The sequence below is a fragment of the Bradyrhizobium diazoefficiens genome, from assembly GCF_016616235.1.
Classification (GTDB): domain Bacteria; phylum Pseudomonadota; class Alphaproteobacteria; order Rhizobiales; family Xanthobacteraceae; genus Bradyrhizobium; species Bradyrhizobium diazoefficiens_H.
In genome coordinates this window covers 6146710-6259485 of sequence record NZ_CP067100.1, presented here as the reverse complement: position 1 = coordinate 6259485, position 112776 = coordinate 6146710, and the positions used below count along the sequence as shown (strand labels likewise).

Genomic DNA, 112776 nt, shown 5'->3' with positions numbered 1-112776 from the left:
AGGACCGAGCTCGCGCGAGAGAAGCAGATCGAGCAATTGCTGGTCGTCGATCCGGATAGGCCAACGACGCGCAAGGCGCGATACGTCTCGGAGCATTTCTCGACTCACATGCTTCGGGCCGATTGGGAACTCGCTGCTCCCGCGTCCGAGGAAGTCGAGACGAAGTTGATCGAGGCTGCAGTCTCCGCGCTCCCCCGAGCCGACATCGTGCTGCTTTCCGACTACGCCAAGGGCGTGCTCACGACGCGCGTCGTCCGCCACGTCATCGATGAGGCTCGCAAGCTCGGCAAGCGCGTCATCGTGGATCCGAAGAATGCCAACTGGGCGCTTTATCGCGGAGCGACGTTGCTGACCCCGAACCAGAAGGAATTCAGCGAAGCGACTCGCCGAGCCATCCACTCTGATGACGATATCGCGAAAGCTTCGCTCGAGGCGCTGCGCTCGGCGGATGTCGAAGCAATCCTGGTGACGCGGAGTGAGCATGGCATGACGCTGGCCCATCGCGACGGTAATCTAATTCACGTTCCAGCACAGCCGACCAAGGTGCGCGACGTTTCCGGTGCGGGCGACACGGTTGCGGCCATGCTGGCGGTCGCGCTCGCCGCCAACACGAACTTCGAAGAGGCACTGCGTTGCGCGGCGGCCGCGGCCGCCGTTGCCGTCGGAAAGCCGGGAACTGCCACCGTCTCGCTCGACGAGCTCCGGCGAAAGATACTGCCTTCAGCTTCGCTCACCGCTGAGGAGAAGATTGCCGCCAGCACCACGATGCTCAACACTCAGATCGCCGAATGGCGCAAGGAAGGACAGCGAGTGGGCTTCACTAACGGCTGCTTCGATATTCTGCATCCTGGACATGTCCGGGTGCTGACGCAGGCGCGCGCCGCGTGCGATCGGCTGATCGTGGGCCTGAACAGTGATGCCTCGGTGCGCCGGCTCAAGGGGCCGGAACGCCCCGTCCAGGAAGAGCGGTCGCGCGCCGAGGTTCTCGCCGCGCTTGAGGCGGTCGACTTGGTTGTGCTGTTCGAGGAAGACACGCCGCTCGAGCTCATTACGCGGATCAAGCCGAGCGTTCTGATCAAGGGTGGGGACTACACCCGCGAGCAGGTGGTCGGTCACGACGTGGTGGCTGCTTATGGCGGGGAGGTCGTACTCGTCGATATCCTGGAGGGCCACAGCACGACGTCATTGGTCAAGCGTGCGCGCGAGAAGAGGGCCTGAACGGATCTGGCTCGCATTGGCGCGGCCGGGCAGGTCACGGCGGCGCAGGGAAAACGGAAGCGATGATGCACCGAAGATCTTTCTTGCTGTCGACCGCCTCTCTGTTGATCACGGCAACGGGCAGTCCAGTGTTCGGACAGGGGGCTGCTCCGAGGACGTTCTCGGCCGCCGAGTTCGTCGAGAGTGTCGGTGTGTGCTTGCATCTCAGCAACAGGAAGAGCCTTTACGGGAACGCGGACTCCGTCATCCCGCTGCTGAAGGACATTGGAATCGTTCACGTCCGGGACGATGCGATCTTTGCGAGCTACGTCAATCGCGACTACGATTTCTATAAGCGCGTCCGGGCGCTCGTTGCGGCGGGCTGTCGTTTCGATCTGGTCTGCGCGGATCCGGTCAACGGATACCTGTTCATGCCGCCGCGGCGGCTTCAGGACGTCTACGACTGGTGCGATCAGGGCGTCGAGATCTTCGAAGGTGGCAACGAGCCGGATCTGCTTCGAAAGCCAAACATGAATCCCGCGATTTCCGCCGAGCATCAGCGTGCGCTGTTTGCAGCAGTCAAGGGCAACGCCAAGCTGCGCAACATCGTCGTTGCCTCGCCGAGCTACATCCAGAGGAGCTTGCCGCTGGCCGAAGACATTTCGGATTCTGTCGACTGGATCAATATCCATCCTTATCCCGGCATGGAGCATCCCGAGACGAAGGGGCCGGGCGCGCTCGGCGGCTTTGTCGCCGCTGCGGAGAGATTCTGCGGCAAGAAGCCGGTGCTGATCTCGGAGACCGGCTATCACACGGCGCTTCAGACCACGACCGGGCATCTTCCGGTCTCGGAGGAGATCAAGGCGCGCTACCTGCCGCGGCTTCTGCTTTGGAATTTCATGAGCGGGGCGAAGCGAAGCTACATCTACGAGCTGATCGACAGCAACAACAACGGCCCGGCTGACAAGGAGTCACATTTCGGGCTGATCAGCTTCGACGGCACGCCGAAGCCATCATTCGGAGCGGTGAAGCAACTTCTCGGCTTGCTCAACCGGCCGGCAGCAGGTGGCAAGCCCGCGGCGAAGGTTCAGATCTCCATAGCCGGAAATACGCAGGATGTGTGGAGTGTCGCGTTTGCCCGCGGCGACGGTGTCCAGGTGGTTTTCGTGTGGCTCGGCGTCCCCGGCTGGGATCCGAATGCCCGCGCGATGCGGCCTCCGGTGACGCGGGACGTCTCGCTGGCGGTGGCCCCGGGAGTGCGTGCGGCGACCGCCTACCAGTTCCAGGATAATGGAACGCTCGTCAAGCGGGCGCTCGACAAGTCGGCAGGAGGCTTTGCGCTGACCGCCAGTGATCAATTGACCGCGGTGGAGATCAGCCTTTGAGCCGTCATTTTGATTTGTTGGCGTGGATAGGTCGATGCTGCTGAAGAACATTGCCTCAATGGGCGGCCTCAACCTGTTTCGGTCGGCCATCCAGTTCCTGATGAATCTCGTCCTCGCCGGCTTTGTCTCGCCGAGCGAGTACGGCCTCGTCGTGTTCACGTTGCCGTTCATCACGTTCATCTCGATGTTGACCGATCTTGGCCTGTCGAGCTCGATCGTCCGGCACCCCGACCTCACACGGCAGCAGGCGGGCGGTGTGGTGACGCTGGTGCTGACGGCCGGCGCGGCTTGTGCTGCCGTTCTTGCGATGGCCTCGTTCTCGATTCAGTCGGCAACGGGGCTGGCGGGATTGCAGCCGATCATGATGGCCATGTCTGGTATCGTGGTTCTTTCCATTGTCGCCACGCCGCCGCGCGCCCTGCTGGAGCGTCAGCTCAACTATCCGCTGATAGCCCGTGTTGAAGGTGCGGCGGTCACGTTCTCGGCTCTGGTGAGCGTGGTTGCCGTCTTCCAGGGGGCCGGCATCTGGGCGCTTGTGCTCTACAACGGCCTCATGCAGGCCCTGCGCATGGCGTTCTTCCTCTATTTCGCGCGCGACGCGTTCGTCTTGAATTGGATGTGGAAGGCGCTCACGCCTATGTTGTCGTTTGGCGGCTGGGTCATGCTTGCCAACATCCTCACCTTTGCGGCGCGCAACGGCCAGAACGTCCTGATCGGCGTTTGGCTGGGAGCGGCCGAAGTCGGCCTGTTCGGGCTGGCGTACCAGTTCATGCTGGTGCCCCTGATGATCATTGCGTGGCCGGCAAGCTCTGTGCTGCTGGCAACGCTAAGCCGCTATCGTGACGAGCCCAGCCATTTCGAGCGCACGGTTTGCGCGACCTGCGCCATCACTGCGGCATTGAGCTTCCCGGCGATGGGTTATTTCGTGTTTGGGTTGCAATACCCTCTGACCACCTTCATGTCGCCGAAATGGCATTCGATTCCGTCCATCGTATCCTGGCTGGCGCCTCTTGGGGCCGTGCAGGCGATAGCCGCCTATAATGGCGTGATCCTGCTTGCCAAAGGCGAAGCCAAGCTCCAGTTCCGGATCGGGGTGATTGGCAGCGGCCTGACGTTAATCGTCTTTGTGGTATCTCTTCCGTTCGGCCTCATGGCTCTGGTAAAGGCCTATGTCTTGACCGGCTTCTTCATCGCAGCATGGTTCCTGGGCATCGCGGTAAGGAAAGCCAAGTTGAGCTTTGGGAAGATTCTGATTTCGCTGTGTCCGGGGGCATCGGCAGCAATCGCTGGCCTTGTGGCCATCGAGCTCGCGAGGCCGCTGCATGTCGATGCATTGTGGTCGTGGCTCGGCTTGTCGCTTCTCTACGGAGCGGTCGTGCTGGCGACGTTCGTCCTGATGCGCAATCAGCTTCTGCCCTATTGGCGGGAGTTGATCAGCGAGCGGGCCACCAGTACGGCCATTGTACCTGAGCAGGGAGTTGCATGATGCGCATCGCATGCGCGCTCGTCACTTTCAATCGCGTCGAATTGCTCAAGGGTGCGCTGGCGGCCGCATTGGGCCAAAGCCGTGCGCCTGACAGGGTATTCGTCATCAACAACGCCTCCACCGATGGGACCCGCGCCTACCTCGATGGTCTCGAAGATCCCAAGGTAACGGCGATCCACACCGGGACCAATCTCGGGGGCGCCGGCGGATTCCGCATGGCGATCGACCTCGCAGCCGCCAATGGCTTCGACGCGGTCTGGCTGTTCGACGACGACGGCATGCCCGATGCCGGCGCGCTCGAAGTGCTCGAGGCTGCGCTCGACAGATCCGGTCTCGCGCTGGCCAACTCGCTGGTCGTATCTCAAACCGATCCGGCCCAGCTCGCTTTCGGACTCATCAAGGAGACGCCTGGCTACCAGGGCCCCTCGATCTTCACGGTTGCCGATGCAGAGGCGGCTGCAATCGATGGTCTGCTGCTCGACATGGCCAACCCATTCAATGGGACTCTCGTGCGATGCGCGGCGGCGAACGCTATCGGCCCGATGCGCAACGAGATGTTCCTGTGGGGCGACGAGGTCGAGTTCATGCGCCGATTCATCCGGCGGGGACTTCGGGTCGCGACCGTGGCCGCGGCGCGGCATCGGCATCCGCAGCCGAAAACGACGACGGTGCAAACGCGCTTCGGACCGACGCGTGTGCCGAGCAAGGGGCGTGAGGTGTATTTCTATCGCAATCGCACCTTCAACCTGTGCCGTCACCTCGGCGTAAAATATGCCGCCAAGGATATGATCAAGACTGCCCTGCGTAACATGGCGCGTGGCGCCATCGCCGAAGGTTTCATGACGATCGTCTGGGGTCTCGACGGAATGTTTGATCTCTACGTCATGAGGCCGTCGCGCGGCACCCTGCACGCCGCCTGGCAGGCCGAGTTTCAATCCGCCCTCATTCATTGCAAGACATCCGTTGAGTGCTAAATGCCAGGAAAATCTCAAGCCTCCCGTTCGCGTGCGGGCGTCACGACCAAGCGTCGAAAGCAGACCTATGACTGGTTGATCGTCGGCGCCGGCTTCTCCGGCGCGACCCTTGCCGAACGGATCGCGACCGAACTCGGACAGAAGGTCCTGCTGATCGATCGTCGGGATCATATCGCCGGAAACGCCTATGACTCACCGGCGAAGAATGGCATCCTGATCCACCAATACGGACCGCACATCTTTCATACAAACAGTGCAAAGGTATGGGCCTATCTCAGCCGCTTCACCGAGTGGCGCCCCTACTATCATCGCGTGCTCGGCATGGTCGAAGGCAAACAGGTCCCGATCCCATTCAACCTGAACTCGATCTATGCGCTGTTTCCGCCCCGGATGGCCGAATCCATGGTGCAGGCGCTCATCGACAATTTCGGCTATGGCAAGAAGGTGCCGATCCTGAAGCTGCGAGAGGCGGGGGCAGGCGACCTGAAATTCCTGGGCGACTACATCTACAACAACGTATTCGACTCCTACACCCGCAAGCAATGGGGCATGGGTCCGGAGGCGCTCGATCCAGGCGTAACGGCGCGCGTGCCCGTCGCCATCAGCCGCGACGATCGCTACTTTCAAGACATCTATCAAGCAATGCCGCTGCACGGCTACACAGAGTTGTTCAAGCGGATGCTCAAGCATCCCTTGATCGAGGTGGCAACGGGCACCGAGTGGACCGATGTAAAGCACAGGGTGCGGGCCGATCGCATCATCTTCACCGGGCCGATCGACGAATTCTTCGATTATTCGTTCGGCACGCTTCCCTATCGCAGCATTCGCTTCGAGCAGCGCGCGCACGATGTCGAGTTCGTGCAGGAGACGGGAACGTTGAACTATCCCAATGAATTCGACTTCACCCGGACGACCGAGCAGAAGCATCTGACCGGTCAAAAGGCCCGCGATACCATCACCATCACCGAATATCCGCAGGCCTATGAGCGCGGCAAGAACGAGCCATATTATCCAATCCCCATGCCGCAGACCACCGAAGCGCTGCGTCCCTACCAGGAGGAGGCGCGCAAGCTTGATGGCAAGGTGTGGTTCGCCGGGCGGCTAGGGGACTACGCGTATTACAATATGGATCAGGCCTGCGCGCGGGCTCTGACGCTGTTCGAAAAGACGATCGCGCCGGCCGTTCGGTCCGGCGGCGCGTCTGAGGCATGATTGGCCGGACTGTCGCAGCCTTTCTCGAGGATCATGCGGATTTGGCGTGCGGGGCGCGTAGCGCCAGCACGTCGCGATAGAGGTCAAGATATTTTTCCGCGACGCGCGGTGGCCGTGTTTCGTTGAACACCGACTTGAACGCATCCCGGCCGGGGAGCGCCGTCCGGCCCATGCGGATCACTTGCTCGACCTTGCTGGCGAGATCGGCATCGTTGCCCGGCTCGAACAGCCAGGCGGCATTGTCGGCACCGATCAGGTCCGGAATACCGCCTGAGCGGGCCCCGATCACGGGTACGCCGATTGCGTACGATTCCAAAATGCTCCGAGGTAACGGTTCGGCCCAGATCGAGGGAACGATCAGCACGTCGAGCTCGCGGAAGAAATCGAATGGGTCGACCCAGCCGACGAACTCGATCGGCAGGCCCACGGCACGCTTCCTGAACTCATCGAGCGTGTCCGGGGCCTGGCCGGCGATCTTGACGCGCCAGTTGCCGGCGCCGATTCGGCGGAAGGCATCGATCAACGTTCCGACTCCCTTCTCGATGTTGATGCGGCCCAGATAGCCGAACGTCATCGGCTGCTGGCTGCGATCAAAGGAATCGCGGGCGCGCGCGGCCTGCTCCGGCACGATCGCGCCGTTCCAGATCACGCGCCGCCGCTCGGGTGGCAGGTGAGTGAAGAAGCCATGATCGACGTGAACTTGCAACGTCGCGGCGCCGACTGCGACGGCAGCGTCGACCCATTTGCTGGTCCACAGCTTGGAGACGTTGACGATGCGGCAGCCGAGGTGCCAGTGGCTGCAATTCTCGCCGCGCCGGAACATCGCGGCGTTGCCGCACAAGAGATCGTAATCACGGCAGGTATGAACGATCGGAATCCCACGCTTCCGCGCAGCGCGCCAGATCAGGGTCGAGATGTCGACCATGGAATGCGAATTCACGATGTCTGGCTTGAAGTCGTCGAGGATGCGGTCGAATTCGGCCGCGATCGCGGTGTTCCATTGCTGACGCAGCTTCTGCCAGAGGCGCTCCCCGCGCGAATGCCCCGGCCAGTCCTCGAGCCAGAACGTATTGTGATGCGGCATTCGATAGACGGCGACGCCATTTTGTATCTTCTTCGGCACGCCTTGGCGCTCGATGCACACGGCTGCGACGTCGTGTCCCATCGAGGCGAGCTGTTCAGAAAGGAGGGCCACGGATTTCTCGGCTCCTCCGACAATGTGGGGAGGATAAAGCGAGCTCACATGCAGGATGCGCATTGAGGTGGGGTTCCTATGTCTCGGATTATTGAAGCGCGGATCGGTATAGGTCGAGATAGCGTCGGGTGACCTCGTCGGGCGAGACGCGGGACGCGATCTGGTCCATCGCCTTGGTCCTCTGCTGCAGGCAAGCGGGATCGTTCAGGACGACCTTCATGCGTTCTGCAAGCGCGCCTGCATCGCCTGGAGGAAACAGCCAATGCGCCTCGTCGCCGATCTGTTCGGCGATCCCTGCAACGCCCGAGCCGATCACGGGAAGTCCGCGCATCAGGGCTTCAGCGACCGTCCTGCCAAAGGCTTCGGGCCACACCGCCGGCACCACCAGGCAATCGATCTGGTCGAAGAACGCATCGCGCTGAACGAATCCGGCGAAATCCACCGACAGCCCTGCGGCACGTGCCTGGTATGGTGCGATGCCGTCGGTGGCGCGGCCCGCCACGATCAGCTTCCAGCCACCGGCGGGAAGCAGTCTGCACGCATCCAGCAACGTGTCTACGCCCTTGGATGGCTCGATGCGGCCGAGGTAGCCGAAAACGACATCGCTCTGCGCGGCCCGCTGGCGATTGCGCGGCGCGGGTGGGAGCTCGATCGGATTGAAGATCACGCGGCGAAGCGCCGGTGGCACGTGCCCAAACAGTCCCGCCTCGAGATGCCGTTGCAGGATTTCCGTTCCGACGCCGGTGATCGCATCGACGGAGACCTGGTGCTGATAGTGCGGATGGGAAATCAGTCGGCATTTGAGATGCTGCGCATCACAGGCCTTGCCATCCCGGAACATCGAGCCCTTGCTGCAGATGCTCTTGTAGTCGTGGATGGTATGAACGACGGCCACGCCGCGCCGCTTGGCGACGGTCCAGATCTGCGGCGGCAACTCGGATAGCGAATGCGTGTTGACAACGTCCGGCTTGAAATCACCGATCGCAGCGTCGAACCTGCGCATCGCCTCGTGGTTGATCTTGGCGGCGAGACGATAGCGGAGCCGATTCAGCCGGGATTGCTTGTCGCGATCCATGATGAAATAGGGCGTGGCAAAGCCGGTTCGGTAGATCGTCACGCCATTGCGAAGGTCCGGCGGCTCCTCATGCCGCGAGATGCAGGCGACCGCCACGGAATGGCCAGCCGCGGCCTGTGTCTCGGCGAGGAGCTCGACCATGACCTCGGCGCCACCGATCTGATCTGGATGGTAAAGGGAGCTGATATGAAGGATCCGCATCAATCGTATTCTATAGGAAATCCGTTCGATTTTGATATGACACTCTGTAGGTGGGCTTTGTGAACAAATGTAGACGCTACAGGCGCTTGCTGGCAGTATGATTAAGGCGTATACGAGCCTGCCCGAACTGAGAATGTTGTCCCGAGCCTCTATGACTCGCGTGCTGATCAATATGCCGAGTCAATTCGGAGGCAAGCCGTCGGGCGTGGCGCGGATGGCGTTCTGCCTGGTCGAGGCGCTGCTGAAAAATCATGAGTTCGAGTATGTCCTTCGCTCGCCCTGGGACCGCTCCGAGCTGCCGCCTCCGCTGATCGCGTCCAAGCTGGAGGTCGTCAAGACCGAGCGTCCGCGCATCGTCGTCTTCGATGTCATCCTGCAGACCGTCATGATGCAGCTTCTGTGCCGGCGCATGGGGATCGATCTGCTCGTCAACATCGACCCGTTCGGGGCCCCGGCTGGGGGCAAGGCGCGGGTGATGGTGGTGCACGATCTCTATTTCCGCACCCTGCCGCAGCAGGTGAGCCGGCGCGAGGCGTTCACCACCGACATCATCTACCGCCTGATGATTGCGGGCCATAGCGAGATCGTGACGGTGTCGGACGCGACGAGGCGCGACCTCATGCAATACTATCCGTCCAGCGCCGACCGCATCTCGACGATCCACTCCGCTGCCACGCTTGCGCCGCTGGCCGCCGACGCGGTGCCGCCGCCGGTCTCCGGCCGTTACGTTCTGGCGGTCGGCAACGCCACCCTGAACAAGAATTTCAAAGTGCTCGCGCAGGCGATGGCGATGCTGCACGAGAGCTTTCCCGATGTCGCGCTGGTGCATGTCGGCAGCGACGCGGACGAGACGATCGCCGGCACGCTGGCCGCGCTCGGCTCAAAGGTGCCTCTCGAGCGGCTTAAGGGGCTCGACGATGCGACCCTGTCGCGGCTCTATCGCGGGGCGCTGTGCCTGTGCGTTCCCTCGCTCTACGAGGGGTTCTGTCTCCCGGTGCTGGAGGCGCAGGGACTGCACTGCCCGGTGGTGTGCTCCAACCGTTCGGCGACGCCCGAGGTGGCAGGCAGCGGCGCGCTGACCTTCGATCCCGAGGATCCGCGCGCGCTTGCTGAGGCGTTGCGCAGCCTGCTGTCGACGCCAGGCCTGCGCGGACGGCTGGTGCAGGCCGGCCTCGACAATCTGTCGCGGTTCTCCTGGGACAAGGCGGCGCGTCAGTATGAGGACGTATTTCGCCGGGCGGTTGAGAGCGGAGCCTAGCATTGCTGTTCGAAGTGTTATCTCGCTCGAGGGGCTCGTCCGAGCTGATATTCAGGCGCGTCGCGTGCCTTGTACGACGGCAATTACGAGCGGCTGGTTAGAGCTGCCGAAAGCAGGGCGCCAATTTCTGAAAGACCGGTGAGGATGCCCTGCAATCCAAGAAGCAAGTTGTAAGCTTCGGCCAAGAACACAATTACCAGCGCATGTACGATGTAGGGACGAGTTTGGAACAACCCCAGCGCACGCCCGGACAAGGTTCTAAGCTGCGGGATGCTTTCGAACAGCCAGACAAGTCCCGGTCCCAAAACTAGCGCGCCGAGAACGTCGCTCGGATAATGAAGTCCCAGAGCAACCCGGGCAACGCCAACCGTCACGAACGCCCAGACGAAGCAAAGGATCCCGACTAATCTTTTTTCCAGGAATATGATCGCAACCAGCGAGAAATAAAGCGTTGCTGTATCGCTGGGGAACGAGCCCTTCCGATACCACTCAAGCAGGCCCTTGGGGTCGAAGATTCGTATTCGAGTAGCTGGATCCAAGACGGGACGGACATGCGGGGTGAAGTGATGTTGCACCCAGACTGACAATAGAGTGGCAAGACAGGCTGCGAGCAGGCCCAACAGCATTCGGCTGCGTCGCGCGTTGCAGTCGACAGAAAACCACAAGGCAGCGAGCGAAAAGAAGATCGGAAAGCCCCTGAATAGCGGATTTCCTGCGATGCCGAGAATGAATTTCCCTTCATGGTCGTTCAATACGAAGAACCGGTTGAGAGCTTGAAGAATCTCGATGTCCGCGTTGCCGGTCATCGTCAATTCAACTCCACCGCCGCTGGCGCCATCATCCGGAACCCACTTGATTTTAATGACGCCAATAGGGGAACGGTCAAAGCCGAGCCATATGGTGTTCGCAATGCGATGCACGGCGGGCGAAATCGCGGAAATTCGATGGCGCACGGCTTCATGGCCCCGCAATTCGACTGCTGCCGGACTTTCCAACCTACACAATACTGCGAGCGCTGTCTGATTTTCGGCCAGTTGCGCGCTATAATCAGGGACGAAAAGCTGTTCCGCGCCGATTGTCCTTTATATACGGTGCCAATATTATGCGGTCGAATGGATTGTCCGGCCATTTCCAGAGGCGTAGCCGGGTTGTGATGATGGGCAAAGTCGAACTCACCTATCCGACTCCTCGGCCTCCTATGATTGGTCATTATCTGGCCCGCCGACCGTCCGTTGCGCTGCTCACGGCCGTGATCGACCGTTTCTGTAGCGTGTTCGGAAGCGCTGCCGAGCCTGCACAGCCCATTGCGATCAAGTCGATCCTGGTGTCTCAATGCGGTCATCTCGGTGACCTCATCATGACATTGCCGGCCCTGCATTGGATTCGTCAGAACAGGCCGGAAGTCCGAATCGGCCTGGTCGTCGGATCCTGGGCAAAGCCTGTGTTGGACGGAATAGCCGGTCTCTATGACAAGACCTACTTCGCCGACCATTTCATGCTTGATCGGTCGGCGCGATCGCGAAAGGAGAAGATCCTCGAGCACAGGCTGACCTGGAGCAATGCGGTCAATGAGATCCGTCGCGATCGCTATGATGTCGGGATGGAGTGCTTTCCGTTCCTGCCGAACGCTATACTCCTGCTGTTCGCTTCCCGGATTCCGATCCGGGTCGGATTTACCAGCGGCGGGTTTGGTCCGCTGCTTACGCGCCCGGTCACCTGGCGTCATGAGGGACGACCTTATCTCGACTATTTGCGCGATCTGCTTAAGGTGATTTTTCCCGATCCATCCTTGTCCGAGCCTCTGCAGGCTTATTATCCTCCGCCGGCAGCCGCCGATCTTCCCCAGGCTCCTTATATTGTTCTGCACTCCGGGGCAGGAAACAGGCTCAGGGAATGGCCCGATGATCGTTGGATCAGTCTCGCCAGCGATCTCGCCGAGCAGGGCGTTTCGATCGTGCTGGCTGGGTCCGGCGAGCGCGAGCGCGAGCGTGCCGAGCGCATTCAGGCGAACGTAGGGTCGGCCATCATCAATCTCTGCGGCCAGCTCACATGGGACGAGTTCGTCGCGCTCATCGCCGGCGCCAGCCACGTCGTCTGCCTGGAGTCCTCGACCTCACACGTCGCGGCGGCGTTTCGCATTCCGTCCACGGTGATCATGTCGGGCACGAACGAGTATCGGCAGTTCGGGCCTGCAAACGTCAATGCTCGCATCCTGCGCTACAACACGCCCTGTGCGCCCTGTTTTCGGACCACCGGCTGCGAGCACATGATCTGTCTCAAAGGCGTGACGGCAGACCAGGTCTTCCAATCGATCGCTCCCCAGCTATGACCGAGACCGCGCTGTTCGTGAGCCAGACTGCCGAGAAGGGCGGTGCCGAGCTCTTCATGCTGGATCTCGTCACGCATGGGCCGGCGGGCTGGAACGGCGGCTTCTTTGCCGACGGGCCGATGGTGCAGGATCTCGCGGCGGCGGGGCGCAAGCCGATCATGCTGTCGGGCGGCAGCAGCGTGTTGACGGTGCGGCGCGAGGCGTCTGCGTTCAAGCTGATCAGCGTTGCCGGCGGTGTCGTTACGCTCGCGCGCGCACTGGCGCGTGCCGCAAAGGATTATGACGTCGTCTGCGCCAATTCGCAGAAGGCGCTGTTCGTTTCGGCTCTCGCTTCGCGGCTGGCGCGGCGGCCGCTGGTCTGGGTGCTCCACGACATCATCACCGATCCGGCATTCAGCCGTAACACGCGCCGCGCGGCAGTGCTGTTCGCCAATCTGTTTGCCGCGCGCGTGGTCGCCAATTCCAGGGCGAGCGCCGAGGCGTTCGTTGCCGCCGGCGGCAAGGCCGATCGCGTGAGGATCGTCTATTGCGGCTTCGATCCGGCCGCGCACCCGCAAGGGAGCGCGGAGGCCGGTGCAACGTTGCGTCGGCGCTTCGACCTGAAAGACGGTCCGCTGGTGGGCCTGTTCGGCCGGTTGACGCCGTGGAAGGGTCAGCACGTGCTGCTGAAGGCGCTGCGCAGCCTGCCGGACGTGCAGGCGCTGATCGTCGGCAGCGCGATGTTCGGCCAGGACGCCTATGAGGCCGAGCTGCGCCAGATGGTGCGGACGGAGGGGCTCGAGGGCCGGGTCTGCTTTGCCGGCTTCCAGAAGGACGTCGCGGCCCTGATGGCCGGCGTCGACATCGTGCTGCACACATCGACGCATGCCGAGCCGTTCGGCCGCGTCGTGGTCGAGGGCATGCTGGCGGGCCGGCCCGTGATCGCCACGCGCGGCGGCGGCGTCAACGAGATCGTCACCGATGGCGAGGACGGGCTGCTGGTAGCCCCGGATGATCCGGTGGCTCTCGCCGCGGCGATCTCGCGTCTTCTGGCGGACCCGGATCTTGCCGTGCGTTTGGCCGCGGCCGGCCGCATATCCGCCGCACGGCGCTTTCATATCGACAAGACCTGCGGCGACATGCGGGCCGTGCTCGCTGAGGTAAGGTAAACGCAATCAAATCGTGTCCGGGCGGGCGCGCTGCCGGTATAGGACTTGCTACGCCGGCTCGGGTCCCATTGTTCTGGTTTCGTGGCTTCGGAATGCAACTCATGGCGGCACAAAGATCTCAGACCATCGACGGGCTGCGCGGAATTGCCGCCACGGCGGTGATCGTCCAGCACTGCCTCGAATTCACGCCGCTCAACAAGCCTGCCGCCTCGATCGCGGAGCCGCTCGCCTATATTTTCGCCAACGACGTCAATTTCGGCCGGTTTGGCGTGATCGTGTTCTTCTTCATCAGCGGGTTCCTGATCCCGAGCAGCATCGAGCGGCAGCCGAGACCGATTGCGAGCTTCGCGGCGGGACGGTTCTTCCGCCTTTATCCGCTCTACTGGACCTCGATCGCCCTCGCACTGCTCGTCACCGCCGTGCTCGGCAATAAGATGCCGACGCTGCCGCAGACGGTCGCAAATCTCACCATGTTCCAGATGCCGCTGGGATTCGAGAACATCCTGTATCCCTACTGGACGCTGCTGATCGAACACTTCTTCTATTTTCTCTGCGTCGCGCTCTTCCTGGCTGGAGCCCTGCAATCGGCCAGCCGGATGCGGCTGGTGATGTTCGCGACCGCCGCTGGGATCATCGTGCTGGCGATCGTGCTCGCCATCGCGCCCGGAATGCGGTTTGCGCGGGCGCTCGCCGATCTCATGTACACCGCATCGTTCATCTTCGCGATGATCGTGGGGTACGGCATCCGCCTCGCCCAGGGCAAGGACGGCTTCCGTCTCCCGGCGTCGGGCCCGGTCCTGTTCGTCGTCGTGATGGTGTTCGTCTGCCTCGCCCGGCAGATGCTCGGCGGCTACGCGCCGGGGCTTTCTCCGCTGTCGGTCTTCATATCCACCATCGGCGCGCTGGCGCTGTTCCTGCTCGCGTTGCGCCTGCGCCTGTTCGGCGCGCGCGCGTTCGTCTACACCGGCCAGATCAGCTACGGCCTGTACCTGTTCCACGGCATCGCACTCTGGGTCGCGGTCGCGCTGATCGGAAAGCCGGCCGACCTCTTCCATTCCATCCTTCTGCTGGTGCTGGTCATGGGCCTCGCCTTCGTGACCTCGGCGATCACGTTCGCGCTGGTCGAGGAACCGTTCATCGCACTCGGCAAGGTGGTCCGCCGGCGGCTGTCGCGCGGCACTCAAGCGATGCTGCCGGTGAAAGTGGTCGCACAGGACGCGCTGCGTCCGTTCAACGCGCAGCCGGTGTCGTCCGAGCTCGAGCGCTGAGGACCCAGCCGCTCAGCCGGCCGCGCGCAACGTCACCGGAAACCAGCTCTGCGGCAGATGCTGCTTGAGCTCGAGTGTCCGCCGCTCGATCAGGTGCCAGGACAGCGCCGCAAAGACGCACGAGCTGATGCCGGCGAGCGCGATCAGCAGCCCGCCATGTCCTTTCAACTCGGGGATCAGCGCCATGTAGGCTTGGGCGATGGGAAAGCTGTACAGGTATATTCCGTAGGAATAGTCGCCGCGCGAGATGAAGGCCGGCTTCGGCAGCCGCACCAGTCCGAAGAAGATGGTGCAATAGGTCAGCGGGATCGGCGCGAGATAGGCCAGTTGGTCGAAGGCGAGGCCGACATAGGCCAGAGCCAGGCAGGCCAGGAACAGCCCGACATTGACCGGGATGTGGTCGCGATAGTGATAGAGCAGCGTGCCGACGAAGAAATAATAGACGATGACATGCGCGGGATAGTGTCCCGTCGTCGGCGCCGAGATCTCGAACAGGAAATGGGCGTAGGCGAGGCTAAGAGTGATCGCGAGCAGCCCGATCGCGAAGAACGTGCGGCTGTACGCGGCCCTGGTGAGCAGCAATGCTGCGATGATCACATAGCAGTAGAACTCGGACGGCAGCGTCCAGAGGCTCGCGTTGACGACGCCGGAGACGGGGTTCTGCTCGAACACGCCCGGAAGATGATAGGTGACGAAGCCCAGCGCATTGCCGAAATAGCGGAACAGCAGCGGCTCCGAGGAATATTGCTGGAGCGGCAGGCTCGTGAGCATCGGCCCGAGCAGTATGGCGCAGAAGATCACCTCCACCGCGAGGGCGGGAAAGATGCGCAGCCCGCGATGCGCCAGGAACGTCGACGTCGCCCGCAGGCGCAGCGCGCTGCCGAGAACCAAAAAGCCGCTCAGGGCGAAGAAGGCCGGCACGAGCGATTTCATCAGCGGCAATGTCAGCATCTCGCGATGAACTGCAGCACCCGTCGGGGCGGGAGCCGCCGGAGCTGCCGGCGCGCCGGTCGCCACTGCGTTGCCCATAGCGCTCACGTCGGCCATGCCCGCGACCCAACGCGCGTGGAGGACAAATATCGCAACGGCAAGGAGGAGGCGAAGCACGTCGAAGCTTGGTCCCTTGCCGCGATTGCGCTCGAGAACCGAACAGATCGTATCGTTGGGCTCCAGCATGAGGATTCGGTTGATCACGCCGCACTCCGTCTGCAATTTCGAATGTCGTTGCTGGAAAGCAGTAAGACGGAGGAGTGCGGCAGCTTGAGTGCGCTGCGATGGCAGCTTGGGTGCGCTGCGATGGCAGAAGTGCAGCATCGATCGGCGAGGAGGCGCAGGTGTGAGACGCACTCATGCCTGTGCGTGCAGTTCCATCGGAACCGCAACGCCGGCACCGCCGCTGGATCCTATTGCGCGCCGCGCTCCACGCGCGCTGCGGATCGCACGGATCCCGGCATCAGCCATTGCGACACGATCCGCGCCGACGGCCGTTCGAACAGCCGGTATGACAGGATTGCGACGATCGCGGCGACGACGATCATCACGCCGACGAGCAGCGGCAGCGGCAGCGCCTGCACCGCGCCGATGCGCCGGTAGGCCATCGAGACGACGAACCCGACGAACGGGTGCAGCAGGTACAGCGAGTAGGAGGCGTCGCCGACCTCGAGCGGGATCGCCGACAGCGCCGTCTTGCGGATGTCCGGGCCGAGCGCGGCTCCGGCGATGATCAGCGCGGCGGGCACGCCGAGCGTATAGAACCGGCTCCATCCGTTCAGATAGGTGCCGCCAACGGCCTCGGGCTGCCCGAACGGCAGCCAGACGATCAGCACGGCGCCGGCCACGATCAGCGCGATGCGCGCCGGCGCCGGCAGCGACACGCCCTGGCGCAGCGCGACCGCGACGACGATGCCGCAGGCGAATTCGAGCACGATCGGCTGGCGCCAGAACGAGAACGGCAGCATGTCGATCCCGAACAGCGCGCCGACCAGCAGGATGCCGCCGAGACAGGACAGCACGCGCGCGGCGGAGCGGAGATGCGACGAGGTCAGGCACAGCGCGAACAGCGTGTAGAAGTACATTTCGTAGTTGAGGGTCCAGCCGAGATCGTAGACCGGGAAGGCGAGGCCGTTGCTGCCGGTGCCGTCGAGCGGCAGGAAGGCGAGCGAGGCGATGATCTCGCGGGCCGAGGGGAAGGCGTCGGCCTGGGCGAAGCCCAGCGACTTCTTGGTCGCGACCAGCGCGATGAACAGCGCCGTGGCGGTCCAGTACAGCGGCACCAGTCGCGCGATCCGGTGGGCGTAGAACGCGCGCCGCGGCTGCGCGTCGCTCTCATACTTCGCGCTGGAATAGAAGATGATGAAGCCGGAGATCACGAAGAACAGGTCGACGCCGACGCCCCAGGGCACGGGGGTCCATGTCGTGAACGTCCGTCCGGTTGCCGCGGCGAGCTCGCGCGCCATGCCCTGGCCGTGCCCGATGACGACAAACAGCGCGGCGATGCCGCGCAGGATCTGAATTGAGAAGATCGTTCTCGCTGTCGTCACGCAAGTCGTTCCATTCTTGCAGGGTGCATCAGCATCTTGGCATTGATGCGGCTATGGTGATCCGCTGGCGCCTTGAAGGGGAACTGCCTTTTCGTCGGCGATCACCTTCTCGCCAGAGAGCAATCGCGAGCGATTCGTGATCTCTCTCAGCAGAAGAATGAGCGGCCTTTCAACGATGCTGTGGAACAGCGCTGCGGCGACGACTGCAAGCCCACAGGCCGCCAGCACCACTGGCCAGTAAAGTACGGGAGGCAACGGTACGATCGCCAGCGCGGCCTTGACGAGTAGAAAGACGAAAGGGTGGAGCAAATACAGCGCGTAAGATGAATCCCCCAGCAGGGAAATGACCTTCGACCATGTCGACCTCAAGCTGGTAGGCCCGAGCACGGCAGCCGCGGCGATCAGGACGGCGCCGGTGCCCCAAATACAAAGACGCGACCAGCCGTAGAACCCCGGACCGGTATTGTCTCCCAGCCAGGATATCGGGACTAGCCAGATCGCCAGTCCTGCGGCGATCATGGCCGCGCGCACCATTGGGGGAAGAACAATCCCTCGCACGAAAATCAATGCGATAAGGGCGCCGAATGCAAATTCCCACGTAATTGGCCGCAACCAGAAGCGGAGCTGCAATAGGTCCGGCTGGAAGATTGTGGCGAGTACGACGCCGCCGGCGAGGCAGCCGACAATCATCGCAACGGCGCGCTCACGCGGCAGCGGCACGAAGACGGCGAACAACAGGTAGAAGAACATCTCATAGTTGAGCGTCCATCCGAGGTCGAGGATCGGGAAAGGATACTCCGCGGTAAATCCCAGGGAGTCGTAGGGTATGAAAAGATAAGAGGTGACGATGGCGGCTGCTCCAGGAAAATCCTTGGCGCCCATGGCCGCCCCTACGGCGAGCACGATCAATCGCAGCGTCAGTGCCATCCAGTACAGCGGCACGATGCGGATCAGCCGTCGGCGCAGGAACTCGGCCCGTCCGCCCGGCGCTGCGAACAATTTTCGCGATGCGTACACGATGACGAAGCCGGAGATCACAAAGAACAGGTCCACGCCTGCACCAAGGGGCAACATTTTGAAGGGTGAGAAGGTGCGGCCGTGCGCCTCGGCATACAAGCGGACAAGTTCCTGCGCGTGCAGGAAAACAATCAGCGAAGCAGCGACGGCCCGTAGCACCACGAGTGCCAGAACTCTTTCGCTTTCCCCCTGCTTGACATTGCTCATGGTGACGGTATTGCACCTCGTAATTGAACGAGCCAGATTGCACGAGTCGTTGGCACTGCCAAGGGCAAACCTTTTTTGTTCAGCCAATCGCGGCCGGCGATCATGAGTGCATCTATGACTGTTTGCGCAAGACGAATGGCCGGAGCAGTGGAGCTTGTTGGGCCACATTCACCTGCTGTGATTTTGAGTAGTGCAGCCACGCCGCGACAGTGGTCAGCGCGACTGAGAAGATGAAGAACGGGTTGATGTTGACCTCCTCGAAGCACATGGAGGTCACCGTAAACGCGGTCGTGACCAGGTAGAAGAGCGACACGGTCCGCCGGTTGATGAACAGATATATGCAGGCAACGACGTAAAGCACACTGACCGCGAGGCCGCTTTGATAGGAAAGCGAGAGAATCCCGTTGTGAACGGAGACAATGCCGGTGGTGGTCTTTTGACCCATCTCAATGAGCCGCTGATTGTAACCAATGCCGAACGGATGCTCCAAGGCAACCTGAAAGCCTTGGATATTGGACATCACGCGCTCAAAGATGTTCGTTTCAGCATGGCTGTCTTCGACAAACCTTGATTGAAGGCTATCTGATAGCGTGTCCAGCCCCGGAGCGTTGGGCAATGAAAACAGGATCGCTAAGCCGACCACGGCGAGGATCGCACTCTGCACGTAAAGGGAAAAGCTGCCCAAACGTGTGAACAGAAACACCAGAGCGACCGTTGGTGCGATGAGGCCGGAACGATTGAGGGTCACGGCAAAGCTAGCAACCAGAAGCGCATAAAAGGCAATGTAGATAAGGGGCTGCCGGAAGCGGAACGCGAGATAGTAGGCGGAAGCCGTGGCCACCGCATAGACATGGCCGGCCTCGTTTCCGTGAATCCAGATGCCGCCGAACTTCGTTTTTGCGAATCCCGCAGCCATGGGATTCGTCGTTTCGTCGATAGGGACACCAAGCCCAATGGTCTGCAAGCCCGCAACGCCGCTGGCCTGGAGGAATAAGACGCCAAGCGAGGGTAGCAATCCAAGCAGGATGCCGGCGGCGAGCCACACCAGCACCTTTTCATCCTGCGCAACCTCGACAAGAAAAAAAGCGAAGGTCGACGTGAGGAAGAAGATGAGCGTCATGTAGATGTCACCTTGATCGACGGCCGTCTTCCCCAGCAGGGTAGCGACCACCATGACGCACAGCACGACGAAATAGAGTAAGCCATCGCGAACGGTTCTACCGATGCCGACCACGATGAAAACAAGCGGAAGCAAGAGGAACATCAATCCGTCGCTGAACCGCAGGATGGGCAGATTGAAGGTGTTTGTCAGAACATTGAATTGGATGCAGAATCCAAACGTAAAGGCGACACAAGGGGATAAGACGGCGAAGAGATCGACGGTCTGGGTCGAGGAGCGAAACTCTGAGCGTGGCAAGCGAAGACCGTACGTCATTTTTGTCTCACAGCAAAAACGGCTGGTTCTCTAAGGGCGCATCATGGAACATGCGAGCCGCCCGCAAACACGGTAGCGTGCAGGCCTAACACCGACGCCACGGCCGTTTCGTTAATCGAATAACCGACACAATAGCGGCGGACGTATGTCAGGGATATTCCAGTTCCGTAACGGAATCAAACAGCTGGAAGCGAGCGGAATAAGCATTCGCTGCCTGTTCAGCAGTCAACCATGTCGCAAGCGAGGCACAGGCCGCCAATTTATGATTAAGACGGACGTCGTCTCTGCCTTTTCAAGCTGAATTGATCAGCGAAAGACGGGTAACTTTCGCTCTAGTTTGTGCGCTCAGCTATGCCGAGAGATGGACGATCACGCAGTGCAAGTGCTGACTTCGGCATTTTCTTGCATGTTCCACTTTGAGGATCGGCTTGTTCCTCAGAGGGCTTGATCGATGAAGTCTTCCGGATGCTCTGGCCGCTCTTTGTAGAGCCATCGTCCGTCGAGCGCTTTCTTGCGCCAAACGCGGCCCATGGTCCAATGCCCCTCCGGCGTCCGCACGGGGACGAAGGCGCGCCAATGATGCCAGTCGGTGGGAGAAGCCGGCGGTTCGCGATCGTAAACTCGCTTCAGAAGTTTAAGCATGATGGCATTTCGGAGAGAGCGACCACGGAGCTCCGCCTGAGCACTCATCGTTCCGGCTCAGAGGCGCTAGCCCGCCGCTATGATCACCGCTCGAATTTATTGGAACAACTAGTGCGAGCAAAACGATTACTGAAGCAATTGCTATCGAACAGAGCACAAATGATTTCCCCCTAGCTTTGCGGGCGAGCATGCGACATTCGGGAGAAACGGACAAGTGTGGGATTTTACGGAGGAAAGTAGCATTAGCGGTATTTTAGTACCGTCAAATCTTAAGGCCGGACTTCTTTCTCCTCTACGTTTCGCTGTGCCAATCGACTTTGCTTGATCTGACTGGACGATTGGCCCGAAAACACAGAACTCTTCCTGAGATTGTATTTCTTGTTCTAAGGGCTTCGGTCGCGAAATATGGGCGGCAGCCGGTCTGCGGGTGCGATGGAAGTCTCCTGCGAAACAATAGCGCGGCGACCCAGCGCGCCCCTTTACCCTTTGATCGCTACAATGATGATAGGCCTGCGGCTGAGGATGGGGATTCTCAACGAAGCGTCACCAGAACAAGCGTAGAGCAGGGCTCCCGCCCATTCGGCAGCAAAGTTTAGTCAGGAGAAGCGCAGCGGCTCAAAGCGTTGCCTACATTATGAGCCTGAGCGTCCTTCTTGAGGCGATGAAAGAACTTTTGGCGCCCCCAAACGAGGCACTGTTCTACGTTCGTATGCTCCCTGAAGCGCCGTTGAAGCTCACGAGCCCGCAGTAGCAGGCCTCAGCCTCCTGCCCAACAGTCGCTCGCGAAGGACTTTTCGGATCGGCTCGTCGAAATAGTCGAATATCAAGTGAGCCACGGCAATCGACACGACCAGGCTCAGCACGATGGTGGCCAGAACCTTGAGATCACCCGGCAATCGCGGGCCGACCACAAAGATGAGCAGCAAGCAGAGTGGTCGGTGCGTTCCGTAGAGCGGATAAGAGATCGCTCCGAGCCATTCCAGCACCGATTTTCCGCTCGCCTTTGCCCGCGCTCCGAACAGTACGAGCGAGGGGAAAATCAGCAATGTGCACGCCATGTCGTACCAGACACCGACGACGTTCGGCATGGCGAACAGAGCAAATAGGATCGCGAGCAAGACGAAGGGATTTACCGCGACTTCGCGCATGCGCCCATCGACAAAGAGTTTGTGAACGAACAGTCCAGCGCTAAAGCCCACGATGACACGCAGCAGTCCAATCCAGAATTGGTCGATCAGCGCACCCCCCTCGAGCCTTTCATAGAATGGAAACAGGATCAGGCCGAGCAGCGCTGCGACTCCGAACATGATGGTCGGCGGAACGCGGACCAGGAAACGCGCCCAGATCAGGTTGGCCACAATCTCGAAGAAAATCGACCAGAACGGCGAATTCAACGGATAGATGCCGATGCTGACGACGCTCGGCACCAAGTAGAACGGGATCAGAAACACGTTGAGCGCAAAAGCGATCCCGATGTCGTTCACGCCAAACGGATGAGGATATCTGGTGAGCGTGACCAGCGCCGTGTAGTAGAGCGCGCCCAGCGTCATCCCAAGAAGGATCACCGGGTACAAGCGGATGAACCGCTGGAGGGCAAATTCCTTGAACGACATCCGCGACGTGAGCCGCTCACCATAGGCGTGAGCCATCACGAAGCCGCTCAGGCAAAAGAAGAAATCTACCGCAAGGTAGCCGTGCGAAAAAATCCAGCGGTGCTCGACCCAATTGCCGATGTGCAGCAACAAAACCGAGATGGCGGCAATGCCTCGCATGCCGTCCAGAGTATTAAGCTTTTCGGACACTTAGGGATTTGGCTTTCGAAATAATTGTTAACGATCCGGAAAAGCCTAGCAAAGGACTGCCTCCTAAGGGAAGCCTGGATACCAGGTCCTCTTGCCGGCATGGTTGATTCCAGACACTTGGGAGCGGGCAACTAGCGCCGAGTGCGTCTTTGCCCAGGGGAGCGTCGCTTGACCTCAAACTCCTGACGAGCAAGTTCGTAGGTAATGGCTGCGCGAAAGGCAGGCATCCCTAACGAGGCTGGATTTGGTGGGCTTCCGATACCGTCCGGGCCATTAGCCGGCAATGACTTCGGCCTATCCGCAAAGCCGTGGTCATTGCAGTGTCGCATTTTGTCGTCCGATAGCGCTGCCCTTACACCACCACAAATCCCACCTGCTGGTGGCTCCGGACGAAGCCGAGCGGCTTTGCATCGAGGCCGGTCCTGGCCTTGAACTCGTCGAAGGCCTTGACCTCGTGGTCCTGCCAGCCCGGGTAATTCCAGAATTCATCGAACACGATCACGGTGCCGCTCGCGATCCGGTCGGTGAGCAGGTCGAGAATGCACTTGGTCGACGAGTAGAGGTCGCAGTCGACGTGCAACAGCGAGACTCTTTCGTTATGTTCCTTGAGAAAGCCGGGCAGGGTCTCGTTGAACCAGCCCTTGATGAGGGTCACGTTGTTCGGCACCGGCGGCAGGTCGCCGGCGAAGCGTCCCTTCAGATAGCCGCTTCGCCAATCCTCCGGCAGGCCCTCGAAGGAGTCGAAGCCGTAGATGGACGTCGACGGGTTCTCCCTGGCGATGTGGCTGATCGTGCGCCCGCTCGCAACGCCGAATTCCATGAACAGGCCATGAGGCGGCGCCAGCGCGACAGCGGCGGAGAGCAGATCGAGGTCGGAGTTGAAACTCGGCGCAGTGAGGAGGTGCTGTTCGTAATAGTCGGCGCTCTGCATCGCCGCCTTGAGGAAGGCAACCTCAATGACGTCGAAGCTGTCACCTCGCTTCTTGTGAAGAGGAAGGTTTTCTGCCGTCCTCTTGATCAGCTTGTCGGTGATTGCGAGAACCTGGGCCTTCACTTGCATCTGCTCCCCCTCTTCGCAGCGAGTTCGAATGCAGCCGGCGAGTATCGCTGAAGTTGAGGCGCAAGCGAGGCGATGACGCAGTTCCGCGTGCTCTAAATTTAGGCTCGGCCCGATCGGATATATGTCATCTCGATGTCATCCCTTTAATCCCGCTCATTCCCATTGAAGCATCTTCGACTCATCCATTCATTCTTTTGGTTCCTTCCGATGCCCGCCGCGCATTGACAACATTTGTCATGTCACTGTTCTATGCCCGCGCCTGGCGCTCCTTGCGTGCAGCGAATTGGACAGGGTGAATGGACAAAGCTGAATCTTCCGCCGTTCTGGTCACCGGCGCTGCCGGTTTCATTGGCTTCCATGTCACGCAGATCCTGCTCCACGCCGGCGTGCCGGTGGTCGGGCTCGACAATCTCAACGACTATTACGATCCGGCGCTGAAAGAGGCGCGGCTCAACGTCCTCAAAAACGATCCGAATTTCGCCTTCGCCAGGCTCGACCTGGCCGACCGCGCCGGGATGGCGCGCCTGTTCGAGAGCCACCGCTTTGCGCGGGTGGTTCACCTCGCAGCCCAGGCCGGCGTGCGCTACTCCATCGATAATCCGCGCGCCTATGTCGATGCCAATCTCGAAGGCTTCATGAACGTGCTGGAAGGCTGCCGTCACAATGGCTGCCGGCACCTGCTGTATGCGTCCTCCTCCTCGGTGTACGGCGCCAACACCAAGATGCCGTTCTCGGTCCACGACAATGTCGACCACCCCGTCAGCTTCTATGCGGCGACCAAGAAGGCGAACGAGCTGATGGCCCACGCCTACAGCCATCTCTATCGCCTGCCGGCGACCGGATTGCGCTTCTTCACCGTCTATGGTCCCTGGGGCCGGCCGGACATGGCGATCTATTCCTTCACCAAGGCAATCGTGGAGGGGCGGCCGATCAAGCTGTTCAACGGCGGCGACATGCGCCGCGACTTCACCTTCGTGGACGACGTCGCCAAGGCGGTCGTCAAGCTGCTCGACCATCCGCCGCAGGGGCTGCCCAAGAGGACCGGGGCCGCACCCGATCCGGGTTCAAGCAGCGCGCCCTGGCGCGTCTACAACATCGGCAACAACCAGCCCGAGGAGCTGAACAAGATCGTGGCGCTGCTGGAGAAGGAATTGGGCAGGATTGCGCAGAAGGAACTGCTGCCGATGCAGGCTGGCGATGTTCCCGCAACTTATGCCGACGTCGACGATCTCGCGCGCGAGATCGATTTCCGGCCCTCGACCTCGATCGAAGACGGCATCGCGCGCTTCGTGGCGTGGTATCGGACCTATCATTCCTGACAGCGATGCCGCCGATGAAGTCCGCAATCGCAGCCGCAGCGCTCATGCTGGGCGCAGCCTCGCAGCCCGCCATGGCGGGAGGAACCTGCATCCTGCATCCGCAGCCGTTCACGCTGAAATCGGAGACCGTGCGCTGGTCGTTCAAGATCAGGGCCGGGGCCGAATGCATCCAGGGCTTGCGCTGGTCGACGATCCTGATCGACAGGATCGCGATCATCGAGCCGCCGAAATTCGGACGGCTGGTGATCCAGGGGCCCGCTTTCCGCTATTTTTCCAGCGCGGACGCACAAGGAAGCGATTCGTTCAAGATCGAGATCGCGGGAACCGCGCTCCATGTCGGCGGAACATCGCTGATCGAAGTCGATGTCACCTCACAATAGATTCAGCACGCTGCAAAGATCAGCATTCTGCAAAGAATTGTTTGATGGCGGGCAAGCTCGCCCGCCTCAACCATCAGCGATAGGTCCGGTTGCTGTTCAGATTGGGATTGGCGGACGATGCCGGCGGCACGCCCTGGCCGATCGGATTGCTGAACGGATTGTTGCTCGGCTGCGTCGCAACGGGTGTTCGCGACTGATTCGAGTTGTTGGTCTGCGGCCGGTTGGTCTTCTGCCCGGCTTGCGCCAGTGCGGGCGCGGCCAGCGCCAGCACGGTCGCGGCGATCACAAATGATTTGACCTGCATCGTTTCCTCCATCGCGCGCGCAAGGCGCTGCTTTCGGATTAAGTGGGACCGGAACCCGTGTTTGGGAAGAGCGCTACAGTTTCGCTACAGTTTCTTGCAATCGGTATAAAACGTGCCGTTGGCGGCGACGATCCGTTCGATGCATTGACGCGGATCGCGAACCTCGCCGCTGACGCTGAAATAGTAAGACTGTGCCTTCAGGATCAGCGCATAACTGCCGGGCGGCAATTCCAGCGCTGGATCCTCGCTGTGCACCTCGTACATCTCCGCATTGTCCGGAATCGGCGAAGCGCGGAACGGGTAGGAGAAGTTGCGGATCACCCAGGCATCGCCGCCGGGATCGGGCTTCTTCGCCGTCGCTTCGGCCGAGAACTCGCGCGCAATCTTGGCGACCACGCGAACCTCGACGCGTTCCGGCACGTTGCTCGCGGCTTCGCGCCGGAATACGATGAACTTGGGACGGCCGTTCGGCAGGCCGGCCTGGTCGGGGATCTTGAACGCCGCCGAGACCGCGACCCGGGCGTCAGGCGCACGGCCGGGCAGCAGATGCAGCTCGGAGAGCTCCTTGTCGTCGATCAGCGCATAGACCCCGTAATCCGTCGGGCGCACCGCCTTCGGCTTCGCAGGCGGCGCAGGGGCGACCGCAACGGCGGGCGGCGGTGCCGGAGCAGCCTGCCGTTCGCCGCGCGCAACATATCCCGCGAATGAGGCCAGGCGCTCCCGCTGCTGGACGGCGAGCACCGCCAGACCGACAACAAGCAACACCGCGGCCGTACGTCCCATCACCGACCATAGCGCGTGACGCGCCAGGGGAGGGGCATGGCTGATCTCGATGTCGGCGGGCGAGGTCGCCCCCGCAAGCTCCCGAAGCGTCGGCTGGCGCCGCGGCGGCGGCTCCGGGGCGGCGAGTGCCGGGGCATCGGCCGGCGGCGGCAGGTCGACCTGTTGTCGCGAAAACTCCTCGACGCCGCGAATCGCAGCTTCCAGGGCCTGCTTGGACCGCCGCACCTCCTTGGCATCGGTGTGGGTGAATTGCTCCTGGAGCTTGTAGCGGGCCAGATCGTAGACAAGCTGGCGCATGTGCTCGGGATGGGTCTTCACCGTCTCGAGCATGCGCGCGATGACCAGCGCGAACTGGACCTCGGTGGAGGCCGGCTCGGCTGTCTCTTCATTGGTCGGTTGCAGGTCTCTCGAACTCATATCGATCCAGTTTGCCTCGTCCATGCCTCAGCCGGCCGAGACCCTCGTGCACATTGGGATGCAACAATGGCCGGGAATGCGTAGAATGTCAGCTTGCCGCCCCATTTTCAAAGAGGGGATATCGGAAGGGTTGGCGCTCTCGGCTCCGCCCTGCGCAAGGAGGGGACAATGTATACGAGAATGAGATTCGGCGGCGCGATACTTGCCGTGGCCTGTCTTGCCGGTCTGTCGACCACCGAGCACGCCTCGGCGATCGACGCTCAACTGGCCAGAACCTGCAAAGCGCTCACCACGAAGCAATTCCCGCCGCGTGAGCCTGGCAATCCGGCCGCAGGCAGTGTCAAGGGCTCGGGACGCGATCAACAGGCCTATTTCAACAAGTGCGTTGCCAACAACGGCAAGGTCGATGACAGCAGCAAGTGACGGGTGGCGCGTGCGCCCGGTCAGGACGCTTTGGGTGGTGTCGGTTCTGGCACGTTGCCTTCCTTGGCCATGCAGTCGCGGAAGTACGACTGCCGGTCGCCGCTCATCTTGACCGAGCCTGGCCGCTTGTAGGGATAGGCAATGTAGGACAAGCGCATGCACTTGCGTGCGACCTCCGGGCTCGGCCCCGCGACGGCGGCCGACAAGCCGCCCGAGGCAATGCATGTGAGCAGTGCCGCCACTGCCATTCGCGATGTCTTTATCGGAGGATGCCATTCCCGCATGTTTTGCCTTATCATTTACCAATCGCCGGGAATCCGATCCGTCTCGTCGGATCGGTTCCGGTATTCCCATTTGCCGTCGCGACGCCGGCGCCACACCCTGCCGAGCAGGATCTGGCCCTCGACGGACCGCGTCGGCCAGCCGAGCAAGTTCCACTTGTGCCACTGATCGTAGGAATCTGGACGTTCGCGCTCGTAAATCTTCGCCAGGATGGACGTGGTTCTCGACTTGTATTGCCAGGTGGCGCCCGCTCTGCGCCGCCAGACGGAGCCGATGACAAGATATCCTTCCGGATCCCGCGCCGGCAGGAACAGTCGCCATGGGTGCCAGACGGAGGGATCCGGCGGCGTCCGTCCATGAGGGCCTCTGACATAACCAAACACGAAAAACCTTTGCTGCGCGATGCGGCGGCGCTTGCGGTGGCTCCTTCGCCTTTGCGCAGATGGCGGCGCCCTGGAATCTCAATCAGTCGGTATGAAACGCATCTGACGTAGGTCCCCCGCGGCACTGGGCCGGATAGGACCGAACCCTCGTCAACTGCATGAGCGCCATAACGACAAACGGTGTGAAGGTGAAGGGGGCCGAGGCGGGTGTGAGGTATTATATTGCCGTAGGCCGCCCATTTTTGGAATTTTAGGTTATGCATTCCCCGAAGGCGCGAGGCGGTCTGCGAGATTCCGAATGCTGTTTCGTTGCCCACGCGAAGTTGAAGCCGCGACGATGTGCAGCAACAGGCAGGGCGCGCCCTGATGGAGCTGGTGCCCGGCGCCTGCGATCGAGCATTTGAAGTCATGCATGCGCCGCATTCGATCATGTCGGGCCAATTGTTTTTGCACGCAGCTCATATGCGCATCTTTTAAAGGGCACTGTGAATGTCACGCTGAATATGCCGTGCAGCAATGCTGAAGCTTTCCTTAAAAGAGCTTCATTTCGCCCGCTCTCCTCGCGACATCGATCGCAATGTCTAGCAACATGGTGAGCAGCCTCTCGTGTCAGAAAAGCTTCACACACTTGACGGCATGCGCGGGGTCGCTGCCATTTCCGTGCTGTTCCTACACCTCGGCAATTGGACCGAGCAGCGCTGGTTCTTCACGCACGGCTACCTCGCCGTCGACTTCTTCTTCTGCCTAAGCGGATTCGTCATGGCGCATGCCTACGGCCGTCGCCTTGCAGAGAACATGACGTTCAAGAATTTCCTGGTTCAGCGTGTCATCCGACTCTATCCGGTCATCCTGCTGGGGATGGTCCTCGGCGGGCTCTACTATCTCGTCCTCGCGACGCTCACCAGGAATCCGACATTCGGCGCGCCCGATGTCGCCGTTGCATTCGGCCTAAACCTTTTTCTCATACCGTTCTATTTCTGGCCGAGCGCGCTCGGTGGCGGAATCTATCCGCTCAACACGCCGTTCTGGTCGATCTTCTTCGAAATGGTCGCAAACCTGATCTGGGCGCGGTTCTTGGTGCGGGTATCGCCCGTCCTGTTGTTCGCAAGCGCGGCTGTCCTGGGACTCTGCCTGTTTCCGCAATACGCGCGGATCGACGGCGGTGGCCTCATCGACCAGTTCTGGCTCGGAACGTTGCGGGTGTTGGTCGGCTTCAGCGCCGGTCTTCTGGTCCACAACCTCTATGCCGAGAAGCGGCTGGATTGGATCTCGGGCATCAATCCATGGCTTCTGCTCGCCGTGTTGCTGGGTCTGTTTTCGGTTCCGAATGCCGGAGGTGTCGGATACGACATGGTCTGTATCCTGCTGGTCTTTCCGCTGCTCACGCTACTCGGTGCGCGCGCGGGCGGGAACTCCGGGCAGGCGCTGCTCGAATGGCTCGGCGCCATCTCGTATCCTCTCTACGGCATCCACCGTCCCATCTGCCTCGCGATGGTCTTCGTGATCGCGCCGCGTCTGCATCTGCCGCAACCACTGATCGTGATCACCGGCGTGATCGGCTCGCTGTGCGCGGCGCATGTAACATATTATTATTTCGACGAGCCGGTACGGCGCATCCTGCGAAGCAGGGCCGTCGCATTCAAGTCCGGCGCGACTTCGCTGGCGGCTTCCTGACGAAGCGAGGCCGCCGCTCGCCCAAAGGACAACCGGCGGCCCCGTTCTTTCTCCTGGAGGACCTCAGCTCAGCGCCCAGCCATGCTGGACGAAATGGAAATCCGCGCTGGTCAGTGCCGAGGGCAGCACGTTCTTGACCAGGATCGAATCATGGGCATCGAGCGTGATCCGCGTGTCGCGGTCGATCTGCTGCATGGCGAGATGGCCGAAGTCGCTGACCACGGAATTGTCGAGCACGATGATGTCGTGGTTTGAGGCATTTCCGGCGTGGAAGCCAACGATAGTGTCGCTGCCGGAGTTCGGACCGAAAACGAAACTGTCACCGCCGGTGCTCGCGGCCGTGAGCGTGTCCGATACGCCGGTGGCCGAGGTCAGCGAGGCGCCGGCGAGATAGGCCGTCTGGTTGTGCGAGCCGTCGACATTGGTGAAGTCGGCGGTCACCATCCGCATGGCGGCGTCATACGCGAAATGGTCTGCGCTGTAGCTCTTGCCGGCGACGTTCCAGTCGAACACATCCCTGGCCTTGCTGGCGTGCACGATCGTTTCGTTGCTTAGCACGTCGGCCGTATAGGTCTTGGTGTCTATGAGGTCGGTGGAGCCCGGCGCGTATCTCACGATGTCGCTGGACAGCGATCCGTTTGCGTAGCTCTTGACCTCGGACCAGCCGCTGGCGCGGACGACGCTGTCGGAGACCAGCGCGCCTGATGCGCTGTACTGATCCGTGATCTTGCTGCCGTCCGATGCGAGATTGTAGGTATAGTCCAGCGAGCCGTCGGTGTGGGTGCGGACAGCCGAGGTGAGGACGCCCGCCGCGTTGTAGGCGTCGTGCTCGGCGACGTAAGACTTGTTCTGAATGCCGGACAGGTAGATGTCCTTCGACTTGTCGGCATGCACGATCGTGTCCGAGGTGAGGACGCCGGCACTGTAGACCTTGACCTCGCTGAGGTCAGGCCCGCCCGGCGCATACTTGATCGTCTCGCCAGTCAGCATGCCCTTCGAATAGGTCTTGACGTCCGAGCACCCGTTCGTGCGAACGACCGTATCGGAAACCAGGCCGCCCGCGGCGTCGTACACGTCCGTCGTCTTGGTGCCGTCAGCGGCGAGAGTGTACGAGTAGGCCAGCGTGCCATCGGCATGCGTGTGCACCGATGAGGTCAAGACTCTCGCCGAGTTGTAGGTGTCGTGACCGGCAACGAAGTCCCTGTTCTGAACGTTGTAGTAGTAGATGTCCTCCGAATTGTCGGCGTGGACGATGTCGTCCTTGGTCAGCACGCCATTGGTGTAGGTCTTGACCTCGAACGCGTCGGATGAGCCGGTCGCGTATTTGATGACTTCGCTGGCGAGCGTTCCGCTCGTGTAGCTGTCGACGATCGACGCCACGGAGCCGGACGTATATTTCAGGGTGCCGTTTGTGATGACGCCGTTGGCGTACGTCTTCACGTCGGACGATCCATCGGTGTGCAGGATCGTCTCGGATAGAAGCAATCCCGCCGAATTGTACTTGTCGGTGGTCTTGCTGCCGTCTGTCGCGAGGTTGTAGGCGTAGTCGAAGGTGCCGTCGGCGTGCGTACGGATGGACGACGTCATGACCCCTGTCGCGTCGAATACGTCGTGCTCGGAGACGTAGCTCTGGTTCTTGATGTTGTAGAGGTAGATGTCCTTCGAATTGTCGGTGTGAAGGATGGTGTCCCGCGTCAGTACGCCCGCGGTGTAGGTCTTGGTGTCGGAAAGATTGTTCGAGCCATCGGAGTAGGTCGTGGTCTCGGTCGCGAGCACGCCGCCGACATAGGTGCTGGTCGTGTTGGACAGGATCGGGGCTGCCGCTGCCGCGATGGCCTTGAGCACCGGCGTTACCTCGATCACCAGCGGGTGGTCGGAAACGTTGACCTGGATGCTGCTGACGTTGGCGTAGGTCGCGATCGGATTGCTGCTCACCATCGGATCATAGACCTTCACCAGCGATGCGGTCTGATCGAGCGTGACGGTCACGACCGAAGCTGTCGCCTTCACCTCGCTGTGCGTGTTCTGATTCCACAGCACCGGTTCGGCCCATAGCACGAGATCCATGCTGCCGTTGCTCTTGGCGAACACCATGTCGTGCGACGTCGTTGGCGCGCCCGACAATGCGTAGGTAAGGCTGCCGGATGCGGACGTCGCGTTTTGCCCGCCGTCTTTGAGAATCTGCGTGAGGTTGTGAATCGCCGTGGCCACCGGCTTCGGCGAGCCGTCCGCATGAAACAGGCCGAAATAGCTTTCCTTGTTATTGGTGCCAAGATTCGGTTCGTCGAGCAGCTCGTAGAGATAGGTTTGCGACACTCCCTTTTGGTAGGCATCCATGAGCGTATTGAGCGTGTACTTGGCCTGAACTGCCTCGTTGACGCCGTCGTACCAGTAGCTCGTCAACGTGTTGTAGCCGGCTTCCGTGATGACAGTCGGCTTTCCAGGAGCGCTGATCTGGGCGAACGACAACAGATAGTCGAGACCGTTTGAAATCGGAGTCGTCGACATGACATAGGCATGCTCGTTGGCGTAGTCGGTGTATCCGGACAGGTTGCCGAGCTGCTGAAACTGGCTGGTATCCGTCGAGCCGATCGAAACGTTGTAGACCGGGATATCCTTGAGGAGGTTGTCGGCGTTGACGGCCGTGAATATCTGCTTCTGAATCTCTGCGGCGGAAGCAATCGAGATTACCCCGTTGTAGCTTATCTTCCAGATATTGACTTCGTTCGGCCCTTCGATCGCGGCGATGCTCCCGGCATACTGGTTAGCGTAGCTGTCCAGCGCAGTGATCAACTTGCTCACGTCGAGGGTCGAGTCTTTCGACGGACTCGCCACGAGATCGAACTTGTAACCTTGAGCGGCCAGAACGGCGAAGTTGTTCGATCCGACCGTGGAGGTGGACAGATTGTCGCGAATGTTGAGAATGCCGAGATAACCCAGCGCCGTCGATACCTTGTCGATGTTGGCGTAAGGCGAGTTGTCGAACGAGATGTGGGTGTTGACGCCGATCGAGTCGACGAATGCGGCAGTGGACGTCGCTGTTTTGGTGACGAACTGCGGTGATGACTGAGAAGACATGATGCCCCGGTTGAATGCTGCTGTTGGACGCGATGATTCACGGACCGCTTTAAAGGCAGGTTCTTGATTGACTAAAATTGCGAGCAGCGAGTTTTCTCTAGAGTGAGTTCCGTTTTTGCGGAGACGGCACATCGTCCGGACTGAAATGATGACGCAGCTCCGCGAGCTTCGGCAATTCCTGTGAGGGGACACCGTAAAAGCACGGAAGTCGGCGATGCTCATCGATGCGATCTCGGACCCGATTGGCATTATCCAGCCAGATTCTCGTATGGTTGGCGGCGCGGTCGACGTTGAAGCGCTGCCGGTTGATCGTCCGCAGCGTCCTTCAGCCACTGCGTCACTTCACGAAACGATCACCATGCTCGGGAATCTCCGGATATTGAGCGGTGTGTCATTGCGTCTCCGCAGGTCGGCAGCACACGGACCTTGCCGAGCAGGCGCATCGTCGGTTAGTCGGCGTTAACCACACAGAGGGGCTGCCGTCGCTCCCTCACCAAACCTTCAGGCCCGGTGCTGTATTGCCTCGGGATTACACCAGTGAGGACCGCGCCGTGTCCCGAATCGCGATTTTTGCTTCCGCCTGCATGCTGGCCGTCCTGGCGTCGGCCGCTGCCGCTCAAGCCACTCCGAGCTGCATGCGCGACATCAAGCCCTACCGGCTCGCCGGCGACACGATGGAATGGTCGATGACGATCGCGCCGGGCGCCGACTGCATCCAGGGTCTGCGCTGGTCGACGATGCAGATCTACAGTGTTGCGATCGCGGACAAGCCGAAGAGGGGCGAACTTGTTCTGGTCGGCCCGGGCTTTCGCTATTTTGCGAAACCCGATTTCACCGGCACGGATGCGTTCACGCTCGTGATCGTCGGCAAGAATCGGCACGACGCCGGCACCTCCACCGTCCAGATCACGATCTCCCGGCCGAGCCCGCCGCTGGTGGTGAGCACCGTCAGCCAGCCGGAGTAGGACGCCGCCGACGCTGCGCCTGCACGCCGCGCGGAACTGCCGATATCGGTCGCTTCGCAAAGCTCGGCTGGCGGGCCACGACCTCGCTTTATGATGGTTTGAAACGCGCGCCTGCGGCATATCTGTCGCATACGTAGAGTGCAGCAATTGCATGTCGCGTGTTTCGCGGGCCGCCGGCGGTTGTTGTCACGCAGGGCCGTTAAGGTTTATTCGGCTCGCGAAGCAGTTTGCCCTAATGTTGGGCGTGCGGTCGGATAGGGAAATGGTCTAAGGGTGTTCGGTGGAACATCCGTCCTCAACGGAAAGAGTTTTTGCATGCGAATCGCGATGATCGGCACGGGCTATGTGGGACTGGTGTCCGGGGCCTGCTTTGCGGATTTCGGTCACGACGTCACCTGCGTCGACAAGGACGAGAGGAAGATCGCGGCGCTTCATCGCGGGGAGATTCCGATCTACGAGCCCGGGCTCGACGAGCTCGTCGGCAATAACGTCAGGGCCAGGCGGCTGGACTTCACCACCGATCTGTCGAAGCCGGTCGCGGAAGCCGACGCGGTGTTCATCGCGGTCGGCACGCCCTCGCGCCGCGGCGACGGCCACGCCGATCTGTCCTATGTCTACGCCGCCGCCAAAGAGATCGCGCAGGCGCTGTCGGGCTTCACCGTCGTCGTCACCAAATCGACCGTGCCGGTGGGCACCGGCGACGAGGTCGAGCGCATCATCCGCGAGGCCAATCCCAAGGCCGAGGTGGTCGTCGCCTCCAATCCCGAATTCCTGCGCGAGGGCGCGGCGATCCGCGACTTCAAGTTCCCCGACCGCATCGTGGTCGGCACCTCCGACGAGCGCGGCCGCAAGGTGATGGGCGACATCTACCGCCCGTTGTCGCTGAACCAGGCGCCGCTGATGTTCACCGCGCGCCGCACCGCGGAGATGATCAAATACGCCGCCAACGCCTTCCTCGCGACCAAGATCACCTTCATCAACGAGATCGCCGATCTGTCGGAGAAAGCGGGTGCCAACGTGCAGGAGGTCGCGCGCGGCATTGGCCTCGACAACCGCATCGGCACCAAATTCCTCCATGCCGGCCCGGGCTTCGGCGGCTCGTGCTTTCCCAAGGACACCAAGGCGCTGATCAAGATCGCTCAGGACCATGACGTGCAGCTGCGCATTGTCGAATCCGTGCTGGCGGTCAACGAGAACCGCAAGCGCGCGATGGCGCGGAAAGTCAGCCAGGCGCTCGGCGGCTCCCTGCGCGGCAAGACCATCGCGGTGCTCGGCCTCACCTTCAAGCCCGACACCGACGACATGCGCGATGCGCCGTCGATCCCGCTGGTCACAGGCCTGATCGACATGGGCGCCAAGGTCAGGGCATTCGATCCCGTCGGCATGGAGCAGGCGAAGGGTGAGCTGCCCAATATCACCTATTGCGAAGATGCCTATTCCTGCGCGCAAGGCGCCGACGCGCTCGTCGTCGTCACTGAATGGACTCAGTTCCGCGGCCTCGATCTCGACCGGCTGAAGAGCGTCATGGCGCAGCCCGTCGTCGTCGACCTCCGCAACATCTATCGCCCCGAAGAGATGAAAGCCGCCGGCTTTGTCTATGACAGCGTCGGACGATCGGCCGAGGCCTGATGCACAATACTGTGTCGCTCGCCTCCGGAGGCGAGCGACACAGCCTCCAATGCGGTATGCTCTGCGCATGAGGTCGCGCTTTGAGCGGCAGCCTCGACCGCATCGAGGGGGATGTCATGACCGACGACACGCACACGATCCGCAGCGGCCGGCTGGGAGCGACCATCAAGGCCCACGGCGCCGAGCTGTGCTCGCTGAAGCATGGCAGCGGCATCGAATTCGTCTGGCAGGCGGGGCCGCAATGGCCGCGGCACGCGCCGCTGCTGTTTCCGATCGTCGGACGTCTTGCGGGCGACGAATTGCGGCACCGGGGCAAGAGCTACCGGATGACCCAGCATGGCTTTGCGCGCGACAGCCGCTTTGCGTGGATCGAACGCGGTGAGAGCGGCTGTGCGCTGGTGCTCGAAGACAGCGAGGCGACGCGTGCGCTCTATCCGTTCGCATTCCGCCTGACCGCTGCGTATACGCTCGATGACAACGGTCTCGATCTCTCGCTCACGATCGCCAACACCGGCGCGGAGACATTGCCGGCCTCGCTCGGCGGACATCCCGCTTTCAACTGGCCGCTTCAGCCTGAAACGGCGAAAGAGAGTTATGCACTGACCTTTGCCAACGCGGAGTCATCTCCCGTCCATCGTCTCGACGGCGGATTGCTGCGCCCGGCCGCGGAGCCGAGTCCTGTCAATGGCGCCGTGCTGCCCCTGTCCGAATCCCTGTTCGCCGACGACGCCATCATCTTCGACCGGATCGAGAGCAATTCGGTCCGCTACGCCGCCGGGCAGGGCGCGTCCGCCGGGCCGTGGCTGAAGATGTCGTGGCGCGGCTTTCGCGAGCTCGGCGTCTGGTCCAAACCATCGGGCGCACCGTTCCTCTGCATCGAGCCTTGGCGCGGCTATGCCAGCCCCAAAGGCTTCGAGGGCGAGTTCAGCGACAAGCCGGGCCTGATGCACATCGCAGCCGGCGCGCAGGAGCAATTGTCATACCGCATCGAGATCGGATCGTCCTGACGCGGATCATCCGCCCGCGCTGCGGCCGTTCAGGCCACGCGTACCGCTGTAAAGGGCTCGGGGCGCAGGGCCCTGGTCGCCGATGAGGTCAGGCGCTGCGCGAGATCCTGCGCGCGCCGCTCGACCAGGTGCCAGGTCGCGCGCGCGACGAGATAGCTGAGCGCTGCGCTGACCGCGTAAGTCACGAGCAGCGAGATCAGCCCGTCCGCGAGCGGCCAGATCAGCTGCAGTCCGCCGATCACCGCGAAGTGCGACAGATAAATCGAATAGGAATTGCGGCCGAGCGCCTCGATCGGCGACCAGCGGACCGCGAAGCGGATGCAGCCCGCCACCATCGCGCCGAGCACGAGGTTGATGATCAGATAGTTGAATTCGTGCGCGCCGGTCGCGCGGTTTGCGCAGAAGGACAGCGCGACGAAGACGACGAAGATCGCGGCGTCGGATCTGGTGAAGCCGTCGCGCAGCGAGAAGAACAGCGCACAGCCGATCAGGAAGACGGGCAACTGGTTCAGGAAGCTGATGTGCAGCGTGGCCCCGACGAAGGAGTCGTGGCCGGGGCCGTAATAGGCCGAGAACAGTTCGAAGGCCCACGGCTTGAACAGGCAGACATTGACGAGGTGCAGCAGAAGCGCGAGCGCGAGATAGAGACGGCGGCGCGATCCGAATGCGGTGATCAGAAGCGGGAAGACGAGATAGAACGTCATCTCCGCCGCGATCGACCAGTCGCCCGGCACGACGCTGTTGACGCTGTCGGGCCAGAAGCCGTGCAGGAACGTCGCGGTCAAGATCACCTGGAGCGGCCCGATGCCGTTGGGCGCGTTGTAGCTCGGCCCCGTGCCGTTGATGGCAAGGTAGAACGGGATCGCGAGCCAGAACAACGGCGCGATGCGCAAGGCACGGCGGACGTAGAATTTGCGTGTCGGGCTCGTTTCGCCGGCGCGCTGTGTCCACATCAGGCACATCGTCACCGCGCTGACGAAGTAGAACACGTTGACGCCAGTCCAGCCGCACAGGAAGGCGTAGTCGATTGCCTGGATGTTTGATGGAAATGATTGCGAGACGTGGTTCGCGATCACGCCCAGGATCGCGAGGCCGCGCAGGAAATCGAGCGTGCGCGAACGACTGAGGGACGGTGCGCCTCGTTCGGTTCGACCGGCAGCCAACCGGGCCTGCCCCTGCATAACGCTCGCTCCGTGGTTTCGCACCCGCAAGCGGACACCATAGAGGCGCGCCCGCCCTTTCCGAAGCTGAAGCCTGTCTTTACGTTAACCAGTGGTTGAGTCCAGAGCCAATTGTACGGAATCGGCGATCGAGCCGGTCAAGGTCGCCTGGGCCGCGCGGCTGCGGCGCAAGCTCGTCAACGCGACGCGACGCGCTTCCATCTTGCCTCGATGCGAGCCTTGATGAGGCTGATCCTGGCCTCATGTGCGGCCCAAAAGGCGCGGCTGGCGGCCGCCGTGCCTTGACGATAGCGGGCATAGACCGCTTTAGGCTGTGCCGCGACCTTCGGCGGGCCTGCCAGCTTTGCCGAAGCCGCCGGGGGCGCCGGATCCGGAATGGTTGCGGCCTTGGCTTCGAGAGCTGCCGAATTCATCGCGAGCAGACGGTTGCGGGCGCGGTTGCAATAGACTTGCGAACGCGCGGTCATCGTCTCCTCGCCGTGACCTGCCCGATACTTCATCAAAGCGCGGCAGAGATCGCCGCCGGCGAGGCGCCATGCGCGACTGAGATAGAGCACGCCGTAATGGATGTTGATGTCGGGCTCGGCGAGCTCGGCATTGTTGCCCCGGAAGCCGAGCATCGCGGCGGTCTCGGGCCGCACCTGCATGAGGCCGATTTCGCCGACGCTGCCGATCACGGCCGCATTGTATCCGCTTTCGACGAACACGACGGCCTCCGCGATATCGGCAGGCAGGCCGGTCTTCGCGGTTTCCCGTTCGATGATCTTGCGGATTTCGGCATGGGACGACGGCGTTTCGCCGGCGCCAAGCTCCGACATGTTCTCCGATGCGGCCGGCACCGTGCGCGGCTCGTCCGGCGCGCCGTCCTTGGCCTGTGCGCAGATCGGAACCGACACCAGCAGGGCGACCGCGGCGTGTCGCCACGTCGCGCTGAGCTTGAAGCGTGCCTGATTCCGCATCATGCGCTTGTCATACAGTCTCGAAGCTAACAAACGGGCTTCGGCCGGCGATCAGCAGAAGCAGCTTGTGCGAGGGGGCCATGGGACGATTCGAAAAGCCTCGATGTGCGGAGCATAGCATGATCCAGAAACCCGGATGAGCGAAGCGACATCCGGGATGGCTGGCCTGCATATCGCTTTGCTCATGCGGCTACAGCACCGTCGCCAAGCTCCCAAGGAACGCGGTCCCCATCGCCCGCGTTCTGGTTTGGCGGACGCTTGGGCGATGCTATGCTATCCCGCTATCTCTGTGACGACAGGACGAGGATCTTTCAGTGGCTGATGTCAATCCCGCGGCGGGCAAGCAGGTCTCGCCGGACGCGCTCACCAACATTCCGCGGCTGGTGACGGCCTATTTCGCCGGCAAGCCCGATGCCGCGGACCCGGCGCAGCGGGTCGCATTCGGCACCTCGGGCCATCGCGGCACCTCGTTCAAGAACAGTTTTAACGAGGGCCATATTCTCGCGACCACGCAGGCGATCTGCGATTACAGGAAAGAAAAGGGCCTGACCGGCCCGCTCTTCATCGGCATCGACACCCATGCGCTGGCCGAGCCGGCGCTGGTGAGCGCCGTCGAGGTGTTCGCGGCCAACGGCGTCGAGCTCATGGTCGACAAGGACGGCGGCTACACGCCGACGCCCGTGATCTCGCACGCGATCCTCCACTACAACAAGGGCCGCACCAGCGGTCTTGCCGACGGTGTTGTCGTCACGCCGTCACACAATCCGCCGGAGGACGGCGGCTACAAATACAATCCGCCGCATGGGGGCCCGGCCGACACCGACGTGACCGGCGTGGTCGAGAAGCGCGCCAATGCCTATCTCGCCAACGGCCTCAAGGGCGTGAAGCGCATCGACTACGCCAGGGCGCGCAAGGCTGCGAACGTGCATGCTCACGATTTCGTCACGCCTTACGTCGCCGATCTCGGCAATGTCGTCGATCTCGACCTCGTCAAATCCGCCGGCGTCAATATCGGCATCGATCCGCTCGGCGGCGCCGCCGTGCATTACTGGCATCCGATCATCGAGCGCTACGGCCTCAAGGCCACCGTGGTGAACGAGGCGATCGATCCGACCTTCCGCTTCATGACCGTCGACTGGGACGGCAAGGTCCGCATGGACTGCTCCTCGCCTTACGCGATGGCGAGCCTGATCGCGATGCGTGACCGCTTCGACGTCGCGTTTGCCAACGACACTGACGCCGATCGCCACGGCATCGTGACGCGCAGCGGCGGCCTGATGAATCCGAACCACTATCTCGCCACCGCGATCTCCTATCTGTTCGCGCACCGGCCGAACTGGGGCAAGGATGCGGCGATCGGCAAGACCGTGGTGTCGAGCTCGATCATCGACCGTGTCGCGAAAAAACTCGGCCGCAAGCTGGTCGAGACGCCGGTCGGCTTCAAATGGTTCGTCGAGGGGCTCATTGGCGGCAGCTTCGGCTTCGGCGGCGAGGAGAGTGCAGGGGCCTCGTTCCTGCGCCGCGACGGCACGGTGTGGACTACCGACAAGGACGGCGTCATCCTCGGCCTGCTCGCCGCCGAGATCATGGCGAAGACCGGCCGCGACCCGAGCCAGCTGTTCAATGATCTCACCGCCGAGTTCGGCGTGCCCCATTACGCCCGCATCGACGTCGCCGCGACCGGGCCGCAGAAGACCATCCTGAAATCCGTCACGCCTGAGCAACTCGGCCTGACGGATCTTGCCGGCGACCCGGTCCGCGCCACGCTGAGCAAGGCGCCCGGCAACGGCCAGCCGTTCGGCGGCATCAAGGTCGAAACCGATTTCGGCTGGTTCGCGGCAAGGCCGTCGGGGACCGAGGACGTCTACAAGATCTACGCCGAGAGCTTCCGCAGCACCGAACACCTGAAGCGGATTCAGGAGGAGGCGCAGGCCGGGCTGAACAAGGTGTTCGGGGCGTAGGGACCGGAGCTGGCGCCGCGCTCAGGCTGCTCCTCCCAGGAAGAGGCTGCCGTATGGCGCGGTGTCATCGCCCGCGAAGGCGGGCGATCCAGTACTCCGCGGCCGAAATTGCCTGAACTCATGTCTACCGCGGAGTACTGGATTCCCCGCTTTCGCGGGGAATGACCGCAGAGTTAAATATGTATACATCGAGCCCGGAAAAGGTATTAAAATAGGGTAATCTCGCGCTTGAATGCTCCGCTGTTCGCCGTTATTGTATACATAACGCATACAAAGCATTTGGGAGAGCGCCCCATGACCAAACCCTTCCCCATGAACGCCTGGTACGCCGCGGCCTGGGACGCGGAGGTGAAGCCGGCGCTGCTGCCGCGGACGATCTGCGGCAAGCATGTCGTGATGTACCGCAAGGCCGACGGCTCCGTCGCCGCGCTGGAGGATGCCTGCTGGCACCGCCTGGTGCCGCTGTCCAAGGGCCGGCTCGAAGGCGACACCGTCGTGTGCGGCTATCACGGCCTCAAATACAACGCGCAGGGCCGCTGCACCTTCATGCCCTCGCAGGAGACCATCAACCCCTCGGCCTGCGTGCGCGCCTATCCCGTGGTCGAGCGCCACCGCTACATCTGGCTCTGGATGGGCGATCCCGCGCTGGCCGATCCCGCGCTGGTCCCGGACATGCACTGGAATCACGATCCGGCCTGGGCCGGCGACGGCAAGACTATCCGCGTCAATTGCGACTACCGCCTCGTGCTCGACAATCTCATGGACCTCACCCACGAGACCTTCGTGCACGGCTCCTCGATCGGCAATGACGCGGTGGCGGAAGCTCCGTTCGACGTCACCCATGGCGAGAAGACGGTGACGGTGACGCGCTGGATGCGCGGCATCGAGGCGCCGCCGTTCTGGGCCAAGCAGCTCGGCAAGCCCGGCCTGGTCGACCGCTGGCAGATCATCCGGTTCGAGGCCCCGTGCACCATCGCCATCGATGTCGGCGTGGCGCCGACTGGCACCGGCGCGCCGGAAGGCGACCGCTCGCAGGGCGTCAACGGCTTCGTGCTCAACACCATCACGCCGGAGACCGAGAAGACCTGCCATTATTTCTGGGCCTTCGTCCGCAACTACCAGCTCGGTGAGCAGCGCATCACCACGGAGATCCGCGAGGGCGTCTCCGGCATCTTCCGCGAGGACGAGCTGATCCTCGAGGCGCAGCAGCGCGCGATGGACGAGAATCCGGATCGCGTCTTCTACAACCTCAACATCGACGCCGGCGCGATGTGGACGCGCAAGCTGATCGACAAGATGGTGGCGAAGGAGAACGCGCCGCAGCAGCTCCAGGCCGCGGAGTAGCTGGCATGGCCGAGCGCGAGGTCGACCGCTCCGTCTCGCAGACCGTGAAGGCGCAGCTCGCGCTGCGCGACCAGATCCTGTCTGGCGCCTTGCGTCCGGGCGAGCGCATCTCCGAGCTTCAGGCGGTCGAGACAACAGGCGCCTCGCGCACGCCGGTGCGCATGGCGCTGGTGCGGCTGGAGGAGGAGGGCCTGCTCGAGGCGATCCCTTCCGGCGGCTTCATGGTGAAGGCGTTCTCCGAGCGCGATATTTCAGACTCCATCGAGCTGCGCGGCACGCTGGAAGGTCTCGCCGCCCGCTTTGCGGCCGAGCGCGGCGTCTCCGCGCGCGAGCTCGAGCCGCTCAAGGAGTGCCTGGCTGCGATCGACGAATTGCTGCGCCAGGTGCCGATCTCGGTCGATGCCTTCTCGTCCTATGTCGCCCTGAACGCGCGCTTCCATGCCTTGCTCACCGAACTCTCGCGCAGCCCGCCGCTGATCCGGCAGATCGACCGCGCCTCGGCGCTGCCGTTCGCCTCGCCCAGCGGCTTCGTGATGGCGCAGTCGGCGCTGCCGGAGGCGCAGCAGATCCTGATCATCGCCCAGGAGCACCACCGCGTCGTGATCGACGCGATCGAGAACCGCGAAGGCGCGCGCGCGGAGGCGGCGATGCGCGAGCATGCACGGCTTGCAGTGCGCAATTTGCGGCTCGCGCTCAGAAACCGCACGCATCTCGACCTCCTGCCGGCGCTCGCGCTGATCAAATCCGCAACCGATTGAGGCTAGCCGCCATGCGCTTCGTTGAGACCTGGATTCCGGCCACGCTCGTTGAGACGCGCGATCTCGCCCCCGGCATCCGCGAATTCCTGATCCGCCCCGATCTGTTCGACGGCGCCGCCTATCCAGTCGGCAGCCATATCAATGTCAGCGTGGCCATCGACGGCCTGCCGGAGACGCGGTCCTACTCGCTGGTCGGCGAAGCCTCGCCGCGCGGCTTCAAGATTGCGGTGCGCCGCGCCGAGGACTCCCGCGGCGGCTCGCGCTACATGTGGTCGTTGCAGCCGGGTGCGCGGCTCGACATCAGCAAGCCGTCGTCGCTGCTCGCGGTCGACTGGACGCGTCAAAACTATTGCCTGATCGCCGGCGGCATCGGCATCACCCCGATCCTCGGCGCCGCGCAGGCGCTGGCGCGGCGCGGCGCCGACGTCACGCTGCACTATTCCGTGCGCTCGCGCAGCGAGGCCGCTTATCTCGACGATCTCGCCACGATCCTCGACGATCGTCTGGTCGTTCATGCCAGCGACGAAGGCAAGCGGCTCGATCTCGACGCGTTGTTCGCCTCGCTGCCGAACGGCGCAATCGCGCTGTTCTGCGGCCCGATGCGGATGCTCGATGCCGCGCGCCACGCCTGGATCGGCGCCGGCCATCCGCTCCCCGATCTCCGTTACGAGACCTTTGGCTCCAGCGGCACGCTGCCGACCGAGAGCTTCCGTGTGCGGTTAAAGGATACGGATATTGAGCTCGAGATCCCGCGCGAGCGCTCGATGCTGGATGTGCTCAACGCCAGCGGCCATGATGTCATGTACGATTGCAAGCGCGGCGAATGCGGTCTCTGCGCCATCGACGTGGTTGCCGTCGACGGCGAGATCGACCACCGCGACGTCTTCTTCAGCGACCACCAGAAGCAAGAGAACCGGAAGATCTGCGCCTGCGTCTCGCGTGCGCGCGGCACCATCACCGTGGACACGCTGCTGCGTGCGGATGCGGTCTGAGCGGGCCTGGAGCGGACTATCCGCTCTCTCTATCAGGAGCGGCCCGGCTCGGTTTGTCCGAGCGGTTATCGTGGAGAGGGGAGGCTGCGATTGACCGCCCCGCCACGGACGGGTTCGAGCGTGCCTGCTCGCAAGGCGGCCCGCCTCTCGACAACTGCGTGATTGAACAGCTCGAGCACCAGAGCAAAGGCGGCCAGTTCCTCTTCCTCGATGGCGCCGTCATCGTAGCATTCGAGGGCTTGACCGATGATGGCATCGACTTCGCGTTGCATCGCGAAAAGTTTCTGGTCGGATTCCGCGGTGCGTACCCCGGCGACCATAGCCATGATTCTGTGGCGATGCCCGGTGTTTTCGTCCCTATCATCCCGATTCAAATAATGGCGCACCCAGGCGCCCGCCGAACCGATGCCGGAGAGCAGCAGGAGCGCAAACCAGAAGTAATCGCCGTACCTGTCGAGGAAGGTGCGTTCAGTGCCTTCAATGACGGCGGCCGCTCCGCGATGCACCTGTAGCTCGGCGTCCCGTTCTGTGTCAGGTTTGGTGATGTGCGCAGCGCCCGGCGCCTGGCGGGCAATCACCTGACGGACGGCGAACAGCTGCCGGAAAAATGCCGCGACCGTGGTTTCAGACAAGGCCTTTTGCGCCACGATGAAGTGGCTGACGCTGATCGTCTCGACCTTGTCATCCGGCCAAGCCGGCTCCGCATTGAATACGCTGGGTGGAATTTCCTCGGACTCATAACGCGGGTGCTTCAGGGCGATCGCCTCTGACGCCTCGATCGCGAGAAACTTCGGCTTGCCTCGCGCCCTCGCCGTCGCCGCGATGGCACTGGAGGTAATTTTGCTGTCGAGCGGACCGACCGCCATGAATGCATCAAGGGTTGGGTCGCGCGCCAGCTCCTCGATCTGATCCGTGCCGAAGTGCGTCACCGCGACCTTGTCCGCCTCCACGCCGGAGGCGCTCAGGATGACCTTCAGCACTGCGGCGTTCGCCGGCGTCCGGCCGATCACGCCGACCTTGTGCCCTGCGAGATCGGAGATCTCCTTGATCGTCGCCGCCGGCCTTTTTTTGGAGCTCCTGCCCGCGCGTGCGGAAGGCGACCAGAGCACGACGAAGTTCTTGCGCAGGACCGCCACGGCTTGGGCATCGGCAGGCATCTCCAGATCGCCGCGACCGACCGCAAGTTGGGCTTTGCCGGAACCGAGCAGAGCGAGAGCTTCGGCCGCACCGCCGGTGGTGATCACAGACAGCCTCATTGTCCTGCTTTCGCTCGCGAAAGCCCCGGCGGCCGCCTGTATCACCTTGTGATCATCGCTGCCGTCCGGCCCGACGGCAATCCGAAGCGTGACGGGCCGCAATACATAGAACAGGGCGCCCGCTGCGGCGCAAAAAACAAGAAATCCGACCGCCAGGATCAGTAGTAAAGTATGGCTTCTTCTGCGCCGTCGGCGGGCTGCGTCACTGGCCGCACTTGTATCATCGGACGAGGACATTTCCGCTCCAGTCCGAGATCAAGAGCTTTGGGCGTTCCGTGTTCCAGGACAAGTTTCGGAGCGGCGGACGTCGCGCAGGAACCAACTTTATCACGCAAAGCCCGAGTGCGATCGCCAGATGTTTGCTTCGGGAGAATCAGCCCCGCTGGGGAACGGGTGTCCGGACGAGGTTGTCGACGATGCCGGAGCCCTCATCCACGAGCTGTTGGCCGCTCACCCAGACATCGTGGCCTGAGATTTTCTTGCGCATCATCGTAAGCCATGCCGCGCTGACGCCGCGGATGCCGATGTCGTTGCGGAACAGATCCTCGGTGGCTTGCGCCTCGATTGTCTCGATTGTCTTGACGGCCTGTGAGAGGAAATCCTGGTCGGATGCGCTGAGCTCCTGCCGCTTGATGATGTCCCTAGTGCGGATGTTCAGGCTAGCCTGGTGAAACATGAAGTAGGCTTCGGGATCGGCCATGCGCCTCGTGCCTGCGAGAAAGATCGGAACGCACATCGAGGCGCAGACGCCGGCCTTCTGGACCAGCGTGTCGATCGCGCGATCGCGCCCGCGTATCGTGGCGACGACCTTGCGCCCATGTTCGATCGAGCCGCCCGGCGAGTTGAGGATGAGGACGAGCCGGCGTCGATCGGCCTTGTAACGATCCAACGCTGCAGCGACACGCTCGCTCATCGGCTCCTGCACGGGGCCGCTCCAGCCGAGCACGATGCGGTCCGGCTCCTCGCTGATCGACAAGGTCTGCCGGGATGCCACATCGCCGGATTTGGACGGCAATTGGAAGAAGCCCCAGAAGAGCAGGATGCCGCCGATCCAGCAAAGCACCTTGAACACCGTCACGGCCGGCTATCCCGATCTGGCGGGGGAGGACACCTGCGATTGTGCCCGTGGCCCACCGTCAATTGAGTGATCTCCAGAACAGCAACAGCGAACCGGCATCGAACAGGGCCAAGATGACCGCTCCGAGAATGAACGACAGCGTGCGGTTCCAAAGCTTCGTTTCGGCCGTGTAGAAGATCGAGACGGCGTCGCGATCCGCCGTCGAGCGCACCGGCACGAGAGCCTCTCCGCCACCACTGGAAAACAGCATGAAGAATCCATGGGCGATCGGTGCCTGATCGGGTCTGGCGACTGATTTGATCTTGACGGTGCAGAAGGTGATCACGAAGTTCGTGCGTTCGCACTTACCATCGGTGGCTTGCAAGTCATACGCCGGTTGCCAGGTCCCTTTCAGACGATGGTCGCGCAGGAGGTCCGGGCCGTAGGTCACAAAATGTGCGTAGAGCAGCGCGCTGCAAGCCAGCAGCATGAGAAACCAGCGGATCGGGCTGCCGGTCGCCCCGGCCGTCCCGATGACAGCCTGGCTTCTGGCGACGGTCATGTCGGCGTTGAGCGCTTGCGTAGCGGCACCAACTCCGGATTGACGCTTGCCGAATGTCATCGCGACGACTCCTGACACCCAAGTGCTGACATCCAAGTGCTGACGACAGGTCGTCTGCTACTTAAAGGCGAGCCCCATAAGGGTAAGCTAACAAGCCTCGGCAAATTATCGCGATTCAGGCATCGTTAACTTCAGGCGTCCCTGAGTGACCGCTCCAGGCCGCGTAAACCGCCCAAATCGTCCAGCAGCTTCAGCAGGCCGGCGGTCTAGACATCAAGCCAGGCGATGACACACCGTGTCGGAGGGGCGATATCACCGCCCTAATTGCTTGGGATCGTAATAGAACCGCTCCTCGCTCAGCTGGTCGCCCCGCCAGGTCTGCCATGCGATCTCGTCCAGGGTTCGCGTGACGCCTTCAGCATTGGTGAAGCTGAACATCCAGCGCGTCGCGACATGATCGCCCTGGATCAGGCTCGGCCCGACACGGATGGCCTTGACCTCCTTGAAGGCGGCCAGCACCCCGCGCTCCTTCGCGGCCAGCTTGTCCCGTCCGATCGTTGGCGCGGCGTTGTTCTCGTAAGTGGCGGCATCGGGCGCATAGAATTGCTCGATCGCCCCGACGAAATCCCCATCCTCCAGGCGCTTGGCAAAGGCTTCCACGATGTCACGGCTCGGCATGGCAAACCTCACGATCAAAACCGACTGCTGGTCGGTAAATACCGACCCGTGGTCGAGAAGTCAACTGGTTGGCGGCGCTCGATTCGACTAGATATGAGGGATGGCAAAGCAGGCGGAGCGGCGGGCGGCGACGACGGAGGCGATCCTGACGGCGGCGCGCCGGCTGTTCGGAACGCAAGGTTTCGCCGCCACCACTATGGACGAGATCGCGTCAGATGCCGGCGTCGCCAAGGGCGCGGTCTATCATCACTTTAAGACCAAAGAGGCGGTGTTCGAAGCGGTGTTCGATTCTGTCTCGCGCGACCTCGTCGCCGAAATCGACAGCGCAGCGCGGGCCGAGAAGGACGTGCTCGCCGCGATGGTGGCCGGCACCCAGCATTATTTTGCCGCGACCGCCAAGGGCCCGACCGGTCAGATCATCCTGCGCGACGGCCCCGCCGTGCTCGGCTGGGAGCGCTGGCGCGAGATCGACGCGCAGCACTTTGGCGGCAAGATGCCGCGTGCACTCGCGATGGCGATGGAGGCCGGCCTGATCGCGCGGCAGCCGGTCGAGCCGTTGGCGCGGCTGCTGCTCGGCGCGGTGACCGAGGCTGCGGTCGCCTGCGCCGGACGCGCCGATATCGCAAGGGCGGGCGCGGAATATGCCCGTGCGTTCAAGTCGCTGGTCGAGGCGCTGCGCCTCGAGCCATGATTGTGCTAAGTCGCAACGCTGGAAACGCCCACACCAACAAAAAGAACAGCAGCGCATGAACGCAAATTCCGCCCTCGCACCGTCAGATCCCGAATTCGACTACGTCATCGTCGGCGCCGGCTCGGCCGGCTGCGTCCTTGCCAACCGCCTGTCGGCGAATGGCAGGCACAGCGTGCTGCTGCTCGAGGCCGGCCCAAAGGACTCCAACATCTGGATTCATGTGCCGCTCGGTTACGGCAAGCTGTTCAAGGAGAAGACGGTCAACTGGATGTACCAGACCGAGCCGGAGCCCGAGCTGAAGGGACGGCAAGTATTCCAGCCGCGCGGAAAAACGCTGGGCGGATCTAGCTCGATCAACGGCCTGCTCTATGTCCGCGGCCAGCATGAGGATTACGACCGCTGGCGCCAGCTCGGCAACACCGGCTGGGGCTATGACGACGTGCTGCCTTACTTCAAGAAGGCCGAGAACCAGGTGCGCGGCGCCGATCAATATCACGGCACCGGCGGTCCGCTGCCGGTCTCCAACATGATCGTGACCGATCCGCTGTCGAAGGCGTTCATCGACGCCGCGGTCGAGACCGGTCTGCCCTACAATCCCGATTTCAACGGCGCCACGCAGGAAGGCGTCGGCCTGTTCCAGACCACGACGCGCAACGGCCGCCGCGCTTCGACGTCGGTCGCCTATCTCGGACCCGCGAAGACGCGCGGCAATCTCAAGATCGAGACCTCCGCACACGCTCATCGCATCCTGTTCGAGGGCCGCCGCGCGGTCGGCGTCGAGTACCGAGAGGGCGCAGTTATGCGCCGCGCGCGTGCGCGGAAAGAAGTCGTGCTGTCGAGCGGCGCCTACAATTCGCCTCAGCTCTTGCAGCTCTCCGGCGTCGGTCCCGCCGATCTCCTGCGCAAGCACGGCATCGAAATCGTGCTGGATGCGCAAGGTGTCGGCCACGATCTCCAGGACCACATGCAGGTCCGCATCGTGATGCGCTGCTCGCAGAAGATCACGCTTAACGATACCATCAATCATCCGCTCCGCCGCACGCTCGCCGGCGCCCGCTACGCGCTGTTCCGCAAGGGCTGGCTGACGATCGCGGCCGGCACAGCGGGCGCGTTCTTCAAGACCAATCCGCGGCTGGCCTCGCCCGATATTCAAGTGCACTTCCTGCCGTTCTCAACCGACAAGATGGGCGAGAGGCTGCATGATTTTTCCGGCTTCACCGCGTCGGTGTGCCAGCTCCGTCCCGAAAGCCGCGGCAGCTTGCGCATCAAAAGCGCCGACCCGACCGTGCCGCCGGAAATCCGCATCAACTACATGTCCACGGAGACCGACCGGACCACCAATGTCGAGGGCATCAAGATCCTGCGCAAGATATTGAACGCGCCGGCGATGAAGCCGTTCGTGGTCAGTGAGTACGATCCCGGCGCGAAGGTATCCACGGATGCCGAGATCCTGGATTATTGCCGCGAGCGCGGCAGCACCATCTACCATCCGACCTCGACGTGCCGTATGGGCAACGACGCGCTCGCGGTGGTGGACCAGCGGCTGAAGGTGAGGGGGCTCGAGGCCCTGCGCGTCGTCGATGGCTCGATCATGCCGGACCTCGTCTCGGGGAATACGAACGCGCCGATCATCATGATCGCCGAGAAGGCATCCGATATGATATTGCGGGATGCGCGGTAGAGCATGATCCGGACCCGGAGGGCCGCGTTAGCGCAAAGTGGGAACCGGTTTTCCGACAAAGATCATGCTCAAACAAAGCGCCGCGCTTCGAAAGGACCAGGATTTGGCTACGCGATTCAGGATCGGCACCCGCAAGAGCGCGATGGCGCTGGCACAGACGGACGAGATTGCGCGCCGCCTGACCGCCGCCATGCCCGATCTCGATGTCGAGATCGTCAAGTTCGACACCACGGGCGATCTCGACCAGACCAGCAAGCTGTTGCCGCATGGCGGCAAAGGCGGCGCCTTCGTGACGCAGATCCGCGCCGCCGTGCTGTCAGGCGAATTGCGGGCCGCGATGCATTCGCTGAAGGACATGCCGGGCAACGAGGATACGCCCGGCCTCGTCATCGGCGCCACGCTGTCGCGCGATCCGCCCGGCGACGCGCTGGTGCTGCGCGATGGTCTTTCGCTGGAAGCGTTTCGGCAAGCGCGCGGCCGAGGCTTCAAGATCGGCACCAATGCCGTGCGGCGTGCGGCCTACGCGCGCCGGCTGTTTCCGGAAGCCGAGATCATTCATTTCCGCGGCGCCGCCGATACGCGGGTGCGCAAGCTCGACAACAGGACGAAGCAGCGTCTGCCTGATGGCGGCGAGGTGGGACCGGCCGATGCGCTGATCATGGCACGCTCCGGCCTCGATCGCGTCGGCCTGTCCCATCGCATCGCCTACGAGTTTTCGGCCGCGGAGATGCTGCCCGCAGCAGGGCAGGGCATCGTCGCCGTCGAATGCGCGGCGCAGGACTGGGAGACGCGGCAAATCCTCGCATCGATCGACGATCCCGCCGCGCATGCCTCGGCCGATGCCGAACGCGAGGTGTTGTGGGTGCTTAACGGGCACTGCAATTCACCGGTGGCCGCCTTCTCAACCATCGCGGGCGATCAGATGTCGCTCACCGCATCCGTACTCGACCTCTCCGGCAACACCATCATCGAAGCCTCGCGCGCAGGCCCCGCCAATCGTCCGCGTGAGCTCGGCCGTGCGGTGGGGCTGGATCTGCTGGCGAAGGGCGCCGCCGAGATCATCGAGCGCAGCCGGCCGCGCTAGACTCTCGGCAAAATGGCCGCTCGGGCGATCATGGCATCATGCGCCTGTTTTGCCCGACGCGTCAAGTGATATTCGGAAACGACGAATAATCACGTCGGGCGAAATGCCTCAATGTTTTGTACTGTGCATGGGGTTGTTTTCGCGGTTTTTGTTTTTGCCCCTTGGGCCAGCGAAAATTTTACCCCCGCACGCGCCTCAGCATCTGCTCGACATGGGCGATCGGCGTTTCCGGCTGGATGCCGTGGCCGAGATTGAAGATGAAGCGGCCGGCAGCAAAGTTCGCCAGCACGTTGTCCACGGCGCGGTCGAGCGCATCGCCCCCCGTGATCAGCACCAGCGGATCGAGATTGCCCTGCACGGCGACCTTGCTCTGCACCCGCTCGCGGATGAAGGCGGGCTCTGCGGTCCAGTCGATGCTGACGGCATTCACTCCGGTCGAATCGACGTAACCAGGCAATTGCGCGCCGGCCCCGCGCGGAAAACCGATGATCCTGGCATCCGGTGCTTTTGCGCGCACGCCTTCGACGATGCGCCGCGTCGGCTCGACCGACCAGCGCACGAATTCGGCGGGCGGCAGCACGCCGGCCCAGGTGTCGAAGATCTGCAGCGCATTGGCGCCGGCCTCTAACTGCGCCAGCAGGTACGCGATCGAGTTCTCGACCAGGACCTCGATGATTTTTGCAAACGCCTCGGGATGCCGGTAGGCCATCATCCGCGCCGGTGCCTGGTCGGGCGTGCCGTGGCCCGCGACCATGTAGGTCGCAACCGTCCAAGGCGCGCCGCAGAAGCCGATCAGCGCGATCTTGGGATCGAGCGCGCCGCGCACCATCCGCAGTGCCTCGAACACCGGTTCGAGCTTGCCGAAGTCAGCCTGGGCGGCCAGCGTGGCAACCTTCGCCGGATCATCCAGCGGCTCCAGCCGCGGACCCTCGCCGATCTCGAAGCGCACGAAGCGGCCGAGCGCGTGGGGGATCACGAGGATGTCGGAGAAGATGATCGCTGCGTCGAAGCCGAACCTGCGGATCGGTTGCAGCGTGACTTCGGCGGCAAGCTCCGGGTTGAAGCAGAGATCGAGGAAGCCGCCGGCCTTGGCGCGCACCTCGCGATATTCCGGCAGATAACGGCCGGCCTGCCGCATCATCCACATGGGCGGGATGGTCTGGCGGTGGCCGGAGAGCACGTCGATGAAAGGTTTCGTCGCAGACTGGGGCACGAATGGTCCTGAAGCAGGTTATCGCCCCCTGATACACCGCCGCGGCTCCCAGCGGAACAGGGGAACCAGCGCAATCGGGCCGCGTTGACCGCAATGGAGGAGATCATGGCTGAGAGATTCAATCCCGCGCCGCACGACAAGCATGCCGACGACCTGCGCGAGGCGCTCGCCGCCGATCGTCATGCCAAGCTCGATACTGGTCTCGAAGACACCTTCCCGGCATCCGACCCCGTCAGCGCCGCGCAGCCGACGCCCTCGAAGGCCGATGCGGACGCTGACAATCCTTCGCTTTGGGACAAGGTTAAGGCGATCTTCAGCTAGCCGGAAGGCGCGCCGGATTCCGATAGGTTCGCTAATGCCTTGTTAGCGATGCGCTGATCTCTGCGTCCGTACGAGTACGGAAAACGGGGGATCGGGCGGCGTATTCCGGCAATCGCTTCAGAGTTCACTAACAGTGAAGCGGCAGAGGTTCCGAAACGATCGGAGACCACTGCCGCATGAACGCTGTCGCCCAACGAGCCGGATGGAGCCGCCTGCCGCTGCGCGCGGCGGCGTTCGTCGTGCTGACCTGCGCGACCATTCTCGGCGTCTGCGGCTGGCGCGAATGGGCCGCGCGCGATGCCGTGCTCAAGAGCGCCGAGACCGAGATGGCGAATGTCGCGCGCTCGCTGACCCAGCATGCCGAGGACAGCCTCGATCTGCTCGATACCGGCGTCGTCGGCGTCGTCAGCCGGCTGGAGATGGACGGCACCGAGCCGGCCACCATCGCCAAGCTCAGAAACCTCATGGAGACGCGCAAGAAGGCGATGGAGCGCGTGCACAGCTTCGCGATCATCGACGACCAGGGCAAGTGGCTGACCGCGCCCGGCACGATCGCCTCGACGCTCAGCGACGATGCGTTCTTCCGCCATCACCAGCTCTCGCCGAAGCGCGAGCCCTTTCTCGGCCACCCGGTGAAGAGCCAGCTGGACGGCGAATGGGTCGTCACCCTGTCGCGCCGCTTCAACAAGCCGGATGGCAGCTTTGGCGGCGTCGTGCTCGCGACCATCAGCTCCCGGTATCTGTCGCACTTCTACGAGCAGTTCGAGATCGGCCGTAACAGCTCCGTGGCGTTGATGCATGGCGAAGGCACGATCATCGCGCGCAACCCGAGCAATGAAAAGTTCACCGGCCGTAGCGTCGGCGACGCCCCTCTGTTCCGCGACGCCAGCCTGCAACGGCCGGCCGGCGCCTATCATTTCAAGTCGCCGCTGGACGGCGCCGAGCGCGTCAGCTTCTTCAAGCGCAGCGGCCGTTACCCGCTCGTCCTGCTCGCGACCGTCGACAAGGACGAGCTGCTGGCGCCCTGGCGCGCGGCGGCGATCTCCCGCATGCTCTACGTGCTCGCGCTGGTCATGCTGATCGCGATCATCGGCGCGGTGCTGGTGCGGCAGTTGCAGCGCGGCCAGAGCATGGCCGCCGCCCTGGTCGAGAAGGAAGCCCATTTCCGCCTGTTGGCCGAAGGCTCCAGCGACATGGTGACCAGTATCGGGCTCGACGAGCGGCTGCGCTACGTCTCTCCCTCCTCGGCCCGCGTGGTCGGCTGGCGCCCCGGCCAGCTGATCGGCACGCCAGCGCTCGCCGGCATCCATGCCGACGACCTGCCGCAGGTCCAGGCCCTCGTCGATGCCATGAAGCGCGGCGAGAGGGAGGAGGCGCGGGTCACCTATCGCAACTCGCACCGGGGGAATGGAGAAGTCTGGCTCGAATCGACCATGCGGGTGACGCGCAAGGACAACGGCCGCGTCAATGGCGTGGTCGCGATCTCGCGCGACATCACCGAGCAGAAGAAGCTGGAGACCAGGCTGGAGACCCTCGCGATCGAGGACAGCCTGACCGGGCTGGCCAACCGCCGTCGCTTCGACGAACGGCTCAGGGAGGAATGGGCGCGCGCCTATCGCGACCGCTCCACCCTCGCGCTGCTGATGATCGACGTCGACCACTTCAAGGCCTACAACGACGAATACGGCCATCCTGCGGGCGACGCCTGCCTGCGCGTGGTGGCGCAAGTCATTGCCGCCGAGATGAAGCGTCCCGGCGATCTCGCCGCGCGCTACGGCGGCGAGGAATTCACCATGCTCTTGCCGAACACCGATGCCGCCGGATGCGCCCGCATCGGCGAGCGGATCCGGAAAGCCATCCGCGGGGCGGGCCTCGTCCACGGCAGCAATGGCACCTCCGGCTGTGTCACCGCTTCGCTCGGCGGCGCGGCCTGCCGTCCATCCCTCGAGCGCACTGCTGGCGTCGCCACGCTGATCGAGGCTGCCGACCAGGCCCTCTATGCGGCGAAGCAGGCCGGACGCGATCGCCTGATGATGTCGGTCGAAGTGGCGAACCTGCCGCGAGTCGCGGGCCTGTAATATCGCTCAATAATGCGGCGGGCGCTCGTTGGCGGAGCCCGGTGCATTCGCTTCGGCGTCCTGGAGCCGCTCCCCGAGCTCTGCGATCTTCCGCGTTAACGCGTCGATGTGCTTCCATTGCGCGGTGATGGTCTGGTTCAGCGTCTCGATGGTGTCGTCCTGATAGGCGATGCGCATTTCCAGTGCGTCGATGCGCTCGCTAAGCGTCTTGATCTCATTCGTCACGGCCGTACCCCTTGTCCCGTTCGCGCAAGCCATGACCGAGCGCGACGCGCTCGTCGAACACAAAACATTCGCCGCGCCAGCGGCTCTGCGCCTCCGGCACCTCTTCCAGATATTTCAGGATGCCGCCCTTGAGATGAAAGACCTCGGCAAAGCCGCGCGCGAGCAGATGCGCGCTCGCCTTCTCGCAGCGGATGCCGCCGGTACAGAACATCGCGATCCTGCGATGCTTTGTCGAATCGAGCTGCTCCGCGGCAAAATCCTTGAACTGGCCAAAGCTCCTGATGCCGGGATCGACCGCGCCCTCGAACGTCCCCATCGCGACCTCGAAGGCATTGCGGGTGTCGAGCACCAGCGTGTCGGGCGCCGCGATCAGCGCGTTCCATTCGCTCGCCTCGACATAGGTGCCGACCTGCCGGGTCGGATCGGCGGCCGCATCGCCAAGCGTGACGATCTCCTTCTTCAAGCGCACCTTGAGCCGGCCGAACGGAATCGCTTCCGCCGTCGAGCACTTCAGTTCGAGATTGTCCAGCCTGCCGCCGAACAGAGCACCGTGAGTGAGCTCATGGGCGAAGCGGTCGACCGCCTCGGGCGCGCCCGCGATCGTGCCGTTGATGCCCTCCCGCGCCAGCAGCACGCTGCCTTTCAGCGCAAGGCCGGCGCAGAACGCCCGCAGCGGCTCGCGCAGCTCGCGGTAATCGGGCAGGGCGGCGAATTGATAGAAGGCGCAGACCTTGTAAGTCATGTTCTCTGAAATCATGTCGGCTCGTTTAGCAGGCGGCCGCCGGCCCGAAAACCCACATGGCTGCGGGCGGCACGAAGTCTATACGCCCAGCGGATGGCTGCCATTTCCCTGGTATGCCAGCATTGCCCGGATGGGCCGGAATGTGTCATGTAGGCCCGGTTTTTCCGCGACTGCGCGATGCGCGCCCCAAGACTTAGCCTAGACGCCAAGAGAGCAAACATTCGATGAGAAACTTCCATTTCCCCGGCAGGTCCACGGTCCACGCCACCAACGCGATGGTGGCGACCTCGCATCCGCAGGCCTCGTTGGCCGCGATCGAGGTGCTGCGCGAGGGCGGCACGGCAGTGGACGCGGCGGTGGCAGGCTCGGCCTTGCTCGGCGTGATCGAGCCGCAATCGACCGGCATCGGCGGCGACTGCTTCGCGCTGATCCAGCCGCGCGGCGAGGGCAGGATCATCGCCTATAACGGCTCCGGCCGTGCCCCGAAGGCCGCCGACGCCGGCTGGTATCTCGAGCGCAAGATCAATTCCGTGCCGCTCACCTCGGCGCATGCGGTCTCGATCCCCGGCGTGATCGATGCGTTTGCGACCGTGTTGCGCGACCACGGCAAGTTCGGCTTCGACCGCCTGCTCCAGCCCGCGATCAAGGCGGCTGAGGAGGGCTACGTCGTCGCGCCGCGCATCGCCTTCGACTGGAAGAACCAGTTCGAGAAGCTGAAGGCTGGCACCAACACCGTGCGTTACCTGCTGCCGGGCGGCAAGCCGCCGGTCGCCGGCGACGTCATCCGCCAGGCCGAGCTCGGCAAGACGTTGCGCGCAATCGCCAAGGACGGCCGCGATGCCTTCTACAAGGGCGCGATCGCCGAAGACATGGTCGAGACCCTGCGGGGCATCGGCGGCCTGCACACGCTCGACGATTTCGCCGCGCATACCACCGAGACAACGACGCCGATTGGCACCATGTACAAGGGCTACGACGTCTGGCAGTGCCCGCCGAACGGCCCGGGCCTGACCATGCTGCTGATGCTCAACATCCTGTCGCGGTTCGATCTGACCAAATACGCCCCGCTCAGCGTCGAGCGCTTCCATATCGAGGCGGAAGCTGCGCGCATTGCCTACATGCATCGGGAATTGCACGTGGCGGATCCCGACCACATGCAGGTCGAGGTGGCAAAAATTCTTGCCAGGGAATTCTGCGACGAGCACATCGCGAAAATCCGCATGGACGGCATGCTCGACCTGCCGAACGTCGCCCCGCCGATGAATCCCTCGACCATCTACATCACGGTCGTGGACAAGGACCGCAACGTCTGCTCGTTCATCAACTCGATCGCGCATTCGTTCGGCTCGGCGATCGTCTCCAACAAGACCGGCGTGCTGTTCCAGAACCGCGCCGGCGGCTTCCGCATCCAGCCCGGCCATCCCAATTGCATCGCAGGCGGCAAGCGCCCGCTGCACACGATCATGCCGAGCCTGCTCACCAAGGGCGGCCGCTCGGTGATGCCGTTCGCGGTGATGGGCGGACAGTACCAGCCGGTCGGCCAGACCCACGTCGTGACCAACATCCTCGACTACGGTTGCGACGTGCAGGAGGCGATCGATATGCCGCGCGGCCTGCACTATGAGGGCCAGTACCAGCTCGAGGACAGCGTGCCGGCCGATATCGTCGAGGGCCTGAAGAAGCTCGGCCACAAGACCACCAGCGTGGTCGGCCCGCTCGGCGGCGCCCAGGCGATCTGGATCGATTGGGACAAGGGCACGCTGACTGGCGGTTCCGATCCGCGCAAGGACGGCTGCGCGCTCGGCTATTGATCGCTGGCGCCGGTTCCCCGCGCAAGATCAGCAAAAGTTGACGAGGGGCGATGCGGCATTTGCCGCGTCGCCCTTTCTCGTTCGGAACGGAGCTCATTGCTTCAGGTTAAGGGGCGATGAGCGGTGCAGGCGTGCGCTGCCTTGTTCGAACGCGGCGGAGGCCGTCCATGTCCGACAATTCAAGTTCCCGATCATCCGGATTCGATCGCCGCGCCTTCATGGCGGGCGCTGCCGGCAGTGCCCTCGTTCCGATCACCGCGCGCGCGGCGACGCAGAATGCGGGCGCGCCTGCTACACAGGATCCGGCGCTTCCCGTCGACGTCACGCTGCACGTCAATGGCAAGGAGAAGCGCCTGCGCATCGACGCCCGCACCACGGTGCTCGATGCGCTGCGGGAACATCTCAAGCTCACCGGCAGCAAGAAGGGCTGCGATCATGGCCAGTGCGGCGCCTGCACCGTGCTGATCGGCGAGCGCCGCGTGGTGTCGTGCCTGACGCTCGCGCTCGCAGCCGAAGGGCAGGAGATCACGACGATCGAGGGCCTCGCCACCGACGACCGCCTGCATCCGATGCAGCAGGCCTTCGTCGACAACGACGCGTTCCAGTGCGGCTATTGCACGCCGGGGCAGATCATGTCGGCGATCGCCTGCGTGAAGGAAGGACATGCCAGCAGCGAGGCCGACATCCGCGAATATATGAGCGGCAATATCTGCCGCTGCGCCGCCTATCCCAACATCGTTGCGGCCGTGAAACAGGCCGCGCCCGAGATTTTGAAAGGCTAGGCGCATGCGACCTTTCTCGTACCAGAGGGCGACCGACCCCAGCATGGCCGTGCAGGCACTCAGCGCCGCCGCGGCCGCCAACAATCCGCTGACCCAGGCCGCGGCTCAGCCGCTCGCCGGCGGCACCACGCTGATCGATCTGATGAAGCTCGACGTGATGCGGCCCGCCGCGATCGTCGACATCAATCCGCTCGCGCGCGGCTGGTCCGTGATCGAGCCGGGCGGCGACGGCTTGCGGCTGGGCGCGCTCGCGAAGATGTCGGACGTCGCCGCGCATGACGGGATCCAGCGCGATTATCCGGTGATCGCCGATTCCCTGAAGCTCGCGGCCAGCGCGCAGCTGCGCAACATGGCGACGCTCGGCGGCAACGTGATGCAGCGAACGCGCTGCAGCTATTTCCGCGATATCTCCTACGAGAATTGCAACAAGCGAAATCCCGGCTCCGGCTGTGCCGCGATGGACGGGATCAACCGCATGCATGCCGTGCTCGGCACCTCCGACCACTGCATCGCGACCTATCCCGGCGATTTTGCCCAGGCGCTGGTCGCGCTGGACGCCGCAGTCGAGATCACCGGAAAATCCGGCACGCGCAACATGCCGTTCGCGGAGTTGCACAAGGCACCCGGCAACACGCCTGATATCGAGACCACGCTTCAGCCGGGCGAGCTGATCTCGGCCTTTGTCATTCCCGGCCGCTGGCCGCGTTCGGTGTACCTCAAGGTGCGCGACCGGCAATCCTACGAATTCGCGCTGTCCTCGGCGGCTGTCGCGCTCGATGTGCAGGACGGCACGATCAAGGATGCGCGTGTTGCGCTGGGCGGTGTTGCCACGGTGCCCTGGCGGGCGCGCGAGGCTGAGGCGCTGCTCAAGGGTCAGAAGTTCGATGACGGGCTGGCGCAGCGTGTGGCGGATGCCGCTTTCGCGGATGCAAGGGGGCGCCGGCACAACAGCTTCAAGATCGCGCTCGGCAAGCGCGTGGTGGCACGCGCGCTCCAGCAGGCCGTAACGATAGAGATCTGACCATGACCGCTGCTGCTCCCGAGCCGAAAGCGAATATGGGCCAGCCCGTGCCGCGCTATGATGCGGCGGCAAAGGTCACGGGACGGGCGACTTATGCGTCCGACATGCCGCTGGACAACCCGGCCCATGCGTTCCTGGTCACCAGCGCCATTGCCAAAGGCCGCATCGACAGCTTTGATCTCGACGATGCCAAACGTGTCCGCGGCGTGATCGACATTGTCACGCACGAGAATGCGCCTGTTCTGAAAGAGTCAAAACTGTTCAGTAATGGTGGCTATGCCGGGACAACGATACAGCCGCTCAAATCAGCCGACATTGCCCATGATGGCCAGATCATCGCCGTGGTGATCGCGGAAACCTATGAGGCCGCACGTGAGGCCGCCAACCGCGTCAAGGTCAGCTATACGGCCGCCGCACCTAGCGCGACCTTCGACTCGCCGGGAACGACAACAGCCGCCGCGAAGGGCCAGAATTCGCAGTTCAAGGAAGACCCGAAGGTCGGCGACTTCGCCAAGGCGTTCGATGCGGCTGAAGTCAGGCTTACAGCCTCCTACGACACGCCGACCCAGCATCACAACCCGATGGAGCTGTTCACGACAAGCTGCGCCTGGATGGGCGACAACCTCGTCATCTACGAGCCTAGCCAGTATGTCTACGGTCTCAAGAACGGCGTTGCCGAGCAGCTCGGCATCGACGCCGACAAGGTGCGGGTGGTCAATCCCTATGTCGGCGGCGGCTTTGGCTCGCGCGGCTCGATGACGCCGCGAACCGCGATCATCGCGGCCATCGCCAAGCGCCTCAGCCGGCCGATCAAGCTCGTTGCCACTCGCGATCAGGGCTTTACCATCGCGACTTACCGCGCCGAGACGCGTCACGAGATCAAGCTTGGTGCCGGCCGTGACGGCAAGCTGGTCGCGCTCAGGCACGAGGGCGCCGAAGTGTCCTCGCGCCCCGACCCCTATTGCGTCGGCGGCACCAAGACCACGACGCGGCTCTATGCCTGTCCGAACGTCGACAGCCTGGTGTCGATCGTGCGCGCCGACCGCAACACGCCGGGCTTCATGCGCTCGCCGCCTGAGGTGCCGTATCTGTTCGCGCTGGAGAGCGCGATGGACGAGCTCGCGGTCAAGCTCAACATGGACCCGGTCGAGCTCCGCCGGATCAACGACACCACCAATGAGCCGATCGACGGCAAGCCCTATACGTCGCGGTCGCTGATGGCGTGCTTCGACGAGGCCGCCAGGGCGTTCGGCTGGTCGCAGCGCTCGCCGGAGCCGAAATCGATGACGGACGGCGATTGGCTGATCGGCTATGGCTGCGCTGCCACCTGCTATCCGACGCAGATGGGGCCGTCAGCGGCGCGCGTGCGCGTTCAGCGCGACGGGCGGACCCGCGTCGAGATCGCCGGCCACGAGATCGGCACCGGCGCCTATACGATCATTGCCCAGACCGCGTCCGAGCGGCTCGGCGTGCCGCTCGAGAAAGTCGCCGTCTTCATCGGCGACAGCGATTTGCCGCCGGCGGCGGTAGCCGGCGGCTCGAACTCGACGGCCAGCACCTGCTCGGCGGTGATCATGGTATGCGATCAGATCCGCCAGCGGCTGTTCAAGGCGGTGATGCCGAGCGAGAGTTTAACCGACAAGGCCAAGGAAACCGTCGGCATGGGACAGACGCCGACGAGGGAGGCGGCCAAGAGCGATCGTCCGCTCGACCTGGAGAAGGCATTCGACGCGCTCGGCGTCGGCGTCGTCGAGGAATATGGCGAGTGGAAGCCGGACGGCGCGCCGCTGGATTCCTTCAAGGCCATGCACAGTGGGCATGTGCGACTCGTCGGCGGTCATCAAATGAAGGACAAGATCGCCTACGCCTTCGGTGCGGAGTTCGTCGAGGTCCGCATCAACCGCTACACGCACGAGATCCGCGCGCCGCGCCTGGTCGGCGCCTTCGCGTGCGGCCGCATCATGAATCCGCGCACGGCGCGCAGCCAGCTGATGGGCGGCCTGATCTGGGGCATGTCCTCGGCGCTGCTGGAATCTACCGAAATCGATGAGCGCTACGCGCGCTACGTCAACGACAATTTCGCCGACTACCTCGTGCCTGTTAATGCGGACGTGCCGGGCGTGGAGGTGATCCTGCTGTCCGAGCAGGACGATCACATCAACCCGGCTGGCGCGAAGGGCCTCGGCGAGCTCGCCAATGTCGGCACCAATGCCGCGATCTGCAACGCGATCCATCACGCGACCGGCCAGCGCATCCGCAGGCTGCCGGTGCGGCTGGAAAATATCGAGGTGTAAGGGGTGGAAACACCGCTCACGTTGCGCTAGACACCTTCCGCCTCAAACCGAAGGTGTCTTATGCAGCGTTTCCGGCGCGTGCGCCTCGCCATCATGTCGGCCCTCGCGATCACAGTGATTGCCAGCGTGCCGGCATTCGTTTCCACCACGGCCTCGGCCCAGACCGCAGGAAAGACCATGACCACAGCTTCAGGCTTGCAGATCACGGATAGCGTCGTCGGCACCGGCGCCGCGCCGCAACCCGGCCAGATCTGCGTGATGCATTACACCGGCTGGCTCTATGAGAACGGCCAGAAAGGCAAGAAATTCGACTCGTCGGTCGATCGCAAGGAGCCGTTCGAATTCCCGATCGGCAAGGGCCGCGTCATTGCGGGTTGGGATGAGGGTGTTGCCTCGATGAAGGTCGGCGGCAAGCGCACGCTGATCATCCCGCCGCAGCTCGGCTACGGCGCGCGCGGCGCCGGCGGCGTGATCCCGCCGAATGCGACGCTGATGTTCGACGTGGAATTGCTCGCGGTGAAGTGACGCGACGCGTCGTTCCGGACGATGCACAAACAAAAAGACCGGCCGTTCGGCCGGTCTTTTCGCTTTCAATGCTGCGTGTGCTACTCCGCCGCACGACGCGCCGCCGCAGCAGCGCGATCCATCGCGTCCTTCGCGGCGTCCTTGGCATCGCCCATGGCCTGCTGACCCTTGCCCTTCACTTCCTGGACCGTGCCTTCGCCCTTCATGCGGTCGGAACCGGTGGCTTCGCCGATGCCCTGCTTGGCCTTGCCGATCGTCTCGTTGGCGGTGCCTTTGATCTTGTCGCTGGTGCTACCCATGAAACTCTCCTTCCAATTTGCTCGCAGGGGCAACGTGCCGCAGCTACGAGAGTTCCGAATTTGGTATGGCTTGCGGATGCGGCTTTGAGGTAACTTGCCGCGCACGGAACCAACAGAAAGCGCGTCCCATGACCGGCCACGATCATTCGCATTCCCACCATGACCACGATCATGACGATCGCTGGAAGCATGACGGCGTGCGCGTCATTCCCGGCAACCAGCTTGACACCAATGTGCCATCGACCGCCGGTATGGATCGCGCTGCGGCGATCAATTTCGCGCGCGTCGGCGCGCAGAAATTGTGGGCGGGCACGGTCAGCATCAGGCCGGACGCCAAAACTGGCGCGCATCACCATGGCCACCTTGAAAGCGTCATCTATGTGGTTAAGGGCAAGGCGCGGATGCGCTGGGGCGAGAAGCTGCAATTCACCGCCGAGGCAGGCCCCGGCGATTTCATCTTCGTCCCGCCTTACGTGCCCCATCAGGAGATCAACGCCAGCCCGGATGAGGTGCTGGAATGCGTGCTGGTGCGCAGCGACGGCGAGGCGGTCGCAATCAACCTCGACATCGAGCCGGTCGAGAAGCCCGAAACCGTGCTGTGGATCGATCCGGTGCACCGGGACCCCAACGAGAAGAAGTAAGGCTGAAGGCAGCGCGGGTTCGGTGCGACCGCCTCCCGCGGCGAAGGCCAACAAAATATCCGGAAGCGATGTCGGATGGCCGCGGGGCCGTCCGTCCTTGGGCAGAACCCCTCCCAAGGAGCCTCCGATGCCCAGGATGATCTTCGTCAATCTGCCCGTGACCGACCTCAAGCGAGCCACCGCCTTCTACGAGGCGGTCGGTGCGACCAGGAATCCGCAATTCAGCGACGACACGGCGAGCTGCATGGTCTTCTCCGAGACCATCTTTGCGATGCTGACGACCCACGACAAATTCCGTCAGTTCACGCCCAAGCCGATCGCCGACGCGAAGATCTCGAACCAGGTCCTGCTCTGCCTGTCCGCGGACAGCCGGAGCGAGGTCGACGACATCGTCGCCAGGGCCGCGGCGGCGGGCGGGGTGGCCGATCCCAGCCCGAAGGATGAATACAGCTTCATGTACGGCCGCAGCTTCGAGGATCCGGATGGCCATATGTGGGGCGTGAACTGGATGGACATGACCGCCTTCGCCGCGCAATGCGAGATGGCGAACGCCTGACCCGAGATCCCAACAAGGAGTATCAGCAATGTCCAAGCTCGTGCCCTGCATGTGGTTCAACGGCGATGCCGAGGAAGCCGCGAAGTTCTACGTCTCGCTCGTGCCGAATTCGGCGATCACGCACGTCCAGCGCAACGTCTCGGACGGCCCGTCCGGCAAGGAAGGCTCCGTGCTCGTGGTCGAGTTCACGGTGGCCGGACAGCCGCTGGTTGCGCTCAATGGCGGCATGAAGATGGAATACACCCACGCGCTCTCGCTGATGATCCATTGCGACGATCAGGCTCAGGTCGACAGCGTCTGGGATGCATTCCTGGCTCATGGTGGCAAGGCAGAGCAGTGCGGCTGGCTCAGGGACCGTTGGGGAGTCGCCTGGCAGGTGGTGCCGAAGGTGATGTTCGAGTTTCTCTCGAGCCCCGACAAGGCCGCGGCTGCGCGCGCCATGCAGGCCATGATGAAGATGGTGAAGCTGGACGTCGAGACCTTGCGCCGCGCGTTCGAGGGCAAGTCGGCAGCGTGAGGTGCTGTAGCCTCTCCACACACTCGGTGTCATCGCCTGCTTGATGGGGCGATCCAGTATTCCAGAGGCCTTTGTCGGATAGCTCGCTCTTACAACGGCCGCCGCGGCGTACTGGATGCCCGGTCAAGCCGGGGCATGACGGCGGAGTTTGCCGCTGCACGCGAGCCCGCTTCAGTAATTAATCCTCAACCCCAGCCGCCATGGATCGTATTGCCGACCGGCTGCGGGCCCAGCGTGCCGTTGGCGAAGAGGTCCACGATCCACCGTCAGCAGTGCGGGGAAAAACCAGACACGCAAATTCATTTCGCAATCGATCGATGTGTCCCTGATCGTACCGGATCGCGCACGCTTCTGACGTGACGAATTTATCACAAGCGGCGCGGGACGTGCGTTATGCTTAGTGACAGTTGCGGCAGAATGCGTTCAATGAAAAGGGCCGTCTCTCATTTCCTGCGGTGAAGCCAATTTGCCACGCAAAACACCCTCACAACAGCCGATCGAATTATCTGCGGTTCCGAAGCTGTCGCGGAGCGCAGTCATTGCTGTCGCAATTTTCCTGATCGCGCATCTGGCCTTGTTGATCGGCTTGACCACGCCGGAGAAATTCGTCTTCGACGAGGTGCATTATGTGCCGGCTGCGCGGCAGATGCTGGCGCCCGTGATCTCGGAGCCGCTGCTCAACCCCATGCATCCGCCGCTGGCCAAGGAGCTGATCGCTTCGTCGATCGCAGCGTTCGGCGACAACGCGTTTGGCTGGCGCTATCCGGCGACGTTGTTCGGCGCGCTTGCAATCGTTGCGATCTATCTGTGCGGCCTTGCACTGTTCGCGGCGCAAGCGCCCGCGACTGCCGCCGCGCTGATCGCGGCGTTCAACCAGATGCTGTATGTGCAGGCCCGCATCGCGATGCTCGACATTTTTGCGCTCGGCCTTGGTCTGCTCGCGATCGCCGCCTTCATGCACGGCTTCCGCAGAGAGCGCCCGCATGCGCTGTTCGCGCTCGCGGGCGCTTTGTTCGGCCTCGCTGCGGCCTGCAAATGGAGCGGGCTGTTTCCGCTCGGAATCTGCATCGTCATCGTCGCGGTGATCCGCCTGATGCAGGGCTGGCGCACGCTGTTTGCTGACGCCAAGCCCGACGATTGGTATCGGCCCGATCTCTGGCCCAATTTCCGCGTGCAGCACGCCGCACTCTGCTTCGCAGCCTTGCCGGCGCTGACCTATCTGGTCGCGTTCGTTCCGCTCTACGGCTTCTCGCTGTCGGATCTGGTTGAGGCGCAGCGCCGGATTTTTGCCGACAACACGACGACGGCGATCGCCGGGCACACTTATATGAGCGCCTGGCCGTCCTGGCCGCTGCTGGCGCGCCCGGTGTGGTTCCTGTTCGACAAGACGTCAGAGAATAATGTCGCCGCGGTTGTCTTCCTCGGCAATCCCCTGGTGCTGTGGCCGGCGCTGGTCGCGCTCGCAATCGCGCTGCGCGACTTCGTCGTTGCGCGCCGCTGGGATGCGTTCCTGATCGCAGCGTTCTTTTTCGGCTCGTGGCTTGCCTGGGCGCTGCTGCCGCGAACGCTCGGCTTCATCTACTACTACCTGCCGGCTGCGACTGTGGCCTCGCTCGCGCTGGTCTATGTGCTGGGGCGAGAAGGGCTGCCGCGCTGGCTGCTGTGGGCTTATGTCGGAGTTGCCGCCACCGGATTTGCGGCGATGCTGCCGATCTCGGCGGCCTTCATCGGCACGACCATGCAGAATTTCAACCGGCTGATGCTGTTCCAGAGCTGGATCTGACAACAGAGAGCCGCCTGCCGGCGATGCGGCAGGCGGCTGATGGATCGCGGCGGTTATTTCGACGCAGTCTTGGTGTCCATGTTCACGACCTGGACGCGGCGGTTGATCGGGTCGGCGCCGTTAGCGGCGTCCTTCAGCTTGGTCTTGCCGTAGCCGACGGTGACGAGATCGGTACCGTTGAGGCCGTAGTTCTGCACCAGATATTTCTTGATGGTGTCGGCGCGGCGTTCGGAGAGTCCCTGATTGTACTCTTCGCCGCCGATCGCGTCGGTATGGCCCGCGACCACGAAGGTCGAGCCCTTCAGCGCCGGGTCGGACAGGGCCTTGCCGAGCGCCTGCACCGACGGCACCGAGGTCCTGGCGATGTCGGCCGAATTGTAGTCGAACTGGATCTCCAGATCGATCTTCGGCTTGGTCGCAGCTAGCTCGGCGATCTGCTCGCGCTCGCCCATCGAGAGCGACCGAGTCGAGCGGTTGCGCACGGTGTTCAGGAAGGTCGCTTCCTTGGCCTGCGCGGTCGGATCGGCCGGCGGACCAGCGGAGAGGCCGCGGGTCGCCGGCTTCGGCTTCAGCGCATCCAGGATCTGGCTGGCCGAGACGTTGGTGTCGCCGGCGAAGGCCAAGCCCGCCGTCAGCGACAGCGCGGCGGAAAGCGTAATCGCCTTCAGTCCAAAGAATTTATCAAAACGGGTCATTGTCGTGTCCTCGGTATGACGCCTGATAGCGATTTGATGCTGCGAGCATAGGACAGGTTCAAAGGCCCCGATGTGATCCTGGTCACGGTGGCGGGGCGTGCTCGCCGCGGCCGCCACCGGTTCCGGTGCAGGCCTTGCGGAAACCTGCGGACATCGATGGTCGCAAAGGCGTCGCTGCATGGCCCGGTCGCGGCCCAGAAATCGGCGAGATGCGCGCCTAGCAGACCTTCGACCGCCATTCACATGTGAAGGGAGCCGAGTTCCGTCTGTGCCGAGGCCAAGTGACTATCAGCGTGACGTCTATCGCAGTGGCCCGCCGGATCGGACTGTGTCTGTGAACTCGATGCCGATCTATGTCGGCGCGGCGATGATCGCGGTGGCGATCCTGCTGTCGACCCTGATCACCGGACTGACCTCCCGCTATATTGGCCTCGAAGCGCCGACCGACGAGAACATGTGGCTGGTCGACCGGCTCACCGGCAATGTCTATCGCTGCCAGGCGGAGGGCCGGGGCAGGGCATCCTGCGAGCCTGATGTCGCCACAGGCAGCCTGGGCGAGCGGTCGGGGATGCCGAAGAACGGCCGCTGAGCCCTCCGCCATTGCACCGCAGCAATAAATTGTCTTCTCCGCGAAACGTCTCCGCGAGAAAATGCGTAATTGCGAAGGCCGGCATGACGCCGGTTTCGTTTTGCTCGAGGAGACTTTTCGATGAAGACCTTGCTTACGGCCGCAGCCTTTGTCGCGTTCGCTGTTTCGCTGTCCCCCGCCTCCGCCGCGATGATGGCGTGCACCAAGGACAACATGATGAAGACCGCCGCCATGATGGGCGGCACCGCCGACACGCCGGCCAAGATGGCGGCGAACAAGGAAATGGCCATGGCCAACACGGACATGAGCAATGGCAAGATGAAGAGCGCGTGCATGCACTACATGAAGTCGCAGAAGGCGATGTCATCGAAGTAAGGCCGCAAGCCGCGAACCATCCGGCCGCGCTGTCAGCAATTGGCAGCGCGGCGTTTTCTTTGAGCGCTCCGTTCTTTCGCTTGGCGCGAATCCCGCTACATTGCTGCCTGCAATGTCACGCGCGCCCAAACCGCTCCCGCTCACCACGACACAGGCCCGGCAGATCTGGCTGCATGCCCAGCGGCTGGACGAGCGTGCGCCGTTCGGCGAGGGCGCGCAGGCAGTGGCGGACGCGGTCGCCCATCTCGGCTATGTGCAGATCGACACCATCAACGTCATCGAACGCAGCCACCATCACATCCTGTTCAGCCGTATCCCGTCCTACCGCCGCGTCGATCTGCGCCAGGCCCAAAGCGTCGATAGAAGCGTGTTCGAATACTGGACCCACGCGCTCTCCTATGTGCCGTCCGCCGACTTCCGCTTCTTCCTGCCGGCGATGCGCGAGCACAAGCGCGAAGGGCACAAATGGTATGCCTCGGTGAAGCCGGCCGACATGCGCAAGGTGATGCGGCTGCTGCGCGCCGGCCCGTTGACGATCCGCGACATCGAGGATGACGTGCTCACCGAGAAGGAGCATCTCTGGCAAAGCCGCAAGCCGTCGAAGCGGGCCTTGCAGCTCGCCTTCTACACCGGTATTGCGACCGTCAGCGCGCGGGCGGGCATGCTCAAGACCTATGATCTGATGACGCGCCATTTCGGCTGGGACAGACTGCCGAAGCCGGCTTCGGCCAGGGAGATCACCGCCTATCTGCTCGAACGCGCACTGCGCTCGCAAGGCGTGGTTAGCCTGGATTCGGTCTGCCATCTCGATGCGCCGCGCAAGAAGGCGGTCGCCGGCCTGATCGCCTCCCGCGTTCGCCGCGGCGAGCTCGTGCCCGTCGCGATCGAGGGCGCAGGCAAGCAGGAGCATTGGGCGGCGCCCGCGGCGCTGGAAGCCGGCGGTGAGGAGGTGTCGTCCGATCTCGTCCACATCCTCTCGCCGTTCGATCCGCTGATCATCCAGCGCAAGCGCACCAATCTCATCTTCGGCTACAATCACCTGTTCGAAGCCTATGTGCCGAAGGCCAAGCGCAAGCTCGGCTATTTCGCGCTGCCGGTGCTGGTCGGCGACGAGATCGTCGCCGCGCTCGATCTCAAGACCGACCGGCAGGCCAAGAAGCTGTTGATGCAGAAATGGACCTGGGTCGGGCATGGCAAGAAGGTGGCGGGGCGCAAGGAGCTGAAGAGGGTGATCGAGGACGAGCTCGATCGATTCGAGCGGTTTCAGCTCGCAGAGTGAGGGCTGCTCGCCAAAATTCCGGTCTCTTAGGTGGGCAAAGCGGAGCGTGCCCACCATTGCCGCTTGTGAAGAGAAATGGTGGGCACGGTGCTAGGGCGTCTTTGCCCATCCTACGAGACCGCGCATCGCTGCGAGTTGATCGATCCAGACGCCGAACGCAATCCCGACCGCATAAGCGACGAGATTCCACAGCGAGAAGATGCGCCCGAGCAGCAGCGCACCGGCCGTGGTCAGCCGGAATGCATCAAGCCATGGCGTGTGCACCAGCCGGGAGAATTCGACGACAACGGCGATCACCGCCGCGATGGTCGCGAGTTGCGCCCGCGACAGGCGCGGCAGCAACACCCCGGCCAGCAGAAACACCATCGTCGCCCAGAGCAGTGAGCCGCCATACTTCACGACAAAGGCGGACAGGCCGAGCGGAAAGCCATACCAGCGCAAGGAGAGTCCGCAGCCGATCACGACCAGCGCCAGGGCGGCGCGGGTCAGCGATGTCCGCAGCAGCGCAACAGGTTGATCCGGCTGCGCTGCGTGCATTGCTTGCTCCATTGACTCTTCTGCCGCGATGCTGAAAACCGCTCACTAGCCCATAAAAGCAACAACCCGGGGGAAGCCATGAGCCAGACCACCACCTACGCCAGTTCCGCCGGCATAGCCAAGAGCGAAGTCGAGACCTCGACCATCCGCGCCATCTCCTGGCGCCTGATTCCGTTCCTGGTGCTGGCCTACTTCTTCTCCTATCTCGACCGCGTCAATCTCGGCTTCGCCGCGCTGACCATGAATGCGGAGCTGAAGTTCACCCCACTGATCTTCTCCTGGGGCGCCGGCATCTTCTTCATCGGCTATTTCATCTTCGAGGTGCCGAGCAATCTGGCGCTTGAGAAGTTCGGCGCCAGCCGCTGGATCGCCCGTATCATGGTGACCTGGGGCATCATCTCGGCGCTGATGGCGATGGTCAGCGGCGTCACCAGCTTCTATGTGCTGCGTTTCCTGCTCGGCGTCGCCGAAGCCGGCTTCTTCCCCGGCATCATCCTCTATCTCACCTATTGGTATCCGGCCGAATACCGCGCCCGCTTCCTCGCGGCCTTCGCCATTGCCGTCCCGGTCTCGACCGTGATCGGCGCGCCGGTCTCGGGCCTGCTGCTTGGGCTCGACGGCGTGATGGGCCTGAAGGGCTGGCAATGGCTGTTCATCATCGAGGGCATCCCCTCGGTGCTGCTCGGCGTCGTCACCTGGTTCTACCTGACCGACAGACCGGAGAAGGCGGACTGGCTCTCGGCCGAGCAGAAGGCCTGGCTGAAGGCGAAGCTCGATGCGGAAATCGCAATCAAGCAGGCGGTGAAGCATCCCTCGCTCGGTAAAGCCCTGTCCTCGCCGAAGGTGATCGCGCTCAGTCTGATCTATTTCGGCTTCGTCGGCGCGCTCTATGGCATGCAATTCTGGTTGCCGCAGATCGTCAAGGCGTTCGGCCTCACCAACGCGCAGACCGGCTTCGTCACCGCGATCCCGTATCTGTTCGGCACCATCGCGATGATCCTGTGGGCGCGGCATTCCGATGCGACGCGCGAGCGCGTGATGCATGTCGGCGCGCCGCTGCTGCTCACCGCGCTCGCGCTCGGAATCTCCTCCTATCTCACCGATCCCACCATGACGATGGTGGTGCTGACAGTCGCCGCGGTCGGCGTGTTCTGCTGCTTCGGCGTGTTCTGGACGCTGCCGACGGCATGGCTCTCCGGCACCGCGGCGGCCGGCGCCATCGCGCTGATCAACTCGATCGGCAATCTCGCCGGCTTCGGCGGGCCGTATCTGATCGGCTGGGTCAAGGAAGCGACCGGCCAGACCTCGACCGGCCTGCTCGTGCTCGCCGTGCTGCCGCTGATTGCCGGCATCCTGGTCTTCGCCGGCGGCCACGACAGCAAGCACGAGTTCGCCGAACAGGGGCGGTGAGGCCGCGGATCCTGTCTTTCCGGGACTAGTCTTCTGGGCCATCCCGGGATCGACCGAGTTCGCGGTCGTGTGCGAATCGCTATTCCTCTTCGGCGGTTCTTTGCGAGCCAGCCAGTCCCAGAAAGACCAACATTGCGCGATTGAGGCGCAAGATATCTTCATCGTCGAGCCGCCCGACCACCGTTCCCATCTTGGCTTTCGCCACGGTGGTAATCTTGTCGACCATCAGCGTTGATTGCGCCCGCAATCCGTTACGTTCGTTTGGCTCAATCTGCAATCGGAAGAGAGGCGCCTCAATTTTGTCAGTCGTTAATGGGCAAACGGTGATCGACTCCGTTGCGTCAAAATTGTCGTCCTGCACGATTACAGCCGGCCGCGGCTTTCCCGCGTAGTCCTTTCCGCCAGCTACAGTCCAGATTTCGCCGCGTTCCATCCGTTGATGAACAGCCATCCTAGGCCTGCTCCACTGCTGGGAATCCGTCTTACTCTCGGACGGGTCTTAAACGACGTTAGCCTGTGCTGAAGCGGGTGAGAAAGTGTTCCCGCCTGAGGTCCGTGGACTGTATGCCGTGGGTCTATTCACAGATTATTCTGTCTCGTCAGGCCAATCGGAGATCGCATCAATGAAGGCCTGATCCTCGGACGCATGTGGACTCGTCGCGACGGCCAGCGACTGTCGATGTGCCTCTGACTTGAATGAGGCCGAGCGGACATCGGGTACCCATATCTGAATCGGACGAAGTCCTTGCGCGCGGAGGCGCTCGCGATGCGCGCGCACCTTCACTCTTGACGACTTTGGCCTGGAAGAGGGCATGGGATCTCTCATTTCGGTTACATGTAACCTACCATGACGAGAGGCTGCTCGCCACCCGGGGACCTTACCGCCCCGTAGTGATCACGCTTTCCTGATAACTGACGATTATTGACTTTTATCAGTGATTAGTCGACATTCCTCTCATTGAGATGCAGGAGTGTCCTCCGATGTTCGTCCGGTCGGTTTTATCCAGCTATTCCAGGCTCTTGGCGGGCATATCGCTGGCCTTGATGGCCGCCGCCCTGGCCGGGTGCAATGACACCGTCGCCGAAAAGGCCGAGCCGCCGCGGCCGGTACTGGTTGCAACCGCTCATTACGACGCTGAGACGCCTGAGCGCAGCTTCGTCGGGACCATCAGGCCCCGGATCGAGAGCGATCTCGGCTTCCGCGTCGCCGGCAAGGTTGCCAAGCGTCTGGTCGAGGTCGGCCAGACCGTCGAAATCGGCCAGCCGCTCGCCACCCTCGACGAGGTCGATCTGAAGCTGCAGGCCGAGCAGGCCGTCGCCGAACTGACGGCCGCGACCGGCGTGCTGGCCCAGGCCGCCGCCGCCGAGCGGCGCGCCAAGGATCTGAAAGCCAAGGGCTGGACCACCGATGCCCAGATGGATTCGAGCCGCGCCGCCGCAGACGAAGCTCGCGCGCGCCTCAACCGGGCTGAGCGCTCGGTCGAGCTGACCAAGAATTCCCTTTCCTACGCGACGCTCAACGCCGACGCCCGTGGCGTCGTCACTGCAACGCTGATCGAGCCCGGCCAGGTGGTTGCCGCGGGCCAGGCTTCGATCCGCGTCGCCCGCTTTGCCGAGAAGGAAGCGGTCGTCGCGATCCCTGAGACGCTGGTCGGACGTGCCAAGTCGGGCGTCGCCAGTGTCACCCTTTGGTCCGAGCCGGGCAGGAAGTACACAGCCAAGCTGCGCGAGATCGCGCCGGCGGCCGATCCGGCGACGCGCACCTATCTCGCAAAGTTCTCGCTGCCCGAAGCCGATGACAAGGTCGCGCTCGGCATGACCGCGACGCTGACGCTGTCAGACGCTGCCACCGAACGCGTCGCGCGGCTGCCGCTGTCGGCGCTGTTCAACGAAGGCGGCAAGCCGTCCTTCTACGTCGTCGACGACAACGGCGCGATCACGCTGCAGCCGGTCACGGTGAAGTCCTACGAGAGCAACGACGTCGTGATCACCGGCGGTGTGCCGGAAGGCGCCAAGATCGTCGCGCTCGGCGTGCAGAAGCTCGATCCGGGCCAGCGGGTGCGGGTCGTCTCGTCACTGAGTTTCTGAGGCCTACCACTTCGTCGAAGGCGAGTTTCGGTCCAAGCGCAAATGCTGGGGCTGAAGCGGCGAAGCGATCCAGAACCTGCCCAGCCCCCTGGATTGCTTCGCTGCCTCGCGACGACGGTTTGAACAGGGCGGCTGTCGTTTTTGCAACTGGATCGTCTTTCGGAGAGAGCGATGAAGCGCTTCAACCTTTCGGCCTGGGCCGTCAGCCATCCGACGCTGGTTCTCTTCCTGATGCTCGTGCTCGGCGTCGCCGGCTTCTTCTCCTATCAGAAGCTCGGCCGCGCCGAGGATCCGTTCTTCACGGTGAAGGTGGTCAACGTCTCCGTGATGTGGCCGGGCGCGACCGCGCAGGAGATGCAGAGCCAGGTCGCCGATCCCATCGAGAAGAAGATCCAGGAGCTGCCTTACTTCGAGAAGGTGCAGACCTATTCCAAGCCCGGCTTCACCGCGCTCCAGGTCACCTTCCGCGACTCCACGCCGCCGAAGGACGTGCCGTATCTCTTCTATCTCTTGCGCAAGAAGCTCGCGGACGTGCAGGGCCAGCTGCCCGCAGGGATTCTCGGCCCTGTCGTCAACGACGAGTTCTCCGACGTCGATTCCATCCTCTACATGATGACTGGTGACGGCGCCGACTACGCCCAGCTCAAGAAGGTCTCGGAAGGCTTTCGTCAGCGCCTCCTCAAGGTGCCCGGCGTCACCAAGGTCGACGTCTACGGCAACCAGGATGAGCGCATCTTCGTCGAATTCAGCCACGCCAAGCTCGCGACCCTCGGCATCACGCCGCAGGCGCTGTTCGATTCGCTCGCCAAGCAGAACAACGTGACCCCGGCCGGCACGGTCGAGACCTCCTCGCAGCGCGTGCCGCTGCGCGTCACCGGCGCGCTCGACGGCGCCAAGGCCGTGGCCGAGACGCCGGTCGAGAGCAATGGCCGCGTGTTCCGCCTCGGCGACATCGCCACCGTTACCCACGGCTATGTCGATCCGCCGAGCTTCGTCGTGCGCCAGGAAGGCAAACCGGCGATCGGCATCGGCGTCGTCACCGCCAAGGGCGCCAACATCCTCGACCTCGGCAAGGAGGTCGAGAAGGCGACCGCCGAGTTCATGAAGGCGGTGCCGCAGGGCATCGACGTCAAGCTGATCGCCGACCAGCCCAAGGTGGTCGAGCACGCCGTCGGCGAGTTCGTGCATTCCTTCATGGAAGCGCTGGTCATCGTGCTGTTCGTCTCGTTCCTGGCGCTCGGCTGGCGGACCGGCATCGTGGTCGCCATGTCGGTGCCGCTGGTGCTTGGCATCGTCTTCATTGTCATGAACACGATGTCGCTGGACCTGCACCGCATCACGCTCGGCGCGCTGATCATCGCCCTCGGCCTTCTGGTGGATGATGCCATCATCGCGGTCGAGATGATGGTGGTGAAGATGGAGCAGGGCTGGGACCGCATGCGCGCGGCGTCGTTTGCCTGGGAATCCACCGCGTTTCCGATGCTCACGGGAACCCTGGTCACGGCCGCTGGCTTCCTCCCCATCGGCTTTGCCAATTCGGCGGTCGGCGAATATGCCGGCAGCATCTTCTGGATCGTGGCGATCGCGCTGGTCGCCTCCTGGTTCGTGGCGGTGATCTTCACGCCCTATATCGGCGTCATGCTGCTGCCCAACATCAAGGTGCACGCCAACCACGATCCGCACGCCGTGTACGAGACCCGCATGTACCGGACCTTGCGCGCCATCGTGCAATGGTGCGTCGATCACCGCATCACCGTGGTGGCCGCGACCGTCGGCGTCTTCGTCGCCGCGATCGTCGGCTTCGGCCATGTCCAGCAGCAGTTCTTCCCGCTGTCGGAGCGGCCCGAGCTGTTCCTCCAGCTGCGCCTGCCTGAGGGCACCGCCTTCAACGTCACCGAGAAGGCCGTGAAGCAGGCCGAGACGCTGCTGAAGGACGACAAGGACATCGAGACCTATACCGCCTATGTCGGCCAGGGCTCGCCGCGCTTCTGGCTCGGTCTCAACCCGCAACTGCCGAACGAGGCCTTTGCCGAGATCGTCATCGTCGCCAAGGGCGTCGAGGCGCGCGAGCGCGTCAAGGCCAAGATCGAGGGCGCGGTCGCCGACGGCATGCTGACGGAAGCACGCGTCCGCGTCGACCGCTTCAACTTCGGTCCGCCGGTCGGCTTCCCCGTGCAGTTCCGCGTGATCGGCCCCGACGCCAACAAGGTGCGTGAGATCGCCTACCAGGTCCGCGACGTCATGCGGCAGAACAAGAGCGTCAAGGACGTCCAGCTCGACTGGAACGAGCAGTCGCCTTACCTCAAGCTCGTTGTCGACCAGGATCGCGCCCGCGCCATGGGCCTGACCCCGCAGGACGTGTCGCAGGCGCTCGCGATGCTGATCTCGGGCTCCCAGGTCACGACCGTGCGCGACGGCATCGAGAAGGTCGGCGTAGTCGCCCGCGCGATTCCGTCCGAACGTCTCGACCTCGGCGGCGTCGGCGATCTCACCATCACCTCGCGTAATGGCGTGGCGGTGCCGCTGCAGCAGATCGCCAGGATCGAGTACTCGCACGAGGAGCCGATCATGTGGCGGCGCAACCGCGACATGGCGATCACCGTGCGCTCCGACGTCGTCGACGGCGTGCAGGCGCCCGACGTCACCAACCAGATCACGCCGAAGCTGAAGGCGATCAAGGACAATCTCGAGCCGGCCTACCGCATCGAGCCGGGTGGCGCGTTCGAGGAATCCGCCAAGGGCAACGCCTCGATCTTCATCCTCTTCCCGCTGATGGTCATGGTGATGTTGACGCTGCTCATGTTCCAGCTTCAGAGCTTCTCGCGCCTGATCCTGGTGTTCCTGACCGCGCCGCTCGGCATCGTCGGCGCCTCGCTCGGCCTCAACGTCGCCGACGCCCCGTTCGGCTTCGTGGCGCTGCTCGGCCTGATCGCGCTCGCCGGCATGATCATGCGCAACACGGTCATCCTTGTCGACCAGATCGAGACCGATGTCTCGCACGGCCTGGCGCGGCGGGAGGCGATCGTGGAGGCGACTGTCCGCCGCGCCCGTCCGGTGGTGCTGACGGCGCTCGCCGCCATCCTCGCCATGATCCCGCTGTCGCGCTCGGCCTTCTGGGGCCCGATGGCGATCACCATCATGGGCGGCCTGTTCGTCGCGACCTTCCTGACGCTTTTGTACCTGCCGGGCCTCTACGCCCTGTGGTTCAGGAAGAGCCTGGATGAGGCGGGCACCCCCGAGCAACCTGCCGCGCCGCAGCATGGCAGCGATGACCGTCCAGCAATTCCGCTTGCTGAAGCGGCTGAATAAGTGAGAAGAGTACTGACCAACGAGTCCTGACTGATGGCCCTTGTTTCGGAACATATCGAAGGCGACACCCGGGATCGTATCCTCGAGGTGGCCGAGCGGCTGTTCCGCCAGATCGGCTATCAGAAGACCACGGTCGGCGACATCGCCAAGGAGCTCAGGATGAGCCCCGCCAACGTCTATCGCTTCTTCGAATCGAAGAAGGCGATTCACCAGGCGGTGGCCCGTTCGCTGATGGGCGAGGTCGAGCTCGAGGCGCAGCGGATCGTGGCGCGGCCCGGTCCGGTGCTGCCGCGTTTCCGCGAACTGCTGACCACCATCCATCGCATGAACACCGAGCGCTATGTCGGCGACAACAAGCTGCACGAGATGGTCGAGATCGCGATGCAGGAGGACTGGGACGTCTGTGTCACCCACATGGAATGTATCGCCGGCATGATCGGCCAGATGATCGCGCAAGGTGTCGCCTCCGGCGAGTTCGAGGCGGGCGACCTGCAACTGGCCGCGCTGTGCGCCTGCACCGCCATGATGCGCTTCTTCCATCCCCAGATGATCGCCCAGTGCGCCACCAAGCCGGGCCCGACCATCGACCAGATGATCGATTTCGTCATCGCGGGTCTGTCGCCGCGCCACTGACGGGACGGGGGATTTCTCCTATAAGCAGGCTGACGTAGTCCGGATGGAGCGAAGCGCAATCCGGGAGGGTTCAGCGTTGTGCTTGCGGTCCCGGATTTCGCTGCGCTCCATCCGGGCTACCAGGATCAGGAAAGACCCCGCGCGTGACCGACAAAGATCTGCATTTCTACGAGCCCGCCAAGGGCCACGGCCTCAAGCACGATCCCTTCAACGCCATCATCGCACCGCGGCCGATCGGCTGGATCTCCTCGCGCGACACCAGGGGCCACGTCAATCTCGCGCCCTACAGCTTCTTCAACGCCTTCTGCTACACCCCGCCGATCATCGGCTTCTCCTCCACGAACTGGAAGGACTCGGTCAAGAACATCCAGCAGAGCGGCGAGTTCGTCTGGAATCTCGCCACCATGGATCTCGCCAGGCAGATGAACGCGACCGCGGCGCATGTCGCCCCCGAGGTCGACGAGTTCGAGATCGCCGGGCTCACCGCCGTGCCCGGCAAGCTCGTCAACGTGCCACGCGTCGCCGAGAGCCCTGTCGCCTTCGAGTGCAAGGTGTCCGACATCGTCCGCCTCAAGGGCGCCGACGGCAAGGAGGCCGACGCCTGGCTGACGCTGGGCGAGGTCGTCGCCGTCCACATCGACAAGGCCATGATCAAGGACGGCGTCTACCAGACCGCCGCCGCCCGCCCGATCGTCCGTGCCGGCCGCCGCGGCGACTATTTCGAGATCAGGCCCGAAAACATGTTCGAGATGGTCCGGCCGGATTAGGCCGGCCGCACTCTCTCCGCACGTTATTCCGGGGCGCGCCGTCAGGCGCGAGCCCGGAATCCATTCATCGACCAACGCTGCCGCGCGATGGATTCCGGGCTCACGCTTCGCGTGCCCCGGAATGACGTGGGGAGACACTCAGCCCCATTCTCCCTCCCGGAACTGCCACCGCGCCCCGACCGTTATGGTCCCCGGGGCGGCCGCCCGGCCGCGTCGATTCGCGTCTTTTTGCCGGCGAGATGTTCGCTCACGCCCGCCACTTTCCGCTAAAATGCCCTGCAACCGCGCCGATGCATGAGGGTCCGCCATGAGCTTCCGCCGCGACAATATCACAAAGCCGATTTTCTCCTGGGCCCGCGGCGTGCTGCCGGCGATGTCCGACACCGAGCGCGAAGCGCTGGAGGCCGGTGACGTCTGGTGGGACGCCGATCTCTTCACCGGCAACCCTGATTGGTCCAAGCTGCTGAAGCTCCCGCAGGCGAAGCTCACCGATGAGGAGCAGGCCTTCCTCAACGGCCCCGTCAATGAGCTCTGCGCCATGCTCGACGAATGGAAAATCTTTTGGGAATGGCGTGACCTGCCGCCGGACGTCTGGCACTTCGTCAAGCGCGAGAAGTTCTTCGGCATGATCATTCCGAAGGAGTTTGGCGGCCTCGGCTTCTCGCCCTATGCGCATTCGGAAGTCGTGCGCAAGATCTCGACCCGCTCGATCGCCGCCGCCGTCACCGTGATGGTGCCGAATTCGCTCGGACCGGGTGAGCTCTTGATGCGCTTCGGCACCAGAGAGCAGCAGCAGCGCTGGCTGCCGCGGCTCGCCGACGGCCGCGACATTCCCTGCTTCGGTCTCACCAGTCCGGAAGCGGGCTCCGATGCCGCCTCGATGGTCGACACCGGAATCATCTGCAAGGGCGAATTCGAGGGCCGTGAGGTCCTGGGCCTCCGCCTCAACTGGCACAAGCGCTACATCACGCTCGGCCCGGTCGCGACGCTGCTGGGTCTCGCCTTCAAAGCCTATGATCCCGATCATCTGGTCGGCGATCGGGAAGAGCTCGGCATCACGGTGGCGCTGATCCCGACCAACCTGCCCGGCGTCGAGATCGGCCAGCGGCATCTGCCGTCGATGCAGGTGTTCCAGAACGGCCCGAACCGGGGCCGCGACGTCTTCATCCCGCTCGACTATGTCATTGGCGGCGAGGCCCGGCTCGGGCAGGGCTGGAAGATGCTGATGACGGCGCTCGCCGCCGGCCGCGGCATCTCGCTGCCGTCGCTCTCGGCGGCCGGCGCGGCCTACGCTGCGCGCACCACCGGCGCCTATGCCCGCATCCGCGAGCAGTTCGGCATCTCCATCTCCAAGTTCGAGGGCGTCGAGGAGCCGCTCGCGCGCATCGTCGCCACCGCCTATCAGCTCGATGCTGCGCGGCGGCTGACCTGCGCGGCGCTTAATGCCGGCGTCCATCCCGCCGTCATCTCCGGCATCATGAAGCTGCACGCGACCGAGCGCATGCGCACCGCCATTGATGACGCGATGGACATCCACGGCGGCAAGGCCGTGATCGATGGTCCGCAAAATTATCTCGGCAATCTCCACCGCGCCGCGCCGGTCGGCATCACGGTCGAGGGCGCCAACATCCTCACCCGCAATCTCATCGTGTTCGGGCAGGGCGCGATCCGCGCGCATCCTTATCTGCTCAACGAGATGAATGCGCTGGCCGATACCGACCGCGAGCGCGGACTCACCGCGTTCGACAAGGCGTTCTGGAAGCACGTCGGCCACAGCTTCCGGACACTGTTGCGCGCGTTCGGCCGCAGCTGGACCTTCGGCGCCTTCGCACTTGCGCCTGACGCGGGCGATGCCACGCCGTTCTATCGCCAGCTCTCGCGCTATTCCGCGGCGTTTGCGCTCTGCGCCGACATGGCGCTGCTCACGCTTGGCGGCGCGCTCAAGCGCAAGGAGATGCTGTCGGCGCGCTTCGGCGACATTCTCTCCGAGCTCTACTTGCTCTCTGCCGCGCTAAAACGCTGGCAGGACGAGGGCCGGCAGAAGGAAGACTTTGCCGCGCTGGAATGGTGCATGGCGACGGGCTTCCGAACGATCGAGAACCGGCTGGCCGAGATTCTCGCCAATCTGCCGAACCGCTTCATTGCCGTGATCCTCAAGCTCGTGGTGCAGCCTTTCGGCGCGCGCGTGCTCGGGCCCTCCGATCGCGTCGTGCACCAATGCGCTGGCATTGTGCTTGAGCCCTCGGCCGCGCGCGATCGCCTGACGCCGGATCTCGCCCATGTCGATGACGATGGCGGCTTCGCCCGGCTGGAGCGCGCGTTCGAGCTGGTGGCGAGCACAGATGCGATCGCCAGGCGCATGCGCGCGGCGCACCTCCGCGACACCAAGGAGGCCGTCGCGAAGGGCGTGATCACGCAGGCCGAAGGCGAGCAGCTTTCCGTCGCTCATAAAGCGGTCACTGAAGTGATCGAGGTCGACGATTTTGCGCCGGAGGCGCTGTCGCCGATTTACAAGAAAACCGGCGACGTGCATCAGTTCTTCCAGGAACTCGGTGAGCAGAGGGCGGCGAGCTGATGGCACGACCGGTTTTCATCGTCGACGGCAGCCGGACGCCGTTTCTGAAGGCGCGTTCGGGGCCGGGGCCGTTCACGCCGGTCGATCTCGCCGTGCAATGCGGCCGGCCGCTCTTGGCCCGCCAGCCGTTTTCACCGGATGATTTCGACCAGGTCATCCTCGGCTGTGTCAACGTCATCGCCGGCGAGATGAACCCGGCGCGCGTCGCAGCCCTCCGCCTCGGCATGGGCGAGGACATGGTCGCCTTCACCGTGCAGATCAATTGCGGCTCGGGCATGCAGTCGATCGACACCGCCTATCGCTACATCCGCGAAGGCCATGCCGACATGATCCTGGCCGGCGGCACCGAGGCGCTCAGCCACGCGCCGCTGGTCTGGCCCAATTCCGGCGTGCGCTGGTTCGCCGGGCTTGCCACCGCCAAGGGCTTGGCCGCCAAGCTCGCGGCGGCGTTCAGGCTGCGGCCGCGCGATCTCAAGCCGATCATTGGCCTCGAGCGCGGGCTGACCGATCCCGTCACCGAATTGAACATGGGCCAGACCGCGGAGGTCGTCGGCCATCTCTTTGGCATTACGCGCGCACAATCCGATGCCTATGCCGCCGAGAGCCATCGCCGGCTGGCTCATGCGCAAGCCGAGGGCTTTCTAAAGGGCGAGGTCGAGACCGCGTTCTCTCGCGACGGCAAGTTCTTCGACCATGACGACGGCGTGCGGCCGGACTCGACGGCCGAGACGCTCGCAAAGCTCCGGCCGGCGTTCGAGCGCCCCTGGGGCCAGGTCACCGCCGGCAATTCCTCGCAGATCACCGATGGAGCGTCCTGGGTGATCCTTGCCTCCGACGCAGCGGTGGCAAAGCACAGGCTGACGCCGAAGGCCGCAATCGTCGACAGCCATTGGGCCGCCCTCGATCCCAGCATCATGGGGCTCGGCCCGGTGATGTCGGCAACGCCGCTGCTTCAGCGCAACGGCCTCACCATCAAGGACGTCGAAACCTGGGAGCTGAACGAGGCTTTTGCCACGCAAGTGCTCGGCTGCCTCGCCGCGTGGAATGACGACAAATTCTGCCGCGAGATCCTGAAGCTCGACGGCGCGGCCGGCGAGATCGACCGTGACAGGCTCAACGTCGACGGCGGCGCCATCTCGCTCGGTCATCCCGTTGGCACCTCCGGCAACCGCATCGTGCTGCATCTCGTCAACGCGATGAAACGGCTTGGCACGCGGCGTGGCGTCGCCACCGAATGCATCGGCGGCGGGCTCGGCGGCGCCATGCTGATCGAGGCGGTATGACCATGGACTCGAAGATCATGACCGCGCTCGGCGACCGGGTGCTGACGCTCGGGCCGCAGGCCGCGCCCGGCGGTCCGTACAAGCACTTCAGGCTGACGCGCGATGCCGATGGCGTCGCCTGGCTGCTGTTCGACGGCGCCGACGCCAGCGCCAATACGCTCTCCTCGGACGTGATGGAGGAGTTCGACGCGGTACTCGCGGCGATCGAGACCGAGCGGCCGGCCGGTCTCGTGATCCGCTCGGCAAAGCCGTCCGGCTTCATCGCGGGCGCCGACGTCAACGAATTCCGCGGCGCCAGCGATCCCGGGATGGTGGAGACGCGCATCCGCGCCGCGCATGCCGTGGTCGATCATCTGGAAGCGTTGAGGCTGCCGACCGTCGCGGTGATCCACGGCTTCTGTCTCGGCGGCGGGCTGGAGGTCGCGCTGGCCTGTCAGTCGCGCATCGCGATCGACGGCGCGCGCTTCGGCTTCCCCGAGGTGATGCTGGGCCTGCATCCCGGCCTCGGTGGCACCGCGCGTTTCACCGCGCTGGTCAACCCGACCCAGTCGATGGCGCTGATGCTGACCGGCCGCACCATCGATGCGCGCCGCGCCAAGTCGCTCGGCCTCGTCGACACCGTGACCCAGGAGCGCCACGTCCGCGGCGCCGTGAAGGATGCACTGTTCGGCCGGTTGAAGCGAGCTCGTCCAGGATTTCTCACGCGCGGGGCCAACCTCTCGCTCGTGCGCGGGCTGCTCGCAAAGCGCATGCGCGCAGAGGCGGCGAAGGCCGCGTCCCGCGAGCACTACCCCGCGCCTTACGCGCTGATCGATCTCTGGGAGACTCATGGCGGCAGCAAGGCCGCGATGCTCAAGGCTGAGCAGGCGTCGTTCGCCAAGTTGATGGTGACCCCGACGGCGCAGAATCTGATCCGCGTGTTCTTCCTGCGCGAGCAGATGAAGAAGGCTGCCGGCGGCGGCAACGCGATCAAGCACGTCCACGTTATCGGCGCCGGCGCCATGGGCGGCGACATCGCGGCTTGGGTAGCCGGGCAGGGGCTGCGCGTCTCGCTCGCCGACATGAAGGCGGAGCCGATCGCGGGTGCGGTGAAGCGGGCCGCGGAGCTCTACGGTAAGATCATCCGCAAGCCGACCGAGGTGCGCGACGCGCTCGATCGCCTGATCCCAGACATGGACGGGGAGGGCGTCCGCAACGCCGATCTCATCATCGAGGCGGTGCCGGAAAAGCTCGAGCTGAAGCAGAAGGTCTATGCCGGCCTCGAGCCCAGGATGAAGCCGGGTGCGATCCTGGCGACCAACACATCCAGCATTCCGCTTCAGGATTTGCGCACCACGCTGGCGCGGCCCGAGCGGCTGGTTGGCCTGCACTTCTTCAACCCGGTGTCGCGGCTGCAACTGGTCGAGGTCGTCAGCCATGACGGCAACGATGCGCAAGTGCTGCAAGCGGCCCTTGCCTTTATCGGTGCGATCGATCGCCTGCCGCTACGCGTCAAGAGCTCGCCCGGCTTCCTCGTCAACCGCGCACTGACGCCCTACATGCTGGAGGCGATGGTGATGCTGGACGAGAAGACCGACCAGCGCCTGATCGACGCCGCGGCCGAACAGTTCGGCATGCCGATGGGGCCGATCGAACTCGCCGATCAGGTGGGCCTCGACATCTGCCTCGATGTCGGTGACATGCTGCGCACCAAATTCGGCGATTTTCTGCCGCCGACGCCGGCCTGGCTGCGCGAGAAGGTCGCCAAGGGCGAGCTCGGCCGCAAGACCGGCAAAGGCTTCTACATTTGGAAGGACGGCAAGGCGGAGAAGGCAGCGCTGCCCGAGACCGGCCCGCGCGTCACCGACCAGATGATCGACCGCCTGGTGCTGCCGATGTCCAATGTCTGCGTTGCGGCGCTTCGGGAAGGCATCGTCGACGATCCCGATGCAGTCGATGGCGCCATGATCTTCGGCACCGGTTATGCGCCGTTCCGCGGCGGTCCACTGAATTATGCGCGCACGCGCGGTATTGAAAACATTGTATCCAGCCTGCGCGCGCTGGCCGAACGATTCGGCGAACGCTTTGCGCCCGATCCGGGCTGGGATAATTTCAAGTGAGAGCCATATGAGCGAAAAGTCCGATACCGCGCCGCGCGGCGATCTCTGCATCCGCACGCTGGCGATGCCGGCCGACACCAACGCCAATGGCGACATTTTCGGCGGCTGGCTGCTGAGCCAGATGGACGTCGGCGGCGGCGTGTTCGCGTCCAAGACGGCGAAGTCGCGCACTGTGACCGTCGCGATCGAGGCGATGAATTTTCGCAAAGCCGTCTATGTTGGCGATCTCGTCTCGGTCTATGCCAATCTCGTGCGGGTCGGCCGCACCTCGATGACCGTGCATCTCGAAGCATGGGCGCTGCGACGCGGAGAGGAGCATCCGTTCCTCGTCACCGATGGAAATTTTACCTATGTCTCGATCGACGAGCATGGCCGCCCGCAGGAAGTTCGCCCGACCGACGCGCCGATTGCGACGTAATCGCGCGCGGTTTTGCGTCGCATCTCACGAACCTGTCCGGCCCATCAAACGCGGCGCGCATGAGTCAACGCGTCGCGGCTTTGCCAAGAACGGGTCATAAAACGGATGAGGTCCCGGCGTACTCAATAGCGCGTCGATTCGGGGTGGAAACCGGCTGATTTGCCTGAGGAACTTTCGGGCAGGGACCCGGTTATTTGCCCGCACTGAGGAATCTACGGGCCATGCCGGACAGCTACATTATCGAAGTTAACTCGGAAACCGCGGGCATCGTCGTTCGCAGCCAGGGCGGCTACTGCTTCTTCGCCTCATCCCACCAATTCAATCGCCTCGAAGGCCAGCTCTTCCGCAACGCCCGCGAAGCCGAACGCGCTGCGCGCAAGCTGGTGAACGGCGAGGTGAAGGAGGCGGCTTGACTGACACTGTCATTCCGGGACGCGCGAAGCGCGAACCCGGAATCTATCATGCTGCAGACATTGCCGACTAATGGATTCCGGGCCCGCGCCTTCGCGTCCCGGAATGACGGTGGATCACAACTTCGTCGCCGCGCGCGACAAGAGCTTCCACTCGTCGCCTTGCTTCTGCCAGTTCATCAGGATGTGAAGGTTGGTCGGCACTTTTTTCCCGTCGGCCGCCATCTCCTGCTCCGCGACCCAGTGGAAGCGGACGATCGCGGCGGGGCCAACGACCTTGATGGTCGGGTCCTTGTATTCGATCGAGAGAAACTTTGATTTGCCGTCGGTGGCGTTGGCGATGAAGGTCGCCTTGTCCTCGACCTTGCCGCTGGAATGGCTGTAGCTGAGATCGTCCCAGCACAGCGCGCCGAGCGCCTTGGGGTCGGCCGCAATCTGGGCGAGGCGGAAGGCCTCGACCTTCTTCGCCACGGCTTCCTCGTCCGCCGACGCGGCGAGCGCCGGTGACGCGAGCGCAAGCACTGAGATAGCCAGAGTCGAGAGAGCCAGATCGCGTCGGTTGATCGTCATCGTTTCCTCCTTTTTGGTCTTGCATGGAGTGTTGCAGCCGCGCGCGGCTTTGTCGAGTGTCGCGTGGTGGTCATGCACGTGCGTCATTGCGCGTTTGAGGCTGTATTGATACGTCTTCCGCATTGATGCGTCCTGCATTTGGGAAAGTACGGAAATGATCGAAGCTCTCGGCAAGTCGCTGCTGTTCGACATCGACGGCACGCTCGCCAACACCGATCCGCTGCATCTCAAGGCCTTCAACCAGGTGCTTGGGCCGCGCGGCCATGTGTTCGATCACGCGCGCTTCTCGAAAGAGCTGCAAGGCTTCGGCAACGCGTCGATCGGCGAGCGCTTTCTGCCCGACGAAACCGTGGAACGGCGCGCGGTGATCCTCGGCGAGAAGGAAGAAGTCTTCCGCACCCTCGTCGCCGGGCAGATCGAACCGCTGCCAGGCCTGATGGCGTTGCTCGACCGGGCGGACGCCGCCGGCATTCCCATGGTCGCCGTGACCAACGCGCCGCGTCTGAACGCCGAGCTGTTGCTCTCAGGCCTCGGCATCACCCACCGCTTCAAGGCGCTCGTGATCGGCGACGAACTGCCGCACGGCAAGCCGCATCCGCTGCCCTATCAGGAAGGCCTTCGTTTCGTCGGCGGCAGCGCGGCGGCGTCGATCGCATTCGAGGACTCCCGCTCGGGCGTGCAGTCCGCCACCGCCGCCGGGATTCCGACGATTGGCATCCGGACCAGCCTCAGCCACGCTGACCTTGTGGGCGCCGGTGCGATCGCCTCCGCCAGCGCCTTCGACGATCCGGAACTGCTTGCGCGTCTCGCTTCCGCGATGTCGTGGTGAGGGGCATCGTCCGTCGTTGACCGGACGCGCGAACCGCCGCACGATGCGGCATCCAGATTTGAGGCCATTGCTGTGACCGGACTGACCCATCGCCAAGCCGAAATCCTCAACATCGCGCGCGCCTCGGGCCGCGTCATGGTCGACGAGCTCGCGCGCAAGTTCGAGGTCTCGGCGCAGACCATCCGCAAGGACCTCAATGATCTCTGCGAGCGGAGATCGCTGACCCGCATCCATGGCGGCGCCATCATCGCCTCCGGCGTCGAGAACCTGGCTTACGAGGCGCGCCGCTTCGTCGCCGCCGACGAGAAGAAGGCGATCGGCGCTGCCGCCGCATCGCTGATCCCGAACGGCTGCTCGCTGTTCATCAACATCGGCACCACCACCGAGGAGGTGGCGAGCGCGCTGACTTCGCACGAGGACCTTCTCGTCATTACTAACAATCTCAATGTCGCCATGCTGCTCTACCGTCATCCCCGCATCGAGGTGGTGGTGGCCGGCGGCACGGTGCGGCGCGCCGACGGCGCCGTGGTCGGCTCGACCGCGACGCAGCTGATCGGCCAGTTCAAGGTCGACTACGCCATCATCGGGGCGTCCGCAATCGACGAGGAGGGCGCTCTGCTCGACTTCGACTATCGCGAGGTGCAGGTTGCCCAAGCCATCATCGCCAACGCCCGCAGCGTCATGCTGGTCGCCGATTCCACCAAGCTGCGCCGGAGCGCGCCGGTGCGCATCGCCCACATCACCCAGATCCAGACCTTCGTCACCGATCAGGAGCTCCCCGAGCGCCTCGCCACCATCTGCCACAGCAAGGGCATCGAGGTGGTCGAGGCGATGCCGAAGGGGGCGGACATTGAGGACGCCCAGGCCGATGTGCAGGACGCCGCGCCTGAGGCCACTCCGGTGGTGCGGCTCCGGTAGCGGCTTAAGCGCCGTCCCACGGGTTGAGCAGCGGCACGCCCGTAGGTTCGAAATCTCCCACATTGCGCGTAACCACCGTCAAACCGTGAACAAGCGCGGTTGCTGCGATGAGCGCGTCGCGTTCGGCCCGCGGGTTAGGGACGTGAAGTTGCGCGCGGCGCTGTGCCACGGCCGTGTCGATGGCTAGGATCCGTCCCTCGAAACGAACCAGAATTTGACCGTCGATCCATGTGCGCAGGACGGCACCTCGCGCCGCGTCCTTGCGCTCGATCAGGCGCGCGCCCAGTTCGACTTCGAGTATCGAGATGACGGACATGAAAAAATTGGCCGCGGGAATTGCATTGGCCCAGGCGACGACATTGCGATCCGCTCTATCTGGTCGCCTCAGTTCGGAAATAACGTTGGTGTCCAGCAGAAACATCAGTCGAGGTCGGCAGATTTGAAGATCCCGCCGGCCATGCGGGGCGGATCGAAATCAAAGTCCGCGCCCGACTGCGCCAGAGCTTCGGCGAGACTCATATGTCCGCCGGTCAAACGCAAATAGTCCTCGATGGTCAGCAGGACATGGGCCGGGCGGCCGCGGTCCGTAATGAAGACGGGCCCTTGCGAGGCCGCCTTTTTCGCGCCGCTGGTGTCCTGATTGAATTCTCGACTCGTGAGGGTGGTCACCATCGTCAGCCTCCCGGTTTGTGGCTCTCAGTTGAGTAACCGTATATGTAGATATGTTGCTACATTCAAGCGCCAGCCTGAGCGATCACTAGCGCTTGGATGCGTCCAATCGGCCGCCCCGCCGGGGTGTTGAAAAGTTCCTCTTTCACTTCCCTTCGCCTCTCTTTCATCTTGCTTTCGTTTTTTGGTGTGATCTAATCAAAAACGAAAGTCACCGCTCGAGGGAACGAGCGGTCGCCGGGGGATGCGTCTGTTGGAGCGTATTTTCGACCTCGCCATCATTGGAGGCGGTGTTAACGGCTGCGGCATCGCGCGCGACGCGGTGGGCCGCGGCAACACGGTTTTCCTGTGCGAAATGAACGATCTGGCGAGCGGGACCTCGTCTTGGTCGACCAAGCTCGTTCATGGCGGCCTGCGCTATCTCGAATATTACGAGTTCCGGCTGGTCCGTGAGGCGCTGATCGAGCGCGAGATCCTCTGGGGCATCGCGCCCCACATCATCCGCCCATTGCGTTTCGTTTTGCCGCACCATGCCGGCCTGCGTCCGGCCTGGCTGCTCCGCCTCGGCCTCTTCCTCTACGATCACATCGGTGGCCGTCACCTGCTGCCGGCGACCCGGTCGGTCGACCTCAGGCGCGATGAGGTCGGCAAGCCGCTGATCCCGAATCGCTACGCCCGCGCCTTCGAATATTCCGACTGCTTCGTCGATGACGCCCGCCTCGTCGTGCTCAATGCGCGCGATGCCGCCGACAAAGGCGCCGAGATCCGCACCCGCACCCGCGCCACCGAGATCCGCCAGTCCGATGGCATCTGGACAGTGAGCATGATCGACACGTTGACCGGCGTGCGGTCGTCGATTCGGGCGAAGGCCCTGGTCAATGCCGGCGGCCCCTGGGTCGAGGACGTGCTCGGCCGCGGCGCCGGGGTCAATGCCAAAGCCAAGGTGCGCCTGGTGCAGGGCTCGCACATCGTGGTGAAAAAGCTCTATGATCACGACCGCGCCTACATGTTCCAGAATGCCGATGGCCGCATCATCTTCGTGATTCCCTACCAGGACGACTTCACGCTGATCGGCACCACCGATCGCGATTATGACGGCGACCCTGCCAAGGTGAAGGCGACGCCTGAGGAGATCCAGTATCTCTGCGCCGCCGCGAGCGAATATCTGGCCAAGCCCGTGAGTCCGGAGGACGTGGTCTGGACCTATTCCGGTGTACGACCGCTCTATGACGACGGCGCCAACGAGGCCAAGGCCGCGACCCGCGACTACGTGTTCGAGCTCGACACCCCCGGCGGCGTGCCGCTGCTGTCGATCTATGGCGGCAAGATCACGACCTACCGCCGCCTCGCCGAGGAGGCGCTGGAACGGCTCGCGCCGTATCTTCGCAGTGCGAAAGCGCGCGAGGGCTGGACCGGCAAATGGCCGCTGCCCGGCGGCGACATGGGCGTGTCCGATGTAGACGGCCTGATCGCCGAGCTCCAGCGCGGCTATCCCTTCCTCAGCCATGAGCACGCGCGGCGCCTTGCGCGCGCCTACGGCACCCGGGCGATCAAGCTGCTGGGCGATGCGAAGTCCGCGGTCGATCTCGGCCAGGCTTTTGGTGCGACACTGACCCAGCGCGAGGTCCGCTATCTCATGGCCAATGAATGGGCCGTCACCGCGGAGGACATCGTCTGGCGCCGTTCCAAGCTCGGCCTGCGACTAAGTGCCGACGAGATCGCGGCGCTTGATGACTGGATCAGGGCCCATGCCGTGCCGCAAAGTCCTCTGCTGGAAGCAGGAGGACGTTCATGAGCGTGACACTCGATCACGTGACTCGGACCGTCGACGGTATCGCGCACATCCGCGACGTCTCGCTGACGCTCGAGAGCGGCACGCTCAACGTGCTGCTCGGGCCGACGCTGTCGGGCAAGACCTCGATCATGCGGCTGCTCGCCGGCCTCGACAAGCCGACATCAGGCAAGGTGCTGGTTGGCGGCAAGGATGTCACCGGCGCCGACGTGCGCCAGCGTTCGGTCGCGATGGTCTACCAGCAGTTCATCAATTACCCCTCGCTTTCGGTGTACGAGAACATCGCTTCGCCCCTGCGCGTGCAGGGCAAGCCGCGCGCCGAGATCGAGAAGCGCGTGGCGGAGGCCGCAAGGCTGCTGCGGCTCGAGCCGTTCCTGAAGCGCACGCCGCTCCAGCTCTCGGGCGGCCAGCAGCAGCGCACCGCGATCGCGCGGGCGCTGGTCAAGGGCGCCGATCTCGTGCTGCTCGACGAGCCGCTCGCCAACCTTGACTACAAGCTGCGCGAGGAGCTGCGCGCCGAGCTGCCGCGCATCTTCGAGGCCTCTGGCGCGATCTTCGTCTATGCCACCACCGAGCCGACCGAGGCGCTGCTGCTCGGCGGCAACACGGTCTGCATGTGGGAGGGCCAGGCACTCCAGATCGGCCAGACCGCCAACGTCTATCGCCGCCCGCAGACCTTGCGCGTCGCGCAGGTGTTTTCCGATCCGCCGCTCAACCTCGTCGGCATCGAGAAGAAGAACGGGCAGGTCGCCTACGCCGGCGGCACGGCGTCGACAGCCTCGGGCCTCTATGCGGGTCTGCCCGACGGCGCCTATCGCGTCGGCTTCCGCGCCCACCAGCTCGCCCTTGCCAATGGCGAGGCCGAGCGCCATTCATTCCACGCCACGGTCACGGTGACCGAGATCACCGGTTCGGAGAGCTTTGTGCATTTGACCCGCGACGGATTGAACTGGGTTGCGGTGCTGCATGGCGTGCATGAGTTCGAACCCGGCCAGACCATCGATGCCGTGCTCGATCCGAACGATGTCTTTGTGTTCGACGCGGCCGACCGCTTGGTCGCCGCTCCGAGCTCATAGGGGAGATGCGCCATGGCCCGCATTGACCTCGTCGATCTCGCCCATTCCTACGGCGGCAACGATGCGCCGCAGGAAAGCTTTGCGCTCAAGCCCGTCACCATGACCTGGCGGCAGGGCGGCGCCTATGCGCTGCTTGGCCCAAGCGGCTGCGGCAAGACCACACTGCTCAACGTCATCTCCGGCATCATCACGCCTTCGCGCGGCAAGATCCTGTTCGACGGCGAGGACATCACGCCGCTGTCGACCCAGAAGCGCAACATCGCCCAGGTGTTCCAGTTTCCTGTCATCTACGACACCATGACGGTGGGGCAGAACCTGGCGTTTCCGCTCAAGAACCGCGGCGTGCCGAAGGCCGAAATCGACAAGCGCGTCGCCGAGATCGGCCGCCTGCTCGATCTCGAACCCTATCTGAATCGCAAGGCGACGCGCCTCACGGCGGATGCCAAGCAAAAAATCTCGCTCGGCCGCGGCCTGGTCCGCTCCGACGTCGCGGCCGTGCTGTTCGACGAGCCGCTGACCGTGATCGACCCCGAGCTGAAATGGCAGCTCCGCTCCAAGCTGAAGGCGCTGCATCGCGAGCTCGACCTCACGATGATCTACGTCACCCACGACCAAACCGAGGCGCTGACCTTCGCCGACACCGTTGTCGTCATGCACGACGGCCGCGTGGTGCAGAGCGGCACGCCGGCCGAGCTGTTCGACAAACCGGCGCACACCTTCGTCGGCTATTTCATCGGCTCGCCCGGCATGAATATCCTGCCGGCGGAGGTGAGGGGACGTGAGGCCAAAGTCGACGGCCATGTCATCGCGCTCAACCGCAGTTACGACAACCTTCCCGCAGGCGCCAAAATCGAGATCGGCGTGCGTCCCGAATTCGTGGAGGCCGTTGCGCCCACGCCGAGCCTGCTCACGTCAAAGATCGAGCGCATCGACGATCTCGGCCGCATCCGCTTCGCGCGCGTCCGCCTCGGCGAGACCAAGATCGCGGTGCGGGCGCCGGGCGGCTTCACGAGCCCGAACGGCAACGCCGGACTGAAATTCGATCCGGCGCATGTCCACGTCTATGCCGACAGCCTTCTGGTGGAGGGAGCCGCCTGATGGACAAGACCATCAACCAAAAAGCCTGGTTTCTGGTGCTGCCGGTGTTCCTGGTCGTCGCCTTCTCAGCGGTGCTGCCGCTGATGACGGTGGTGAACTATTCGATGCAGGATACGTTCGGCAACAACCAGTTCTTCTGGAACGGCGTCGGCTGGTTCAAGGAGCTGCTCGATCCCTCGACCGATCTCGGCGGCCGCTTCCTCGCCTCGCTCGGCCGCAATCTGTTCTTCTCGCTGGTGATCCTCGCCATCGAGGTGCCGCTCGGCATCGTCGTCGCGCTGTCGATGCCGCGCCAGGGCTGGACGGTCGCGGCCTGCCTCGTCATCCTCGCGCTGCCGCTGCTGATTCCGTGGAACGTGGTCGGCACCATCTGGCAGATCTTCGGCCGGCCCGACATCGGCCTGCTCGGCTATGTCCTCAACGCCATCGGCCTCGACTACAATTACGTCTCCAACGATATCGATGCCTGGGTCACAGTCATCGTGATGGACGTCTGGCACTGGACCAGCCTCGTCGCGCTCTTGTGCTATGCCGGCCTGAAGTCGATTCCCGAAGCCTATTATCAGGCCGCCCAGATCGACGGCGCCTCCCGCTGGGCCGTGTTCAAGGCGATCCAGCTGCCGAAGATGAACCGCGTGCTCTTGATCGCGGTGCTGCTGCGCTTCATGGACAGCTTCATGATCTATACCGAGCCGTTCGTCGTCACCGGCGGTGGGCCCGGCAACTCCACCACCTTTGTCTCGATCGAGCTGGTCAAGATTGCGCTCGGCCAGTTCGACCTCGGCAAGGCCGCTGCGCTGTCGCTGGTCTACAATTTGATCATCCTGATCGTGTGCTGGATCTTCTACACCGTGATGACCAATGCCGGCGCCGAACGAAAGGTCCAGGCGGAGAGTGAGCCGGCAGTGGAGCCGAAGCCTTCGGCCGCGCTCAAGCCCGTGCCCGCGCTCAAGCCAAAGGAAGGAGTGGCCTGATGCATTCGATCCCCGGCCGCCGGCTCATCATGGCGCTGTTCCTGATCTTCCTGCTGTTGCCGATCTACTGGCTCGTCAACATGAGCTTCAAGACCAATAGCGAAATCGTCTCGACGATGACGCTGTGGCCGCACACGCCGACGCTGCAGCACTACAGGCGCATCTTCACCGACGAGAGCTGGTATTCCGGCTACATCAACTCGCTGGAATACGTCGTCCTCAACACCATCATCTCGATCTCGGTGGCGCTGCCGGCAGCCTACGCGTTCTCGCGCTACCGTTTCCTCGGCGACAAGCACCTGTTCTTCTGGCTGCTGTCGAACCGCATGGCGCCGGCGGCGGTCTATGCGCTGCCGTTCTTCAACCTCTATTCGGCGATCGGCCTGTTCGATACGCCCTGGGCCGTTGCGCTCGCGCACTGCATCTTCAACGTCCCGCTGGCGGTGTGGATCCTCGAAGGCTTCGTCTCCGGCGTGCCGCGCGAGATCGACGAGACCGCCTTCCTCGACGGCTATTCCTTCCCGCGCTTCTTCGTCAAGATCCTGGTGCCGCTGATCGCCAGCGGCATCGGCGTCGCCGCCTTCTTCTGCTTCATGTTCTCCTGGGTCGAACTGCTGCTCGCACGCACGCTGACCTCGGTGCAGGCAAAGCCGATCGCCGCGATCATGACGCGTACGGTGTCGGCGGCCGGCATGGACTGGGGGCTGCTGGCGGCGGCCGGCGTGCTCACCATCATTCCCGGCGCGCTCGTGATCTGGTTCGTCCGCAATTACATCGCGAGCGGTTTTGCGCTCGGCCGCGTCTAGGAGGCATCAATGGAATCTATTGCATGGATGGCCTGGACGCTGCCGACCGCGATCTTCTTCGCCGCGCTCGCCTGCACGCTTGCGGTCATGACTTACCTTGCCGCGGTCTACCCCGAAGCCGAGCGTGTCGGCGTGCTCAGTATTCCGACCACGCGCGGCGACCGCCTGTTCATCTCGCTGATCTCGGCGGCCGTCATCCACTTGCTGTGGATCGGTCTCGTCGGCACCGACGCGATTGCGACGCTGCCGATCGGCGAGGAGGGTTTTGAGATTTCGAGCCTGTGGCTCGCAAGTGGAATTTCGCTGGCCACGGCCGTGCTCATTTTTCGCACGGTCTGACGCTCGCGAAGGAACGGCCAGATCCGGGGGGCAATCCGGGTCTGTATAAAAGTTTGTCGCTGCAACGGAGGAACAACATGCGACAGTTTAGGAGAAGGGAACGTCCATTGACCAAGAAGAGCTTTCTGACCATGTCGAGCGCCGCCGCCATCATCGCGGTGTCGTTCGCCGTCTCGGCGCCGGTCCGCGCCGCCGACGATGCCACGATCCAGAAGTGGATTGCGGAATTCCAGCCCTCGACCCTGTCGAAGGACGACCAGAAGAAGGAGCTGGAATGGTTCGCCAAGGCCGCCGAACCGTTCAAGGGTATGGAGATCAACGTCGTCTCCGAGACCATCACGACCCACGAATACGAATCGCAGACGCTGGCGAAAGCGTTCTCCGAGCTCACCGGCATCAAGCTCAAGCACGACATCATCCAGGAAGGTGACGTCGTCGAGAAGCTGCAGACCCAGATGCAGTCCGGCAAGAACGTGTACGATGGCTGGATCAACGATTCCGACCTGATCGGCACCCACTTCCGCTACGGCCAGACCATCGCGCTGTCGGACTACATGAACGGCGAGGGCAAGGACGTCACCGACCCCATGCTCGACGTCAACGACTTCATCGGCAAGTCGTTCGGCACCGCGCCCGACGGCAAGCTCTATCAGCTGCCCGACCAGCAGTTCGCCAACCTCTACTGGTTCCGCTACGACTGGTTCACCAACCCCGACTACAAGGCCAAGTTCAAGGCCAAGTATGGCTACGAGCTCGGCGTTCCCGTGAACTGGTCGGCCTATGAGGACATCGCCGAGTTCTTCACCAACGACATCAAGGAGATCAATGGCGTCAAGGTCTACGGCCATATGGACTATGGCAAGAAGGACCCCTCGCTCGGCTGGCGTTTCACCGACGCCTGGCTGTCGATGGCCGGCAACGGCGACAAGGGCATTCCGAACGGCCTGCCGGTCGACGAATGGGGCATCCGCATGGAAGGCTGCCGTCCGGTCGGCTCCTCCATCGAGCGTGGCGGCGACACCAACGGTCCCGCCGCGGTCTACTCGATCACCAAGTACCTGGAGTGGATGAAGAAGTATGCTCCGCCGCAGGCCCAGGGCATGACCTTCTCCGAGTCGGGTCCGGTGCCGGCGCAGGGCAACATCGCCCAGCAGATGTTCTGGTACACCGCCTTCACCGCCGACATGGTGAAGCCGGGCATCGCCGTGATGAACGCGGACGGTACGCCGAAATGGCGTATGGCTCCCTCGCCGCATGGCGCGTACTGGAAGGAAGGCATGAAGCTCGGCTACCAGGACGCCGGCTCCGCGACGCTCCTGAAGTCGACGCCGCCTGACCGCCGCAAGGCGGCCTGGCTCTATCTCCAGTTCATCGTCTCCAAGACGGTGTCGCTCAAGAAGAGCCATGTCGGTCTCACCTTCATCCGTGAATCCGACATCTGGGACAAGTCGTTCACCGAGCGTGCGCCGAAGCTCGGCGGCCTGATCGAGTTCTACCGCTCGCCCGCGCGCGTGCAGTGGACCCCGACCGGCAACAACGTGCCCGACTATCCGAAGCTCGCGCAGTTGTGGTGGCAGAACATCGGCGATGCGTCGTCCGGTACGAAGACGCCGCAGCAGGCGATGGATGCCCTTGCGGCCGCCCAGGACTCCGTGATGGAGCGTCTGGAGAAGTCGGGCGTGCAGGGCGCCTGCGGTCCGAAGCTGCACAAGAAGGAGTCTGCCGAGTTCTGGTTCGCCAAGGCCCAGAAGGACGGCACGATCGCCCCGCAGCGCAAGCTCGCCAACGAAAAGCCGAAGGGCGAGACGGTCGACTACGACACGCTGATCAAGTCGTGGCCGGCGACCCCGCCCAAGCGCGCGGAAGCGAAGTAAGCGGCGCGTAGCGTCATGCAATGCGAAAGGCCGGGAGCAATCCCGGCCTTTTTGTTTTGCCATCGTGATGACGAGCTTGCAGCAGCAGCGCGCCCCACACACTGGGTGTCATCGCCCGCGAAGGCGGGCGATCCCGTACGCCGCAGCCTCTCGGCTTGACCACAACGGCCTCTGGAATGCTGGATGTCCCGCCTTCGCGGGGCATGACAGCTGTCGTGTGGTCGGCCCTTACTCCGCCGGCTCGGCCGCCAGCGTCGGGTAATCCGTATATCCCTTCGCGCCGCCGCCGTAAAACGTGGTCTTGTCCCAGTCATTCAGGCCTGCGCCCTGCTTCAGCCGCTCGACGAGGTCGGGGTTGGAGATGAACGGCTTGCCGAACGCGATCAGGTCGGCGGCGCCCGCATCCAGCACCTTGGTGGCGAGGTCGAAATCGTAGCCATTGTTGGCGACGTAGGCGCCGGAGAAGCGCTTGCGCAAGGACGCATAGTCGAACGGGGCGATGTCGCGCGGGCCGCCTGTGGCGCCCTCGACGACGTGGAGATAGACCAGCTTGAGCGCGCTGAGGCCGTCGACGATGTGATCGAACAGGGCTTGCGGATCGGAATCGGAAGCGTCGTTGGAGGGGGTCACTGGTGAGATGCGGATGCCGGTGCGCTCAGCGCCGGCTTCGGCGGCGACCGCTTTGGAGACTTCCAGCATCAGCCGCGCGCGGTTCTCGATCGAGCCGCCATAGGCATCCAGGCGCTTGTTGGCGCCGTCCCGCGCGAACTGGTCGAGCAGATAGCCGTTGGCGCCGTGGATCTCGACGCCATCGAAGCCCGCTTCCAGCGCGTTCTTCGTGGCCCGCTTGAAATCGTCGATGATCCCAGGGATTTCGGAAAGCTCGAGCGCGCGCGGCTCGGAGACGTCGGCGAAGGTGCCGTTCACGAAGGTCTTGCCCTTGGCGCGGATTGCGCTCGGCGCGACGGGCGCTGCGCCATTCGCCTGGAGATCGACATGCGAGATGCGGCCGACATGCCAGAGCTGGATGAAGATCTTGCCGCCGCGCTCGTGCACTTTGTCGGTGACCTTGCGCCAGCCGGCGACCTGCTCCCTGGAGTAGATGCCGGGGGTGTCCTGGTAGCCTTGGCCCTGCCGCGAGACCTGGCTCGCTTCGGTGATCAGCAGGCCTGCGGAGGCGCGCTGGCCGTAATAGTCGGCGGCGAGCGCGCCGGGTACGAACGTGCCGGGGACAGCGCGGTTGCGCGTCAGCGGTGCCATCACCAAACGGTTCGCAAGAGTGATCGGGCCGAGCTTGTAGGTTTCAAACAATTTGGTCGAACGGCTCATGGGAATGCTTCCGAGGCGATGAGAGGTCTCGAACACTTGTGCATCGCGACATCAGGCGCAAGAGCGCAGCCATACGGAAAGTGCAGGCGAGCTGCGCAGCAGCGACCGCGTAGCATAAGTCATGTGCAATTCCGGCCGCGACAGCAGAATCCCGCTGCCGCGGCCGTGTGCTCGCGCAAATCAGGTCAGGCCCATCAGTTCAAGCCCATGAAATCGCGCTTGCCGATCTCGACACCGTTGTGACGCAGGATGCCGTGGGCGGTCGCGCAGTGGAAATAGAAGTTTGGCAGCGAGAATGCGCTCAGGAACTGCTGGCCCTTCAGGGTCGTGGTCTTGTCGGGCCCGGTCGGGAAGGTGACGTCCTTGCTCTCGGCGCCCTCGAACTGCTCGGGCTTGAACGACTTCACATAGTCGATGGTTTTCGCCAGCCGCTGCCTCAATTCTTCGAAGGTCTTTTCGGTATCGGGATTGGACCGCACCTCGCTGTGCGTCAGCCGCGCGCAGCCCTTGGTGGCGAAATCGCTGACCAGCTGGATCTGCTTCGACAGCGGCAGCATGTCCGGAAAGAGGCGGGAGCCGAGCAGCACGCTCGGATCGATCTTTTTGGCCGCGCAATGCGCCTCGGCCTTGGTGAGCAGGCCGGTCAGGCTGTTCAGCATTTGCAAATAAGCGGGGACGACGGCGTCGTAGAAGGACATGTGATGCTCGCTCTCATGGTGGGAGATATCAGGGGGAAACCTGAGCCACTCACATGGGAGGCTCATGGAATAATACAATCGCGGAAGTGGCTTGTGCGGTGCCAAAATTCTATGACGCTGGCTGGCGGTGCCGTCGCCGCCACACCCGATGTCATCGCCCGGCCTTGACCGGGCGATCCAGTACGCCGAGACGGCTATGATTAACTCGATAGCCGCGGAGTACTGGATGCCCCGCTTTCGCGGAGCATGACAGCGGAGGCCTTCTAGCGGACCACACCAGCAGGCTGTGCCTGCGCCGTGCTGCCGCGCATGCGGGCGAGCAGCTCGGCCGTCGGCCAGGAATCCGCCGGCAGGCCGTATTTGATCTGCATCGCTTTCACCGCGGCGCGGCTCTGCTGGCCCAGCACGCCATCGACCTTGCCGACGTTGAAACCGGCCTGGACCAGAAGCTGCTGCAATTGCTTGAGCTCGTTGAACGGCAGTTGCGCGATCGGCCCCGCCGGCCTGCGCATCGGAGGCGCGCCGGCGATGCGGGTGGCGAGATAGCCCGCGGTGGTCGAATAGATCAGCGAGTTATTCCACTCGGTATAGGCGGCGAAATTCGGATACGCCATGAAGGCAGGACCAAAGCGTCCCATCGGCAGCAGCACCGAGGCTGCGAGATTGTCGTTCGGCAGCGGACGGCCGTCGGGATAGGTGACCCCAAGCTGCGCCCATTTCGAGCGCGGCTGCTGCACCGTGAGGTCGGTCTGCTCCCAGGGCAGGTTCTGCGGCACTTTGATCTCTTCCAGCCACGGCTCGCCGCGCCGCCATTTCAGGCCGTTGGCGATGTAGTTCGCAGTCGAGCCGATCACGTCGGGCCCCGACCGCAAGAGATCGCGCCGGCCGTCGCCGTCATAGTCGACGGCGTAGTTGACGTAGTGCACGGGCAAGAACTGCGTCTGCCCGAGCTCGCCGGCCCAGGAGCCGATCATCTCGTCGGGCGTGAGGTCGCCGCGGTCGATGATCTTCAGCGCAGCGATGGTCTCGTTCACGAACATCTCCGAGCGGCGGCAGTCATAGGCCAGCGACACCAGCGATTTCAGCGTCGGCAAATTGCCCATGTTGGCGCCGAAGTCGCTCTCCAGCCCCCAGAACGCGGCGATCACCGCCGGCGGCACGCCATATTCCTTCTCGGCACGCGCGAATGCCGCGGCGTATTGCTTGATGTGCTGCTGGCCGTTCTGCATGCGATAGGGCGCGGCCATGCGTCCGGCGAATTCGGTGAAGAGCTGGCCGAACACGCGCTGGCCGCGGTCGCGGTTGACGATGCCCTGGTCGTACACAAGGTAGGGCGAGGCCTCCGCGATGGTCCGCTGCGACACGCCGGCGGCGACCGCCTGGCTCTTCACCCCGGCGAGGAAGCGATCGAAGCTCGCCCCGTTATGGCACGAGGCCGCGCGCGGCGAGGGTGCGGTCCCCATTGGGGCGGCGGGCCTTGTGGGTGGCGGCGCAAATTGGGCGGAGGCGGGAAGGACGAAGGCGATCGCAATCATTGCGACCGCTAGGCGAGAACCAAGGCAGTTCATCGGCATAGATGTCTCTGGTGCTGGACGGATGAGCGTTAAGCCGCCAATACGGCGCGCTTGACCGCGAGCGGCAACGCGATGGAGCGGAATAGGGTCTTGGGATACAGGTAGTCTTCGCCCGACTCGTCGACGACGCGCAGCAATCCATTCTTCTCGGCGACGGGGTCGCGCAGTACCTCATAGAGCTTGCGCTTCTCGAGGGACACCGCGTAGCCCTCGTTATTCACACAGATCACCAGTTGCTTGCTTCGCGACTTCGTCATCATGGTCAGAGCAGGTTCTTGATCTTGAATTCCTTGCGGCCGATGCCGGCAGCCTCATACCAATGTATCTCAGCGAGGTGGGTAGAGCCATTGGATAATCGCACCTGCGCGATGCCTTTGCGTTTCCGCCAACGTCCCCGCCCATAGATTCGTCGCAGCCGGGCGATCTCGCGGATACCCGAGCCGCTGGCGAAGGTTTCGACCTCGGTGATCTCGCCGAGAATCTCGAATTGCATGGCCCCGATCGTGCCCGGGTGTTCCGGGCTGGGTCAAGTGCCGCGGCTCCGCGACGCACCTTGAAACCTTGCGCCCGGACCGGGGTCATTCCTACCTCATCTTGGCCTGCCTGCTGGCGCTTCCAGCCTGCCCCGGCGGGCCCAGGAGACGGCCATGAACTATCTTCGGACCGCAATGCTGCTTGCAGGCCTCACCGCCCTGTTTATGGGCGTGGGCTATCTGATCGGCGGCGCCTCCGGCGCCATGATCGCGCTCGTCATTGCCGCTGCGACCAATCTGTTCACCTACTGGAACTCCGATCGCATGGTGCTGTCGATGTACGGCGCCCATGAGGTCGACCGCAGCAGCGCGCCCGAGCTGGTCGGCCTCGTCGCCGAGCTTGCGCGCCGCGCGTCGCTGCCGATGCCGCGCGTGTTCCTGATGGACGAGCCGCAGCCCAATGCATTCGCGACCGGCCGCAATCCCGAGAACGCGGCCGTCGCCGTCACCACCGGCTTGATGCATCAGCTCAGCCGCGAGGAGCTTGCCGGCGTGATCGCGCACGAGCTCGCCCATATCAGACATCACGACACGCTGCTGATGACCATCACTGCGACCATCGCCGGCGCGATCTCGATGCTGGCGCAGTTCGGCATGTTCTTCGGCGGCAACCGCGACAACAACGGCCCGGGCATCGTCGGCTCGATCCTGATGATGATCCTGGCGCCGCTCGGCGCCATGCTGGTGCAGATGGCGATCAGCCGCACCCGCGAATACGCCGCGGACGATCTCGGCGCGCGCATCGTGGGCCAACCGATGTGGCTGGCCTCGGCGCTGGTGAAGATCGAGGGCGCCGCACATCAGGTGCCGAACTTCGAGGCCGAGCGCAATCCGGCGACCGCGCACATGTTCATCATCAATCCGCTGTCAGGCCATGGCGTCGACAATCTCTTCGCCACCCATCCCTCGACGCAGAACCGCATCGCGGCGCTTCAGCAACTCGCGGCCGAACTCGGCGCGCAGGCGGCGCCGTCGGTCGGTGCCAACGAGAACTATCCGCCGCAGGGCCCGTGGGGCCGTTCGTCGTCGCACCGGCCTTCGCGTGGTCCTTCACGTGGTCCTTCACGTGGTCCCTGGGGCTGACTGAGCTGCCCGGAATTGCGCCGGGCTTTGTGACCTGGCGCACACGGAATCCTCGCCGCCGGTGTTAACACCGCGGGCACAGACTTCCTTCGAAAGGGGATGCGTGGCCGGCCCGCCGCCGGCCACCGTCGAAGATGACCAGAACTGCCGTACCATTGCTGATCGTCCTTTGCGTGCTCATCGGGCTGTCCACGCACATGGTCGTCAATTGCGGTGACGCCGACGATCCCGACATCTGCTCGGCTGTGATCGGCTTCTCGCCGCTGCGCGGCTCGCTGATCGCGTTCGCCTATGAGGGGCGCGGGCGGATCGCCCTGCGCCATGGCGACTTCCGCCGGGCCATCGCCGATTTCGACGAGGCCATTCACCTCAACCCCAACCGCGCCTCGCTCTATCGCGACCGGGCGCTGGCGCGCCATCAGAACGGCGACCTCGCGCTCGCCATCGAGGATTATGACGAGGCGATCGCGCATGATCCGAAGCTGGCCGCGCCTTACCACCAGCGTGCGCTGGCGCTGGCCGCCACCGGCGATTTCGATCGCGCCATCCTGAGTTACAACACGGCGATCCGCCTCGAGCCGTCGGACCCGCAGGTCCACCTCGACCGCGGCCTTGCCTTCCTCGCCCGCGGCCAGACCGACGACGCCCGCGCCGATTTTGAGGCCGCGCTGGCGCTGCCGGCCGGCAAGGACGCCCGCACCGGCGAGGCCGCGCGCGCCAAGCTCGCGGAGCTCGCGCGCGCCGAGCCGACCCGCCTCGCCGCGCCGCGGCGGTAACAGGAGTCCCTTTCCCTCTCCCGTTCTTACGGGGAGAGGTGAAGGCACGAGTCCCGTCTACTTCGCCTTCTTGGCTTTCGCCTTTTTCGCCTTGGCCTTCTTCGCCGGCTTCTCCTTGCCCTTCTCCGTCTTCACCGCAACCGGCGTGCTGGCGGCGAGGCGCATCGACCTGGCATAGCTGTCGGCGACGTTGTCAGCGGACATCTGCAGGCGCCTCGCGGCGCTGGTGGCCTGCTCCATGGTGGCCTTGGCCATCATCTTGAAGCGCTCGCCGGTCTCCTTGCCCTTGGCCTTGGCCGCAAGGCCGTTGAAGCGATCCCGCCGCGCCTTGGCGCGGGTCATCAGGCCCGTCTGCAGCTGTCTGGCCAGTTGCCGGATCACGACATCCAGGTCGGCGTCCGCCATGTTGTTCTATCCTCTCGAAAAAAAAAGGTATCGATGCGGGCGGGACTATGCAGATCGGGCCTCACCTTGGCAATTCCTCCCCGGGCGTCATCCGCAGCTTCCGGTTTACAAAACGAGAAGGCCGCGCTCCTCGCGCGGCCTTGATCCAGGTTGGTCCTGATCGAAGTCGGTCCGCTCAGTAATCGTAGCCGGGACGTCCGGGATAGTATTGCCGATTGCAGGCCCTGCGGCCACGGTCGTAGGCAGCGGCATCACCATGGGCGAGCCCGCTGACATATTTCAGGCAGCGCACGTAATTGTCGTTGCCGAGCCAGTCCAGGCCGCCGGCGGCCGCGGGGGAGATCTGGGCGGAGCCGGCCAGCAACGTGACGGCAACGAGCGCGGCGATGGCCGAAAGAGGAAGCGTTTTCATAGTCTGCATCTTTTCGAGATCGGGGCTGCCCAGTGCAGCCCGCTGTAGATTGACGATGCCCCATCCTTCAGCGAACGACTGTGCCGTGCGTCACATGGCCTGAGGCAGGCCTTGCAGACTGTCGCTATGGCTATCCGCCAACATCAAACGAACAGGGCCGCGTTGTTGGCGCGGCCCTTGGGATGCTTGCTCGGAAACGCTGGCCCCGTCTCACTTCAGCGAAGCGACCGGTCCGCTCGCGGCTGCCGGGTCGGGATCGAAGCCGAACACGCCGACCAGATATTTGTAATAGTCCGGCATTTTCTCCTTGAGCGCCTCGCGCGACTTCGGATCGTGGAATTCGCTCTTGCCGGCCAGGAAGATGCTGCCGGTCACGGCGAAGAACTCCACGGGATTCTTCATCGCATAGGAGTCCTTGGGCAGCAGGTCCTTGGTCCTGGCCAGCGCATAATAGAGGATCACGCCCTTGTTAGCGTAGCCGTCCGGCAGCAGCCGGGCATGATAGGCGTGCAGCAGCTCGTGCAGCAGCACGGCCTCCTTCTCGTAGCGCATCATGTCCGGGCGCAGCATGATGACGCCGAGGCCCGAATCGACCGCGAGGTCGACGGCATTGGGATTGGTCCAGCGCTGCTTGTCATGGTCCCACACCGTCAGCGTCCGCGGCGCGCTGCGCTGGATGTCCGGCGTGACGCGGCCGTAGCAGGCGGTCGCGGCGCCTTCGTCGAGGCAGGCGAGCTCGCTTGCGACGATCGGGACGGTGCGGAAGAAGCGCAGCACGCGCGGCGACAGGCCGGATGCTTCGACGACGTCGATCTGCTGCTTCACATTCTCGGTGAGCTTGTCGACGTCCTTGCGCTCGGAATTCTCCGTGAGGTCGAACATGTAGCCGCGATAGCTCTGGAAGCCCGGCGGCAGCGGTTGTGCTGCGCCCGCGGCATCGAGCGAGCCGGCATGGGACGGATTGGCGAAGAGCGCGCCGACAATGGTTGCGGTGAGCAGCAACGCAATGCGCATGATGAACCCCCTGATGTCACTTCGCCCGGCAGGATAGGCCACCGTTGTTTGCGAAACGTGAGTGGGGCAACACTAAGGCACCGATGTTGAGGCGTGCTTAACCGCTGGTTGCAGATCGCGGATGCGGATTAGGCCCGGGTTAACCAAGCGTGGATCGGCAGCGCGCTTCGGCGTAACATGCGGGGAGGGCAGCAAGCCCGATCCAAATAGCCGGAAGGAGGATGCCATGTATGCCGCCATCCGTCAGGCCAAGGCGAAAAGCGGGAGCGCCGAAGAGCTGGCGCGCCGCATCAAGGACGGCGCCGTGCCGATCATCAGCGACATCGAGGGCTTTCGCGCCTATTACGTTGTCTATGCTGGCGACGATACGGTGACCGCGATCTCGATCTTCGACAAGTTCGAGCAGGCCGAGGAGGCAAACAAGCGCGCGATCGCCTGGATCGAGAAGGATCTGGGGTCATTGCTGGCAGGGCACGCCAGTGCCGCGGCGGGACCGGTGATCGTGCATACGCTGGCGTGAGTTGGACGGATCAATCGCGCCTCACAGTCAACTGTCATCGCCCGGCTTGACCGGGCGATCCAGTACGCCGAGGCGGTTGTGAGTCAGTCGAAAGGCCCGCGGCGTACTGGATGCCCCGCCCTCGCGGGGCATGACAGTGGTGTGTGCCGCCCTCACAACTCCCTCGCATTCGAGAACGCGAACGAGCTCACCCGGCGCGTCGTCTCGTCCAGGATCAGCGTGCGCGTGATCGGCGGCTCGGCGCGCTGGGCGCAGTTTTCGCGCTCGCAGAGCCGGCAGTTGACGCCGATCGGCGTGCCCTCGGTCTTCTCGAGGTCGATACCCGCGGCGTAAGTCAGGCGCGCGGCGTGGCGGATCTCGCAGCCGAGACCGATAGCGAAGCGCGGCTGCGGCAGCGGATGCGGCGCCACGGGCCGGCGCACCATTTGCGCGATCGAGAAATAGCGCGTGCCGTCGGGAAGCTCGATCACCTGCTTGAGCAGGCGATCCGGCGTGTCGAAGGTCGAATGCACGTTCCACAACGGACAGGTGCCGCCGAATTTCGAGAACGGGAAGGTGCCGGAAGAGAAGCGCTTGGAGACGTTGCCGGCATTGTCGACGCGGAGCAGGAAGAATGGAATGCCGCGCGCGTTCGGCCGCTGCAGGGTGGTAAGGCGGTGGCAGACCTGCTCGAAGCCGGAATTGAAGCGCTGCGCCAGCACGTGGATATCGTAATTGAGCGCTTCGGCCGCAGCGAGGAAGGCCGGATAGGGCATCATCACGGCGGCCGCAAAGTAATTGCCGAGCGTGATGCGGAACAGCCGGCGCGGCGCATCGTCGAGCGGGCCGGCGCGGCCGATGATGGTCTCCAGATGCTGCCCGCATTCCCCTAAGCCCAGCTGGAAGGCCAGCTGGAACGCGCGGCCGGGCGGATCGACCAGCTCCGAGATCAAGAGCTGGCGGCGATGACGGTCGAACCGCCGCAGCGTCTCGCGCATCACGTCCACGGGCATGATGCGGGTCTGGATCGAATGCTTTTCGCGCAATCGCGCCGCCAGCGCCGCATAGAGGCCTTCAGCCGGCACGTTCAGCTCGTCGAGCAGAGTCTCCGCCGCCTGCTCCAGTTCCGGAAAATAGTTGCGGTTGGCCTCGATCAGCTCGCGCACGCGCTCGACCGGATTGGCCTCAAAGCGCGTGCCGACGTCGCGGTCGGCCATCTGCGCTGCCGCCAGGGTCTCGCCCTGGCGCGCCTCGGTATAGGCGGCATAGAGCCGCTGCAGCGCGTGGGTGACGCCGGGGCAGAGTTCGGCGAGATCGCGCAATTCCTGCTTGGGAACGTCGATCTGGCGGAACAGCGGATCGGAGAAGATCTCGTTCAGCTCGGCAAAAAAGCGGTCCTCATCGGCGGTGGCAAGGTCGCGCAGATCGAGGTCGTAGGTTTCAGCGAGCCGCAGCAGGATCTGGGCGGTTACCGGGCGCTGGTTGCGTTCGATCAGGTTGACGTAGCTCGGCGAGATCCCGAGCCCCTCGGCGATCTGGGTTTGCGACAGCCCCAATTGCTGCCGGATCCGCCGGAAGCGCGGGCCAACGAACAGCTTTTTCCCGGTTTCGGAGGGCATTTTCAGATCTCCAGAGGCATCAAAGTCAGCCTTGTTCGTTGATCTTTTACAATAAATTACAAAATAACATCTATTACATGTACTGATGTTACATGACATCACCATTCAAATGCAAGGCCTCTATACGAACTTCCCTTTCTCGCGTTTAGCTCATGAGACGCATTTCGCAATGCACTGTCAAAAATGTCGGTGACGAAAAGTCGTCATCATCGAGAAGGATCAGGCATATGAATTATCAGCCCCGCGGCATCAGCACCCTCGAGCGCCCGGCCTCGTATCAAAGCGAGATCGAGGCAGCCCAGGCGCTCCTCGAGACCAAGCCGACCTGGAACGGGGTGACGGCCGAGGCCGTCGCGCGCATGCGCCTGCAGAACCGCTTCAGGACCGGCCTCGACATCGCCCGCTACACCGCGGCCTTGATGCGCGCCGACATGGCGGCCTATGACAACGACCCGACCAAGTACACCCAATCGCTCGGCTGCTGGCACGGCTTCATCGCCCAGCAGAAGCTGATCTCGGTCAAGAAGCATTTCGGCAAGACCGATCGGACCTATCTCTACCTCTCGGGCTGGATGATCGCGGCGCTGCGCTCCGAATTCGGCCCGCTGCCCGACCAGTCGATGCACGAGAAGACCTCGGTGCCGGCGCTGATCGAAGAGCTCTACACCTTCCTGCGCCAGGCCGATTCGCGCGAGCTCAACGACATCTTCCGTCTGCTCGACAAGGCGCGCAAGGAAGGCGACAAGATCAGGGAGAAGGAGCTGATCGAGAAGATCGACAACTTCCAGACTCACGTCGTGCCCGTCATCGCCGACATCGATGCCGGCTTCGGCAATGCGGAAGCGACCTATCTGCTCGCCAAGAAGATGATCGAGGCGGGCGCCTGCGCGCTCCAGATCGAGAACCAGGTCTCGGACGAGAAGCAGTGCGGTCACCAGGACGGCAAGGTCACGGTTCCGCACGAGGTCTTCCTCGCCAAGATCCGCGCCTGCCGCCACGCCTTCCTCGAGCTCGGCGTCGAAGACGGCATTGTCGTGACCCGCACCGACTCGCTCGGCGCCGGCCTGACGCAGCAGATTGCCGTCAGCCACAAGCCGGGTGACATCGGCGACCTCTACAACGGCTTCCTCGATTGCGAGGAAGTGACGCCGGAGAACGCCCGCAACGGCGACGTCATCATCAATCGCAACGGCAAGATGATGCGTCCGAAGCGGCTGCCCTCCAACCTGTACCAGTTCCGCCCCGGCACGGGCGCCGACCGCTGCGTGCTCGATTGCATCACCTCGCTGCAGAACGGCGCCGATCTGCTCTGGATCGAGACCGAGAAGCCGCATATCGAGCAGATCGCCAGCATGGTCGACCGCATCCGCAAGGTGGTGCCGAACGCCAAGCTCGCCTACAACAACTCGCCGTCGTTCAACTGGACCCTCAACTTCCGTTGGCAGGTCTACGACGCGATGAAGGAAGCGGGCCAGGACGTCAGCCAGTACAACCGTGCCGAGCTGATGAAGGCGGAGTACGACGACACGCCGCTGGCGAAGGAAGCCGACGAGCGCATCCGCACCTTCCAGGCGGATTCGGCCAAGCGTGCCGGCATCTTCCACCACCTGATCACGCTGCCGACCTATCACACGGCTGCGCTGTCGACCGACAATCTCGCCCGCGAGTATTTCGGCGAGCAGGGCATGCTCGGCTACGTCAAGAATGTGCAGCGCGCCGAGATCCGCCAGGGCATCGCCTGCGTGAAGCACCAGAACATGGCCGGCTCCGACATCGGCGACGACCACAAGGAATACTTCGCGGGCGAAGCCGCCCTGAAGGCGGGCGGCGCCCACAACACCATGAACCAGTTCGGCTAACCCAACAGGCACTTCGACAGGAGACTGACAATGACCAACAGCAATTTCTGGGTGATCGGCGGCGAGTTCGGTTCGATGAACTTCCACAAGCTCGTGGAAGGCTCGGCCCAGGTCAAAGGCCCGTTCAAGACCCGCAAGGAAGCCGAGGACTGCTGGAAGGAAGTGTCGGAAGAAAGCCGCCACAAGGCGGGGGTCCGCTTCTCGATCGTGGAAGAGCCCTCGCGCGTCTCGGCCTGACGGCCTTTGTCGACCTGAATTAAGAAGACGTCCAAGGACGGATGGTCCCATCCAGGCTCTGCCTGGGTGGGATCGTCTGTTTTTGGCACAGGTCGGGCAGCTGTGGGCGGCGTAAGTATCTGGAATTGTGGACCCTTTGCGGACGGTTTGGTTGCTGATAGGTTAATGGCGGAAAGTCGAGGACGAGGCCGCCAATGTCAGAGCCCGAGACCAGCGGGACCTATCCCAGCCAGCCGCGCCCGGTGCGGCTGCGCGATGCGCTGTTGCGCGCGCGGATCGAGGCCGCCGACCGGACCGGCGTGGTCGTCGATCTCAGGGATGCCGAGGTGGCGCGGCTCGAGATTCTGAACGACGCGCTCGATCCGCTGTTCGCCCAGGTGCCCGACCAAATCGACCTGTTTGACCGCGGCATCAGCCAGGGCGACACGCCCAGGCTCTGGATCGACGTCGTCGCCCACGTCATGATGGGGCGTGACAAGCGGCAGTACCGCTTCGTCCAGGACACCCGCTTCGGCCGCATTGTGCTTGCCGAATCCCACGACACCTCGGTGATCGTGGATGCCGCCACCGACTATGTCGCGCGCCGCATGATCGAGCGCGAGCGCGCGATGGTGGTCCCGCCCGAGCCGAAGGCCGAAGTCGCCGAAAAGCCGCGGCGGCGTTCGCGCATCTGGCCGTTCTTGCTCGGCTTCATCCTCGGCGCCGCCGCGCTGTTCGGCGTCGCCCTGGTCGCGGTCCTGCGGAGCTGGTGAACGCTCTCTCCGTCGTCATTCCGGGGCATGCGAAGCATGAACCCGGAATCCATTCATCGTCGCGTTTTGTGGCCCGATGGATTCCGGGCTCGCGCTTCGCGCGCCCCGGAATGACAGTGACCTCAGATCAACCTCACATGCTTGATCTGCTGGATCTGAAACCCGGCCCCAAGCCCCCGCACTGTCTGCTCGCAGCGCCAGCCGGCATTGTCCTTGTCGATCGTGAAGAGATTATACGCCGCCGCCGGATAATGCCCATGCGCGAGCGCGGAGGCCGAGGGCACGCCGAGCGCGGGGATGTTGCCGTTTGGGCCCTCGAACCACATCGTCGAATGGATGTGGTCGTGCCCGTGCAGGATCAGCTCGACGCCGTGGCGCTTGAGCAGCGCCAGCAGCGCGGCCGAGTCGGTCATCCGCTTGTGCCGTGCGACGGACTTCAGCGGATGATGCACCAGCAGCACGCGGAAGAGATCTTGGGCCGCGAGCCGTTCGAGCACCTCTGCGAGCGCGGCGAGTTGCTCGCGGCCGAGCGTGCCTGTCGCCATCAATGGCAGGGTCGGCACCGCCGTGGACAGGCTGATCAGCGCGAGCGGCCCGCGCCGGCGTACGCTCGGAAAGCCGATGCGGCCGTCGTCGCCGGCAAGATAGGGCGCAAAGGTCTCGCCGAAGCGATGAAAGGTGGCGCGGACATAGGCGTCGTGATTGCCCGGAATCGTGGTGACGCGGTCGGGCGGCCCGACATCGTCGAGCCAGGCGCGCGCCGGCGCGAACTCGGCTTCCAGCGCGAGGTTGACGAGATCGCCTGTGACCGCGATGTGATCGGGCGCCTGCGCCTTGATGTCGGCGACGAGTGCGTCGAGCACATCGCGGCGCTGGTACTTATGGCGGTTGCGCGTCCAGTTGACGTAGCCGAGCACGCGCTTGCCCGCGAGCTCGGCCAGGTGCGGCTTCGGCAGCGGCGCGAGATGCGGATCGGACAGATGGGCGAGCGTGAAGGGGGCCAGCATGTTCTGAGTCATGGCGCGCGATTGCCTCGCTATTCGTCTGCTGTAATGGCAAGGTCGCGGGCAGCGCGCAAGCCAAGCCTGAGCAAGCCAAGCCTGAGCAAGCCAAGCCTGAGCAATCGAAACCTGAAGAGGAGCGTCAAGGAAGCCTGATGGGAGAACGTCTGAACGTTGTCCGACGGAAATTCGAGCCGCTGCTGCGGCGAATCTTCCACACCTATTTCCTGTTCGTTCGCGGCATGACGCTCGGGGTTCGCGCCGTGGTGCTGGATGCCGACAACAGGGTGTTCCTGGTCAGGCACAGCTATGTCAGCGGCTGGTATCTGCCCGGCGGCGGCGTCGATTATGGCGAGACCATGGAGCAGGCGATGCGGCGCGAGCTCAAGGAGGAGGGAGATATCGATCTCACTGGAGAGGCCGTGCTGCACGGCATCTTTCTCAACAGCCACGTCTCCCGCCGCGACCATGTCGCGGTTTATGTCGTCAGGCAGTTCAGGCAGGAACGTCTGCCCGCGCCCAATCGCGAGATCGCCGAATGCGGCTTCTTCGCGATCTCGGCGCTGCCCGAGGGCACCACATCAGGCACACGGCTGCGGCTCGCGGAAGTGCTGGATGGCAAGCCGCTGATGCCGACGTGGCGGTGAGGACGAGGCGGAAGGAACGTGCTTCTTTTGCGGGCTATTTTTGTGTTAGGAGGAATGTCGCATGGGGCAAAACGACTTCATCCCGAGACTTGAATCGCTTCGCGGATTGGCTGCCGTTCTGGTCGCCGCCTACCATTGCGGCGCCATGTACTTGCAATACCCGGCGTCCGGGTTTTCGCGGGTCTATTTCGCCTTCGCCAACGGCCTTGGCTGCGTCGTCGTTTTTTTCGTCATCAGCGGATTTGTTCTCGCCAGAAGCCTGGACAAGGCGGATCCCATCTCCTTCGTTTCGTTTGCCAGGCACAGGGCCTTTCGTCTTTTGCCGGCGTCCATCGTTGTCATCGGCCTGCTCACGTTTCTTCACGAACGTTTTGGGTTCTATGTCGGCTTTGAGGGTTCGTTCGCACCTCTCAACGTCTTGCTCAACATGCTTCTCGTCAAGAGCGACATAAATGGCGTGATGTGGTCATTGACGGTTGAGATTGCCGCGACGCCGCTGATCTTCATCTCCGTCCGAGCATACCGGAAATACGGCAGGACGCCTCTCCTCGCGGTTGCCGCCGTTCTGTTCGGCCTGTCGTTCGTTGGCCAGTATCGGGATCTCATTGGTGCGAATTTAGCGCCGCTTTATGCTTTTCTTGCAGGCATTCTCGTTCATTTCGAAGGACCGAAGATCGCGCGCTTTGTTTCCCTGCGGACGTCGATTTGGATTCCCGTCCTCGGTACTGCACTTTTCCTTGTGGCGGGCATGCTCAAGCAAGACGCCGGTTTGATGATCTTGATGGATTGCATCGGTGGAGCTTTGCTCGTATTGGCGATTTCGCAATGGCCGTATCAACCCGCGATGAAACTGCTCGATTGGCGTCTGGTGCGCTTTTACGGCCGCATATCCTACAGCTTCTATTTGCTGCACATGCTCACGGTCGCGCCGGCGATAGCTCTGGGCGCTCGATGGTTCGAGCACCTGAACCCCTGGGCAATTGCGATGACCCTATCGGTGCTGACTACCCTCGCAGCGGCCGGGCCTGCGCTGGCCTGCTACAAGCTGGCCGAAGTTCCCGGGATCAACCTCGGTCGCCGGCTCGCAGGCCTGACTAGCTTGCGCAACCGCGCCTTTGCGCAGTAACGGTCCTGCCTCCCATGCTCGCGAGCGAAACTGGTTGAATCGATGGATTTCACCAAACCTGCAACTCGAGGCACCCCGTCGGCGACCATGCCAGAGCTCGAACTGACGATCTTGATGCCTTGCCTCAATGAGGCTGAAACGCTGGCCGTCTGCGTTGCCAAGGCGCAGGCGTTTCTTGGTCGGAGCCGGATCGCAGGCGAGGTTTTGATTGCCGATAATGGCAGCACCGATAATTCGCAGCATATCGCTGAGGCCGGGGGCGCTCGTGTCATCAACGTTCCCATGCGCGGCTACGGGTCAGCACTCCGCGCCGGTATCGCGGCGGCTCGCGGCCGCTATATCGTCATGGGTGACGCTGACGACAGTTATGATTTCGCACGCCTCGATGCATTCCTGGAGCGCTTGCGGGCCGGTGATGACCTGGTGATGGGAAACAGGTTTCGCGGAGGCATCGAATCCGGCGCGATGCCCTTTCTTCATCGCTATCTCGGAAACCCCATCCTGAGCTGGTTGGGCCGTCTGTTCTTCTGCACATCTCTCCGCGATTTTCATTGTGGCATGCGGGGCTTTTCGCGGGATCAAATTGCGAAACTGGACCTGCGGACCACCGGAATGGAGTTTGCGAGCGAAATGGTTGTTCGCGCCACGCTCGTCGGGTTGAAAATATCGGAAGTGCCGACCACGCTCTCGAGGGACGGCCGATCACGTCCTCCGCACCTGAGGACGTGGCGCGACGGCTGGCGTCACCTCAAGTTTTTGCTGCTATATTCGCCGAGATGGCTGTTCCTTTACCCCGGCGCGCTGCTCGTGGCGGTCGGGATCGCGCTGAGCGGTCTCTTGTTTTTTGGGCCAATCAGGATCGGTGGCATCGGTTTCGACATTCGAACGATGTTGGTGGCATGTACCTGCCTCATCGTGGGCATTCAGGGCATTTGCTTTGCGACGATTGCCCGCGGTTTCGCCGAGGATCTGAATCTTCTTCCGCCATCTCCGCGATACGGCCGCATTCTCGAAGCCTGCACCCTCGAGCTCTTCGTTTTTGGAGGCATGGCCGTCTTCGTGCTGGGAGCCGCCGGCCTGATGACGGCCATCGTCAAATGGGGCGAAACCAATTTTGGACCGCTCGACGTCTCGAGCTTGCTCCGTGTCGTGGCGCTTTCCACGACCGCGATCACAGTGGGGGCCCAGCTGGTATTCACCGGCTTTCTCGCCGGGCTGATGTCGATCAAGCACAATTAGCGTCTGATGTACTTCCGGCCATGGTGATGGGATGAAGTTTCTCAAATTGGCGTTCGGCGCGATCTGTCTGCTGATCCTTGCCAGCAACGTTCGTACGACGTCGCATTGGACTGAAGCCCGCGGCGTGTGGGACGACATCTGCTATTTGCGGCAGGCGCACCTGTTTCAGCTGTATGGGATCGGTGGATTGGATACGGATGTCTCGCGGGATGAAGATCACTTCCTGCAAGGCAAGCTGAAGGAAATAGGTTTCCCCGAGGGGGCCCCTGCACCATGCCATCCTCCGGCGGCCAACGGAAAATATGTGATGCAATATCCGCCGGGTACGGGGCTCGTGCTCGCGCTGTTTCCACAGGGCCGTCAGGTGGTGCTGCTCTACATCAGCGTCAATCTGATCGTCTGCGGTTTCGCATTGCTCGCCATTTTCCTCGCGCGGTCGCTATGGCCGCTCGTGGGGGCGGGCGTGTTTGGTGCGCTGGCGGTCTACATGATGATCAACCCGGCCAAGGCCAGCTATTCCATTGCCCCGACAATGGCGATCTGCCCTCTCGTAGGCTGTCTGACCGCCGTCTGGCTGATCAGGGCGAAGAACAATGTTTGGCTTGTCCTGCTGATCGGCCTCCTGCTCGGACTCTCCGTCAACCTCAGATTGCCGAACCTGCTCTTGGTGGCAGGCTATGTCCTTTTTCTCGGCCTCTCCTTTCTCCGCTCGCGAACGGCTGCGACGTTTGTACGAGGATTGGCTCTTGGCCTGGCCTTCGTCGTCGGGATGATTCCGACCTTGGCCGCCAATGCGATCAACGCCGGCAGTCCGTTTGCAACGACCTACAGTCCCGACGATGCCACCGCGCCCACGATCGATCTCAACATCCTGAACCAGTATCTTCACGACATGCAGTTCGTTCTGGTCCTGCTCGCGGTCGGCTCGACCGCCTGGCTGTTGCGGACCGGCCAGGGCGGAGGACGGCAGGTCGCCCTCGTCGTGAGTGGCAATCTTCTCGTCAACCTTATCTTCTTCCTTAGCCATCCTACGTTCACGCCTTATTATGTCGTTCCGATCGCTATGCTCTCGGTATGGAGCGTGTGCTTCGCACTCATCATGCAGCCGGCCGAATCTGCGGAGCCGGCCCGCTTGGGAGAAGCGATACATGTGTGAACCGACAGCATGGTTCGATGGACCTGGGCGCGCCCGGATGCTATCCGCGTATTGACATGAACGATCTCTCGCTCTCCATCCTTCCCGAAGCTGCCGGCGACGCCCAGGCGATCGAGCGGCTGCACGAGCGCACCTTCGGCCCCGGCCGCTTCGTGCTCAGCGCCTATCGCATCCGCGAGCATGTCGACCATCTGCTCGACGTCTCCTTCACCGCGCGCATCGGCACGCTGCTGGTCGGCTCGGTCCGGCAGTTGCCGATCCTGATCGGCGAGACCAGGGCGCTGATGCTCGGGCCGCTCACCGTCGAGCCGCCGTTCC

The 112776-nt window shown here is 63.3% G+C and carries 108 protein-coding genes and 1 pseudogene (2 of these 109 cut by a window edge); 68 read left to right on the top strand and 41 right to left on the bottom strand.

What is annotated here, in order from left to right:
- From rfaE1 to glf, 5 genes are all read left to right on the top strand, one after another.
- Window positions 1-1218, top strand: the 3' portion of a protein-coding gene (gene rfaE1, locus JJB99_RS29775; protein WP_200495796.1) for a D-glycero-beta-D-manno-heptose-7-phosphate kinase. The gene continues 255 nt to the left of window position 1, outside the view; only the last 1218 of its 1473 coding nucleotides appear in the window; its start codon lies off the left edge, out of view; the stop codon is at window positions 1216-1218.
- 83 nt (window positions 1219-1301) lie between these two features.
- Window positions 1302-2582 carry a hypothetical protein gene (locus JJB99_RS29770; RefSeq protein ID WP_200495795.1) on the top strand — a complete coding sequence of 427 codons (1281 nt, stop codon included), beginning with the start codon at window positions 1302-1304 and terminating at the stop codon, window positions 2580-2582.
- Between the two features lie 34 nt (window positions 2583-2616).
- Window positions 2617-4068 (top strand): oligosaccharide flippase family protein, encoded by a 1452-nt coding sequence (locus tag JJB99_RS29765; RefSeq protein WP_200495794.1) that lies wholly within the window; start codon window positions 2617-2619, stop codon window positions 4066-4068.
- Window positions 4065-5042: a glycosyltransferase gene (locus JJB99_RS29760; protein WP_200495793.1), complete on the top strand. Its 978-nt coding sequence runs from the start codon at window positions 4065-4067 to the stop codon at window positions 5040-5042. The genes JJB99_RS29765 and JJB99_RS29760 overlap by 4 nt, the downstream gene beginning before the upstream one ends.
- Window positions 5043-6254, top strand: a complete 1212-nt coding sequence (gene glf / locus JJB99_RS29755; RefSeq protein ID WP_200495792.1) for a UDP-galactopyranose mutase — start codon at window positions 5043-5045, stop codon at window positions 6252-6254.
- A gap of 31 nt (window positions 6255-6285) precedes the next feature.
- Here the strand turns inward: glf and JJB99_RS29750 are convergent, their stop codons facing one another.
- Together JJB99_RS29750 and JJB99_RS29745 are read right to left on the bottom strand one after the other, a co-directional pair.
- On the bottom strand, window positions 6286-7449 hold the full coding sequence (locus tag JJB99_RS29750) for a glycosyltransferase family 4 protein (protein ID WP_246775028.1): 1164 nt from the start codon (window positions 7447-7449) through the stop codon (window positions 6286-6288).
- A gap of 88 nt (window positions 7450-7537) precedes the next feature.
- A complete protein-coding gene (locus JJB99_RS29745; RefSeq protein WP_246775027.1) occupies window positions 7538-8896 on the bottom strand; it encodes a glycosyltransferase family 4 protein in 1359 nt (452 codons plus the stop codon).
- Window position 8897: 1 nt separating this feature from the next.
- Between JJB99_RS29745 and JJB99_RS29740 the strand changes: the two genes are divergently transcribed.
- On the top strand, window positions 8898-9983 hold the full coding sequence (locus tag JJB99_RS29740; protein WP_246775026.1) for a glycosyltransferase family 4 protein: 1086 nt from the start codon (window positions 8898-8900) through the stop codon (window positions 9981-9983).
- An 83-nt stretch (window positions 9984-10066) separates the two neighbouring features.
- Here the strand turns inward: JJB99_RS29740 and JJB99_RS29735 are convergent, their stop codons facing one another.
- Window positions 10067-10978, bottom strand: coding sequence for a phosphatase PAP2 family protein (locus JJB99_RS29735; RefSeq protein ID WP_246775025.1), 912 nt, complete (start codon window positions 10976-10978; stop codon window positions 10067-10069).
- Between the two features lie 158 nt (window positions 10979-11136).
- On the opposite strand from JJB99_RS29735, the gene JJB99_RS29730 reads away from it, so the two are divergent.
- The 3 genes from JJB99_RS29730 (at window position 11137) to JJB99_RS29720 (ending at window position 14728) form a co-directional block, all read left to right on the top strand.
- Window positions 11137-12312 (top strand): glycosyltransferase family 9 protein, encoded by a 1176-nt coding sequence (locus JJB99_RS29730; protein WP_200495788.1) that lies wholly within the window; start codon window positions 11137-11139, stop codon window positions 12310-12312.
- The gene (locus JJB99_RS29725) at window positions 12309-13460 is read left to right on the top strand and encodes a glycosyltransferase family 4 protein (RefSeq protein WP_200495787.1); all 1152 of its coding nucleotides are present in this window, start codon (window positions 12309-12311) and stop codon (window positions 13458-13460) included. Before JJB99_RS29730 ends, JJB99_RS29725 begins: the two co-directional genes overlap by 4 nt.
- 101 nt (window positions 13461-13561) lie before the next feature.
- Complete coding sequence (locus JJB99_RS29720; RefSeq protein ID WP_200495786.1) at window positions 13562-14728, top strand: acyltransferase family protein; 1167 nt, start codon at window positions 13562-13564, stop codon at window positions 14726-14728.
- Window positions 14729-14740: 12 nt separating this feature from the next.
- Here JJB99_RS29720 and JJB99_RS29715 read toward each other — a convergent pair whose 3' ends face one another.
- From JJB99_RS29715 to JJB99_RS29685, 7 genes are all read right to left on the bottom strand, one after another.
- The gene (locus tag JJB99_RS29715) at window positions 14741-15922 is read right to left on the bottom strand and encodes an acyltransferase family protein (protein WP_200495785.1); all 1182 of its coding nucleotides are present in this window, start codon (window positions 15920-15922) and stop codon (window positions 14741-14743) included.
- Window positions 15923-16131: 209 nt separating this feature from the next.
- On the bottom strand, window positions 16132-17268 hold the full coding sequence (locus tag JJB99_RS29710; protein ID WP_200495784.1) for an acyltransferase family protein: 1137 nt from the start codon (window positions 17266-17268) through the stop codon (window positions 16132-16134).
- A gap of 51 nt (window positions 17269-17319) precedes the next feature.
- A complete protein-coding gene (locus tag JJB99_RS29705) occupies window positions 17320-18492 on the bottom strand; it encodes an acyltransferase family protein (RefSeq protein ID WP_200495783.1) in 1173 nt (390 codons plus the stop codon).
- A 112-nt stretch (window positions 18493-18604) separates the two neighbouring features.
- Window positions 18605-19927 carry an O-antigen ligase family protein gene (locus JJB99_RS29700; RefSeq protein ID WP_200495782.1) on the bottom strand — a complete coding sequence of 441 codons (1323 nt, stop codon included), beginning with the start codon at window positions 19925-19927 and terminating at the stop codon, window positions 18605-18607.
- 435 nt (window positions 19928-20362) lie between these two features.
- On the bottom strand, window positions 20363-20569 hold the full coding sequence (locus JJB99_RS29695) for a hypothetical protein (protein WP_200495781.1): 207 nt from the start codon (window positions 20567-20569) through the stop codon (window positions 20363-20365).
- Between the two features lie 734 nt (window positions 20570-21303).
- Window positions 21304-22371, bottom strand: a complete 1068-nt coding sequence (locus JJB99_RS29690; RefSeq protein ID WP_200495780.1) for an acyltransferase family protein — start codon at window positions 22369-22371, stop codon at window positions 21304-21306.
- 352 nt (window positions 22372-22723) lie between these two features.
- Window positions 22724-23425 carry a class I SAM-dependent methyltransferase gene (locus tag JJB99_RS29685; protein WP_200495779.1) on the bottom strand — a complete coding sequence of 234 codons (702 nt, stop codon included), beginning with the start codon at window positions 23423-23425 and terminating at the stop codon, window positions 22724-22726.
- 302 nt (window positions 23426-23727) lie between these two features.
- On the opposite strand from JJB99_RS29685, the gene JJB99_RS29680 reads away from it, so the two are divergent.
- Window positions 23728-24750, top strand: coding sequence for an NAD-dependent epimerase (locus JJB99_RS29680; RefSeq protein WP_200495778.1), 1023 nt, complete (start codon window positions 23728-23730; stop codon window positions 24748-24750).
- 14 nt (window positions 24751-24764) lie between these two features.
- The gene (locus JJB99_RS29675; RefSeq protein WP_200495777.1) at window positions 24765-25130 is read left to right on the top strand and encodes a hypothetical protein; all 366 of its coding nucleotides are present in this window, start codon (window positions 24765-24767) and stop codon (window positions 25128-25130) included.
- A 73-nt stretch (window positions 25131-25203) separates the two neighbouring features.
- On the opposite strand, the gene JJB99_RS29670 is transcribed toward JJB99_RS29675, so the two are convergent.
- Both JJB99_RS29670 and JJB99_RS29665 read right to left on the bottom strand, forming a co-directional pair.
- The gene (locus JJB99_RS29670) at window positions 25204-25434 is read right to left on the bottom strand and encodes a hypothetical protein (protein WP_200495776.1); all 231 of its coding nucleotides are present in this window, start codon (window positions 25432-25434) and stop codon (window positions 25204-25206) included.
- 84 nt (window positions 25435-25518) lie between these two features.
- Window positions 25519-26634, bottom strand: a complete 1116-nt coding sequence (locus JJB99_RS29665; protein WP_200495775.1) for a hypothetical protein — start codon at window positions 26632-26634, stop codon at window positions 25519-25521.
- A gap of 168 nt (window positions 26635-26802) precedes the next feature.
- Here JJB99_RS29665 and JJB99_RS29660 point away from each other — a divergent pair, with 168 nt between their 5' ends.
- A complete protein-coding gene (locus JJB99_RS29660; protein ID WP_246775024.1) occupies window positions 26803-27057 on the top strand; it encodes a hypothetical protein in 255 nt (84 codons plus the stop codon).
- Window positions 27058-27077: 20 nt separating this feature from the next.
- Here JJB99_RS29660 and JJB99_RS29655 read toward each other — a convergent pair whose 3' ends face one another.
- A complete protein-coding gene (locus tag JJB99_RS29655; protein ID WP_200495774.1) occupies window positions 27078-27305 on the bottom strand; it encodes a hypothetical protein in 228 nt (75 codons plus the stop codon).
- 1023 nt (window positions 27306-28328) lie between these two features.
- Between JJB99_RS29655 and JJB99_RS29650 the strand changes: the two genes are divergently transcribed.
- A complete protein-coding gene (locus tag JJB99_RS29650; protein ID WP_200495773.1) occupies window positions 28329-29396 on the top strand; it encodes an acyltransferase family protein in 1068 nt (355 codons plus the stop codon).
- A gap of 63 nt (window positions 29397-29459) precedes the next feature.
- On the opposite strand, the gene JJB99_RS29645 is transcribed toward JJB99_RS29650, so the two are convergent.
- Window positions 29460-32474: a hypothetical protein gene (locus tag JJB99_RS29645; RefSeq protein ID WP_200495772.1), complete on the bottom strand. Its 3015-nt coding sequence runs from the start codon at window positions 32472-32474 to the stop codon at window positions 29460-29462.
- 551 nt (window positions 32475-33025) lie between these two features.
- Here JJB99_RS29645 and JJB99_RS29640 point away from each other — a divergent pair.
- The 4 genes and pseudogenes from JJB99_RS29640 to JJB99_RS29630 all read left to right on the top strand — a co-directional run bounded on the left by JJB99_RS29640 (window position 33026) and on the right by JJB99_RS29630 (window position 36075).
- On the top strand, window positions 33026-33439 hold the full coding sequence (locus JJB99_RS29640) for a hypothetical protein (protein ID WP_246775023.1): 414 nt from the start codon (window positions 33026-33028) through the stop codon (window positions 33437-33439).
- Window positions 33440-33462: 23 nt separating this feature from the next.
- Window positions 33463-33576, top strand: a pseudogene (locus JJB99_RS36445) (GDP-L-fucose synthase); the annotation flags it as partial.
- Window positions 33577-33754: 178 nt separating this feature from the next.
- The gene (locus JJB99_RS29635; protein ID WP_200495771.1) at window positions 33755-35068 is read left to right on the top strand and encodes a UDP-glucose dehydrogenase family protein; all 1314 of its coding nucleotides are present in this window, start codon (window positions 33755-33757) and stop codon (window positions 35066-35068) included.
- A 116-nt stretch (window positions 35069-35184) separates the two neighbouring features.
- Complete coding sequence (locus JJB99_RS29630) at window positions 35185-36075, top strand: aldose 1-epimerase family protein (protein WP_200495770.1); 891 nt, start codon at window positions 35185-35187, stop codon at window positions 36073-36075.
- A 29-nt stretch (window positions 36076-36104) separates the two neighbouring features.
- Here the strand turns inward: JJB99_RS29630 and JJB99_RS29625 are convergent, their stop codons facing one another.
- Window positions 36105-37256 carry an acyltransferase family protein gene (locus JJB99_RS29625; RefSeq protein WP_200495769.1) on the bottom strand — a complete coding sequence of 384 codons (1152 nt, stop codon included), beginning with the start codon at window positions 37254-37256 and terminating at the stop codon, window positions 36105-36107.
- A gap of 176 nt (window positions 37257-37432) precedes the next feature.
- The gene (locus JJB99_RS29620) at window positions 37433-38218 is read right to left on the bottom strand and encodes a transglycosylase SLT domain-containing protein (RefSeq protein WP_200495768.1); all 786 of its coding nucleotides are present in this window, start codon (window positions 38216-38218) and stop codon (window positions 37433-37435) included.
- Between the two features lie 311 nt (window positions 38219-38529).
- Here JJB99_RS29620 and pgm point away from each other — a divergent pair, with 311 nt between their 5' ends.
- The 4 genes from pgm (at window position 38530) to JJB99_RS29600 (ending at window position 43270) form a co-directional block, all read left to right on the top strand.
- Entirely contained in the window at window positions 38530-40176 is a 1647-nt protein-coding gene (pgm, locus tag JJB99_RS29615) for a phosphoglucomutase (alpha-D-glucose-1,6-bisphosphate-dependent) (protein WP_200495767.1), read from the top strand.
- A 294-nt stretch (window positions 40177-40470) separates the two neighbouring features.
- A complete protein-coding gene (locus JJB99_RS29610; RefSeq protein ID WP_200495766.1) occupies window positions 40471-41520 on the top strand; it encodes an aromatic ring-hydroxylating dioxygenase subunit alpha in 1050 nt (349 codons plus the stop codon).
- 5 nt (window positions 41521-41525) lie between these two features.
- Window positions 41526-42278 carry a GntR family transcriptional regulator gene (locus JJB99_RS29605; RefSeq protein WP_200495765.1) on the top strand — a complete coding sequence of 251 codons (753 nt, stop codon included), beginning with the start codon at window positions 41526-41528 and terminating at the stop codon, window positions 42276-42278.
- An 11-nt stretch (window positions 42279-42289) separates the two neighbouring features.
- Window positions 42290-43270 carry a PDR/VanB family oxidoreductase gene (locus JJB99_RS29600; RefSeq protein WP_200495764.1) on the top strand — a complete coding sequence of 327 codons (981 nt, stop codon included), beginning with the start codon at window positions 42290-42292 and terminating at the stop codon, window positions 43268-43270.
- Window positions 43271-43335: 65 nt separating this feature from the next.
- Here JJB99_RS29600 and JJB99_RS29595 read toward each other — a convergent pair whose 3' ends face one another.
- The 4 genes from JJB99_RS29595 to JJB99_RS29580 all read right to left on the bottom strand — a co-directional run bounded on the left by JJB99_RS29595 (window position 43336) and on the right by JJB99_RS29580 (window position 46823).
- Complete coding sequence (locus JJB99_RS29595) at window positions 43336-44763, bottom strand: TAXI family TRAP transporter solute-binding subunit (RefSeq protein ID WP_200495763.1); 1428 nt, start codon at window positions 44761-44763, stop codon at window positions 43336-43338.
- A gap of 136 nt (window positions 44764-44899) precedes the next feature.
- Window positions 44900-45604, bottom strand: coding sequence for an ATP-dependent Clp protease proteolytic subunit (locus JJB99_RS29590; RefSeq protein WP_200495762.1), 705 nt, complete (start codon window positions 45602-45604; stop codon window positions 44900-44902).
- Window positions 45605-45662: 58 nt separating this feature from the next.
- Window positions 45663-46205, bottom strand: coding sequence for a hypothetical protein (locus JJB99_RS29585; protein WP_200495761.1), 543 nt, complete (start codon window positions 46203-46205; stop codon window positions 45663-45665).
- A gap of 252 nt (window positions 46206-46457) precedes the next feature.
- On the bottom strand, window positions 46458-46823 hold the full coding sequence (locus JJB99_RS29580) for a nuclear transport factor 2 family protein (RefSeq protein WP_200495760.1): 366 nt from the start codon (window positions 46821-46823) through the stop codon (window positions 46458-46460).
- A 100-nt stretch (window positions 46824-46923) separates the two neighbouring features.
- On the opposite strand from JJB99_RS29580, the gene JJB99_RS29575 reads away from it, so the two are divergent.
- The 3 genes from JJB99_RS29575 (at window position 46924) to hemC (ending at window position 50279) form a co-directional block, all read left to right on the top strand.
- On the top strand, window positions 46924-47514 hold the full coding sequence (locus JJB99_RS29575) for a TetR/AcrR family transcriptional regulator (RefSeq protein ID WP_200495759.1): 591 nt from the start codon (window positions 46924-46926) through the stop codon (window positions 47512-47514).
- A gap of 55 nt (window positions 47515-47569) precedes the next feature.
- The gene (locus JJB99_RS29570) at window positions 47570-49195 is read left to right on the top strand and encodes a GMC family oxidoreductase (protein WP_200495758.1); all 1626 of its coding nucleotides are present in this window, start codon (window positions 47570-47572) and stop codon (window positions 49193-49195) included.
- A gap of 103 nt (window positions 49196-49298) precedes the next feature.
- Complete coding sequence (hemC, locus tag JJB99_RS29565) at window positions 49299-50279, top strand: hydroxymethylbilane synthase (protein ID WP_200495757.1); 981 nt, start codon at window positions 49299-49301, stop codon at window positions 50277-50279.
- Window positions 50280-50457: 178 nt separating this feature from the next.
- Here hemC and hemE read toward each other — a convergent pair whose 3' ends face one another.
- The gene (gene hemE / locus JJB99_RS29560) at window positions 50458-51492 is read right to left on the bottom strand and encodes a uroporphyrinogen decarboxylase (RefSeq protein ID WP_200495756.1); all 1035 of its coding nucleotides are present in this window, start codon (window positions 51490-51492) and stop codon (window positions 50458-50460) included.
- Between the two features lie 105 nt (window positions 51493-51597).
- Here hemE and JJB99_RS29555 point away from each other — a divergent pair, with 105 nt between their 5' ends.
- The gene (locus JJB99_RS29555) at window positions 51598-51813 is read left to right on the top strand and encodes a hypothetical protein (RefSeq protein ID WP_200495755.1); all 216 of its coding nucleotides are present in this window, start codon (window positions 51598-51600) and stop codon (window positions 51811-51813) included.
- Between the two features lie 176 nt (window positions 51814-51989).
- The gene (locus JJB99_RS29550) at window positions 51990-53891 is read left to right on the top strand and encodes a sensor domain-containing diguanylate cyclase (protein ID WP_200495754.1); all 1902 of its coding nucleotides are present in this window, start codon (window positions 51990-51992) and stop codon (window positions 53889-53891) included.
- A 6-nt stretch (window positions 53892-53897) separates the two neighbouring features.
- Here JJB99_RS29550 and JJB99_RS29545 read toward each other — a convergent pair whose 3' ends face one another.
- Window positions 53898-54116, bottom strand: coding sequence for a SlyX family protein (locus tag JJB99_RS29545; RefSeq protein ID WP_200495753.1), 219 nt, complete (start codon window positions 54114-54116; stop codon window positions 53898-53900).
- Complete coding sequence (locus tag JJB99_RS29540) at window positions 54106-54858, bottom strand: rhodanese-related sulfurtransferase (RefSeq protein WP_200500352.1); 753 nt, start codon at window positions 54856-54858, stop codon at window positions 54106-54108. Before JJB99_RS29540 ends, JJB99_RS29545 begins: the two co-directional genes overlap by 11 nt.
- Before the next feature lie 224 nt (window positions 54859-55082).
- Here JJB99_RS29540 and ggt point away from each other — a divergent pair, with 224 nt between their 5' ends.
- The 5 genes from ggt (at window position 55083) to JJB99_RS29515 (ending at window position 61291) form a co-directional block, all read left to right on the top strand.
- Entirely contained in the window at window positions 55083-56669 is a 1587-nt protein-coding gene (gene ggt / locus JJB99_RS29535) for a gamma-glutamyltransferase (protein WP_200495752.1), read from the top strand.
- A gap of 218 nt (window positions 56670-56887) precedes the next feature.
- Window positions 56888-57451: a (2Fe-2S)-binding protein gene (locus JJB99_RS29530; RefSeq protein WP_433995795.1), complete on the top strand. Its 564-nt coding sequence runs from the start codon at window positions 56888-56890 to the stop codon at window positions 57449-57451.
- 4 nt (window positions 57452-57455) lie between these two features.
- A complete protein-coding gene (locus JJB99_RS29525) occupies window positions 57456-58472 on the top strand; it encodes an FAD binding domain-containing protein (RefSeq protein ID WP_200495750.1) in 1017 nt (338 codons plus the stop codon).
- 2 nt (window positions 58473-58474) lie between these two features.
- A complete protein-coding gene (locus JJB99_RS29520) occupies window positions 58475-60766 on the top strand; it encodes a xanthine dehydrogenase family protein molybdopterin-binding subunit (protein WP_200495749.1) in 2292 nt (763 codons plus the stop codon).
- A gap of 60 nt (window positions 60767-60826) precedes the next feature.
- Window positions 60827-61291, top strand: a complete 465-nt coding sequence (locus tag JJB99_RS29515; RefSeq protein WP_200495748.1) for an FKBP-type peptidyl-prolyl cis-trans isomerase — start codon at window positions 60827-60829, stop codon at window positions 61289-61291.
- An 80-nt stretch (window positions 61292-61371) separates the two neighbouring features.
- Here JJB99_RS29515 and JJB99_RS29510 read toward each other — a convergent pair whose 3' ends face one another.
- Window positions 61372-61590 (bottom strand): CsbD family protein, encoded by a 219-nt coding sequence (locus tag JJB99_RS29510; protein WP_200495747.1) that lies wholly within the window; start codon window positions 61588-61590, stop codon window positions 61372-61374.
- Window positions 61591-61718: 128 nt separating this feature from the next.
- On the opposite strand from JJB99_RS29510, the gene JJB99_RS29505 reads away from it, so the two are divergent.
- The 4 genes from JJB99_RS29505 to JJB99_RS29490 all read left to right on the top strand — a co-directional run bounded on the left by JJB99_RS29505 (window position 61719) and on the right by JJB99_RS29490 (window position 65087).
- Window positions 61719-62231, top strand: a complete 513-nt coding sequence (locus JJB99_RS29505; protein WP_200495746.1) for a cupin domain-containing protein — start codon at window positions 61719-61721, stop codon at window positions 62229-62231.
- A gap of 127 nt (window positions 62232-62358) precedes the next feature.
- Window positions 62359-62787, top strand: a complete 429-nt coding sequence (locus tag JJB99_RS29500; RefSeq protein WP_200495745.1) for a VOC family protein — start codon at window positions 62359-62361, stop codon at window positions 62785-62787.
- Window positions 62788-62815: 28 nt separating this feature from the next.
- Window positions 62816-63304, top strand: a complete 489-nt coding sequence (locus JJB99_RS29495; protein ID WP_200495744.1) for a VOC family protein — start codon at window positions 62816-62818, stop codon at window positions 63302-63304.
- 496 nt (window positions 63305-63800) lie between these two features.
- Entirely contained in the window at window positions 63801-65087 is a 1287-nt protein-coding gene (locus tag JJB99_RS29490) for a phospholipid carrier-dependent glycosyltransferase (protein ID WP_200500351.1), read from the top strand.
- 53 nt (window positions 65088-65140) lie between these two features.
- Here the strand turns inward: JJB99_RS29490 and JJB99_RS29485 are convergent, their stop codons facing one another.
- Window positions 65141-65782 carry an OmpA family protein gene (locus JJB99_RS29485; protein WP_200495743.1) on the bottom strand — a complete coding sequence of 214 codons (642 nt, stop codon included), beginning with the start codon at window positions 65780-65782 and terminating at the stop codon, window positions 65141-65143.
- A 343-nt stretch (window positions 65783-66125) separates the two neighbouring features.
- Between JJB99_RS29485 and JJB99_RS29480 the strand changes: the two genes are divergently transcribed.
- From JJB99_RS29480 to JJB99_RS29470, 3 genes are all read left to right on the top strand, one after another.
- Window positions 66126-66371, top strand: coding sequence for a hypothetical protein (locus JJB99_RS29480; RefSeq protein WP_200500350.1), 246 nt, complete (start codon window positions 66126-66128; stop codon window positions 66369-66371).
- A gap of 120 nt (window positions 66372-66491) precedes the next feature.
- A complete protein-coding gene (locus JJB99_RS29475; RefSeq protein ID WP_200495742.1) occupies window positions 66492-66746 on the top strand; it encodes a hypothetical protein in 255 nt (84 codons plus the stop codon).
- Between the two features lie 112 nt (window positions 66747-66858).
- A complete protein-coding gene (locus JJB99_RS29470) occupies window positions 66859-68025 on the top strand; it encodes a winged helix-turn-helix domain-containing protein (protein WP_200495741.1) in 1167 nt (388 codons plus the stop codon).
- Between the two features lie 90 nt (window positions 68026-68115).
- Here JJB99_RS29470 and JJB99_RS29465 read toward each other — a convergent pair whose 3' ends face one another.
- Window positions 68116-68562 carry a DUF2809 domain-containing protein gene (locus JJB99_RS29465; RefSeq protein WP_200495740.1) on the bottom strand — a complete coding sequence of 149 codons (447 nt, stop codon included), beginning with the start codon at window positions 68560-68562 and terminating at the stop codon, window positions 68116-68118.
- Window positions 68563-68640: 78 nt separating this feature from the next.
- Between JJB99_RS29465 and JJB99_RS29460 the strand changes: the two genes are divergently transcribed.
- The gene (locus JJB99_RS29460) at window positions 68641-69972 is read left to right on the top strand and encodes an MFS transporter (RefSeq protein WP_200495739.1); all 1332 of its coding nucleotides are present in this window, start codon (window positions 68641-68643) and stop codon (window positions 69970-69972) included.
- Window positions 69973-70051: 79 nt separating this feature from the next.
- Here JJB99_RS29460 and JJB99_RS29455 read toward each other — a convergent pair whose 3' ends face one another.
- Together JJB99_RS29455 and JJB99_RS29450 are read right to left on the bottom strand one after the other, a co-directional pair.
- Entirely contained in the window at window positions 70052-70405 is a 354-nt protein-coding gene (locus JJB99_RS29455) for a type II toxin-antitoxin system PemK/MazF family toxin (RefSeq protein WP_200500349.1), read from the bottom strand.
- A 153-nt stretch (window positions 70406-70558) separates the two neighbouring features.
- Window positions 70559-70786, bottom strand: coding sequence for an antitoxin MazE family protein (locus JJB99_RS29450; RefSeq protein WP_200495738.1), 228 nt, complete (start codon window positions 70784-70786; stop codon window positions 70559-70561).
- 167 nt (window positions 70787-70953) lie between these two features.
- Between JJB99_RS29450 and JJB99_RS29445 the strand changes: the two genes are divergently transcribed.
- The 9 genes from JJB99_RS29445 to JJB99_RS29405 all read left to right on the top strand — a co-directional run bounded on the left by JJB99_RS29445 (window position 70954) and on the right by JJB99_RS29405 (window position 83557).
- On the top strand, window positions 70954-72060 hold the full coding sequence (locus tag JJB99_RS29445) for an efflux RND transporter periplasmic adaptor subunit (RefSeq protein WP_200495737.1): 1107 nt from the start codon (window positions 70954-70956) through the stop codon (window positions 72058-72060).
- Between the two features lie 171 nt (window positions 72061-72231).
- Entirely contained in the window at window positions 72232-75369 is a 3138-nt protein-coding gene (locus JJB99_RS29440) for an efflux RND transporter permease subunit (RefSeq protein ID WP_200495736.1), read from the top strand.
- 33 nt (window positions 75370-75402) lie between these two features.
- Window positions 75403-76002 carry a TetR/AcrR family transcriptional regulator gene (locus JJB99_RS29435; RefSeq protein WP_200495735.1) on the top strand — a complete coding sequence of 200 codons (600 nt, stop codon included), beginning with the start codon at window positions 75403-75405 and terminating at the stop codon, window positions 76000-76002.
- A 143-nt stretch (window positions 76003-76145) separates the two neighbouring features.
- A complete protein-coding gene (locus JJB99_RS29430) occupies window positions 76146-76769 on the top strand; it encodes a flavin reductase family protein (RefSeq protein WP_200495734.1) in 624 nt (207 codons plus the stop codon).
- A gap of 307 nt (window positions 76770-77076) precedes the next feature.
- A complete protein-coding gene (locus tag JJB99_RS29425) occupies window positions 77077-79344 on the top strand; it encodes an acyl-CoA dehydrogenase (protein ID WP_200495733.1) in 2268 nt (755 codons plus the stop codon).
- Window positions 79344-80627 (top strand): acetyl-CoA C-acetyltransferase, encoded by a 1284-nt coding sequence (locus JJB99_RS29420; protein WP_200495732.1) that lies wholly within the window; start codon window positions 79344-79346, stop codon window positions 80625-80627. Before JJB99_RS29425 ends, JJB99_RS29420 begins: the two co-directional genes overlap by 1 nt.
- 2 nt (window positions 80628-80629) lie before the next feature.
- Complete coding sequence (locus tag JJB99_RS29415) at window positions 80630-82726, top strand: 3-hydroxyacyl-CoA dehydrogenase NAD-binding domain-containing protein (RefSeq protein WP_200495731.1); 2097 nt, start codon at window positions 80630-80632, stop codon at window positions 82724-82726.
- Between the two features lie 7 nt (window positions 82727-82733).
- On the top strand, window positions 82734-83144 hold the full coding sequence (locus JJB99_RS29410) for an acyl-CoA thioesterase (protein ID WP_200495730.1): 411 nt from the start codon (window positions 82734-82736) through the stop codon (window positions 83142-83144).
- Window positions 83145-83365: 221 nt separating this feature from the next.
- Window positions 83366-83557, top strand: a complete 192-nt coding sequence (locus JJB99_RS29405; protein ID WP_200495729.1) for a hypothetical protein — start codon at window positions 83366-83368, stop codon at window positions 83555-83557.
- 114 nt (window positions 83558-83671) lie between these two features.
- Here JJB99_RS29405 and JJB99_RS29400 read toward each other — a convergent pair whose 3' ends face one another.
- On the bottom strand, window positions 83672-84124 hold the full coding sequence (locus JJB99_RS29400) for a nuclear transport factor 2 family protein (protein ID WP_200495728.1): 453 nt from the start codon (window positions 84122-84124) through the stop codon (window positions 83672-83674).
- 154 nt (window positions 84125-84278) lie between these two features.
- On the opposite strand from JJB99_RS29400, the gene JJB99_RS29395 reads away from it, so the two are divergent.
- Together JJB99_RS29395 and JJB99_RS29390 are read left to right on the top strand one after the other, a co-directional pair.
- A complete protein-coding gene (locus JJB99_RS29395; protein WP_200495727.1) occupies window positions 84279-84953 on the top strand; it encodes an HAD family hydrolase in 675 nt (224 codons plus the stop codon).
- A gap of 72 nt (window positions 84954-85025) precedes the next feature.
- On the top strand, window positions 85026-85871 hold the full coding sequence (locus JJB99_RS29390) for a DeoR/GlpR family DNA-binding transcription regulator (RefSeq protein WP_200495726.1): 846 nt from the start codon (window positions 85026-85028) through the stop codon (window positions 85869-85871).
- Window positions 85872-85875: 4 nt separating this feature from the next.
- Here JJB99_RS29390 and JJB99_RS29385 read toward each other — a convergent pair whose 3' ends face one another.
- Both JJB99_RS29385 and JJB99_RS29380 read right to left on the bottom strand, forming a co-directional pair.
- Window positions 85876-86292: a type II toxin-antitoxin system VapC family toxin gene (locus JJB99_RS29385; protein WP_200495725.1), complete on the bottom strand. Its 417-nt coding sequence runs from the start codon at window positions 86290-86292 to the stop codon at window positions 85876-85878.
- Entirely contained in the window at window positions 86292-86543 is a 252-nt protein-coding gene (locus tag JJB99_RS29380) for a type II toxin-antitoxin system Phd/YefM family antitoxin (protein WP_200495724.1), read from the bottom strand. The genes JJB99_RS29385 and JJB99_RS29380 overlap by 1 nt, the downstream gene beginning before the upstream one ends.
- A gap of 241 nt (window positions 86544-86784) precedes the next feature.
- On the opposite strand from JJB99_RS29380, the gene glpD reads away from it, so the two are divergent.
- The 7 genes from glpD (at window position 86785) to JJB99_RS29345 (ending at window position 94499) form a co-directional block, all read left to right on the top strand.
- Window positions 86785-88335 carry a glycerol-3-phosphate dehydrogenase gene (glpD, locus tag JJB99_RS29375; RefSeq protein ID WP_200495723.1) on the top strand — a complete coding sequence of 517 codons (1551 nt, stop codon included), beginning with the start codon at window positions 86785-86787 and terminating at the stop codon, window positions 88333-88335.
- Entirely contained in the window at window positions 88332-89408 is a 1077-nt protein-coding gene (locus tag JJB99_RS29370) for an ABC transporter ATP-binding protein (protein ID WP_200495722.1), read from the top strand. Before glpD ends, JJB99_RS29370 begins: the two co-directional genes overlap by 4 nt.
- Before the next feature lie 12 nt (window positions 89409-89420).
- A complete protein-coding gene (locus JJB99_RS29365; RefSeq protein ID WP_200495721.1) occupies window positions 89421-90506 on the top strand; it encodes an ABC transporter ATP-binding protein in 1086 nt (361 codons plus the stop codon).
- A complete protein-coding gene (locus JJB99_RS29360; protein ID WP_200495720.1) occupies window positions 90506-91480 on the top strand; it encodes a carbohydrate ABC transporter permease in 975 nt (324 codons plus the stop codon). The genes JJB99_RS29365 and JJB99_RS29360 overlap by 1 nt, the downstream gene beginning before the upstream one ends.
- Complete coding sequence (locus tag JJB99_RS29355) at window positions 91480-92286, top strand: carbohydrate ABC transporter permease (RefSeq protein WP_200495719.1); 807 nt, start codon at window positions 91480-91482, stop codon at window positions 92284-92286. The genes JJB99_RS29360 and JJB99_RS29355 overlap by 1 nt, the downstream gene beginning before the upstream one ends.
- A gap of 9 nt (window positions 92287-92295) precedes the next feature.
- Entirely contained in the window at window positions 92296-92625 is a 330-nt protein-coding gene (locus JJB99_RS29350) for a DUF2160 domain-containing protein (RefSeq protein WP_200495718.1), read from the top strand.
- A 131-nt stretch (window positions 92626-92756) separates the two neighbouring features.
- A complete protein-coding gene (locus JJB99_RS29345; protein ID WP_200500348.1) occupies window positions 92757-94499 on the top strand; it encodes an ABC transporter substrate-binding protein in 1743 nt (580 codons plus the stop codon).
- Between the two features lie 228 nt (window positions 94500-94727).
- Here the strand turns inward: JJB99_RS29345 and JJB99_RS29340 are convergent, their stop codons facing one another.
- The 5 genes from JJB99_RS29340 to JJB99_RS29320 form a co-directional block, all read right to left on the bottom strand.
- Entirely contained in the window at window positions 94728-95828 is a 1101-nt protein-coding gene (locus JJB99_RS29340) for an alkene reductase (RefSeq protein ID WP_200495717.1), read from the bottom strand.
- 194 nt (window positions 95829-96022) lie between these two features.
- Entirely contained in the window at window positions 96023-96526 is a 504-nt protein-coding gene (locus JJB99_RS29335; protein WP_200495716.1) for a DUF1993 domain-containing protein, read from the bottom strand.
- A 263-nt stretch (window positions 96527-96789) separates the two neighbouring features.
- Window positions 96790-98100: a lytic murein transglycosylase gene (locus tag JJB99_RS29330; protein WP_200495715.1), complete on the bottom strand. Its 1311-nt coding sequence runs from the start codon at window positions 98098-98100 to the stop codon at window positions 96790-96792.
- A 29-nt stretch (window positions 98101-98129) separates the two neighbouring features.
- Window positions 98130-98360 (bottom strand): hypothetical protein, encoded by a 231-nt coding sequence (locus tag JJB99_RS29325; protein ID WP_246775022.1) that lies wholly within the window; start codon window positions 98358-98360, stop codon window positions 98130-98132.
- 2 nt (window positions 98361-98362) lie between these two features.
- Entirely contained in the window at window positions 98363-98593 is a 231-nt protein-coding gene (locus JJB99_RS29320) for a hypothetical protein (protein WP_200495714.1), read from the bottom strand.
- A 154-nt stretch (window positions 98594-98747) separates the two neighbouring features.
- Here JJB99_RS29320 and htpX point away from each other — a divergent pair, with 154 nt between their 5' ends.
- Together htpX and JJB99_RS29310 are read left to right on the top strand one after the other, a co-directional pair.
- Window positions 98748-99716, top strand: coding sequence for a zinc metalloprotease HtpX (gene htpX / locus JJB99_RS29315; RefSeq protein ID WP_200495713.1), 969 nt, complete (start codon window positions 98748-98750; stop codon window positions 99714-99716).
- Between the two features lie 134 nt (window positions 99717-99850).
- Complete coding sequence (locus JJB99_RS29310) at window positions 99851-100492, top strand: tetratricopeptide repeat protein (RefSeq protein ID WP_200495712.1); 642 nt, start codon at window positions 99851-99853, stop codon at window positions 100490-100492.
- 57 nt (window positions 100493-100549) lie between these two features.
- On the opposite strand, the gene JJB99_RS29305 is transcribed toward JJB99_RS29310, so the two are convergent.
- The 3 genes from JJB99_RS29305 to JJB99_RS29295 all read right to left on the bottom strand — a co-directional run bounded on the left by JJB99_RS29305 (window position 100550) and on the right by JJB99_RS29295 (window position 102323).
- On the bottom strand, window positions 100550-100897 hold the full coding sequence (locus JJB99_RS29305; RefSeq protein WP_200495711.1) for a hypothetical protein: 348 nt from the start codon (window positions 100895-100897) through the stop codon (window positions 100550-100552).
- 175 nt (window positions 100898-101072) lie between these two features.
- On the bottom strand, window positions 101073-101309 hold the full coding sequence (locus tag JJB99_RS29300) for a hypothetical protein (RefSeq protein WP_200495710.1): 237 nt from the start codon (window positions 101307-101309) through the stop codon (window positions 101073-101075).
- 210 nt (window positions 101310-101519) lie between these two features.
- Window positions 101520-102323 (bottom strand): hypothetical protein, encoded by an 804-nt coding sequence (locus JJB99_RS29295; protein WP_200495709.1) that lies wholly within the window; start codon window positions 102321-102323, stop codon window positions 101520-101522.
- 226 nt (window positions 102324-102549) lie between these two features.
- Between JJB99_RS29295 and JJB99_RS29290 the strand changes: the two genes are divergently transcribed.
- The gene (locus JJB99_RS29290) at window positions 102550-102843 is read left to right on the top strand and encodes an antibiotic biosynthesis monooxygenase (RefSeq protein ID WP_200495708.1); all 294 of its coding nucleotides are present in this window, start codon (window positions 102550-102552) and stop codon (window positions 102841-102843) included.
- Window positions 102844-102995: 152 nt separating this feature from the next.
- On the opposite strand, the gene JJB99_RS29285 is transcribed toward JJB99_RS29290, so the two are convergent.
- Entirely contained in the window at window positions 102996-104441 is a 1446-nt protein-coding gene (locus JJB99_RS29285; protein WP_200500346.1) for a helix-turn-helix domain-containing protein, read from the bottom strand.
- A gap of 227 nt (window positions 104442-104668) precedes the next feature.
- On the opposite strand from JJB99_RS29285, the gene JJB99_RS29280 reads away from it, so the two are divergent.
- The 3 genes from JJB99_RS29280 to JJB99_RS29270 all read left to right on the top strand — a co-directional run bounded on the left by JJB99_RS29280 (window position 104669) and on the right by JJB99_RS29270 (window position 107289).
- Window positions 104669-106300, top strand: a complete 1632-nt coding sequence (locus tag JJB99_RS29280; protein WP_200495707.1) for an isocitrate lyase — start codon at window positions 104669-104671, stop codon at window positions 106298-106300.
- A 30-nt stretch (window positions 106301-106330) separates the two neighbouring features.
- Window positions 106331-106537 (top strand): DUF4170 domain-containing protein, encoded by a 207-nt coding sequence (locus JJB99_RS29275; RefSeq protein WP_200495706.1) that lies wholly within the window; start codon window positions 106331-106333, stop codon window positions 106535-106537.
- A gap of 194 nt (window positions 106538-106731) precedes the next feature.
- Window positions 106732-107289: a hypothetical protein gene (locus tag JJB99_RS29270; RefSeq protein ID WP_200495705.1), complete on the top strand. Its 558-nt coding sequence runs from the start codon at window positions 106732-106734 to the stop codon at window positions 107287-107289.
- A gap of 122 nt (window positions 107290-107411) precedes the next feature.
- On the opposite strand, the gene JJB99_RS29265 is transcribed toward JJB99_RS29270, so the two are convergent.
- The gene (locus JJB99_RS29265) at window positions 107412-108293 is read right to left on the bottom strand and encodes a metallophosphoesterase family protein (RefSeq protein WP_200500345.1); all 882 of its coding nucleotides are present in this window, start codon (window positions 108291-108293) and stop codon (window positions 107412-107414) included.
- Between the two features lie 152 nt (window positions 108294-108445).
- On the opposite strand from JJB99_RS29265, the gene JJB99_RS29260 reads away from it, so the two are divergent.
- From JJB99_RS29260 to JJB99_RS29240, 5 genes are all read left to right on the top strand, one after another.
- A complete protein-coding gene (locus JJB99_RS29260; protein ID WP_200495704.1) occupies window positions 108446-108937 on the top strand; it encodes an NUDIX domain-containing protein in 492 nt (163 codons plus the stop codon).
- A gap of 61 nt (window positions 108938-108998) precedes the next feature.
- The gene (locus JJB99_RS29255) at window positions 108999-110063 is read left to right on the top strand and encodes an acyltransferase family protein (protein WP_200495703.1); all 1065 of its coding nucleotides are present in this window, start codon (window positions 108999-109001) and stop codon (window positions 110061-110063) included.
- A gap of 42 nt (window positions 110064-110105) precedes the next feature.
- Window positions 110106-111302 (top strand): glycosyltransferase family 2 protein, encoded by a 1197-nt coding sequence (locus JJB99_RS29250; protein ID WP_200495702.1) that lies wholly within the window; start codon window positions 110106-110108, stop codon window positions 111300-111302.
- 31 nt (window positions 111303-111333) lie between these two features.
- On the top strand, window positions 111334-112458 hold the full coding sequence (locus JJB99_RS29245) for a hypothetical protein (protein ID WP_200495701.1): 1125 nt from the start codon (window positions 111334-111336) through the stop codon (window positions 112456-112458).
- A gap of 56 nt (window positions 112459-112514) precedes the next feature.
- Window positions 112515-112776, top strand: the 5' portion of a protein-coding gene (locus JJB99_RS29240) for a GNAT family N-acetyltransferase (protein WP_200495700.1). The gene runs 269 nt beyond the window's last position; only the first 262 of its 531 coding nucleotides appear in the window; its start codon is at window positions 112515-112517; the stop codon falls past the right edge of the window.

What these genes read in the sequence shown, in the direction of transcription:
- JJB99_RS29365 (WP_200495721.1), top strand. Translation starts at nt 89,421, where the DNA reads ATGGCCCGCATTGACCTCGTCGATCTCGCCCATTCCTACGGCGGCAAC.
- JJB99_RS29645 (WP_200495772.1), bottom strand. Translation starts at nt 32,474, where the DNA reads ATGTCTTCTCAGTCATCACCGCAGTTCGTCACCAAAACAGCGACGTCC.
- JJB99_RS29245 (WP_200495701.1), top strand. Translation starts at nt 111,334, where the DNA reads ATGAAGTTTCTCAAATTGGCGTTCGGCGCGATCTGTCTGCTGATCCTT.
- JJB99_RS29620 (WP_200495768.1), bottom strand. Translation starts at nt 38,218, where the DNA reads ATGATGCGGAATCAGGCACGCTTCAAGCTCAGCGCGACGTGGCGACAC.
- JJB99_RS29510 (WP_200495747.1), bottom strand. Translation starts at nt 61,590, where the DNA reads ATGGGTAGCACCAGCGACAAGATCAAAGGCACCGCCAACGAGACGATC.
- JJB99_RS29555 (WP_200495755.1), top strand. Translation starts at nt 51,598, where the DNA reads ATGGCTGAGAGATTCAATCCCGCGCCGCACGACAAGCATGCCGACGAC.
- JJB99_RS29300 (WP_200495710.1), bottom strand. Translation starts at nt 101,309, where the DNA reads ATGAAAACGCTTCCTCTTTCGGCCATCGCCGCGCTCGTTGCCGTCACG.
- JJB99_RS29450 (WP_200495738.1), bottom strand. Translation starts at nt 70,786, where the DNA reads ATGCCCTCTTCCAGGCCAAAGTCGTCAAGAGTGAAGGTGCGCGCGCAT.
- JJB99_RS29505 (WP_200495746.1), top strand. Translation starts at nt 61,719, where the DNA reads ATGACCGGCCACGATCATTCGCATTCCCACCATGACCACGATCATGAC.
- JJB99_RS29705 (WP_200495783.1), bottom strand. Translation starts at nt 18,492, where the DNA reads ATGAGCAATGTCAAGCAGGGGGAAAGCGAAAGAGTTCTGGCACTCGTG.
- glf (WP_200495792.1), top strand. Translation starts at nt 5,043, where the DNA reads ATGCCAGGAAAATCTCAAGCCTCCCGTTCGCGTGCGGGCGTCACGACC.
- JJB99_RS29295 (WP_200495709.1), bottom strand. Translation starts at nt 102,323, where the DNA reads ATGCGCATTGCGTTGCTGCTCACCGCAACCATTGTCGGCGCGCTCTTC.
- JJB99_RS29765 (WP_200495794.1), top strand. Translation starts at nt 2,617, where the DNA reads ATGCTGCTGAAGAACATTGCCTCAATGGGCGGCCTCAACCTGTTTCGG.
- JJB99_RS29675 (WP_200495777.1), top strand. Translation starts at nt 24,765, where the DNA reads ATGAAGTCCGCAATCGCAGCCGCAGCGCTCATGCTGGGCGCAGCCTCG.
- JJB99_RS29520 (WP_200495749.1), top strand. Translation starts at nt 58,475, where the DNA reads ATGACCGCTGCTGCTCCCGAGCCGAAAGCGAATATGGGCCAGCCCGTG.
- JJB99_RS29360 (WP_200495720.1), top strand. Translation starts at nt 90,506, where the DNA reads ATGGACAAGACCATCAACCAAAAAGCCTGGTTTCTGGTGCTGCCGGTG.
- JJB99_RS29485 (WP_200495743.1), bottom strand. Translation starts at nt 65,782, where the DNA reads ATGACCCGTTTTGATAAATTCTTTGGACTGAAGGCGATTACGCTTTCC.
- JJB99_RS29280 (WP_200495707.1), top strand. Translation starts at nt 104,669, where the DNA reads ATGAATTATCAGCCCCGCGGCATCAGCACCCTCGAGCGCCCGGCCTCG.
- JJB99_RS29670 (WP_200495776.1), bottom strand. Translation starts at nt 25,434, where the DNA reads ATGCAGGTCAAATCATTTGTGATCGCCGCGACCGTGCTGGCGCTGGCC.
- JJB99_RS29330 (WP_200495715.1), bottom strand. Translation starts at nt 98,100, where the DNA reads ATGCCGATGAACTGCCTTGGTTCTCGCCTAGCGGTCGCAATGATTGCG.
- JJB99_RS29610 (WP_200495766.1), top strand. Translation starts at nt 40,471, where the DNA reads ATGACCAAACCCTTCCCCATGAACGCCTGGTACGCCGCGGCCTGGGAC.
- JJB99_RS29345 (WP_200500348.1), top strand. Translation starts at nt 92,757, where the DNA reads ATGTCGAGCGCCGCCGCCATCATCGCGGTGTCGTTCGCCGTCTCGGCG.
- JJB99_RS29700 (WP_200495782.1), bottom strand. Translation starts at nt 19,927, where the DNA reads ATGACGTACGGTCTTCGCTTGCCACGCTCAGAGTTTCGCTCCTCGACC.
- JJB99_RS29530 (WP_433995795.1), top strand. Translation starts at nt 56,888, where the DNA reads ATGGCGGGCGCTGCCGGCAGTGCCCTCGTTCCGATCACCGCGCGCGCG.
- JJB99_RS29660 (WP_246775024.1), top strand. Translation starts at nt 26,803, where the DNA reads ATGTATACGAGAATGAGATTCGGCGGCGCGATACTTGCCGTGGCCTGT.
- JJB99_RS29405 (WP_200495729.1), top strand. Translation starts at nt 83,366, where the DNA reads ATGCCGGACAGCTACATTATCGAAGTTAACTCGGAAACCGCGGGCATC.
- JJB99_RS29320 (WP_200495714.1), bottom strand. Translation starts at nt 98,593, where the DNA reads ATGCAATTCGAGATTCTCGGCGAGATCACCGAGGTCGAAACCTTCGCC.
- JJB99_RS29475 (WP_200495742.1), top strand. Translation starts at nt 66,492, where the DNA reads ATGAAGACCTTGCTTACGGCCGCAGCCTTTGTCGCGTTCGCTGTTTCG.
- JJB99_RS29410 (WP_200495730.1), top strand. Translation starts at nt 82,734, where the DNA reads ATGAGCGAAAAGTCCGATACCGCGCCGCGCGGCGATCTCTGCATCCGC.
- JJB99_RS29400 (WP_200495728.1), bottom strand. Translation starts at nt 84,124, where the DNA reads ATGACGATCAACCGACGCGATCTGGCTCTCTCGACTCTGGCTATCTCA.
- JJB99_RS29395 (WP_200495727.1), top strand. Translation starts at nt 84,279, where the DNA reads ATGATCGAAGCTCTCGGCAAGTCGCTGCTGTTCGACATCGACGGCACG.
- JJB99_RS29740 (WP_246775026.1), top strand. Translation starts at nt 8,898, where the DNA reads ATGCCGAGTCAATTCGGAGGCAAGCCGTCGGGCGTGGCGCGGATGGCG.
- JJB99_RS29425 (WP_200495733.1), top strand. Translation starts at nt 77,077, where the DNA reads ATGAGCTTCCGCCGCGACAATATCACAAAGCCGATTTTCTCCTGGGCC.
- JJB99_RS29570 (WP_200495758.1), top strand. Translation starts at nt 47,570, where the DNA reads ATGAACGCAAATTCCGCCCTCGCACCGTCAGATCCCGAATTCGACTAC.
- JJB99_RS29460 (WP_200495739.1), top strand. Translation starts at nt 68,641, where the DNA reads ATGAGCCAGACCACCACCTACGCCAGTTCCGCCGGCATAGCCAAGAGC.
- JJB99_RS29495 (WP_200495744.1), top strand. Translation starts at nt 62,816, where the DNA reads ATGTCCAAGCTCGTGCCCTGCATGTGGTTCAACGGCGATGCCGAGGAA.
- JJB99_RS29290 (WP_200495708.1), top strand. Translation starts at nt 102,550, where the DNA reads ATGTATGCCGCCATCCGTCAGGCCAAGGCGAAAAGCGGGAGCGCCGAA.
- JJB99_RS29605 (WP_200495765.1), top strand. Translation starts at nt 41,526, where the DNA reads ATGGCCGAGCGCGAGGTCGACCGCTCCGTCTCGCAGACCGTGAAGGCG.
- JJB99_RS29540 (WP_200500352.1), bottom strand. Translation starts at nt 54,858, where the DNA reads ATGACTTACAAGGTCTGCGCCTTCTATCAATTCGCCGCCCTGCCCGAT.
- JJB99_RS29435 (WP_200495735.1), top strand. Translation starts at nt 75,403, where the DNA reads ATGGCCCTTGTTTCGGAACATATCGAAGGCGACACCCGGGATCGTATC.
- JJB99_RS29500 (WP_200495745.1), top strand. Translation starts at nt 62,359, where the DNA reads ATGCCCAGGATGATCTTCGTCAATCTGCCCGTGACCGACCTCAAGCGA.
- JJB99_RS29575 (WP_200495759.1), top strand. Translation starts at nt 46,924, where the DNA reads ATGGCAAAGCAGGCGGAGCGGCGGGCGGCGACGACGGAGGCGATCCTG.
- JJB99_RS29335 (WP_200495716.1), bottom strand. Translation starts at nt 96,526, where the DNA reads ATGTCCTTCTACGACGCCGTCGTCCCCGCTTATTTGCAAATGCTGAAC.
- JJB99_RS29580 (WP_200495760.1), bottom strand. Translation starts at nt 46,823, where the DNA reads ATGCCGAGCCGTGACATCGTGGAAGCCTTTGCCAAGCGCCTGGAGGAT.
- JJB99_RS29275 (WP_200495706.1), top strand. Translation starts at nt 106,331, where the DNA reads ATGACCAACAGCAATTTCTGGGTGATCGGCGGCGAGTTCGGTTCGATG.
- JJB99_RS29695 (WP_200495781.1), bottom strand. Translation starts at nt 20,569, where the DNA reads ATGCTTAAACTTCTGAAGCGAGTTTACGATCGCGAACCGCCGGCTTCT.
- JJB99_RS29355 (WP_200495719.1), top strand. Translation starts at nt 91,480, where the DNA reads ATGCATTCGATCCCCGGCCGCCGGCTCATCATGGCGCTGTTCCTGATC.
- JJB99_RS29480 (WP_200500350.1), top strand. Translation starts at nt 66,126, where the DNA reads ATGCCGATCTATGTCGGCGCGGCGATGATCGCGGTGGCGATCCTGCTG.
- JJB99_RS29730 (WP_200495788.1), top strand. Translation starts at nt 11,137, where the DNA reads ATGATGGGCAAAGTCGAACTCACCTATCCGACTCCTCGGCCTCCTATG.
- JJB99_RS29270 (WP_200495705.1), top strand. Translation starts at nt 106,732, where the DNA reads ATGTCAGAGCCCGAGACCAGCGGGACCTATCCCAGCCAGCCGCGCCCG.
- JJB99_RS29325 (WP_246775022.1), bottom strand. Translation starts at nt 98,360, where the DNA reads ATGATGACGAAGTCGCGAAGCAAGCAACTGGTGATCTGTGTGAATAAC.
- JJB99_RS29440 (WP_200495736.1), top strand. Translation starts at nt 72,232, where the DNA reads ATGAAGCGCTTCAACCTTTCGGCCTGGGCCGTCAGCCATCCGACGCTG.
- JJB99_RS29585 (WP_200495761.1), bottom strand. Translation starts at nt 46,205, where the DNA reads ATGACATTCGGCAAGCGTCAATCCGGAGTTGGTGCCGCTACGCAAGCG.
- JJB99_RS29250 (WP_200495702.1), top strand. Translation starts at nt 110,106, where the DNA reads ATGGATTTCACCAAACCTGCAACTCGAGGCACCCCGTCGGCGACCATG.
- JJB99_RS29305 (WP_200495711.1), bottom strand. Translation starts at nt 100,897, where the DNA reads ATGGCGGACGCCGACCTGGATGTCGTGATCCGGCAACTGGCCAGACAG.
- JJB99_RS29310 (WP_200495712.1), top strand. Translation starts at nt 99,851, where the DNA reads ATGACCAGAACTGCCGTACCATTGCTGATCGTCCTTTGCGTGCTCATC.
- JJB99_RS29680 (WP_200495778.1), top strand. Translation starts at nt 23,728, where the DNA reads ATGGACAAAGCTGAATCTTCCGCCGTTCTGGTCACCGGCGCTGCCGGT.
- JJB99_RS29655 (WP_200495774.1), bottom strand. Translation starts at nt 27,305, where the DNA reads ATGGCAGTGGCGGCACTGCTCACATGCATTGCCTCGGGCGGCTTGTCG.
- JJB99_RS29285 (WP_200500346.1), bottom strand. Translation starts at nt 104,441, where the DNA reads ATGCCCTCCGAAACCGGGAAAAAGCTGTTCGTTGGCCCGCGCTTCCGG.
- JJB99_RS29725 (WP_200495787.1), top strand. Translation starts at nt 12,309, where the DNA reads ATGACCGAGACCGCGCTGTTCGTGAGCCAGACTGCCGAGAAGGGCGGT.
- JJB99_RS29630 (WP_200495770.1), top strand. Translation starts at nt 35,185, where the DNA reads ATGACCGACGACACGCACACGATCCGCAGCGGCCGGCTGGGAGCGACC.
- JJB99_RS29760 (WP_200495793.1), top strand. Translation starts at nt 4,065, where the DNA reads ATGATGCGCATCGCATGCGCGCTCGTCACTTTCAATCGCGTCGAATTG.
- JJB99_RS29455 (WP_200500349.1), bottom strand. Translation starts at nt 70,405, where the DNA reads ATGGAACGCGGCGAAATCTGGACTGTAGCTGGCGGAAAGGACTACGCG.
- JJB99_RS29635 (WP_200495771.1), top strand. Translation starts at nt 33,755, where the DNA reads ATGCGAATCGCGATGATCGGCACGGGCTATGTGGGACTGGTGTCCGGG.
- JJB99_RS29350 (WP_200495718.1), top strand. Translation starts at nt 92,296, where the DNA reads ATGGAATCTATTGCATGGATGGCCTGGACGCTGCCGACCGCGATCTTC.
- JJB99_RS29595 (WP_200495763.1), bottom strand. Translation starts at nt 44,763, where the DNA reads ATGTCCTCGTCCGATGATACAAGTGCGGCCAGTGACGCAGCCCGCCGA.
- JJB99_RS29720 (WP_200495786.1), top strand. Translation starts at nt 13,562, where the DNA reads ATGGCGGCACAAAGATCTCAGACCATCGACGGGCTGCGCGGAATTGCC.
- JJB99_RS29470 (WP_200495741.1), top strand. Translation starts at nt 66,859, where the DNA reads ATGTCACGCGCGCCCAAACCGCTCCCGCTCACCACGACACAGGCCCGG.
- JJB99_RS29420 (WP_200495732.1), top strand. Translation starts at nt 79,344, where the DNA reads ATGGCACGACCGGTTTTCATCGTCGACGGCAGCCGGACGCCGTTTCTG.
- JJB99_RS29255 (WP_200495703.1), top strand. Translation starts at nt 108,999, where the DNA reads ATGGGGCAAAACGACTTCATCCCGAGACTTGAATCGCTTCGCGGATTG.
- JJB99_RS29340 (WP_200495717.1), bottom strand. Translation starts at nt 95,828, where the DNA reads ATGAGCCGTTCGACCAAATTGTTTGAAACCTACAAGCTCGGCCCGATC.
- JJB99_RS29600 (WP_200495764.1), top strand. Translation starts at nt 42,290, where the DNA reads ATGCGCTTCGTTGAGACCTGGATTCCGGCCACGCTCGTTGAGACGCGC.
- JJB99_RS29415 (WP_200495731.1), top strand. Translation starts at nt 80,630, where the DNA reads ATGGACTCGAAGATCATGACCGCGCTCGGCGACCGGGTGCTGACGCTC.
- JJB99_RS29385 (WP_200495725.1), bottom strand. Translation starts at nt 86,292, where the DNA reads ATGTTTCTGCTGGACACCAACGTTATTTCCGAACTGAGGCGACCAGAT.
- JJB99_RS29380 (WP_200495724.1), bottom strand. Translation starts at nt 86,543, where the DNA reads ATGGTGACCACCCTCACGAGTCGAGAATTCAATCAGGACACCAGCGGC.
- htpX (WP_200495713.1), top strand. Translation starts at nt 98,748, where the DNA reads ATGAACTATCTTCGGACCGCAATGCTGCTTGCAGGCCTCACCGCCCTG.
- JJB99_RS29525 (WP_200495750.1), top strand. Translation starts at nt 57,456, where the DNA reads ATGCGACCTTTCTCGTACCAGAGGGCGACCGACCCCAGCATGGCCGTG.
- JJB99_RS29665 (WP_200495775.1), bottom strand. Translation starts at nt 26,634, where the DNA reads ATGAGTTCGAGAGACCTGCAACCGACCAATGAAGAGACAGCCGAGCCG.
- JJB99_RS29465 (WP_200495740.1), bottom strand. Translation starts at nt 68,562, where the DNA reads ATGCACGCAGCGCAGCCGGATCAACCTGTTGCGCTGCTGCGGACATCG.
- JJB99_RS29260 (WP_200495704.1), top strand. Translation starts at nt 108,446, where the DNA reads ATGGGAGAACGTCTGAACGTTGTCCGACGGAAATTCGAGCCGCTGCTG.
- JJB99_RS29445 (WP_200495737.1), top strand. Translation starts at nt 70,954, where the DNA reads ATGTTCGTCCGGTCGGTTTTATCCAGCTATTCCAGGCTCTTGGCGGGC.
- JJB99_RS29550 (WP_200495754.1), top strand. Translation starts at nt 51,990, where the DNA reads ATGAACGCTGTCGCCCAACGAGCCGGATGGAGCCGCCTGCCGCTGCGC.
- JJB99_RS29515 (WP_200495748.1), top strand. Translation starts at nt 60,827, where the DNA reads ATGCAGCGTTTCCGGCGCGTGCGCCTCGCCATCATGTCGGCCCTCGCG.
- JJB99_RS29370 (WP_200495722.1), top strand. Translation starts at nt 88,332, where the DNA reads ATGAGCGTGACACTCGATCACGTGACTCGGACCGTCGACGGTATCGCG.
- glpD (WP_200495723.1), top strand. Translation starts at nt 86,785, where the DNA reads ATGCGTCTGTTGGAGCGTATTTTCGACCTCGCCATCATTGGAGGCGGT.
- ggt (WP_200495752.1), top strand. Translation starts at nt 55,083, where the DNA reads ATGAGAAACTTCCATTTCCCCGGCAGGTCCACGGTCCACGCCACCAAC.
- JJB99_RS29625 (WP_200495769.1), bottom strand. Translation starts at nt 37,256, where the DNA reads ATGCAGGGGCAGGCCCGGTTGGCTGCCGGTCGAACCGAACGAGGCGCA.